84 protein-coding genes, 1 rRNA gene and 1 riboswitch are annotated in these 81400 nt (G+C 59.4%); of the genes, 80 read left to right on the top strand and 5 right to left on the bottom strand.

The genetic code is table 11. The features are described 5' to 3' along the window. The first annotated feature begins 174 nt into the window (after positions 1–174). A 5S ribosomal RNA gene (gene rrf, locus G463_RS0106500) occupies positions 175–291 on the top strand. Positions 292–497: 206 nt separating this feature from the next. Next, positions 498–1469 carry an RluA family pseudouridine synthase gene (locus G463_RS19175; RefSeq protein WP_051322016.1) on the top strand — a complete coding sequence of 324 codons (972 nt, stop codon included), beginning with the start codon at positions 498–500 and terminating at the stop codon, positions 1467–1469. Here the strand turns inward: G463_RS19175 and G463_RS0106490 are convergent, their stop codons facing one another. After that, positions 1470–1868: an acyl-CoA thioesterase gene (locus G463_RS0106490; RefSeq protein WP_035486039.1), complete on the bottom strand. Its 399-nt coding sequence runs from the start codon at positions 1866–1868 to the stop codon at positions 1470–1472. Positions 1869–2015: 147 nt separating this feature from the next. Between G463_RS0106490 and G463_RS0106485 the strand changes: the two genes are divergently transcribed. The 14 genes from G463_RS0106485 (at position 2016) to G463_RS0106420 (ending at position 13688) form a co-directional block, all read left to right on the top strand. Next, on the top strand, positions 2016–2291 hold the full coding sequence (locus G463_RS0106485) for a hypothetical protein (protein WP_026974512.1): 276 nt from the start codon (positions 2016–2018) through the stop codon (positions 2289–2291). Between the two features lie 131 nt (positions 2292–2422). Continuing rightward, a complete protein-coding gene (locus tag G463_RS0106480; protein ID WP_245575714.1) occupies positions 2423–3415 on the top strand; it encodes a M23 family metallopeptidase in 993 nt (330 codons plus the stop codon). A 166-nt stretch (positions 3416–3581) separates the two neighbouring features. Continuing rightward, positions 3582–4082, top strand: coding sequence for an acyl-CoA thioesterase (locus tag G463_RS0106475; protein WP_026974510.1), 501 nt, complete (start codon positions 3582–3584; stop codon positions 4080–4082). After that, positions 4079–5089, top strand: a complete 1011-nt coding sequence (locus tag G463_RS0106470; protein WP_026974509.1) for an asparaginase — start codon at positions 4079–4081, stop codon at positions 5087–5089. The genes G463_RS0106475 and G463_RS0106470 overlap by 4 nt, the downstream gene beginning before the upstream one ends. A gap of 78 nt (positions 5090–5167) precedes the next feature. Then, positions 5168–6475 (top strand): O-antigen ligase family protein, encoded by a 1308-nt coding sequence (locus G463_RS19170; protein WP_051322015.1) that lies wholly within the window; start codon positions 5168–5170, stop codon positions 6473–6475. Next, positions 6472–8109, top strand: coding sequence for a hypothetical protein (locus tag G463_RS0106460; protein WP_026974508.1), 1638 nt, complete (start codon positions 6472–6474; stop codon positions 8107–8109). Before G463_RS19170 ends, G463_RS0106460 begins: the two co-directional genes overlap by 4 nt. Beyond that, entirely contained in the window at positions 8102–8866 is a 765-nt protein-coding gene (locus tag G463_RS0106455) for a hypothetical protein (protein ID WP_026974507.1), read from the top strand. The genes G463_RS0106460 and G463_RS0106455 overlap by 8 nt, the downstream gene beginning before the upstream one ends. A gap of 69 nt (positions 8867–8935) precedes the next feature. Further along, positions 8936–9065: riboswitch (cyclic di-AMP (ydaO/yuaA leader) on the top strand. Positions 9066–9164: 99 nt separating this feature from the next. Next, positions 9165–9311, top strand: coding sequence for a hypothetical protein (locus tag G463_RS22790; RefSeq protein ID WP_156900108.1), 147 nt, complete (start codon positions 9165–9167; stop codon positions 9309–9311). 328 nt (positions 9312–9639) lie between these two features. Continuing rightward, positions 9640–9981 (top strand): 50S ribosomal protein L19, encoded by a 342-nt coding sequence (gene rplS, locus G463_RS0106445; RefSeq protein ID WP_026974506.1) that lies wholly within the window; start codon positions 9640–9642, stop codon positions 9979–9981. A 92-nt stretch (positions 9982–10073) separates the two neighbouring features. Then, positions 10074–10994 carry a ribosome biogenesis GTPase YlqF gene (gene ylqF, locus G463_RS19165; protein ID WP_051322014.1) on the top strand — a complete coding sequence of 307 codons (921 nt, stop codon included), beginning with the start codon at positions 10074–10076 and terminating at the stop codon, positions 10992–10994. Between the two features lie 73 nt (positions 10995–11067). After that, positions 11068–11748, top strand: coding sequence for a ribonuclease HII (locus tag G463_RS0106435; protein ID WP_245575713.1), 681 nt, complete (start codon positions 11068–11070; stop codon positions 11746–11748). Then, positions 11748–13073, top strand: coding sequence for a hypothetical protein (locus tag G463_RS0106430; protein WP_026974504.1), 1326 nt, complete (start codon positions 11748–11750; stop codon positions 13071–13073). Before G463_RS0106435 ends, G463_RS0106430 begins: the two co-directional genes overlap by 1 nt. Continuing rightward, on the top strand, positions 13073–13333 hold the full coding sequence (locus G463_RS0106425) for an EscU/YscU/HrcU family type III secretion system export apparatus switch protein (protein WP_169725433.1): 261 nt from the start codon (positions 13073–13075) through the stop codon (positions 13331–13333). Before G463_RS0106430 ends, G463_RS0106425 begins: the two co-directional genes overlap by 1 nt. Then, positions 13302–13688 (top strand): YraN family protein, encoded by a 387-nt coding sequence (locus G463_RS0106420; RefSeq protein ID WP_084171301.1) that lies wholly within the window; start codon positions 13302–13304, stop codon positions 13686–13688. The genes G463_RS0106425 and G463_RS0106420 overlap by 32 nt, the downstream gene beginning before the upstream one ends. Before the next feature lie 22 nt (positions 13689–13710). On the opposite strand, the gene G463_RS0106415 is transcribed toward G463_RS0106420, so the two are convergent. Continuing rightward, positions 13711–15189 carry a YifB family Mg chelatase-like AAA ATPase gene (locus tag G463_RS0106415; protein WP_026974501.1) on the bottom strand — a complete coding sequence of 493 codons (1479 nt, stop codon included), beginning with the start codon at positions 15187–15189 and terminating at the stop codon, positions 13711–13713. 148 nt (positions 15190–15337) lie between these two features. Between G463_RS0106415 and G463_RS0106410 the strand changes: the two genes are divergently transcribed. The 49 genes from G463_RS0106410 to G463_RS19125 all read left to right on the top strand — a co-directional run bounded on the left by G463_RS0106410 (position 15338) and on the right by G463_RS19125 (position 63168). After that, positions 15338–15757, top strand: a complete 420-nt coding sequence (locus G463_RS0106410; RefSeq protein WP_026974500.1) for a hypothetical protein — start codon at positions 15338–15340, stop codon at positions 15755–15757. A gap of 272 nt (positions 15758–16029) precedes the next feature. Then, positions 16030–17184, top strand: coding sequence for an ADP-forming succinate--CoA ligase subunit beta (sucC, locus tag G463_RS0106405; RefSeq protein ID WP_026974499.1), 1155 nt, complete (start codon positions 16030–16032; stop codon positions 17182–17184). A 15-nt stretch (positions 17185–17199) separates the two neighbouring features. Beyond that, entirely contained in the window at positions 17200–18102 is a 903-nt protein-coding gene (sucD, locus tag G463_RS0106400; protein WP_026974498.1) for a succinate--CoA ligase subunit alpha, read from the top strand. 183 nt (positions 18103–18285) lie between these two features. After that, entirely contained in the window at positions 18286–19413 is a 1128-nt protein-coding gene (gene dprA / locus G463_RS19160; protein ID WP_169725432.1) for a DNA-processing protein DprA, read from the top strand. A 162-nt stretch (positions 19414–19575) separates the two neighbouring features. Then, the gene (gene topA, locus G463_RS19155; RefSeq protein ID WP_051322011.1) at positions 19576–21702 is read left to right on the top strand and encodes a type I DNA topoisomerase; all 2127 of its coding nucleotides are present in this window, start codon (positions 19576–19578) and stop codon (positions 21700–21702) included. After that, positions 21612–23027: a methylenetetrahydrofolate--tRNA-(uracil(54)-C(5))-methyltransferase (FADH(2)-oxidizing) TrmFO gene (trmFO, locus tag G463_RS0106385; protein ID WP_425387059.1), complete on the top strand. Its 1416-nt coding sequence runs from the start codon at positions 21612–21614 to the stop codon at positions 23025–23027. The genes topA and trmFO overlap by 91 nt, the downstream gene beginning before the upstream one ends. Beyond that, positions 23024–23953 (top strand): tyrosine recombinase XerC, encoded by a 930-nt coding sequence (locus G463_RS0106380; protein ID WP_245575712.1) that lies wholly within the window; start codon positions 23024–23026, stop codon positions 23951–23953. The genes trmFO and G463_RS0106380 overlap by 4 nt, the downstream gene beginning before the upstream one ends. 13 nt (positions 23954–23966) lie before the next feature. Then, positions 23967–24512 (top strand): ATP-dependent protease subunit HslV, encoded by a 546-nt coding sequence (hslV, locus tag G463_RS0106375; protein WP_026974495.1) that lies wholly within the window; start codon positions 23967–23969, stop codon positions 24510–24512. 47 nt (positions 24513–24559) lie between these two features. After that, entirely contained in the window at positions 24560–25945 is a 1386-nt protein-coding gene (gene hslU, locus G463_RS0106370) for an ATP-dependent protease ATPase subunit HslU (protein ID WP_026974494.1), read from the top strand. Positions 25946–26094: 149 nt separating this feature from the next. Beyond that, positions 26095–26514 (top strand): flagellar basal body rod protein FlgB, encoded by a 420-nt coding sequence (gene flgB, locus G463_RS0106365; protein WP_245575711.1) that lies wholly within the window; start codon positions 26095–26097, stop codon positions 26512–26514. A gap of 2 nt (positions 26515–26516) precedes the next feature. Beyond that, a complete protein-coding gene (flgC, locus tag G463_RS0106360) occupies positions 26517–26975 on the top strand; it encodes a flagellar basal body rod protein FlgC (RefSeq protein WP_026974492.1) in 459 nt (152 codons plus the stop codon). 14 nt (positions 26976–26989) lie between these two features. After that, complete coding sequence (gene fliE, locus G463_RS0106355; protein ID WP_026974491.1) at positions 26990–27292, top strand: flagellar hook-basal body complex protein FliE; 303 nt, start codon at positions 26990–26992, stop codon at positions 27290–27292. Positions 27293–27358: 66 nt separating this feature from the next. After that, positions 27359–28885: a flagellar basal-body MS-ring/collar protein FliF gene (gene fliF, locus G463_RS0106350; RefSeq protein WP_245575710.1), complete on the top strand. Its 1527-nt coding sequence runs from the start codon at positions 27359–27361 to the stop codon at positions 28883–28885. 29 nt (positions 28886–28914) lie between these two features. Next, positions 28915–29928 (top strand): flagellar motor switch protein FliG, encoded by a 1014-nt coding sequence (gene fliG, locus G463_RS0106345; protein ID WP_026974489.1) that lies wholly within the window; start codon positions 28915–28917, stop codon positions 29926–29928. After that, positions 29921–30715 carry a FliH/SctL family protein gene (locus G463_RS0106340; RefSeq protein WP_026974488.1) on the top strand — a complete coding sequence of 265 codons (795 nt, stop codon included), beginning with the start codon at positions 29921–29923 and terminating at the stop codon, positions 30713–30715. The genes fliG and G463_RS0106340 overlap by 8 nt, the downstream gene beginning before the upstream one ends. After that, a complete protein-coding gene (locus tag G463_RS19150) occupies positions 30693–32009 on the top strand; it encodes a FliI/YscN family ATPase (protein ID WP_035486035.1) in 1317 nt (438 codons plus the stop codon). Before G463_RS0106340 ends, G463_RS19150 begins: the two co-directional genes overlap by 23 nt. Before the next feature lie 4 nt (positions 32010–32013). Continuing rightward, a complete protein-coding gene (locus G463_RS0106330; RefSeq protein WP_026974487.1) occupies positions 32014–32451 on the top strand; it encodes a hypothetical protein in 438 nt (145 codons plus the stop codon). Next, positions 32441–33061 (top strand): magnesium transporter MgtE N-terminal domain-containing protein, encoded by a 621-nt coding sequence (locus tag G463_RS0106325; protein WP_026974486.1) that lies wholly within the window; start codon positions 32441–32443, stop codon positions 33059–33061. Before G463_RS0106330 ends, G463_RS0106325 begins: the two co-directional genes overlap by 11 nt. A gap of 33 nt (positions 33062–33094) precedes the next feature. Next, a complete protein-coding gene (locus G463_RS21640; protein WP_051322010.1) occupies positions 33095–34525 on the top strand; it encodes a flagellar hook-length control protein FliK in 1431 nt (476 codons plus the stop codon). Positions 34526–34537: 12 nt separating this feature from the next. Next, complete coding sequence (locus G463_RS19140; RefSeq protein WP_051322009.1) at positions 34538–34996, top strand: flagellar hook capping FlgD N-terminal domain-containing protein; 459 nt, start codon at positions 34538–34540, stop codon at positions 34994–34996. 6 nt (positions 34997–35002) lie between these two features. Then, positions 35003–35407 carry a TIGR02530 family flagellar biosynthesis protein gene (locus G463_RS22200; protein WP_156900107.1) on the top strand — a complete coding sequence of 135 codons (405 nt, stop codon included), beginning with the start codon at positions 35003–35005 and terminating at the stop codon, positions 35405–35407. A gap of 88 nt (positions 35408–35495) precedes the next feature. After that, positions 35496–36293 carry a flagellar hook-basal body complex protein gene (locus tag G463_RS0106305; RefSeq protein ID WP_026974485.1) on the top strand — a complete coding sequence of 266 codons (798 nt, stop codon included), beginning with the start codon at positions 35496–35498 and terminating at the stop codon, positions 36291–36293. A 58-nt stretch (positions 36294–36351) separates the two neighbouring features. Next, on the top strand, positions 36352–36567 hold the full coding sequence (locus G463_RS0106300) for a flagellar FlbD family protein (protein ID WP_026974484.1): 216 nt from the start codon (positions 36352–36354) through the stop codon (positions 36565–36567). Beyond that, the gene (locus G463_RS0106295; RefSeq protein ID WP_026974483.1) at positions 36564–36995 is read left to right on the top strand and encodes a flagellar basal body-associated FliL family protein; all 432 of its coding nucleotides are present in this window, start codon (positions 36564–36566) and stop codon (positions 36993–36995) included. Before G463_RS0106300 ends, G463_RS0106295 begins: the two co-directional genes overlap by 4 nt. A gap of 12 nt (positions 36996–37007) precedes the next feature. Continuing rightward, the gene (gene fliM, locus G463_RS0106290) at positions 37008–38030 is read left to right on the top strand and encodes a flagellar motor switch protein FliM (protein ID WP_026974482.1); all 1023 of its coding nucleotides are present in this window, start codon (positions 37008–37010) and stop codon (positions 38028–38030) included. Further along, complete coding sequence (gene fliY, locus G463_RS0106285; protein WP_026974481.1) at positions 37999–39168, top strand: flagellar motor switch phosphatase FliY; 1170 nt, start codon at positions 37999–38001, stop codon at positions 39166–39168. The genes fliM and fliY overlap by 32 nt, the downstream gene beginning before the upstream one ends. A 43-nt stretch (positions 39169–39211) precedes the next feature. Continuing rightward, positions 39212–39574, top strand: coding sequence for a response regulator (locus tag G463_RS0106280; RefSeq protein WP_026974480.1), 363 nt, complete (start codon positions 39212–39214; stop codon positions 39572–39574). A gap of 64 nt (positions 39575–39638) precedes the next feature. Continuing rightward, positions 39639–40079 (top strand): flagellar biosynthetic protein FliO, encoded by a 441-nt coding sequence (locus G463_RS19130; RefSeq protein WP_169725431.1) that lies wholly within the window; start codon positions 39639–39641, stop codon positions 40077–40079. A gap of 1 nt (position 40080) precedes the next feature. Continuing rightward, the gene (fliP, locus tag G463_RS0106270) at positions 40081–40863 is read left to right on the top strand and encodes a flagellar type III secretion system pore protein FliP (RefSeq protein ID WP_245575709.1); all 783 of its coding nucleotides are present in this window, start codon (positions 40081–40083) and stop codon (positions 40861–40863) included. 41 nt (positions 40864–40904) lie between these two features. Next, positions 40905–41174 (top strand): flagellar biosynthesis protein FliQ, encoded by a 270-nt coding sequence (gene fliQ, locus G463_RS0106265; RefSeq protein ID WP_026974478.1) that lies wholly within the window; start codon positions 40905–40907, stop codon positions 41172–41174. A 2-nt stretch (positions 41175–41176) separates the two neighbouring features. After that, positions 41177–41953, top strand: a complete 777-nt coding sequence (gene fliR / locus G463_RS0106260; protein WP_026974477.1) for a flagellar biosynthetic protein FliR — start codon at positions 41177–41179, stop codon at positions 41951–41953. A gap of 3 nt (positions 41954–41956) precedes the next feature. Beyond that, positions 41957–43033, top strand: a complete 1077-nt coding sequence (gene flhB, locus G463_RS0106255) for a flagellar biosynthesis protein FlhB (protein WP_026974476.1) — start codon at positions 41957–41959, stop codon at positions 43031–43033. A 5-nt stretch (positions 43034–43038) separates the two neighbouring features. After that, positions 43039–45069 (top strand): flagellar biosynthesis protein FlhA, encoded by a 2031-nt coding sequence (gene flhA, locus G463_RS0106250; protein WP_026974475.1) that lies wholly within the window; start codon positions 43039–43041, stop codon positions 45067–45069. Position 45070: 1 nt separating this feature from the next. After that, positions 45071–46249, top strand: a complete 1179-nt coding sequence (gene flhF, locus G463_RS0106245; protein WP_026974474.1) for a flagellar biosynthesis GTPase FlhF — start codon at positions 45071–45073, stop codon at positions 46247–46249. Further along, positions 46249–47133, top strand: coding sequence for a MinD/ParA family protein (locus G463_RS0106240; RefSeq protein WP_026974473.1), 885 nt, complete (start codon positions 46249–46251; stop codon positions 47131–47133). The genes flhF and G463_RS0106240 overlap by 1 nt, the downstream gene beginning before the upstream one ends. A gap of 43 nt (positions 47134–47176) precedes the next feature. Then, entirely contained in the window at positions 47177–49222 is a 2046-nt protein-coding gene (locus G463_RS0106235; RefSeq protein ID WP_026974472.1) for a chemotaxis protein CheA, read from the top strand. Positions 49223–49256: 34 nt separating this feature from the next. Continuing rightward, positions 49257–49727, top strand: coding sequence for a chemotaxis protein CheW (locus tag G463_RS0106230; protein ID WP_026974471.1), 471 nt, complete (start codon positions 49257–49259; stop codon positions 49725–49727). Next, entirely contained in the window at positions 49720–50334 is a 615-nt protein-coding gene (locus G463_RS0106225) for a chemotaxis protein CheC (RefSeq protein WP_245575708.1), read from the top strand. Before G463_RS0106230 ends, G463_RS0106225 begins: the two co-directional genes overlap by 8 nt. Then, positions 50331–50834, top strand: coding sequence for a chemotaxis protein CheD (locus G463_RS0106220; protein WP_026974469.1), 504 nt, complete (start codon positions 50331–50333; stop codon positions 50832–50834). The genes G463_RS0106225 and G463_RS0106220 overlap by 4 nt, the downstream gene beginning before the upstream one ends. A gap of 27 nt (positions 50835–50861) precedes the next feature. Beyond that, positions 50862–51590, top strand: a complete 729-nt coding sequence (locus G463_RS0106215; protein WP_026974468.1) for a hypothetical protein — start codon at positions 50862–50864, stop codon at positions 51588–51590. Between the two features lie 148 nt (positions 51591–51738). Then, the gene (gene rpsB, locus G463_RS0106210; RefSeq protein ID WP_026974467.1) at positions 51739–52443 is read left to right on the top strand and encodes a 30S ribosomal protein S2; all 705 of its coding nucleotides are present in this window, start codon (positions 51739–51741) and stop codon (positions 52441–52443) included. Positions 52444–52578: 135 nt separating this feature from the next. Further along, positions 52579–53232 carry a translation elongation factor Ts gene (gene tsf / locus G463_RS0106205; protein WP_026974466.1) on the top strand — a complete coding sequence of 218 codons (654 nt, stop codon included), beginning with the start codon at positions 52579–52581 and terminating at the stop codon, positions 53230–53232. A gap of 114 nt (positions 53233–53346) precedes the next feature. Then, a complete protein-coding gene (pyrH, locus tag G463_RS0106200; protein ID WP_026974465.1) occupies positions 53347–54078 on the top strand; it encodes a UMP kinase in 732 nt (243 codons plus the stop codon). Next, positions 54071–54628, top strand: a complete 558-nt coding sequence (frr, locus tag G463_RS0106195) for a ribosome recycling factor (RefSeq protein ID WP_026974464.1) — start codon at positions 54071–54073, stop codon at positions 54626–54628. The genes pyrH and frr overlap by 8 nt, the downstream gene beginning before the upstream one ends. A 38-nt stretch (positions 54629–54666) precedes the next feature. Then, entirely contained in the window at positions 54667–55434 is a 768-nt protein-coding gene (locus G463_RS0106190; RefSeq protein WP_026974463.1) for an undecaprenyl pyrophosphate synthase, read from the top strand. A 9-nt stretch (positions 55435–55443) separates the two neighbouring features. Further along, a complete protein-coding gene (locus G463_RS0106185) occupies positions 55444–56223 on the top strand; it encodes a phosphatidate cytidylyltransferase (protein WP_026974462.1) in 780 nt (259 codons plus the stop codon). A 26-nt stretch (positions 56224–56249) separates the two neighbouring features. After that, complete coding sequence (locus G463_RS0106180) at positions 56250–57419, top strand: 1-deoxy-D-xylulose-5-phosphate reductoisomerase (protein ID WP_026974461.1); 1170 nt, start codon at positions 56250–56252, stop codon at positions 57417–57419. Then, positions 57416–58675: an RIP metalloprotease RseP gene (gene rseP / locus G463_RS0106175; RefSeq protein WP_211227386.1), complete on the top strand. Its 1260-nt coding sequence runs from the start codon at positions 57416–57418 to the stop codon at positions 58673–58675. The genes G463_RS0106180 and rseP overlap by 4 nt, the downstream gene beginning before the upstream one ends. A 65-nt stretch (positions 58676–58740) precedes the next feature. Next, a complete protein-coding gene (locus tag G463_RS19125; RefSeq protein WP_245575707.1) occupies positions 58741–63168 on the top strand; it encodes a PolC-type DNA polymerase III in 4428 nt (1475 codons plus the stop codon). Between the two features lie 49 nt (positions 63169–63217). On the opposite strand, the gene G463_RS0106165 is transcribed toward G463_RS19125, so the two are convergent. Further along, a complete protein-coding gene (locus G463_RS0106165; protein WP_026974459.1) occupies positions 63218–63919 on the bottom strand; it encodes a thymidine kinase in 702 nt (233 codons plus the stop codon). A gap of 79 nt (positions 63920–63998) precedes the next feature. Then, a complete protein-coding gene (typA, locus tag G463_RS0106160; protein ID WP_035486031.1) occupies positions 63999–65840 on the bottom strand; it encodes a translational GTPase TypA in 1842 nt (613 codons plus the stop codon). A gap of 313 nt (positions 65841–66153) precedes the next feature. Between typA and rimP the strand changes: the two genes are divergently transcribed. From rimP to dut, 14 genes are all read left to right on the top strand, one after another. After that, complete coding sequence (gene rimP, locus G463_RS0106155) at positions 66154–66627, top strand: ribosome maturation factor RimP (RefSeq protein ID WP_026974457.1); 474 nt, start codon at positions 66154–66156, stop codon at positions 66625–66627. A gap of 34 nt (positions 66628–66661) precedes the next feature. After that, positions 66662–67780 (top strand): transcription termination factor NusA, encoded by a 1119-nt coding sequence (gene nusA, locus G463_RS0106150; RefSeq protein WP_026974456.1) that lies wholly within the window; start codon positions 66662–66664, stop codon positions 67778–67780. A 33-nt stretch (positions 67781–67813) separates the two neighbouring features. Beyond that, entirely contained in the window at positions 67814–68104 is a 291-nt protein-coding gene (rnpM, locus tag G463_RS0106145; protein WP_026974455.1) for an RNase P modulator RnpM, read from the top strand. Then, positions 68091–68477 carry a L7Ae/L30e/S12e/Gadd45 family ribosomal protein gene (locus G463_RS0106140; RefSeq protein ID WP_245575706.1) on the top strand — a complete coding sequence of 129 codons (387 nt, stop codon included), beginning with the start codon at positions 68091–68093 and terminating at the stop codon, positions 68475–68477. Before rnpM ends, G463_RS0106140 begins: the two co-directional genes overlap by 14 nt. A 19-nt stretch (positions 68478–68496) precedes the next feature. Beyond that, positions 68497–71436, top strand: coding sequence for a translation initiation factor IF-2 (gene infB / locus G463_RS0106135; protein ID WP_211227389.1), 2940 nt, complete (start codon positions 68497–68499; stop codon positions 71434–71436). A 92-nt stretch (positions 71437–71528) separates the two neighbouring features. Beyond that, positions 71529–71897, top strand: a complete 369-nt coding sequence (rbfA, locus tag G463_RS0106130) for a 30S ribosome-binding factor RbfA (protein ID WP_026974452.1) — start codon at positions 71529–71531, stop codon at positions 71895–71897. Then, positions 71894–72922 carry a DHH family phosphoesterase gene (locus tag G463_RS0106125; RefSeq protein WP_051322004.1) on the top strand — a complete coding sequence of 343 codons (1029 nt, stop codon included), beginning with the start codon at positions 71894–71896 and terminating at the stop codon, positions 72920–72922. Before rbfA ends, G463_RS0106125 begins: the two co-directional genes overlap by 4 nt. Beyond that, positions 72919–73830, top strand: a complete 912-nt coding sequence (gene truB / locus G463_RS0106120; RefSeq protein ID WP_026974450.1) for a tRNA pseudouridine(55) synthase TruB — start codon at positions 72919–72921, stop codon at positions 73828–73830. The genes G463_RS0106125 and truB overlap by 4 nt, the downstream gene beginning before the upstream one ends. Beyond that, entirely contained in the window at positions 73827–74783 is a 957-nt protein-coding gene (locus G463_RS0106115; protein WP_026974449.1) for a bifunctional riboflavin kinase/FAD synthetase, read from the top strand. Before truB ends, G463_RS0106115 begins: the two co-directional genes overlap by 4 nt. Before the next feature lie 180 nt (positions 74784–74963). Next, positions 74964–75230, top strand: coding sequence for a 30S ribosomal protein S15 (gene rpsO, locus G463_RS0106110; protein WP_026974448.1), 267 nt, complete (start codon positions 74964–74966; stop codon positions 75228–75230). Positions 75231–75500: 270 nt separating this feature from the next. Continuing rightward, on the top strand, positions 75501–77606 hold the full coding sequence (locus G463_RS0106105) for a polyribonucleotide nucleotidyltransferase (protein ID WP_026974447.1): 2106 nt from the start codon (positions 75501–75503) through the stop codon (positions 77604–77606). An 84-nt stretch (positions 77607–77690) separates the two neighbouring features. Then, entirely contained in the window at positions 77691–78638 is a 948-nt protein-coding gene (locus G463_RS19120) for a polysaccharide deacetylase family protein (RefSeq protein WP_051322003.1), read from the top strand. A 69-nt stretch (positions 78639–78707) separates the two neighbouring features. Beyond that, positions 78708–79967: a M16 family metallopeptidase gene (locus G463_RS0106095; RefSeq protein WP_026974446.1), complete on the top strand. Its 1260-nt coding sequence runs from the start codon at positions 78708–78710 to the stop codon at positions 79965–79967. A gap of 43 nt (positions 79968–80010) precedes the next feature. Further along, the gene (dut, locus tag G463_RS0106090) at positions 80011–80490 is read left to right on the top strand and encodes a dUTP diphosphatase (protein WP_245575705.1); all 480 of its coding nucleotides are present in this window, start codon (positions 80011–80013) and stop codon (positions 80488–80490) included. 180 nt (positions 80491–80670) lie between these two features. On the opposite strand, the gene G463_RS0106085 is transcribed toward dut, so the two are convergent. Further along, a complete protein-coding gene (locus G463_RS0106085; protein WP_026974444.1) occupies positions 80671–81033 on the bottom strand; it encodes an SPW repeat protein in 363 nt (120 codons plus the stop codon). Positions 81034–81127: 94 nt separating this feature from the next. On the opposite strand from G463_RS0106085, the gene G463_RS22195 reads away from it, so the two are divergent. Then, on the top strand, positions 81128–81400 hold a 273-nt coding region (locus G463_RS22195; RefSeq protein ID WP_156900106.1), incomplete at its 3' end, for a helix-turn-helix domain-containing protein.

Here is an 81400-nt window from a genome sequence, read left to right as displayed (position 1 = left end):
AGCATTCGCTGTTTAGTTTACAAGGTACAGGGTACCTTGGAGAAGGGATGTAGCGTGAGCGCAGGGCGGAATGCAAAGCAGAAGCCCAGGCAATCACGATACACATAGAGGTTCGCGGGGTGTCTGCGAACGGCTCGCTTGAGCGCAGGAGTGAGCAGACACCCACGAACCGGGTCTGGTGGCGATAGCGGAGGGGAAACACGCGTACCCATCCCGAACACGACCGTTAAGACCTCCAGCGCCGAGGATACTTGGGGCGGGAGCCCCTGGGAACGTAGGACGCTGCCAGGCGAAGGAACATGAGCCCAACAGGTCATCACCTGTTGGGCTCTTTGTGTTTGGCACGCGATGAGGAGCCCGTCTTTAATCCGCGGCAGCATGTCGTTCCCCAACTTTTGTTTGCGCTCATTCTGTGCTACGGTGAACAGGCAGACAATCGGTTCTCGCCCAACGCGGGTGTGAACGAGTGTCGACGTGGTTGAACGGGAGGAAACAGTGTGCTCGAATTCAGGATTGGTGCCGGCGAAGCCGGGAAAAAGGTACAGCGGTACGTTCGGCAGTTGCTGCCCGGCGTTCCGCTGTCCGGGATATACAAGATGATCCGCACAGGCCGCGTGAAGCGGAACGGGAAACGCGCCAAGGCGGATGACGTGCTGGTGATGGGCGATGTGGTGAGGCTGTACATGGCGGAGGACGATTTTCAGGTGGTAAGCCGCGCTCCGAAGAAATTTCACGGCGTTTCACGGGATATCTGCGTGGTGTACGAGGATGAGGACACGCTCATTGTGAGCAAGCCCATCGGTGTGTTGACTCACGGAGCTGCCGGAGAGCACAAAGAGACGTTGACGAATCAGGTATTGGCGTATCTGTACGATGAAGGCGCGTTGCACAGCACGCGGTTCACGCCGAGTCCGGTGAACCGGTTGGACAGGAATACGAGCGGGTTAGTTGTATTTGGAAAGACCCACGCGGCGACGCAGCGACTCGCCGCCCAATTTCGGGATCACCAAATCCGGAAGTATTACCTGGCCATTGTTCGCGGCACCGTGTCCGAGCACGGTAAGATTGAGGCGCCGCTGGTCCGAGATCGGGAGACAAACCGCACCGTGGTGCATGCGAATGGAAAACCCGCAGTGACGTTGTTCCAGCGATTGGCTTCGAACGGGCGAACCAGCCTGGTTCGAATTGAGCTCGTCACCGGGCGCACCCATCAAATTCGAGCCCACTTCGCGCACATTGGGCATCCGCTGTGGAGTGATGTGAAATACGGCGGTGGCGGTGCCCAAACCGGGGCGGCCCATCAGTGGCTTCACGCAGGATGGCTGAAGTTTCCTGATGGGACGGTGTATACGGCCCCGCTGCCGGCGGAATATCAGACGACCTTACGGAGGCTCGGTTATGCGGAAGATTGGTCGACGCTGTCGGCCATACCGTTCCGAGAAACCGGTGCCTCGCTGCACGATGCGTAATCAAGTGTCGAGATGTCGACGAATTTCTTCAGGGACGCGGACCGATTCGTGGGTGTCCGGACGGATGGTGACAATCACGAATTCCGCGTCCAGCACCGCTTCATCGCGCTGGTTGACGATGACCTGCTCCATTCGGAAGCTCGTATTCCCCACGTGGGACAGGCGGGTGCGGATGCGCAGTCGGTCATTTTGCACAGCTTCCCTGCGGTAGTTGGCCGTCACCCGCGCCACCACGGTCACAATTCCCAACCGTTTGAGGGTTTCGTAATCCAGGCCGAGCTGCTCATACCAATCCTCCCGGCCCCATTCGAGATATTCGAGATATTTCGCGTTGTTGACGTGTCCATTCACGTCAATTTCCGTGCTGCGCACCAAAATTTCAATTTCTGTAACCAACACCAACCAACCTCCCTTTGGTGTACGACGGGTACCGCCTGCTGTCATGATATCATGCGGCCATCGGAAACTCAGGTGCGTTTCGGGCGCACAGGGTGCCTCTCCACGACTCGCCGATTCCGCGTTCCGAGGGAATGAGACAGGAGCGAGATGTCATACCTGTATGGTGAGGTGCCTGTGACCGGGGCATTCCCCAATCTGGTTCGGCGCTTCGGTGGTTCGTTGCGGCCAGGGCGTTTCTGGACTTTCTACTACCTGGTGGATGACGTGTGTGCGTTTCAGGAAGGGCCGTTTGAAACCTATTCGGAGGCAAGGAGGGTGGCAGCCGAGGTCGATCACGACTTGTGTCCGCTGGATTTGTGGATTCAACATGGACATGTGTCCATCTGGAAAAAGAGCCGGCAACGCTTGATTCGCAGCCGGTGAAGAGGATGTCCTGTGGAGGCAGCTTTCCAAGCTGCCTCTTTGCGTTACCAGGTTGCAGAATACGGGGCGTCGCATAGGACCGCGCGGCGAGGGAAGGGTAACAACAGAACCTGACCCTGGGGTGGATGAATGTGACGAAACGACCGATGCGGATCATGGCTGCCGTGTCTTGGCTGTTCGTGATGTGGAATTCGGTTTTGACTGCGGCTGCGGGTGAACGACAGACCCATCTCAAGCCCATCTACGTGCAGGTCGCGCACAGGTATGACATCCCGTGGACACTGTTGGCTGCGGTGGATAGATACAGTGAATTGACCAAGTCGAAACAGGATAAAGCGCTGCATCCACAATACGGGTTTGCGTTTGAGGATGCGATGTGGTCGGGGATTGGGAATCCCATTCTTTCCGATCTCAATCCGTACACCATTCGGTTGTTTCACGGAGTGGGAGTGGACGCGAACCACGATGGATTGGCACTGCCCTGGGATCCGAATGATAGAATCTCCGCCTTGGCAGAATGGCTGGACGAGCAGTCAGGCGAGGACGACCTCGGGACCGCCGTGTGGGAGCTGTTTCGGGATGCGGTGGCGGTGGAACGGATCTTTGAATTCCACAAAATCTTTGCACGGTATGGGCTGAATCCAGCGGGAAACTGTTTTCCCATCGCCAAAAAGTACAATTATACCGTCAAACATACGTTCGGCGCAGGGCGCAGTTACGGTGGGCGCCGCATTCACGAAGGTGTAGACATCTTCGCGGACTATGGCACACCAGTTCTGGCCTGCGCGCATGGGTATGTGGAACTGATGGGCTGGAATCGGTTCGGAGGATGGCGAATTGGCATTCGCGACGTCAATAACGTGTATTACTACTACGCGCACCTGTCGGCATATGCCAAACCATTAAAGCGAGGGGATCTGGTGGAGCCCGGAGAAGTGATTGGTTACGTGGGCAGCACCGGGTATGGACCGCCTGGAACGAGCGGCAAATTTCCACCTCATCTGCATTTCGGCATGTACAAGGACACCGGCCGACGCGAGTGGGCGTTCAGCCCCTCCGGGAAACTGTTGCAATGGCAACGGCTTCCCCAACACATCAAATCGCCGCCGAAATCCGACGACTGAAGGCATTGTAGAGCCGTCCACCATCCGCACGCTGCGGCCGATGGGACGAGCTCTTTGTTTCGTGGCTTTCGTGGGACTTGTGGTATCCTATCGGATGTGTACGGCACGTGGCGCAGGTACGTCCATCCATCTGCGACCAATGATTTTGGGAGGGAGAACAGCGTTAATGGAGGGAACAACAGCACAGGCCAAGCCGGCGCGTCTGTCGCGGACCATCATGACCGACTTGGTGCTTCCGCCGGATGCAAACAACCACGGAACCATCTTCGGCGGAAACGTCATGGCCTACATTGACAAGATTGCAAGCATCACATCCATGCGCCATGCCCGCATGCCTGTGGTGACTGCGTCCAGCGACAGCCTCGATTTTCTGCGTCCGGTGACCATTGGAGAAGCGCTCTGCCTCGAAGCGTTCGTAACCTGGACGCACCACACGTCCATGGAAGTGTACGTGAAAGTGGAATCAGAAAACTTGATGACCGGTGAACGAAATCTGACGGCCACATCCTATTTAACGTTTGTTGCCCTCGGTCCGGACGGCAAACCGGCGCCCGTACCACCGGTGCTTCCGGAAACAGACGAGGAGAAGTGGCATTATGATACAGCACCTGCGCGGTATGCCATGCGCAAGCAGCGAAAAATGGAGAGAATGAAGGGATTGCGTTGAGCGAACGAATCGTGGAAGTGCGCCGCGGCGAAATGGTGGAGAGCGTGCACGAGGGCGATATCGCGGTCGTGCATCGGAGCGGCCGGTTGATGTGGTACTTGGGTGATCCGCATCTCGTCACATTCGCCCGTTCTGCCGCAAAACCTTGGCAGGTCGTCCCTCTCATTGAAAGCGGAGCGGCGGACGCGGCCGCGATGTCGGATGAGGAACTGGCTTTGGCCTGTGCGTCGCACAGCGGTGAACCAATGCATGTGGAAAAAGTGCTCGCCCTGCTTCAGCGCGTCGGACTGGGGGTGGAGGCCCTTCGGTGCGGCGTCCATCCGCCCTACTCCAGCGCGGCGTACGAATCGCTCCTGCAGTGTGGTGAACCCCTCACGGCGGCGCATAACAACTGTTCGGGCAAACACGCTGCGATGCTGGTCTTGGCAGCGCACCTCAAGGCGGACCTCGAACGGTATTCGATGTCGGGTCATCCCGTGCAGACGCTGATTCTCCGCGCGGTGAGCGAGTTGACGGAAGTGGCGCCGCCGGACATCGCGTTGGGCACGGACGGTTGCGGCGTGCCGGTGTTTGCATTGCCGCTTGCGCGTATGGCATTGGCGTACGCCAAACTGGCCGATCCGTCCGGCGAACCGGAACCGCGGCAGAGCGCTCTCCAAAGAATTTCCCGAGCGATGACGACCCATCCGGAGATGGTGGGGGGAACGGATCGATTCTGCACGGTGCTGATGCAGGCGGGCGCGGGGCGGATCATCGGAAAACTCGGCGCGGAAGGCGTGTACTGTGTGGGATTGCCGGAATTGGGCCTCGGCCTCGCCTTGAAGGTGGCGGACGGTCATCCGAGGGCGTCGTACCCGGCGGTGGTTGAAGCGCTGCGCCAAATCGGCGTTCTGTCCGAGACGGATTTGGCCACATTATCAGCGTTCCATCACCCGGTGCTGAAAAACCACCAGGGGACCATCGTTGGCGACTTGCGTCCGGTGTTTCAACTGCACCGCGCGATTTGATCTGAGTGCGGCGTTCACAGGGAACGCTCATCTGGGTGTGCTATAATGTGTGGCAGTTTTGGGACTGGAGTGAAGCATTTGGCGGAACAAACGAAAATGGTGGAAGTGAATGCGGAGATTGGGCCGATTGGCCTGACGCAGTCGAGGTTGGCGCGTTGGAGCATGTACGCGGTCATCGCATTTCCTGTGATTGACTACACATTGCGCCACGTGCCGGGACTGAGTTTGCTTGGGTCCATTTGGGACAAGCTGCTGCTGGTGGTGATGGCTGCCTTGGCCGGCGTTCGGTATATCAGCGGGTACAGGCCGCGCTGGTTGCTGTGGCACAGGTTCGCCGGCTGGTTCTTATTGTTGGGATTGGCCGTCATGTTCGCGGGGCTAGCCAGCCTGGGCGTCTCGGTGAACGGACTGAAAATGGACGTGTATTACATGTTGTATGCCTTTCTCATTCCGTTTTTGGTGGCGCCGGAAGATGTGCCGCGCCTGCTGCATGCCGGAGCCATTCTGGCCATCCTGATTGGCCTTCACGGCATCTACCAGTACATAACGAAGGCACCCATTCAACGCGGGTGGACGGACGTTGGAGAAACGGTTCGCTCCCGTGTGTACAGCGTGCTGCAAAGTCCGAACGAGCTGGCTTCGTACATGGCTTTGATGACGCCGCTGTTGGCGGGTATGGCGTTGTATGAGACCCATCGAATTCGGAAGTGGATTTACGGCGCCGGCGTGCTCATCTGCGGGCTCACGATGCTCCTGACGTTCACCCGCGCGGCGTGGGTGGCGCTTGCGCTCGCCGTGTTTCTGATGGCTGTGTTGTTTGAACGTCGATTGTTGATTGCGCTCATCGTATTTGTGGCCGTCGTCTATTTTCTGCCGCCCATTCATCACCGAATCAGCGATCTGCTGTCACCGGTGTATTGGATCAAGTCCTCACAGAGCGGGCGCATCTATCGATGGGTCACGGCGTTTGACAAGATGGGGACCAATCCGCTGTTCGGCATTGGGACCGGCCGATTCGGCGGCGCCATTGCTTCTCAATCGTACGGATCATTGTATTCCGACAACTATTACGCAAAAATCATGGCCGAAATGGGCATTGTGGGCCTGACGCTGTTTGTGGCGATGCACATCGCGCTGATTCGCGATTTGTTTCGGAGGGCCATTCAGACCGCCGTTGGCCGGGCCCGCTACGTCCTCATTGGCGGCACGACCGGTCTGATTGCGATGCTGATTCACAATTCGATGGAGAACGTGTTTGAGTTTGCGCCGAACGTGTTTGCCTACTTCACGTACGCGACGCTGTTCCTCATTTGGGTGGCGGCTCCGGTACCGGATGCCGGACGCACAAAGGCGACATCGGCAAAAGGGGAGGGAGGAGAAGAATGATTGGGAAGCGGATTGGAACCTGGCTTCTCTTCCTGTGCTGGGCGGTTTTCGTCAATGCCTGCAATGTGTGGCTCATCCGGCCGTTGGCTGCAGACTTTGCTTTGCTTGGCATTTTGGGGATTGCCGCCATCGTTTTGCTGTGGTTGACTTCCATCCCATCGTCGCAGCGGCGCCGCTGGGTGGGATTCACCATCTTCAGCCTCCTGCTCGGCGACGGTTTGAGTGAAATGATGAGCCGCCCGCTGTTGACGAAAATCTGCCTCGGTCTGGTGATGATTGTCGGGCTGAGCGTGCTGGCGTGGGTGTTTGCGCGTCTTCGCTGGCGGTACTTATCGGGGACCGCTGTGATTTTGGCAATCTCAAACCTGTGGCTGCCGTTTGACCAGTGGCCGCTCCTGACGCATTTTTCCATCGCGTATCACGCGCGCGTGCTGATGCAGTCGTCTGACCTGCCGGCCCTGCCGCTGCAGCCCATCCAGACCGCCAGCGGCACCGCCGTCGTCACGCTGCAGAACATCCTGGAGACCGAACAGCAGGTCCAAAACACGGCGCAGACAGCGACGGACAGTCCGGACGCTTTGGAGAACGTTTTGCGCAACGCGCACCATCGCTACGAGTTCATGGCGTTGGTTCAATCGGGTGGGCGGTTTCACCTGACCCAATTGCCTTTGCAAGACCTGTCTGCGGTGAATCCACACGCGTTTACCGCGCCATTCTTCCCGTTCATTCGCGCCTACTGGACGTTGGACAACGGGCGGGTGGTGCAGTACATGGCTCCGGCGCAGCCGCCGTCTTCCATGGTGGACGTGGCGAATCAGCCAGGCTACAGTCCTGCGATGCTGCAGGGGTTGGCGGAAGCCACGGATCAAGCGGAAATGAACGATTGGCACACGCTGTTGTCCACCGCACACGTCGCGGAGGACGCCGCCGGATGGAAGGTGGCGAACGGCCGGCTCACCGGTACCTGGAACGGACGTGCGGTGTCCATTCCGGTCAATGCGGACACGGTCGTGGGCGAAGGGTCCTTTACGGCACCTCATGTCCACGAAGTACTGTTGGAGGGAGCGAACACGCTGGAAGTGGTCTCGCTCGACGACAACCGGATCGTCAGCCGATTCAGCGGGGATCCGCTGCATCCACTGTCGAGCGACATTGTCATCGGACCGTTGGACAACAGCGGGCGCGACGCCATCTTCGTCAATGCCGCGCCGGCAGAAATTCTTCAGGCGGAGCCCGACCAGGCGTGGAAGGTCCTGTACACGGCGCCGAACACGTCGCTCCGGTTTGAAGCGTCCGTGCGGTTTGCCGGAGATGCTACGCCGGAATTGATCACCAACGATCCCAGCTATCTTCGAAATTCACCCGTCCGCTACCTCTCGTCCTATACGTATCGTGATGGTCAACTGGTACGGAATTGGCGGGTGTTCCAAACCAACCTGGTGAACGTTCACGCGGTCCAATTTTCGCAGGATGAACCGCCGTATCTCGTGACCAGCACGTACGGGAGCGGTCAGTTGTACGTCTTGAAACGGCACGACATTCCGGTGGTACCCATCACGAGCGCGCTCCTGGCGGCCAGTGTTGTGATTGGATGGCTCATCAAGTGGCGCGGAAGGAGGAACCGCCTTGCGTAAGCGCACCATCCTGACGACGTTGACGACTTTGTCATTGATGGGCTTGCTCAGCGCCTGTGGTCCGGCGGTGCAGCCGTCCACCAATCAGCCCGAAGATCAGTCCGGTACCTCCGTGAACCTGTCGACTTGGGATGACATTTTGGCCAGTGCAGAGCGGGGCGTATCCGCGAAGATGTTCATGGTCAAAATGGATGCCTCGTTTGCGCAGGGTTCCACGCGGACCACGTACTCGGTGTACGGTGGCGTGAATGTGCCGGACACCGCCTACTTCGGGATTGCGGAAGCGAACAACTACGTAAAGTTTTACCAACAAGGACAGGCTGCCTACACGTACGACAACGGGGAGTGGAGTCAGGTCTCCGCGTGGAAGCAACTCAATCCGTATGTCTCGTTTGCGTTCGTGATTGCCGCGGCCAAGTCCCATAACATCCCCTTGGTGCAGCTGCAGAAGTCGTATGTGAACGACGAATACTGCGACGTCTACCGCGCGGTCATTCCGGTTGACATGGTGCAGTATCAACCGACGTGGCTGCCGCTGCCAATCCACGGGCCGGCCGGTGCGGTGGTGTACACGTTCTACGTGGGGCAAACCAGCCACAATCTCCGCCAGGTGTCGACCATCTCCGTCGGATCCGTTGGGGGCATGGGTGCCGCCGAAACCGATACGCAGACGGAGTTCTTCGACATCAATCAGGAGATTGCGAAGGTGCAGCTTCCGAAAGATCTCATCAAACAGTTGGAGAATTCACAGACTTGACGCAGATTCAAGGGGCCGGTTCCGGTTTTTGGGTTGTAGACGAATCCTGCCTTCTGTTATAATGTTTTACGTATACTATCGCTGAGTTCCAATGGAAGCGGAGGACCCAATCAATTGGGGTGAATCGTCGAGGTGTCTCGACGTAGGGATCCTACTCCCGAATCCGTCAGCTAACTCCGTAAGCGTGTAGGCAGGTTCGTGCAACGGACAGACACGGTGCGTGAATACACGCATAGTGTACGTCCCGACGACATCCAATTGGAACCCGCGATTTCAACAAATCGAGGGGGATGATGTCATGAAGAAGCAACCTGAATTGCCGGATCTGATTCGTGACCTTGAGATCATGAAGTCTCTGAACCGCGCTTTGAAAAGGCATCGAGAAGCGACGCCGAATTCCGAGCCGGAAAAGTCAACCGACGTGTCGGACGAGATTCGCGCATAATCCAGGGACCATATCCACCACAAGGGTGAATGCCGGGCTGTCCCCGCTGTGCAATAGCACGGGGCAGCCCTTTGTTGTACTGACGCGCCGTCGGCGCGGAGCGTGGGAGATGCGCATGCGGACGCCGTGTAACCAGGACACTCGGTGCTGCGCCGTGATGAGCGAAGGGAGGATTCATGGTGCGCAAGCGATGGATGGTGAACGGAGCAGCGGGGCTTAAAAATACGTTGCTCAGCACGCGGGAGCTGTGATACAATGTCTCGGTGTGATTACGGTGGTCCTCTGCGCGATGAAGGCATGAACACCTGTGGGAAGGGAGGCCGTTTCGATGGATCTACTTCGAGCAGTGGCGGCAGAACAACTGCGTTCGGACATTCCGGATTTCCGGCCGGGCGACACCGTCCGCGTACACGTGAAGGTGCGCGAAGGTCAGCGCGAGCGGATTCAGGTGTTTGAAGGCGTTGTGATTCGTCGCCGCGGAAGCGGCATCAGTGAAACGTACACCGTGAGAAAAGTATCTTACGGTGTCGGAGTGGAGCGTACGTTCCCGGTGCATTCGCCGAAAGTCGAAAAGATTGAGGTTATGCGCCGTGGCAAGGTGCGCCGCGCGAAGCTGTATTACTTGCGTGGTTTGTCCGGCAAGGCAGCGCGGATTAAGGAAATCCGATAACGCGGTCAACGGGAGGCTCAGCGAGCCTCCCGTTGTTCAATCATAGACGTCGTTGCCGATGTGGCTTCGTGAGACGTGAAGGAGCGACTGTTGTGCAGCCGATTCATTGGTTTCCCGGCCATATGGCGAAGGCTCGCCGCGAAATGGCCGAATCCATCGCCCGCGTGGACGCGGTGGTGGAGGTGCTGGATGCGAGAATCCCGCACGCCAGCGCGAATCCCATGCTACAATCCCTGATTGGCCGAAAGCCGAAAGTCGTGGTGCTGACCCGGGCGGATCTGGCGGATCCAACCCAGACGGCCGGATGGGAAACCCATCTGCGCCGCGAGGGGCACCAGGTGGTCACGTTGGATGCGCGCACGGGACGAGGGGTTCAACGGGTGCTCCCGGCACTGGAGGCGGTGGCCTCGGAGAAGCGGGCGAAGGACGCGAAGCGGGGCATTCGGCCCCGTCCGCTGAAGGTCATGGTGGTGGGCATCCCGAACGTGGGCAAGTCGTCTCTCATCAATCGACTGGCCGGACGTTCGGCCACCAACGTGGGGGATCGCCCAGGGATTACCAAGATGCAACAATGGATCCGCCTCGGACAAGTGGAACTGTTGGACACCCCGGGTGTGCTGTGGCCGAAACTGGAAGAGGAACACGTCGCCCACACCCTGGCGATTACGGGGGCCATCAAGTCGGAGATCCTGGACAAGGAATCACTCTTTGCATATTTTGCTGTTTGGTGTTCCACTCATTATCCGCGGTTGCTGGCGGACAGATACGGTGTCCCGGTCCTCCCGGAGACGGCGTGGTCCGGCGTTGCCGAGGTGTGGGATGCGGTGGAGCCTTTGCTCGCGGCCATTGGCAGGCAGCGGGGGCTGATGCAGAGCGGTGGCGTGGTCGATACGGGGCGTGCGGCCGAATTGGTTCTGCGTGAGCTGCAGACTGGAAAGCTGGGGCGGGTCACGTTGGAATGGGCGCCAACTTCCGCGGCATGGGAGAACGATCAGCCTGAACGTGATGAATGAAATCTCCGACCATCTGGTCAAACGGACGAATCCTCAGTAGACTGGGAATGAACAGTCGACTGGGGGTTTTTCTTTGGCGAAGGGAAACGGACACGGCGCGCTGAAGGCGTCGCCGATGGAGAAAGTACACAGTATGTGGAGGTTTGAACGCGCGCTGGCCGGAACCGCCGAACATCTTGCGGGCGTGGACGAGGCCGGACGCGGCGCTTTGGCCGGACCGGTGGTCGCGGCTGCGGTGGTGCTGGGACAGGCACCCGACGCGTTTGTGGGCGTGGATGATTCCAAGAAATTGTCGCGCGCGAAGCGCGAAGCGCTGTATGACATCATCTGCCGAAACGCGCGAGCGGTGAGTATCGGCATCGCCAGTTCGGAGGAGATTGACGCAAGCAACATTTTGCAGGCGTCGCGGCTCGCCATGGCAAGAGCCATGGAGGCTTTGGAGACCACTGTTTCCCTGGTGCTGGTGGACGGACCGTACGCGCCGCTGTACGGGGATAGGACGTGGCCCAGCATCCCGGTGGTGGATGGCGATGCGAAATGTCTGAGTATCGCCGCCGCGTCGGTGGTTGCGAAGGTGTATCGTGATCGGTTGATGGCCGAACTGGCCGAGTCCTATCCGGAATACGGATTCGACCAGAACGCGGGCTACGGAACACCCGTTCATCTTGCGGCACTCCAAAAATTTGGTCCCGCTGCGTGCCATAGGAAGTCCTTCGCACCTGTGCAGCGGCACCTGCAAGCGAGGTTGTGGTAATGGATCCCACCATTCGAGGCATCACCGCGAATCCGGGAATGGGGTCGGTCACTCGGTTGAACGGTGTTCGGGAACTGGGACAGGCATTGGAAGAAGGGCGTCCGAACCGAACGCTTCCGACTACCCCGGCCGCTGAACCGGGCACCAAGGCGGACACGAGCATACGGAGCGCGGCACAAGCTGCGCAGGGTGACACCATCCTGCCCTTGGAACGAACGCTGCCTCTCGCCATTCTGAGCAATCCTCGGTACATCCAGGCGGAATGGGGATGGCGTCGGCTGTTGACCGAACTCTGGCAATGGCAGAAGGACGGGATGTCAGAACGTCCGGCGGAACCGGCTTCTGCAGCAGCGTCTGCAAGAACCGTTCCCGCCCCGGTACCTTCCCCCTTGTCCGAGACCTCGCCCGTGCAGGGACCTTCGCCTGCGGCGGGGACCTCATCCCGCGATGCAGGATTCTCGTCTACGACAGCGACGCCGAAGGCGGTCGAAGCGACACGGTCTGTACCGGAATCCTCGCCGCTGCCCGGAACTGTCGCCATGCCTGCGGGGGCATCGGCGATGGGGGGCGCCCAATTTCAAGGAACACCGACCGCTCGCGCTGTGTCCAGGATCGGGCCTGCCGCAGCAGGGCAGCCTGCGGCCACCGCATCCGAGGTGGCATCGGATCCATCCGGAACAGCACCGTACGCCGCCGCGCCCGAGGTCTCCACAGCTGCGGAGCAGTCCCTACAAAGCAAGGCGGTCGAGGCGTTGTGGGCGGCCATGACGAGCTTGGTGGAACGCAGTTCCGCCGGGGCGTCTGCGGGGCGCGCGACGTTGGTCCATCCAACCTTTTTGCGCGACGCACCAGGGATAGAGGCGTCGGATGGCGGGCGATTGATACCGTTCCATGCGGTGCGGGCAGAGCATCTGGCAGGGGCGCGCGGTGATGCGCTGGAAGCGTGGGTGACGGCGGACAGGATGAGCGCGGCGGTTCAGGATCCGGATGGGACGGTCACGGGCGCGGGCATATGGGTACCGGGGCCCGCTCGCGACGATGAACGACGGCTCGTGGTGCGCTGGCAGGGCGAGCGTCAGTCGCGCACGGGCCCGAACGGGCAAACGGTCCATCGCCTTCGCCTCACGGTGCCCTATGAAGGTCGAACGGTGGCGATTCACTTCATTTGCAGCTATCCTTCCCTCTATATTCACTTCGGCACCGATCATCGAGCGCTTCGCCAGCGGCTGGAACGAAGCCAGGCACAGGCTGCGGCAGCCTTGTCGAGGGTGGGGTGGCGCATGGATGGCTGGTCTGTGGGAGATCTGGAGGAGGCTGACGCGTGATGAAACCGAAGCGAGCGGTGGCACTGCGGTACCAACAGCAGGATGACATGGCGCCGCGGGTGGTGGCGAAAGGCTCGGGCGCTGTGGCGGAAGCCATTCTGCACCGGGCTCGCGAAGCCAATGTGGCGGTTCGCGAGGACGATGCCCTGGTTGATGCGTTGATGGCGCTGGAAGTCGAGGCCGTGATTCCGGAAGCCCTGTACGCGGCCGTAGCCGAGGTGTTGGCTATTGTCTACCGGCAAAGAGAGGGCGAAGCCTAGGATTGGCCCCGAAGGGGAGCGGATCGCCCGCGAGTATCTGGAACGGTCACTCGGCTGGCGCGTTCATGCGGTCAATTGGAGGTGCCGCTTTGGGGAATTGGATTTGGTCGCGTCGGAGGGGGACTGGGTGGTCGTGGTGGAAGTGAAGACCCGAGCCAGTGAGCGTTTTGGCACCGCCGAAGAAGCGGTGGACGCCCACAAGCGTAGACACTTGCGGCGACTGATTGAATGCTTGCTGTTGACCCAGCCCGAGCTCCGGGGACGACCGGTTCGCCTCGATGTCATTGGCATATATATGCGCGATGGCGTTGTGCATCGATTGCGCCATGTGCGTGACGCGTTGGACGGCTGGTGAACGCACGGCTCAGCCGCGCCACCTACAGAACGCGGGGACGGTGCGCCCACGCTTCCGAAACATCTTCGGCGGAGACGGCAGTACGTCCATCCGCGATGCTGATACTGCGCGCCACCTGCACTAGTGTGTGGGCGGCTCGCTGTGACAGATCGCGGGCGGAAGCGATGCGCTGCCACGCGCTGCGGGCAGCGTCGGTGAAATCGACTGTATGCTGCCGTCCACCGGCGTCGGACGATGTGCGTCGGAGCCGTTCCGCTCTGCCTTCGGCGACGCGACGCCGCATGTCCATCGATGAGATGGGGGAATGGTCGACGCTGTGCGGAGAGATGGGCGCATGCCGTTCCACGTGGATGCACAGCGCCATTCTGTCCAGCAGCGGGCCGGACAGACGAGCCCAATATTTCTGTACGCTGTGCTGCGTGCACCGACATTCGCCGAATCCGTGCTGTCCGCAGGGACACGGATTGAGCGTGGCCACCAGTTGAAACGCGGCTGGAAGTACCACCGCCTGACGGGCTCGAGACAGATGTACGACCCCGTTGGTGAGCGGTTCGCGGAGCGATTCCAGCACGGGCCGTTGAAATTCCAACAACTCGTCGAGCGCTAACACTCCCCGGTGGGCCAAGGTCACCTCGCCGGGGACAGGAATTTGGCCGCCGCCAATCATCCCGGCGACCGTCAAACTGTGATGCGGCATGCGCATGGGGGGACGGACGGTGGGAGGATGGTCGTATCCCGCCGCTTCATGTACGGAGAAGACCTCAAGAGCCTGCAGGTCGTCAAGGTCTGGCAGAATGGTGTGCATTCGCTCGGCGAGCATGGTCTTGCCTGAGCCCGGAGGGCCCACAAGCAGGGTGTGATGCCCACCAATGGCGGCTGCCGACACTAGGCGCTTGAGATCCTGCATGCCAACCACGTCTGCAAAATCAACATCTCCGGCCTCGGGGGACGGAGTGACAAGCGCAGTCCCGGGATATGGCTTGGGTGTGTCTTTCGAAGTCAGCAGTCGCACCACATCCGCCAGCGAATGCACAGGAAACCAGGAAACGCCAGATATGCGCAGGCATTGGAACTGCTGTTGGGCCGGCACCATGAGGCCGGTCATGCCCTGTTCGCGAAGGGCGAACGCCAAACGCACCAGGCCGCGAATGGGCTCGAGCTGTCCCGACAAGCTCAGTTCTCCGCAAAAGGCCGTAATGGTGGCGTGCTCTGCGGGAATGGTCCCTGCAGCCCGCAGAATGGCGATGGCGATGGCCAAATCCAACGCTGCGCCACGTTTGCGCACGCTGGCCGGAGAGAGGTTGACGGTAATGCGCTGGTTCGGGAACGGCAGGCCGCTGTTGCGGATGGCGGACTTGATTCGCAGCCTTGATTCGTTCACCGCAGAATCAGGCAAACCGACAATGTGAAATTGAGGTAATCCGTTCATGACGTCCGCTTCCACGGAGACCGGGGTGGCCACCCAGCCGTGCAGCACGGCGGCCATGCATCGTCCAATCATGGCATTCGCCTCCGTTCATGAATGATTCGTCCATGCCAATTTCAAGCCGGAAAAACATACGTATAGATATAGCAGGAATTCGCCGCTGCAGCCAGAATTGTCAGGACAAAGGAACATCTTATTGCAGATGTTTGGACGAGGCGCTACGATGGTGATGAGCATGGTGATGGGGGCGATCGCAGTGCAAAGTCAGGACGAAAAATTGCGCAGCGAAAAGCGGGATGGACAGCGAGGATCCAAAGGTCGCGTGGTCAGCATGCGTGCTTGGCGCGCCCGAAAGCGCTGGCAGTCCGTTCGTGGCTTCAGATCTTGGCCGATGTTCAGCGCAGTCATCCTCAACCGTGTCTTGGTTGCAATCGCCTGTGTGTTTGCCGTTGTCAGCTGTATTCCGCATGCTTGGCAACCGCAAGCCATCATTTATACATGGTTTTTTGCCGTCATCGGCAGCGCGCTCAGTCTGGTGTTGCATGCCCTTCGTGAACGCAGGGTGACGCGGGAACTGTTCGTGTACGTGGTATGCATGGCGATATCTTTCGTGGTCGCCTTGGTTCGGGTGGCCATTCGGTAGTGTGCGGTGCGGGCGGCCCCCTTCGCATGAAACTGTAGAAATATCGTCAAAATCGGTCGGCGAGGCGGAATCGGCCGATTTTTTCATGTCTCGAAAGAACTCATTGGGCGCTCAAGTTGTAATTGACACGCCAGTCATTTATCCTATAACAGGACTCTTGAAACATGCGATTGGATGACACCGATGACGTCTTCTGCCGAAGCCCGCGTATCCGGCGTTCAATCGCAAAACTTAAGCGTAGTTAGACACATGGTGTGGGAGGAATCGGCTGCATGAACATTCACGAGTATCAAGCGAAGTCGGTGCTCGCGCAGTATGGCGTTGCCGTACCGACCGGGAAAGTGGCGTTCACTGTCGACGAGGCTGTGGCAGCCGCGCAGGAACTCGGTGGACAAGGTGTCGTGAAGGCTCAGATCCACGCGGGGGGACGCGGCAAGGCAGGCGGCGTCAAGTTGGCGAGGTCTCTGGACGAAGTCCGGCAGCACGCTTCGGACTTGCTCGGGAAGACCTTGGTCACGCATCAAACCGGCCCGCAGGGGAAGGTCGTCAAGCGGCTGCTGATTGAACAATTGACGAACATCGAAAAGGAGTACTACATAGGTGTCGTCGTGGATCGGGCTTCCGGTCGGGTCGTCATGATGGCTTCTGAGGAAGGCGGCATGGAAATCGAAGAAGTGGCGGCCAAGTCACCGGAGAAGATTTTCCGCGAAACGATTGATCCGGCCGTTGGCCTGACGGCGTTCCAGGCGCGTAAGCTGGCGTACGGCATCAATATTCCAAAGCCGCTGGTGAACAAGGCGGTCGCGTTCATGACGGCGCTGTACAACTGCTTTGTGGACAAGGACTGCTCGGTGGCGGAAATCAATCCGTTGGTCGTGACGAAGGAAGGAGAAGTCCTCGCGCTCGACGCGAAGCTGAACTTCGACGACAACGCGCTGTATCGTCATCCGGACATTCTGGCGCTACGCGATGAAGACGAGGAAGATCCGAAGGAAATCGAGGCTTCCAAGTTCGGGCTGAACTATATCGCGCTCGACGGAAATATCGGCTGCATGGTAAACGGCGCTGGGTTGGCCATGGCGACCATGGACACCATCAAGTATTACGGCGGGGCGCCGGCCAACTTCCTGGATGTCGGCGGTGGAGCGAACCAGGATCAGATTCGCGAGGCCTTCAAAATCATTCTGTCCGACGAGAATGTGAAGGGCATCCTGGTCAACATTTTCGGCGGCATCATGAAATGCGACGTGATTGCCAACGGCGTTGTCGCGGCGGCGAAGGAAATTCAACTCAACAAACCGCTGGTCGTCCGTCTGGAAGGCACAAACGTCGACTTGGGCAAGCAGATTCTGAACGAATCCGGATTGAACATCGTGGCAGCAGACTCACTCGCCGATGCGGCGCAACGCATTGTGGCGCTGGTTTGAGGAGGGAACCAAACGATGAGTATTCTTGTCAATAAGGACACGCGCGTCATCACACAAAACATCACGGGGAAAACCGGTTCCTTTCACCTGAAGCAGTGCCTGGAGTACGGCACCCAGATGGTCGGTGGCACGGCGCCCGGCAAGGGAGGCACCACCATTGAAGGTCTTCCGGTGTTTGATACCGTGGAACAGGCGGTTCGTGAAACGGGAGCCAATGCGTCCGTCATCTACGTCCCGCCCGCGGGGGCAGCGGATGCCATCATGGAAGCGGTGGACGCGGAATTGGACCTGGTCATCTGCATCACCGAAGGCATTCCGGTGTTGGACATGATCAAGGTGAAACGTTATATGGAAGGGCGGCACACCCGTTTGATTGGCCCCAACTGTCCCGGGGTGATCACGCCGGGCGAATGTAAGATCGGCATTATGCCGGGTTACATCTTCACGCCGGGGAAAGTCGGCGTCATCTCGCGCAGCGGCACGCTGACGTACGAAGCTGCCTATCAGCTGAGTGTGCGCAACATCGGGCAGTCGACCGCTGTCGGCATCGGTGGCGATCCGGTCAAAGGCACGGAGTTTATCGATGTTCTGAAGATGTTCAACGAAGATCCGGACACCGAGGCGTTGGTCATGATCGGCGAGATCGGTGGTACGGCGGAAGAGGAAGCGGCGGAATGGATCCGCGACAATATGACGAAACCGGTCGTTGGCTTCATCGCCGGCGCAACGGCGCCTCCGGGACGCCGGATGGGTCATGCGGGCGCGATTGTCTCCGGCGGCAGCGGCACAGCCGAGTCGAAAATTCGCACCATGGAAGCGTGCGGGATCCGCGTTGCGCCGACACCGTCGGAAATTGGAGCGACGTTGGCGCAGGTGCTTGAGGAACGCGGTCTGTTGGAAAAGTGCCTGGTGAAGTAATCACCAGCGAAGTTGTGGAAGAAAGCTTTCGGATCTCCAGGGAGATCCGAAAGCTTTTTCTTTCGCACATGCATCACGGCGATATTGTCACGCGGGATGACCGATAGGATGAAGGAGTACCCTACGCGCAATGGCGTCACCTTCGTTCCAGCTATACGCTGTGAGAATAGGGGGGGATGGTGCATGGGGACGGAGAGGAATTCGGATGGATGGGATCGCGCGTGTACCATCGCACTGGCGGCTTGCCCAAGTGTGGAGCCAACCACCCTCATCCGATTGGTGGACCGTCTCGGGGGTGCCCATGCGGTTTGGGCGTCATCAGCGGAGCAGTGGCTGGCCGTCTGTCGCCTGCGACCGGCCACCGTATGGGCCTTGGATCGATGGCGTCAAGGGCACGACCCAGCGACTGTGGAGGAGCGACTCATGCACCGTGACATTCGGTGCGTGGTTCGAGGGGACGATGACTACCCCGACGCGTTGCTCGAGTTGGCGCAACCGCCGCTGGTGTTGTTCACGAAGGGGCGGATGCACGCGTTTCGGCGGACCGTCAGTATCGTGGGCACCCGCCGCATGTCCGCCTATGGTCAGGAGGCGGCGCGCTGGATTGCGGAAACCCTGGCGGCGGGCGGCATCCACATCGTGTCCGGACTCGCCGAAGGCATAGACGCCGTGGCGCATCGCGGGGCATTGGCCGTCCGCGGCGGAACGACCGCGGTGCTCGGGTGTGGCGTGAATCTCTGCTATCCGTCACACCATCGGCGGCTGTACGATGAGATCCTCGCCAGTGGCGGGTTGATTGTCAGCGAATACGCACCGGACGTGCCGGTTGCGAAGCACCGATTTCCTTGGCGTAATCGTTTGATTGCCGCGCTGTCGCCGAAACTGGTTCTGATTCAGGCGGGGGAACGCAGCGGGGCGCTGCACACGGTGGATGCCGCCCTGGATCTGGGCCGAGATGTCTATGTGGTTCCCGGGCCCATCACGGCGTCGCTGCATCGCGGTTCGAATCGTCTCTTGCAACAGGGTGCGCAGGTACTGCTAGATCCGACGGAGTTCCTGGCGGATTGCGGACTTGACCATGCGGAATTGTCGCGCAGTGGAATTCCGGAACGGTGGCGAGATTTGTACGATAGTATGGTGGAGGCGAAACTTCCGGGCCAGCTCGCCCGGGCGTTGGGCCAACCGGTGGGACGGGTGTACGAAGGGCTCTTGGAATTAGAACTGGCGGGCATGGTGGCAAGAAATCCAGACGGGACGTACCGGCGCACTGGAACCGCAACGCACGGCGGCCGTTCGGTGGTGGACCGGTGATGACGTTTGCAAAAGAAAAGTGTGTGGTGATAATATTTGTAGAACGCGGGGGCACCGCCCGGTTCTCCTTGGGCGGCGGGGGTGTCCCGTTGGGTACCAGTAGCCGGATTGCCTGTTGCGCACCGCGCGTGCCGCGCGACGCAGGCATGGGGAGGTAGCGTTTTGTCCGAGTACTTAGTTATCGTGGAGTCGCCCGCAAAGGCAAAGACCATTGGAAAATACCTGGGGAAGAAGTACACCGTGAAGGCCTCGATGGGCCATGTCCGCGATTTGCCAAAGAGTCAACTCGGCGTGGATATTCAACGTCACTTTGAACCGAAATACATCACCATTCGCGGCAAGGGCGATGTCATAAAATCGTTGCGCGACGCGCGCAAAAAGGCGAAAAAAGTGTTTTTGGCGGCTGACCCGGACCGAGAGGGAGAGGCCATCGCCTGGCACCTGGCCAACCTGCTGGACGTGAACCAGGAGGAAGCCTGTCGCGTGGTGTTTCATGAAATTACGAAAGACGCGGTTCGCGAAGCGTTCAATGCGCCGCGTCGACTGAATTATGACCTCATCAACGCCCAGCAGACCCGGCGCATATTGGACCGACTGGTGGGCTATCGTTTGAGTCCTCTGCTGTGGAGAAAAGTGAAGAAAGGATTGTCGGCGGGCCGCGTGCAGTCGGTGGCCGTGCGTTTGATTGTGGACAGGGAACGGGAGATTCGGGCGTTCGTTCCACAGGAGTACTGGACGGTGGACGCTGAATTCACAGTGGCCCAAGGGCGGTTCAGCGCACGTTTTCAAGGGTATGGCGACGAGAAGACGGAGTTGCCGAATCGCGAAGCGGTCGACGAACTGTTGAAGCACATTGAAGGCGCGGACTACCGCGTGGAGCGAGTGAAGCGCAGCGAGCGCCGGCGGAATCCGAGTCCACCCTTCACCACCAGCAGTCTTCAACAGGAAGCTGCGCGCAAATTGGGATTTCGCGCGTCCAAGACCATGTCCGTTGCGCAGCAGCTGTACGAAGGCTTGGATGTGGGTGCAGAAGGCACCGTCGGTCTCATCACCTACATGCGAACCGATTCCACGCGCATCGCGGAGTCCGCGCAGACGGAGGCGCGGGCGTTCATCGCGGACCGCTTTGGCACCGATTTCGTGCCGCGGGAGGCACGTCAATTTTCCACCAAAGGCAACGCCCAGGATGCGCACGAAGGGATTCGGCCCACCTCGGTGGTTCGTACGCCGGATTCCCTCAAGGAATTCCTGTCCAGAGATCAACTCCGATTGTACAAATTGATTTGGGAGCGGTTTGTGGCCAGCCAGATGGCGCAGGCAGTGCTGGATACGACCACGGTGGATATTCGGGCCAACGAAGCGTGGTTCCGAGCCACCGGCTCCGTTGTCAAGTTCGCGGGGTTCATGGCGGTTTACACCGAAGGCACGGACGATCCGGCAACGGACGAAAAGGACGGCAAGATCCTTCCACCGCTCAGCGAGGGTCAGCCGCTGCCGGAACCCACGGTGTCGCCGGAACAGCACTTCACTCAGCCGCCGCCGCGCTACAGTGAATCGAGTTTGGTCAAGGCGATGGAGGAACTCGGGATTGGGCGGCCGAGCACGTACGCGCCCACGATGGAAACCATTTTGAAACGCGGCTATGTCATACTGGATCAGAAACGGTTTTATCCGACCGAATTGGGAGAACTCGTCGTTGACCTGTTGGTGCAAAACTTCCACCAACTGATTGACGTGGATTTCACGGCCCATTTGGAACAGCAATTGGACCTCATCGAAGAAGGAAAAACCGATTGGGTCGCCCTGCTCGAATCATTCAATCGGGAGTTTGAAACCGAACTCGAACGCGCGGAAGAGACATTGGAACACGTGCAGATTGCCGACGAGGAATCGGACGTGGTTTGCGATAAGTGCGGCCGAAAGATGGTGTACAAACACGGTCGTTACGGAAAATTCCTGGCTTGCCCGGGATTTCCGGAGTGCCGAAACACCAAGCCCATCGTCAAGGAAGTCGGCGTGGACTGTCCGCGGTGCAAGAAACCGTTGGTGGAACGTCGCGGGAAGCGCAAGGTGTTTTATGGATGCAGCGGCTATCCAGACTGCGACTACGTGCTCTGGGACAAACCAACCGGAGCGCTGTGTCCCGTTTGCCACCACCCGATGGTCGAAAAGCGTTCCAAGGGAGAGTCGCTGGTCGTCTGCAGCAACGCCGCGGCACATCCGGACGCCGGCGCGGCCAAGGCGCACGGGCAGAAGGTGAAAGGTGTTCGAAAGAAGAAACTGTCGTAACAAGGGGGGCGCAGCGGATGCATGTAACGGTCATCGGAGCTGGGCTGGCCGGATCGGAGGCCGCCTGGCAGGTGGCGAGACAGGGTGTACCGGTGCGGTTGTATGAGATGCGGCCGGTCCGGAAGACGCCGGCGCATCATACGGATCGGTTCGCCGAGTTGGTGTGCACCAATTCCCTTCGATCCGCGGCCATCACCAATGCGGTTGGCCTATTAAAGGAAGAGATGCGACGATTGCAGTCGCTCATCATACAGTCGGCGGATGCGCATGCCGTGCCGGCTGGGGGAGCGCTGGCGGTGGATCGGGAGGGGTTTTCCGCCGCGGTCACGCGCGCGTTGGAGGAGCACCCGCTGGTGGAAATTCGGCGAGAGGAGATTCGGGCGCTGCCGGACGACGGCATTGTGGTGGTCGCGACCGGACCGTTGACGTCGCCGGATTTGTCCGAGTCTATACGGGCGTTCATCGGCCAGAATTACCTGTACTTCTACGATGCGGCGGCGCCGATTGTGACCAAGGAATCGGTGGACATGGACAAGGTGTACCTGGCTTCCCGATACGATAAAGGAGAAGCCGCATACCTGAACTGTCCGATGACCGAAGCGGAATTCCAGGCATTCTACGAGGCGTTGATCCATGCGGAAACAGCACCTCTGCACGACTTCGAGGAAGAGAAGTACTTCGAAGGGTGCATGCCCGTAGAAGTGATGGCGGCTCGCGGGCCGAAAACGTTGTTGTTTGGTCCGATGAAACCGGTTGGGCTGGTGAATCCAAAGACGGGAGAGCGTCCCTATGCCGTAGTTCAATTGCGGCAGGACAACGCGGCGGCAACCCTGTACAATCTGGTCGGGTTTCAGACGCATCTGAAGTGGGGCGAGCAGGCTCGCGTGTTCCGCATGATTCCCGGGTTGGAGCAGGCGGAGTTTGTCCGCTTTGGCGTGATGCATCGAAACACCTACATCAACAGTCCGACCGCGCTGCATCCCACGTATCAGTCCAAAGCTCGGGATACCCTGTTCTTCGCGGGGCAAATCACGGGTGTGGAAGGATACGTGGAGTCCGCGGCAGCCGGGCTGCTGGCTGGCATCAACGCCGCCCGTTTGGCGCGCGGCGAAAACCTGGTGACGCTGCCGCCCACGACGGCGATGGGCAGTCTGGCGCATTACATCACACACGCGGACAAGGGCAACTTTCAGCCGATGAACGCGACCTTTGGCATTATGCCGCCGTTGCCGGAGCGCATTCGGGACAAGCGAGAGCGCGCACAGCGAATGGCCGACCGTGCGCTGTCCGACTTGGCGCGGACCATGGGGGCGTCTCAACTGTGAATGGAACCACGCCGATTCCATCCGCCATTGACGTCTTTCTCGAGGTCCGGCGCGCAGCGCGCGGCGGGTCCGAACGGACCCTCGTCGCCTACCGAAAAGACTTGGAGGCACTGGCGACATACCTGGCTGCGCAGGGAATCCATGCCGTCGAACAGATCCGGCTTAGGCACCTGCGCTCCTTTCTGGCGCAGGAGATTCGGCGTGGGTTGGCCAAGTCGTCCGTGGCCAGGCGGTTGTCGTGCTATCGTAGTTTCTACGATTATTTGACCGGCGTGGGGATTGCGGAGCGCAACCTGGCCCAACTGTTGACGATGCCGAAGCTGGAAAAACGCATTCCTGATTTTTACTATCAAGAAGAGATGAACGCGTTGTTGGATCACATCACCGGGGATGATCTGTGGAGCTTGCGGGATCGGGCGCTGCTGGAACTCATCTATGCCACTGGGATACGCGTGAGTGAGTGTGTTGCACTCGATGTGACAGACGTAGACTTACAGGAGGGCGGAGCGCTCGTGTTCGGCAAGGGGGCCCGCGAACGATACGTGTTGATGGGCCGTCGGGCGGTGCACAGTCTCAAGCGATACCTGTCCGCTCGCGCCGGCGCGAACCTGTGCGCTGAGGCGTTGTTCGTGAATCGGCGCGGAGGACGGCTCAGCGACCGCAGCGTGCGCCGAATCTTGGATCGGAGGATTGCGGAAGTGGCGGGGCTGGCCCATATCAGTCCTCATGCCCTCCGCCATAGTTTCGCCACACATCTCCTCGACGGCGGCGCGGATCTGCGGGTGGTTCAAGAACTGCTCGGCCACATCAGTCTGTCTTCCACGCAAATTTATACCCATACAACGAGGGAACGGTTGGTACGGGTGTATCAGTCGGCGCATCCGCGGGCAGCCCGACAAAGCGGACTGCCATTGGATACGCAATGAAGGGGGCGGTTGCATGCTGCAAGAGATGCATGCCACGACAATATTCGCCGTCCTGAAGGACGGGCGCGGGGCCATGGCCGGAGACGGTCAGGTGACTCTCGGGAATACCATGATCATGAAGCAGAATGCGCGAAAGGTGCGCAGATTGTACCGCGGACAGGTGATTGCGGGATTTGCCGGATCGGTCGCGGACGCGTTCACTCTGTTCGAGAAATTCGAGGGGAAACTCGAGGAATTCCATGGGAACCTGCAGCGGGCGGCCGTTGAATTGGCGAAAGAGTGGCGCTCGGACAAAATTCTGCACAAATTGGAAGCGATGTTGATTGTGATGGACAGAGAGCATCTGTTCATTTTGTCCGGTACTGGAGAAGTGATTGAACCGGACGACGGCATCTGTGCGATTGGCTCCGGAGGAGCGTACGCCCTATCGGCGGGCCGTGCGCTCGCCCGGAACACGGAGATGTCGCCCCGTGAAATTGCGGAACAGGCCCTGCGAATCGCGTCCGAGATCTGCGTGTACACCAATGACCACATTGTGGTCGAGTCCATCGGCGACTAACCGTTGCCTCATCACGGAACTGGATGGAAGGAAAAGAGGGGATTGGGATGCCAGAAGTCAATATGACGCCCCGGCAGATTGTAGCGGAATTGGATAAGTACATCGTGGGCCAGAAAGCGGCCAAGCGGGCGGTCGCCATCGCCTTGCGGAATCGCATGCGCCGCGCGAAGCTCCCTCCGTCGTTGCAGGAGGAAGTGACGCCGAAGAACATCTTGATGATTGGCCCAACCGGCGTCGGCAAAACGGAAATTGCGCGACGGCTGAGTAAATTGGTGGGCGCGCCATTCCTCAAGGTCGAAGCCACCAAGTTTACGGAGGTCGGGTACGTCGGACGGGACGTCGAATCGATGGTGCGCGACCTGGTGGAGGCGGCCATCCGTATGGTGAAGGCGGAGCACGCGGAAAAAGTGAAAGCCCAGGCGACGGAACAGGCGGAGCAGCGCATTGTGGAAGCCCTTGTGCCTGATCCCAATGCCAAGCAGACGATGCGCAATCCGTTCGAAATGCTGTTCAGTGGCGGTCAGGGGAACCGGACCGACAGCGGTCCTTCAGAAGCGGTGCGCAGCGAGCGTCGGCGGGTTGCGCACCAACTGGCGATGGGCGAACTGGAGGATCGGCTGATTGAGGTGGATGTCGAGGAGCAGCAGGGCGCGATGCTCGGGTTTCTGCCCGGCATGGGGCCGGAAAGTCTCGGCAACCTGCAGGAAGCACTCGGCAATCTGCTGCCGAAACAAACGAAACGGCGCAAAATGACGGTGCGCGAGGCGCGGAAGGTACTGGCACAGGAGGAAGCGCAGAAGCTGATTGACATGGATGCCGTCACGGCGGAGGCGGTGCACCGGGTGGAGAACCACGGCATCATCTTCATTGACGAAATGGACAAAATCGCGGGTCGAGAAACGAATAGTCGAGACGTGTCTCGAGAAGGCGTGCAGCGGGACATTCTGCCCATCGTTGAGGGTTCGACCGTAGCCACCAAGTACGGGGCGGTCAAAACTGATCACATTCTGTTCATCGGTGCAGGTGCCTTCCACATCGCCAAACCGTCCGACCTCATCCCGGAGCTGCAGGGGCGTTTTCCTATTCGCGTCGAGCTTGAGAGTCTGACACCGGATGACTTTGAGCGAATTCTGAAGGAGCCGCAGCACGCGCTGCTGAAGCAGTACACAGCACTGTTGGAAACCGAGGGTGTCCGGGTTCGCTTTACGGACGAAGCGATTCGCCGAATCGCGGAGATGGCGGAGCAGGTGAACCGGGAAACGGAAAACATCGGAGCCCGCCGTCTGCACACGTTGGTGGAAAAGGTGCTGGAAGACCTGTCGTTCGAGGCCCCCGAGGTACATCTGGAGGAAGTGGTCATCACGCCAGAGTACGTCGATGAAAAGTTGAAGTCGATTGTTGTGAACAAAGACCTCAGCCAATTCATTCTCTGATGTTGAAGGTTTCTTTTCACGTTACCGGACGGTCCGAGGGACCGTCCGTTTCTGTCTGTATGAGACTTTTCGCGTTTCGGCAGGAATTTGACAAGATTCGACGAACATGTACTCCGTGTCATTCGTGACATGGAGGGGTGAGGGAGACCGTGAATTCAGAGATTACAGCGTTTCAGCTGCTTCAGAACGCGATGCAAGCGGCGCAGCTAAGGCAACAGGTATATTCCAATAATATCGCAAATATCGACACGCCCGGATATCATCGACAGGATGTTACATTCGAGTCGTTGTTGCAGAATGCTTTGAACACCTCGACGGTCACCAGTGACACCGGTGAAAAATGGATTCCGCTGAGTCAGAGCTCCCCCAATTGGCAGGCAGCGCTGAATGTTCAGCCGCAGGTGGTGACCGACACCTCGACCACGGTGGACAATAACGGCAACAACGTTGATGTGGACGCGGAAATGGCACGCTTGGCGGAAAATCAGATTCAATATAATGCGCTGGTTCAGGATATGCAGATGCGGTTGGACAGATTGAAAAATGCCATTGACGGTGGTGGAGCGTAATGCTGAACTGGATGCCCAGTCTTGGAATCAGTGCGTCCGGTCTGACGGCGCAGCGACTGCGCATGGACGTGATCGCGAATAACATCGCGAATGCACAGACCACCCGAACACCGGAGGGAGGCCCGTATCGGCGGGAGATGGTGGTGCTGCAGCCCCAGTATGAATCGACATCTTTTCAAAGCGTGCTCGACCAGGTGTCCGGAGGTGGCTCCTTTGGCCAGGCCGGGGTTGAGCCCGCGGGTGTGGCGGTAACCGGCATTGTAGAAGATCCCAGTCCGTTCAAAGTGGTCTATGATCCAACGAACCCCGACGCGGTGAACGGATATGTGCAAATGCCGAATGTGGATATTTCCACGGAGATGGTGGACATGATTTCGGCATCGCGTGCCTACGAAGCGAACGTGACCGCCTTTGACGCGGGCAAACAGATGGCCATGGACGCGCTGTCCTTGGGCAAGTGAGGAGGAAACGCTGAATGGTAACCATCGCAGGCGTATCAAACACAGGTTTGGCCACACCCGCTTCGACTTCGACGTCGGCGGCGGGGTCCGCTGCGGGCAGCGGGTTCGCGGACGCTTTGCAGAATGCGTTGGATCAGGTGAACGCCACCACCAACGAGGCGGATCAATTGGCGTCGTCGTTTGCGGCGGGCGGACCGGTGTCCATTGATCAACTGATGGTGGCTGAGCAGGAGGCCTCGCTCGCGGTGGATATGGTGGTACAGGTGCGCAATCGCGTGGTGAGCGCGTATCAGTCCATCATGAATATGCAGATCTGACGTTTTATGTGAACGGTGTGCAAATGGCACGACACAAACAGACAGAGAGACATCAGGTGATTGATTTTGAACGAGCGGATACGCGAGATTTGGGCTAGGGTGACCCCTTGGTGGGGCAGATATTCCAAGGTGCAGCGGCGCAACATCCTCATCGCAGTTGTGGCGGGGGTGGTGTGCGTTCTCGTTGTGCTTTGGATGCTGTTGAGACCGCACTATGTGACGGTGATGAGTGGCCTCGACGACAAGTCGCTGGGTCAAGTGGATCAAAAATTGCAGGACTTGAAAATCCCTGACAAGATTGAGGGAACCTCGGTGCTGGTGCCGGCCGCGGACGCGGATAAGGCGAGGATTCAACTGGCGATGGCGGGGCTTCCACAGTCGGGCTATATCGGATACAGTTCGGTGCAGAGCTCTTTCGGAATGACATCCGATCAGTTCAATATTCAGGTTTTGGACGCTCTTCAACAGAGTTTGAATCAGACCATTGAGAGTATTGACGGAATTGAGAGTGCTCAGGTGCACATCGTGATGCCGGATCAACAGCTGTTCGTTTCCCAGCCGGACTCGACCGCGAAAGCGTCCGTGTTTGTGCAGTTGGGTCAGGGCGTGCAGTTGACCTCCGCGCAGGTGGCGGGCATACAACAACTCGTCGCACATTCGGTCAAGGGGCTCACCCCGGACAACGTGACGGTGGTTGACCAGAATGGTGTAACCCTGTCGGGTGCGGCAGATGCCAACGCGCCCACGACAGGGGCGTCCACGGAACTTCAGCTGCGCCAGCGGGTGGAGCAGAGCATGCAATCGCAGTTGATGCAGGGGATGAACAGCATCGTTGGACCGGGCAATGCGGTGGTGATTGTGCACGCGAACGTCTCCTTTGACCAGGTCACCTCAACGTCCCACGTGTATCAACCGGTGCAGGGATCGACGACAGGACTCCCGTCCAGCGTGGAGACCGACCGGTCTTCGAGCACAACGAACGGAACGTCGACGGCAGGTGGCGTTGCCGGACAAGCGAGCAGCAATCCGGGGCTGTCCACCTATGCCTCAACCACACCGGGCGGGGGCAATTCGACATCCACGCAGAGCCATACCGTTACCAATTATGACAACAGTTACACAAACACTACCCAGGTCAACGATCCGATGCAGGTGAAGGGCTATACGGTGAGTGTTCTGCTCAATTCGCAGGACAAGCAGTTGACACCTGCGGTGGTGGCCCAGATCAAGAATTTTGTGGCCACATCCATTGGCAACCAGGCCGGTGGTACGAATAACAACATTTCCGTTTCCACAATCCCGTTCCAAAACGGGAGTCAAACGATGTTCCAACAAAAGGGCTCGTCTGCCTGGTTGTGGGGGGGCTTGGGCGCTGCTGCCTTGGCCGCGGCCGCTGGAACGATCGTGTGGAGAAACCGTCGCAAGCGGAAGTTGGAGGAGGCGGATGCGCTGGCGCAAGCGGCGAATATTGAGCCAATTGCGGAGCGGCCGCTGTCTGAGGATGAATTGATCAAGAGTGAGTTGGCGAAGTTGGCGGATAAAAAGCCGGATGAATTTGTCAGTCTGTTGCGTACCTGGTTGGCCAGTGATTGACAGGATGGTGCGAGCGGGAGGTGGGGTATATGCCGCGTGTTAGACAAGGCATGTCAGGACGGCAAAAAGCGGCTATCCTGCTGATCAGTCTGGGACCGGATATTGCTTCCAAAGTGTATAAAGGATTGACCAATGAAGAGGTTGAGCAGTTAACCCTGGAGATCGCGAATTTGCGCAAGGTGGATCTGGAACAACGCGAAAAGGTGGTTCGTGAATTCGCCGACATCGCCCGGGCCAAGGAATACATGGCCATGGGCGGCATTGATTACGCGCGAGAAGTTCTGGAGAAGGCGGTAGGACCCGAGAAAGCGGAACAGATTCTGAACCGCCTGACGGCAACGCTGCAGGTGAAGCCGTTCCACTTCGCGCGCCAGGCAGATCCCAGCCAGTTGCTCAGTTTTCTGCAAGATGAACATCCGCAAACGATGGCGTTGGTGTTGTCCTATCTCGATCCCGCTCAGGCGGCGATGGTGCTCTCCGCACTGCCCAACGACTTGCAGGCGGACGTCGCTCGGCGCATCGCCCTGATGAACGGGACGTCACCGGACGTCATCGCGGAAGTAGAGCAGGTTCTGGAATCGAAGTTGTCCACCATGGCGACCATTGACAATGCCCACACCGGTGGTGTGGATGCGGTGGTGAAGATTCTCAACGGGGTGGACCGCGGCACGGAAAAGTCGATTCTGGAATCTCTGGAGCTTACCGATCCGGAACTGGCGGACGAAATCAAGAAGCGTATGTTTATCTTCGAAGATATTGTCCTGCTGGACAATCGGTCCATTCAACGCGTTATCCGCGATGTGGATCCGAAAGATTTGCAATTGGCGCTCAAGGTCTCCACGGACGAAGTGCGCGAGGTGGTGTTCTCCAATATGTCCAAGCGCATGGTCGAAACGTTCAAAGAGGAAATGGAATTCATGGGGCCGGTTCGCCTGAGGGATGTGGAGGACGCCCAACAGCGGATTGTCGGTGTCATTCGCCGACTGGAGGAATCCGGCGAGATCATCGTCTCTCGCGGTGGAGGAGATGACATCATTGTCTAATGTATTTCGCGCCCAGGACTGGGTTGTCATCTCAGGTGGCACACGAAAAATTCCAAGTCCCGTCATTTTGCGCCGCGAGACGCTCGCGGAGGAACCGGCGGACGAAACCACAGCGGTGCGTTCGGCGGAACTGCTGCAGGCTGCGGAGGAGCAAGCTGCGGCCATTGTGCGGCAGGCAGAGCAGGCCGCCGCGGAACGGTTGGCCGCTGTCGAGCGAGAGGCGGAGGAAATTCGGGAACAAGCGCGAGCGGTCGGCCATCAGGCAGGCTTCGAAGCCGGCTATGCGGAGGGACGAGCGGCAGGTGAAGCCTCCCTGCAAGCACGGATCGACACGGAGTGGACCCGAGCACAGGAGGTGGCGCGGGCTGCCATTGCGGCGCGAGGTCAGTTGATTCTGCAAATGGCTGCGCCGCTGACCGAACTGTGCATGGCGGCCGTGGAACGACTGTTGGCCCGGGAACTGGCGCTTCAGCCTGCGGATATCGCCGGTCTGGTCGACGAGATGCTGCAGGTGGTGAGCGACGCCACGATGCTGGAGGTTCGCGTACATCCGGACGACTACCATTTGGCCTTGGCTGCAGAACCCACATGGCAATCCGGCAGGTACGGCCAGTGGACCATCGGGGTGGTTCCCGACGCCGGCGTAGAGCCAGGGGGCTGCGAGGTGGTGTGGGAATCGGGGAGAGCGGACGGGCGATTGTCCACGAAATTGGATTCGCTGCGGGCGGAACTGACGTCGTTTCTGGAGCGGAGTGTGAAGGAATATGTGGCTTCCGCATTGGGATGACGCGCTCCATCGCGTCCGCAGCGTACCGCGTTATCGGCTCTACGGGCGAGTCACACAGGTGGTGGGCACCACAGTGGAGTCGTTTGGCCCACCCGCCCGACTGGGCGAACTGTGCGAGATCCACTCGGGAGAGGGCGTCAGCTGTTTGGCCGAGGTGGTGGGGTTCCGCGGCTCGCACCTGGTGTTGATGCCGCTCGGCGAACTCTCCAACATCGGAAGAGGCGCGGAGGTGTTGGTGCTGCGGGGCGGACTGCAGGTCCCGTGCGGGGATGGGCTGCTCGGGCGCGTCCTGGACGGCTTCGGGCAGCCGCTCGACGATTTGGGTCCCTTGACGCACGTTTCTCCGCGGCCGCTGCTTGGGGCTCCTCCGCATCCGTTGCAGCGCCCGCCCATTCGGACGCCCCTTCAGACGGGGGTCCGGGCGATTGACGCCATGCTGCCGGTCGGCGAGGGGCAACGGATGGGCATCTTCGCCGGCAGCGGGGTGGGCAAGAGCACGCTCCTATCGATGATTGCTCGCAACACCTCCGCGGACGTGAACGTCATCGCGCTGGTCGGCGAACGCGGTCGGGAAGTTCGCGAATTCCTGGACGATGATCTCGGCGCGGACGGCCTCGCCAAGAGCGTGGTGGTGGTGGCAACGTCGGATCAACCGCCGCTGCTGCGCATCAAAGCCGCGTTTGTCGCCACCACCATCGCGGAGTACTTCCGCGATGCTGGCAAATCGGTGAATCTCATGATGGATTCCGTCACTCGCTTCGCGATGGCCCAGCGTGAAATCGGCCTCGCCGTCGGCGAACCGCCGACCAGTCGCGGCTATACGCCGTCCGTGTTTGCCCTGCTGCCGAAGTTGCTGGAACGGGCGGGAACCGCGCAGGTGGGATCCATCACGGCGTTCTACACCGTGCTGGTGGACGGGGATGACCTGAACGATCCGATTGCGGACGCCGTTCGTGGCATCCTGGATGGACACGTGGTGCTGTCGCGAAGCTTGGCGAATGCCGGTCATTTCCCGGCCATTGACGTGCTGGCCAGCATCAGCCGTCTCTTTCATCGATTGGCGGACGAGCCTCAGAAGGCGGCGGCGATGCGCATCCGCGATTGGATGCAACGGTATCGGGATGTTGAAGATCTGTTGCGAATCGGCGCATATCAGAATGGATTGGACGCAGAGACAGATCGGGCAATTGAACGACAGGAAGCCATTCGCGCGTTTTTGCGCCAAGGGGTGTCCGAAGTGGTTTCGCGGGATGACGCCCTGCGCATGATGGCTGACCTGGCGGGTGGGGTGTGAAGAAATGGATGAACGGTTGGCGGCCCGTTTGATGAAATTGAAAAAGGGTGTTCAGGAATTGGCGGAATACGAATTGGCGAAGGCCACAGAGACGGTCCACGAAACCGCCGCCGCCTACGAGGCCACGGTGCGGCGCCGACAGTCGGCGCAGTCCCATCTCGCCGCCTGTTCGGAGACGCAAGAATTGGAACTTTGGCGCCATTACGTCGACGCGCTGCGGGTGCAGGAGGCTCGGTTGTATGAAACGTGGCAAGCGGCGCTGAATGAGGAACGAGACCGTCGTCGGACCGTTGAGTCTGCTTATCGGGATGTCCGTCGCTGGGAGATGGTCGCGGATGCCGTTGCAGAGCGGGTGAAGAAGTTGCGGGCCGCGGACGAGATGCGGGCGGCCGATGAGCGTGCAGCGCTGATGTTCGGAAGGGGATTGGCTCATGAAAGCTGAGGCGGCGAGCGCGGAACAAGCGCAGCGAAGCATGCCGCGATGGCTGCAGAAGCTCGTGTGGGCTCTACTGGTGGTGGTGGTTCCCATCATCGCGGCGGTAATTATGATTGGGGTGGCGCTGCAGATTGTGGGGGTGCCCGTGTGGCAGACCACCCGTGCTTACTTCGGTGGCGGATCGCACACGGCGTCCGCCCCCGCCACCACCCTGCAAACGCAGTACGACAGCGTTCAGGCGCAAAACCGGGCGCTGCGCACTCAGTTGAGCCAGCTGCAGCAGCAGGTCACTACGCTGCAGCAGCAGAACCAAGCGTTGAGCGCGCAGGTCCAACAGTGGCGCGGTGCCGCGGCCGCGAAACAGGATGCGTTGCAAACGGCCAAGAAGGAGGCGGCCATTCTGCAGGGGATGGATCCAACGGCAGGCGCGGCGCTGCTGGCCAAGATGTCGGTGCAGGAAGCAGCGGCCGCCGTGGCGCAGATGTCGGCCGATGCTTCCGGGCAACTGTTGGCCCAGTTGGATGCTGCGAAGGCGGCGCAAATCTTATCGCAGGCTGCGCAGATTCAGCAGCAAACGTCGACGACGAATTCAACGAATAACTCGACCAACGGGTGACCGTTCTCGGGTTGTGAAAGGAGGTGATGAAAGATGATCAGTAGGAGTGCCGAAGGGGTGCTGCAAGTGAAATCGTCGACCGTCGCGCAGGATAAGCGAAAAAGCCTTCTGTCCGACATCGGGAGCTCGGTGTTTGCGGATTTGTTCCAAGGGTTGACAACCGCGCCGGGATGGCCAGCTAAGACCATCGACAATCCTCGTCAATCATCCGAACACACCGTCGGGATGCAGTCGTCCGCGGAGGCCAAGGGGGTATGGATGAGGGCTGATGGTGCATCACCGCTTGGCCGCACTGCTTCAGCCTCGGCGACCAAGGAAGACCGGGAACCCATCGGCAGCTCGCTTGTGCGACGGAGCGCACCATCCACAGGTACTGCGCGTGTCGCGTTGGCCGCAGATTCAGCGTCGAATGGGGGACAGGCCGCCGAGCAACCAATGGCTTCGGTGCACAACCTCATTCAAGATCACGCCGGGCCGAAGGGGAACACGAAGGATGTGAAGGGAAACCCGACGGATGTGAAGCGGGGCGCGACGGATGCGAAGGGAAACCCGACGGATGTGAAGGGAGACCCGACGGATGTGAAGGGAAACCCGACGGATGTGAAGGGAAACCCGACGGATGTGAAGGGAGACCCGACGGATGTGAAGGGAAACCCGACGGATGTGAAGGGAAACCCGACGGATGTGAAGCGGGGCGCGACGGTCTACGCAGGGAGCGTTGTCCCAGTGCCCAACCCGTCCGTTCCGCGAACGACGAAATCGGAGGAACAGAGCGAAGGTTTGACGGAGCCAGTGAATCCGGGCAGGGCTGGGGCTTCCTCGCGCGTGGCCCATGCACAGACAGATGCGTCGGATCCCGGAAGCCAGGGTGTTGCGCGGCAGCCGACGCTGGGGCAAGATGCCGCCTCAGTGATGACAGGGACAACGGTCGTTGCATCCATGCCATCGATGTCGGTGGCACAGGCGGACAGAACGGTCGGTGCGCAGGGACACAGCGGTCAGACGCTCGGATCGCCGGTGCTGAACGTGAGCCATCCCGCGGCTGGACAGCAGTTCGCCGGACTGGTGGCCGCGCAGGTTGCCGCGGGACCGGGAGAATTAAAGGTGCACGTTCATCCCGAAGGTCTCGGGGACATTTTGGTCACCGTGCAACAGCAGGCAACCGGCGTGCACGTTCGTGTGGAGGGCAATCAGTGGCAGACGGTGCAGTGGCTACAGCAGCAGACGGATGGATTGACGCAATCGATCCGGCAAGCGGGCGTCGATCTCCAGTCCGTGGAAGTCTCGCTGGGACAGGCGAATTTGACACAAGCGGACACCGGCGGTTCGTCCGCGAAGAAACAGCGTCAGCAAACGCCTTCGTTGGCCCAGGTCAGCGGAACGTCCAATGGCGCCTCGTCGTGGAGCGAGTCGTTTCGGCTTCCGGATGCCGCGTCCGATTCGCGGGTGAATTTGACCGTTTAGGAGGGAATGCTCGTGAGCAGCACAACCAGCGCGACGGCACCAGGTGGATCCCTGGACAAAAACGCGTTCTTGCAGTTAATGGTGACGCAGATGCAGTATCAGGATCCGCTGCAGCCGCAGGATAACTCGGAGTTTCTGGCACAGTTGGCGCAGTTCACGTCATTGGAACAGATGACCAATGTGGCGCAGACGGATTCGCAAGTACTGCAGATGGTGGAGTTGAGTTTTGAGCACCAGTTGCTGAATTCTCAGGTGACCGTGACGGATGCCAACGGAAACAGTGTCACGGGAACGGTCAGTGCCATCAAGTTCGTGAATGGCGATCCGCAGCTAGAGATAGGAGGCACTTCGTACCCGCTATCTTCCTTAACAGAAGTGCCCGCGGGTGCAAGCGATACAACGGTGAACACCGGAACGGCGGATGGATCCAATTCAACGGGTGCGACGGATACAACGGCCGCTTCGGAGTGATTGGAAATGCCAAACGAATTCCTTGACAGAATTGCGGGTGTACCATATACACCCGGCGTTCGAACTCCGAACCAGAAATCGACATCAAATACCCAGCATCCCGCGTTTGCGGATGTTCTTGGGCAAGTCGAGCAACTAGGAAGTACCGGCGGGTTGAAAGTCAGTGCTCATGCGAGCGAACGGATTTCGCAGCGCGGGGTGACGATGACGGCGCAAGATTGGTTGCAGGTGAGTCAGGCAGTGGACAGAGCCGAGGCGAAGGGGTGCAAGGACGCCTATGTCCTCTACGGCAACACCGGGTTTGTCGTCAACGTACCGAATCGCACCGTCGTGACGGCGATGGTACACCAAGATCATACGATTGTCACCAACATTGACAGTGTCGTGATGGCGTCGAGGCCGGACCGATAAGGGGGTCTCGCGGTGGGGACTGATTGAACTGCCGCACTGATAAACAGGATGCGCATGATACGCGCGAAACTGAGGAGGAGACGGAAACATGCTTCGTTCCATGTATTCGGCGGTTTCTGGCATGCAAGCGTTCCAAACAAAGTTAGATGTGATTGGCAACAATATTGCCAATGTGGACACAACGGGATTTAAGGCGGGACGTGTGGACTTCAGTGATGTGTTGAGCCAGACCATGACCGCCGGTAGTAGTCCCAGTACCACTAGCGGAGGAACCAATCCACAACAGGTTGGCTTAGGCGTGAAGGTGGCTGATATTCAGACTTTGTTTACACAGGGTGCGGACCAGTCCACCGGAAATCCGTTGGATACGGCTATAAATGGAGATGGGCTGTTCGTCGTGAAAGATGCTAATGGGAACCTCTACTACACCCGCGAAGGCGACTTCACGGTGGATGCAAATGGAAAATTGGTGCTCCCCAATGGCATGTTTGTGCTGGATTCTAGTAAAGCTATTATCAATACGTCCGGTTATAGTGATATTCAGATTGGCCCCGATGGGAGTGTGACAGGCATTGATACCACCACTAATAAGCGACAAACCATTGCAACGTTAGGGCTTGCGACTTTCCCGAACTACGGTGGATTGGAAAAGGTTGGTGACTCTTTGTACGAGCAGTCCAACAACTCAGGTTCCCCGACCATAGGTGCACCTGGGCAAAATAACTCCGGTACACTGGCGAATGGGTACCTGGAAATGTCCAACGTCGATTTGACTCAAGAATTTACGCAGATGATTATTGCTCAACGTGGGTTTGACGCTAACTCAAAAATGATTGGCACGGACAACGCGATTCTGCAGGATGTCGTGAATCTGAAGAACAGCTGAGGCTGAGTGCTGGCCGGCCGCTGGCTGCGGGCGGCCGGCGTGAAGGGCAGGGATTTTGGTGATTGCGTTGACGCGGTTGAACGGCAGTGAACTGTGGCTCAGTCCGCTGCTGATTGAGTCGATGGAACACACGCCGGACACGGTCATCACCTTGACCAACGGTCACAAGTACGTGGTCCGTGAATCGACGCGGGAGATTGCGCAGCAGGTGGTACAGTTCTACCGGTCCATTGGACTGGCGGCGGCCGCCGCAGGGAAGGAAGAGTTAGAGTGAAGAGAGCGTTTCTCGTGATGCTAGCGATTCTAGGGGTGATGGTGATTATTTGTGGGCTCGCGGTGGGCGGTTACTTCTACGTGAAAAGTGCCGCCAAACCGAAAACGCCGCATGCACCCACACCCAGTGAGCTGAAGGCTCTCTTGGTGGATCTACCGGAGAACACCACCAATACGCAGGATGGCCTGATTCAGTTCACGGCGCATCTGCTGGCGGCGAATGACAAGAGCAAAACCGCGGTGACGGACATCTTGCCGATGGTACAGGACGCGGTGAACCAGGCGATGCGTGACTTTACCGACGCCCAACTGAAAACCGCCGATGGGCAGACCAAGCTTGAGCAGGATATTGAAAATCGGGTCAATCACCTGCTTCAGGGCGGGATGAAAATCACCCAGGTGTATTTCTCCACATGGATCGTACAGTGAGGGGGCGTAGTCATGGCTGACGTCCTGTCCCAGGCTGAAATTGACGCGCTGTTGTCGGCATTGACCAGCGGCGAGGTGAACGCCGAGGAGATCCGCGATGCCGGAGACTCGAATCACGTGCGAACGTACGATTTTCGCCGAGCGATGCGGTTCTCGAAAGATCACATTCGAATCATCCGGCGTATTCACGAACACTTCGCCCGGTTGCTCGCTACCAGCTTATCCGGACAACTTCGAGCGGTCGTGCAGATTCAGGTTGAGTCGGTGGATCAGGTGCCGTATGAGGAATTCATTCGGTCCATCCCCACACTGACGGTGATCCAGGTTATGGAATTGCATCCGCTCCAGGGCAAGGCCGTCATGGAGATGAATCCGCAGGTGGTATTTGCGCTGCTCGACCGACTTTTGGGCGGTGTGGTGAAGGGACCGTACAGGGAACGGGAATTGACGGAAATTGAGCACGCGCTGCTGCTCCGCGCGCTCGGCTCAACCACCGATTTTTTGGCCGAAGCGTGGCGGAACGTGGGCGAGTTGTCACCGGAACTCCTGTCGATTGAAAGCAATCCGCAGTTCTTGCAGTTGACCACACCGAACGAGACGGTGCTGGTGGTGACGATGAGTGCGAAAATCGGATCGGCGAGCGGACTCATCAACCTGTGCATCCCGCATGTGACGATTGAACCGTTGATTCCGAAATTGAGCACTCAGTACTTCATGGACAGCGGGAAGGTCCGGCGGTCCAGCGATCGCCCGGAGGTTCCGCGTTTGCAGCGCCACCTGCTCGGAAGTTCCGCAGAAGTTTCCGTGGTCCTCGGAGAAGCAGAGCTCACATTGCAGGAGTTGTTGGATATTCAGGTCGGAGACGTGATTCCATTGAACACACCGATTGGCAGTCCGCTCAATGTCTTGGTGAATGACGTGCCCACACTGTTGGGCAGCATTGGGACCCGGCGTAACAAATACGCGGTTCAAATTTTGGGAGACGTGAAGGAGGTGAGCGGCGATGACCGGGGACATGAAGCTGTCACAGGATGAGATTGATGCGCTGTTGGGCCGGACCTCCGAATCCTCGTCGTCCGAGTCATCTATGGAGACGGAGACCCTGACGGAGGCCGAACGCGATGCGCTCGGTGAAGTGGGAAACATCGGGTTTGGGTCCGCTGCGACCTCGTTGTCCACGCTGCTCAATCAGCGAGTGGAGATTACCACGCCCACGGTGTCCGTGATGAAACCAGAAGACATTCCGACCGACTTCCCGCGCCCCTACGTGATGGTGACCGTCGAGTACACCGAAGGGCTGTCGGGAACGAACGCGTTGGCGGTGGAGGTGTCGGACGCCAAAACCATCGCCGATCTGATGCTCGGCGGTGACGGCCGCAACACCGACGTGGAACTGAACGAACTGCACTTGAGTGCCGTGGCGGAAGCGATGAATCAGATGATGGGTGGCGCGGCGACGGCCATGTCGCAGATGTTCGGCATGCCCATCAATATTTCGCCGCCGACCGTCCAGTTTGTGGACATGTCCAATCCTACACAGCAGGATCTCGGATTCGACTCGACCATCGTCAACACTGCGTTTCGGCTGAAGGTCGGGGATCTCATTGATTCTCATCTGATGCAATTGGTCCCGTTGCACTTCGCCAAGCAGATTCTTGGATTGTTGGGGAGTGCCGGGGATTCGGCGGATTCGGCACCTGCGTCCACACCGGCTGACGCTGCCCCACAGGCAGTGGGCGCACAGACGCCCGTCGATGCAATACCATCGCAAGTGCCTGCGTCTCCTGCGGCCCATGGGCTGGAAGAAGCGGCAGCAGGGTTGGCGACAGCACCAGCCAAGCCGGTTCGGCCGGTGTCCGTCCAGAGCCCGGAGTTTGTGGATTTTGGCGACAGTGCATCCAAAGCGCAGTCACCGCGAAATTTGTCGCTGTTATTCGACGTAAATTTGAATGTCACCGTGGAACTCGGCAGGACAAAGAAAACGATTCGCGAAATTCTCGAGTTGACGCCGGGTTCCATCGTCGAATTGGACAAGCTGGCCGGTGAGCCGGTGGATATCCTGGTGAACAATAAGCGGATTGCCATTGGCGAAGTGGTGGTGATTGACGAAAACTTTGGAGTGCGCGTGACCGATATTCTGCATCCGGCGGACCGGGTGAAGCAACTACAGTAATCACAAAGAATCACAGCAAACGCATGGAAAGGTGGACGCAGCAATGGGGAATCGAGTATTGGTCGTGGACGACGCCGCGTTTATGCGAATGATGATCAAAGATATTTTGACCAAGAATGGATATGAGGTGGTGGGCGAAGCGGCGGACGGTGCGCAGGCCGTGGAAAAGTACCAGGAATTGCGCCCGGACCTCGTCACGCTCGATATCACCATGCCTGAAATTGACGGCATTGAGGCGTTGAAGCGGATTCGCGCTGTCGATCCCGCCGCGCGCGTCATCATGTGCTCCGCCATGGGACAGCAGGCGATGGTGATTGACGCGATTCAAGCTGGAGCGAAGGACTTCATCGTCAAACCGTTCCAAGCGGATAGGGTGATTGAAGCTGTTAAAAAAGTCCTGGCGTAACATCCGTGGACCGGGCTTGACGGCGTGGGGCTTGCGTGCGGTGGCTTCGGCGGGAGGCGCCGTTTTGCTGGGCACGTGGGGGCAGGTGGCTGACGCGGCCCCTGCCTCTTCACCGTCGTTTCCAAATCCCTGGGTGTCGTTGCTGGAATTGGTGCTGTCCCTTGGCATCATCATTCTTCTCGTTATCGTCTTGATTCGGTTTTTGGCGCGGAAGTCACAGGTCGCGGAACGCGGGGCCATTCAGGTGCTTGCGGCGCGCCAATTGGCACCGAACAAGTCCATTCAGGTCGTGTCCGTGGAAGGTCGGGCCTTTGTGTTGGGCGTAGGAAACGACGTACGACTGTTGGCCGAATTGACCCCGATGTCGACGAGAGAGCCGCATGAGTCGGGATTGGCCGGTCAACCCGCGGATTCCTCCGACGAATTTGGTGCAGCGTTGGCCGACGCGCTCCGAACCCTGCGCCAACGGCGGCGTGGGGATGAGCCGGGGGAGGAGATGTCTTAGCATGGAGAGACCCGTCGGATTACGGACACGGATGGCTGCATGGCTGGTCGGATTGGGCACGGGTGTGGTATCCTGCGCGGCGGTGCCTGCGCGGGCGTTTGCTGCAACAACGTCGACGTCGCTCCTTCCTGGCGTGACCACGTCCAGTTCGCCGCAGGCGGTCGGCTCCACTTTGCAAATTATTTTGCTGCTGACCGTGTTGTCGTTGGCGCCGGCCATTCTCATTCTGATGACCTGTTTCACGCGCGTGGTGGTGGTGCTGTCGTTTGTGCGAAGTGCGCTGTCGCTGCAGCAAACGCCGCCGAATCAGGTGCTGATTGGACTCGCGCTGTTTATTACGCTGTTTGTGATGCAGCCCACGCTCAGTCAGGCGAATCAACAGGCGTTGCAACCATATTTGAAGGGACAAATCACACAGTCTGTGGCGCTGCAGCGTGCTGAAGTTCCGTTCAAGGAGTTCATGGCCAAGCACACGCGTCCAGCGGACCTGCAACTGTTTTTGGATTATCGTCATCTGCCGAAGCCGAAATCGACGCAGGACATTCCCATGACGGCGCTCGTCCCGGCCTATGGCATCAGTGAACTGAAGACGGCGTTCCAAATCGGATTCATGCTGTACCTGCCATTTTTAATCATTGATTTGGTGGTTGCGACGACACTGATGTCGATGGGAATGATGATGCTGCCGCCCGTGATGATTTCACTTCCATTCAAAATTTTGCTGTTCGTAATGGTGGATGGCTGGTATCTGGTGGTGAAATCGCTGCTGGCCGGGTACACGTGATGGGTGTCACCGATTCGTAGAACGGCGGAAGGAGGAAGGACATGAACGCGACCTTCGTTCTCGGCCTCGGTGCCCAGGTAATGTGGATGGTGGTAAAGTTGACGGCGCCCGTCCTTGGCTTCGGGCTGGCGGTCGGTTTACTCGTCAGCATTTTTCAGGCGACCACGCAGATTCAGGAGCAAACGCTGGCATTCGTGCCAAAAATCGTGGCGGTCATTGTGGCGCTCTTAATCTTTGGCCCGTGGATGTTGGCCACGATGCTTGACTTCAGTCGCAACATCCTGGGGAATCTCAATTCGTTCATTCAATGACGATGATTTCATACGCAACATCGCACTATGCCGTGTATCTGCTGGTTCTCCTGCGGATGGTGGGGTTCATCGGTACATCCCCCATTCTGTCGGTTCGACTGTGGCCCATGTGGTCAAAGGTGGGATTGGCGGCGTTCGTCGCTCTCGTGGTGACACCAGATGTGCATGCCACCGTGCCAGATCCGCTCGTGCAGCCCGATGTCTACATCGGCCTTGCACTGAAAGAGACGCTCGTCGGGATGCTGATGGGGTTTGTGGCGACTGTGATGACGGTCGCGTTGTCCACCGCAGGGCAGTTGTTTGATCTACAGATTGGGTTCAGCACCGCTACGCTGTTCGATCCGTCCGGCGGACAGTCCGCCGGGTTAACGAATGCGTTTCTGTCCGCCCTGTTCACGCTGTACTTCCTCGGCATGAACGGATTGGATGGACTGGTGCTTGGGGTGATGAAGTCGTACGACTACGTGGCGCTCGGGGCCTTCGTGGCACCGCACGAGGCTTGGACGTTCCTCGCTCACCTGATCACGCTGGTGATGGTGTTGGGGCTTCAGGTGGGGGCTCCATTACTTGCCGCGTTGTTGCTGACCGATATCACATTCGCGTTTCTGTCGCGGGCGGTGCCGCAGATGAACGTGTACGTCGTCGGCCAACCAGCAAAACTGTTTGTTGGACTGGCGGTGTTCGCGGCGGTCATGCCCGGTATTGTGTATATGCTTGGCGTTTTATTTCAGGCCACGTTTTCCGAATTGGACACGCTGCTGCGTTGGATGGGAGGGTAACGCATGCTCGCGTTGGACTTGCAGCGCTTCGCAGGTGAGAAAACGGAGCGTGCGACGCCTCAACGGCGGCGCGAGGTTCGGCGTGAGGGCAGAGTGCCGCGCAGTCCGGAGCTGACGTCCGCGCTGGTCTTGCTGAGCAGTTTGGTGGTGCTGCGATGGGGGGGGCCACGTATCTGGGATGGCTGGTTGACTATGATGCAAACACAGCTGCAACAGATCAACACGGCCGACCTCACGACCGCCAGTGTCATGGCATTGTTTCGCACCAATACCTGGGCTTGCGTCGTATTGCTCGCACCCGTTCTCGCGACCGCGCTGTTAATAGGGGTCGGAGTCGCCGTGGCCCAGGTGGGTTTTCTGATAGTACCGAAACGGATAATGCCGGACTTTCAAAAAATATCTCCTGCGGCGGGCTTTCGACGCATGTGGAGTGTGCAGTCGCTGGCCGAAGCGGTCAAATCGATATTGAAATTGCTCATCGTGGCCGCGATGGCTTACCTGGCGGCGCAAAACATCATCGGTCACCTCGCGGACCTGATGACCACTGAGATTCAGGGATTACCGAAGGTGGTCGGCGGGATGGTGGCCCAACTCGGCCTGGAGATCTCCGGTGCATTTGTCGTGCTGGCGGCGCTGGATTATCTATTTCAGCGTTATGAATTTGAACGCAGCATCCGCATGTCGAGAGAAGAAATCAAAGAAGAGATGAAGCGCCAGGAAGGGGATCCTCAGATCAAGTCGCAGATTCGCCAACGGGGCCGGGCACTCGCCCTGCGCCGAATGATGCAGGAAGTTCCCAAGGCGGACGTGGTGATCACCAACCCGACGCACTTTGCTGTGGCCATTCGGTACGACGCGGCGTCGATGAGCGCGCCGAAGGTGGTTGCCAAAGGACAGGACGAGCTGGCATGGCGCATTCGCAAGCTCGCAGAACAGTCCGGTGTACCGCGGGTGGAAAATCGACAACTCGCACAGACGCTGTACCGGACCGTGGAGCTTGACCAATTGATTCCCAGCGAATTGTATCAGGCGGTCGCTGAGGTCTTGGCGTACGTGTACCGCCTGCGGCAAGGGGGGTGACAAGGGTGAAACGATCAGATCTCATCGTGATGATAGGCGTGCTTGGCATCATTGTGATGCTGGTGATCCCGATACCGCCGATGCTGTTGGATGTGCTGCTTGTCATCAACCTGTTTATTTCCATGACCGTGCTCATGGTTGCGATGAACAATACCGAGCCGCTGCAATTTTCGGTGTTTCCATCGCTGCTGCTGATCACGACATTGTATCGACTGGCGTTAAACGTATCTTCGACCCGTTTGATTTTGTCCAAGGGGCAAGCGGGTGAAGTCATCCACACGTTTGGGAGTTTCGTCATCGGCAGCAATCCCGTGGTGGGGTTCATCATCTTTCTCATTCTGGTCGTCATCCAGTTTGTTGTGATCACGAAAGGCGCTGAGCGCGTGGCTGAGGTCGCGGCGCGGTTCACGTTGGATGCCATGCCGGGAAAGCAAATCGCGATTGACGCGGATCTCAACGCAGGACTGATCACGGAGGCGCAGGCCAGAGAGCGGCGCCAGAATATCGAACGGGAAGCGGACTTCTATGGTGCGATGGACGGTGCGTCGAAATTTGTCAAAGGAGATGCCATCGCAGCCATTTTGATTGTGGCGATTAACATTGTTGGCGGGTTCATCATTGGCATGGCGATGAACAAGGGGGACTGGCAGTCCACCCTGCAGCAGTACACGCTCCTGTCCGTCGGTGATGGCCTCGTGAGCCAATTGCCTGCCCTCCTGTTGTCTACCGCGACCGGGCTGATGGTGACGCGGGCTGCGTCCGACAGCAACCTCGGCACCGACGTGGTGCAGCAGGTGTTCTCTTATCCGCGAACCCTCTTCATTGTGGCTGGTGCCATCGCGCTCCTCGGATTGACACCCATCGGGCTGTTCCGCACGCTGCCCATCGCCGCCGTGGTCGCATTCGCAGGTTGGCGCGTTCGCCAGTCTGCGTTGAAAGCGCAGAAGACCGAGCAGGAACAGGAGATTCGGACACAGCGGGAGGAGACGAAGAAACCCGAAAGTGTGCTTTCCCTGATCCAAGTTGAGCCGATTGAGTTCGAGTTTGGCTACGGTTTGATTCCCATTGTGGACAGCAAGCAGGGCGGCGATCTGTTGGAGCGGATTGTGCTCATTCGGCGCCAATTGGCGACTGAGCTTGGCATGGTGATCCCGACGATTCGCATTCGCGACAACATTCAGCGAAAACCGACGGAATACGCCATCAAGATACGAGGAGTTGAGGTGGCGGTTGGCGAATTGTTGATGGGACACTGGCTGGCCATGAGTCCGGGCATTGAAGACTCCACCGTTGTTGGTGTCCCGACCACCGAGCCCGCGTTCGGGTTGCCGGCGCTGTGGGTGACCGGGGATATGAAGCTGCGCGCGGAGGCGGCCGGGTACACGGTGGTGGATCCGTCTTCGGTGGTTGCAACCCATTTGACGGAAGTATTGAAGCGACATGCCCACGAGTTGCTGAGCCGCCAGGACACCAAAGCGCTGCTGGATCACCTGCGGGAAGTCGCGCCGGCGGCTGTGGAAGATGTTGTTCCGAACACTTTGTCGGTGGGACAGGTGCAGCGGGTGTTGGCAAATCTGCTGCAGGAGAAGGTATCCATTCGGGATCTGGTCACCATTTTGGAGACGCTTGGAGACTATGGAAAGCAGATTAAGGACCCGGAAGTCCTCACGGAATATGTTCGTCAGGCGCTGGCTCGGCAAATCTGCCATCAGTTCCGAGTTCCCGGCGAGCCGCTGACGGTCATCACGTTCTCGCCCGTCGTGGAGGACACCATCCAGGGCGCGCTCGTGCAACAAGAAGGTGCCGCGTACATCAGTCTCGATCCCGCAGTGGCACAGCAGGTGTTCCGGAAACTGCGCGAAGAGGCGAACCGCCTGACCGCGCTCGGAAAGACGCCGATTCTGCTCACCCATCCACACCTCCGGCTCGCGGTGCGACGCTGGTTGATGCGTTCGCTGCCCGACCTGGTGGTGCTGTCGTACAACGAGTTGGATCCGTCCATTGATATTGAGAGCGGAGGGGTGGTGAACCTGTGACATGATGATCCGTCGCTACGTGGTGCGCGAAATGCCGGATGCGGTCATCCAGATTCGGCGTGAACTGGGCAAGGACGCGGTCATCCTCAGCAGCAAGCGGATCACCATCAAAAAATGGCTGGGGTTGTGGCGGACAAAGCGCATTGAGGTGCTGGCTGCTGCGGGTGACGACGTCCCTGTGCGGATTGCCGGTCCCAGAGAATGGTCGCAAATGAAGGCTGGGCGAGCCGCGGCGCCAGTTCGGCCGGCGGGTGAAAACGATGCGGCTCAGGCGGCTGCAGGGACCGGTGCTGACACGTCCGCGGGCGAGCCGTCGGGCGGTGTCAGCCATCCGACATCGACACCTTTGGATGACGTGCGTGCTCAAATCGAAGAGATGAAGCAGATGCTGCGAACGATGGTTGGCGGACCGTCGAGTCCGATGCGGCCGCCGCTGATGCAGCAGTTGTTGCGGCAAGGTGTGAGTGAGGAGCGAATTGTGCGGTGGCTGAGGGCAGACGATCCGTCGGAAGCAGAGGGTGCGCATGAGGCATTCCTGAAGCGGGTGATGACCGAACTGGCCGAGGTGGAGGCACGGCCCATCGAACCGACGTCGCGGGTGGTTGCGCTGGTCGGTCCCACCGGTGTCGGGAAATCCACCACCATTGCGAAATTGGCGTCCCTGCACGTGTTGGCTGGCAAACGCCGAATCGGGTTGCTGACCACCGACACGTTCCGGATTGCCGCGGTGGACCAAATGCGAACGTACGCAAACATTTTGAACATCCCGCTTGAAGTGGTGTATCACGAGGACGAAGCGCAGGCCGCCATGCGGCGATTGTCCAACTGCGACCTGGTGTTGATGGATACCGCGGGGCGCAATTTCCGGATGGATCGGCATGTGGAGGAAGTGCGCGGCTTGCTCGAAGCTGTCGGTGCGGACGAAACGATTCTCGTGCTCTCCGCTGCCAGCAAAGGCGAGGACATGGAGGCAGTGACCGCAGCCTTCGCAGACCTGCCCATCGACAAATTCTTGTTTACGAAGCTGGACGAGACCTCGACGTACGGCGCGATATTGAACCTGTTGGATGCCTATCGCAAGCCGCTGTCGTATGTCACCACAGGCCAGAATGTCCCGGATGACATCGAGGTGGCGTCGTTTGAGAATCTTCTTCGTTTGATCGTTGGGGGGGCGTCATGATGGGCGACCAAGCGGAGCATCTCAGGGCGTTGATGGCGCACAGACAATCGGCGGAACCCGCGCCGCATCGTGTTCTGGCCATTGCCAGCGGCAAGGGGGGCGTTGGCAAATCGAATGTCTGCGTGAATATGGCGCTTGCGCTGCAAAAGGCGGGACAGCGGCCGATTGTCATTGATGCCGACGTGGGGTTCGCGGATGTGGAGGTGTTGCTCGGCGTTCGCCCCCGCAAGACGATTGTCGATGTGGCTCAGGGTACGAGCATCTTCGAGGCGCTGGAGTACCATTCCTCCGGATTGGCGTTTCTGTCCGCAGGAAACGGACTGTTGAACATTCAAGAGTTCACCTCGGAACAGATGGAAGAGTTGGTTCAACAGATGCAGCGTCTGCACGAGAAATTCAATGTCGTGCTCATCGACAGCGGCGCTGGCCTAACAGAAAATGTGAGCCGACTGCTGCACGCGGCCGATGAGCTCCTCCTGGTCACGACGCCGGAGCCCACATCGGTTGCGGACGCGTACGCGCTCCTGAAAATGCTGGTGGTGCGGGGCAGTGTGCCGCCGGTGCGGTTGGTGGTCAACCGTGCGAAAAACTTCACGGAGGGACGGTTGACCGCCGATAAATTGTGTGCTGTGGCGGATCGGTTTCTCGATTTGAAGGTGGGCGTGCTCGGCTACGTTTTGGATGACGCGCACGTCTCCATGGCGGTGAAGCGGCAGGAAGCGCTGCTGGATTCCTATCCCAATTCGCAGGCGGCCCGTTGCATCGAGCAACTGATTCGGAACCTGGATCAGCAGGAAGCGGTCAAACCGAGAGGGCTCGCCGGTTTCATGGAACGGTTGTTCGGACGTCGCGGGAGCAAGACAGACGCGGGACACAGTGCATGATGACAATTGGGTTATAATTCGAGCCCGCAGGGGGTAAGGGTGTATGGATAATTTACAGTATTTAGAGGCCTTTCTGGACGAGTCCCAAGAGAATACGCAAATCCTCAACTCGCTGCTGCTCAAAATGGAGCAGACAGAGCCGGTGGATGACGACTTTGCGGTCATGTTTCGGGCGGCGCATACCCTGAAGGGGATGAGCGCCACCATGGGATTCCAAGCCATGGCAAACTTGACGCACAAGCTAGAAGATGCACTGGGAGCCCTCCGTCAGCATCCGGAGCAATTGACGCAGCCGGTGATGGATGCGCTGTTCGAATGCGTGGACGCGCTGGAATCCGATTTGGCGGCACTGCGCGACACCGGGAGCTTGCCGGACGGGGACCACGAGGCACTCGTAAAAAAATTGCAACAGGCGATGGCGGGCACCACGGGTGAAGTGGCGGCCGCGGCCGCGGTCGCAGGACCAACGGTCCAGGCGGCATCCGTTTTCGATGAAGCTGCGCTGAGCATGGCGAAGCAGTGTCAGGAGATGGGATTGCCCGTGGCGGTACTGACGGTGACTTTGGAACCCTCCTGTCAAATGAAGGCGGCCCGGGCGATTCTGGTTCAGCGCGCCATGGATGACTTCGCGCAGGTGCTGGCCTGCTCACCGCCGGCGGACGTGATGCAAACCGGGGAATTTGAGACGTTTGAGCTGCTGTGGCTCGTCGCCTTCGAGGGCGACGCGGAGCAGTGTCTGGGGACCGTCCGGGGCGTTTCTGAAGTCGCGGGGGCCGAGCTCGTGTGGTTCCAGGAATGGTTGGAGCGGCAGCCGACCGCACCAACTGAAAAGGGGACATCCGGCGCCCGCAGCGGTACGGATACGGCTTCGTCCAGCTCTGCGCAACGGCCTGCGAAGACGAGCAGCCCGTCGCCCAGGAGCAAAGTGGAAAAGGTGGAGCGAACCATCCGCGTACAGGTGGAGCGGTTGGATGGATTGATGAACCTGCTCAGCGAATTGGTCATTGACAAGACCCGGTTGGCGTCGATTGCGGATGAATTGAACCACGTGGATTTGAAGACCCTCAGCGACCATATTTCGCGCATCGCCAACGATTTGCAGGGGACGGTGCTGTCGCTGCGGATGGTCCCGGTGGAAACGCTGTTTCAACGCTTCCCGCGAATGGTCCGAGACTTGTCGAAGTCGTTGGACAAGCAGATTCGACTGGAGATGTCCGGAATGGAGACGGAGTTGGACCGGACCATCATCGATGAGATGGGTGAAGCGTTGGTCCATCTGATCCGCAATTCGGCGGACCACGGATTGGAGTCCAGCGCAGACCGTCTACGGCAGGGAAAACCTGCGGAGGGAACGATTTTTCTGCGCGCGTACTCAGCCAGCCAGCGGGTTTTCATCGAGGTGGGCGATGACGGGGCCGGCATCGACGTGGAAAAAGTGAAGCGCCGAGCGGTTGAGAAAGGCGTGATTGACGCGGCGAGAGCAGCCACCCTCACGCGGCAGCAGGCATACGAACTGTTGTTTGCCTCCGGTTTCAGCACCGCTGACAAGGTGTCGGACATCTCCGGCCGCGGTGTTGGTCTGGACGCGGTGCGAGGCAAAGTGGAGTCGCTCGGGGGCAGCATTGAAATCGACTCAGAACGAGGAAAAGGTTCCACGTTCCGAATTCAGTTGCCGTTAACCCTGTCGATTTCGCAGGCCCTGCTGGTGATGGTGGACGGCGATGCGTTCGCCATCCCGCTCGACAGCGTGTCCGAAGTCCGGGAGGTGAACGAAAGCGACCTGTCGCTGGTGCATGGCCGGAAGGTGCTGACGTACGGCGAAAGCCTGGTACCTTTGTTGGACTTCGGCGATCTGTTGTTCGGACGGCCGAGCGCCGGCGCCTATCCGTGGCAGGCTGTCATCTGTCGCGAGGGCAGCAAAGCCATCGCGTTGATTGTGGACGACCTCGTAGGGCAACAGGAAATTGTCCACAAGTCGCTCGGGAAATACCTGGAATCGGTCCGCTACTTTGCGGGGGCCACCATTCTCGGCAACGGCGGAATCGCGCTGATTGTGGACGTGCATTCGCTGATGGCATTGTTGTCATAAGTGTTCAATCCATGCGGTGAGGAGGAATCATGAAATGGCAGAGCAGCAGATTGTGGTGTTCAGCTTGGCAGGCGAAAAGTACGGAGTGCCGGTGGCTCAGGTGGAGTCCATTGAGCGGGTGATGGAGATCACGCGGGTGCCGCGGACACTGCCCTTCATCAAAGGGGTGGTGAACCTGCGGGGGCAAGTGGTTCCCGTGATAGACCTGAGGGAACGGTTCCAATTCGAAGCCGCCGAGTACACCGAGGATACGCGCATGGTGGTGGTGCGAGTGGATGATATGGTGGTCGGCGTTGTGGTCGACTCGGTCCACGACGTGCGCACAATTGACAGCGATGCGGTGGAGGAGCCGCCGAGCATGGTGGGCGGGATGCATGCCGCATACCTGAATGGCGTTTACCGCAGCGGCGAGGATCTGCTGGTTTTGGTCAATCTCCCGAAAGTGCTCTCGGAGGCGGAGGCAAAACAGTTGCAGGAAGCTGAGTTGGCGGTGCATGGTGAGTAACCGATCAGACTGGAGAGCGGAGCACGAAGACATCCTGCGGGAGGTGGGCAACATTGGCGCAGGCCACGCTGCGTCGGCATTGTCCGCGCTTCTTGGAGAAGAAGTCAAGATCTCCGTGACCAGTGCGCGCATGTGCGCGTTCAACGAGATCGCGGACGCTGTCGGCGGCGATGAAGTTGTGGCCGCAGGGATTTATCTGCGCATGACGGGGGACGTACACGGCAATATGCTGTTGATGCTCTCCCTTCCCAGCGCAAAGCAGCTCCTGCGCCGACTGTTGCCGGGCCAGCAGGAAACTTTGGAATTTAATGAACTCGAGATATCGGCGTTGGCGGAAGTCGGGAATATTCTTGGCGGATCGTATATGAACGCGATTGGCACGCTGACGCATCTGACACTGACGCAGTCGGTGCCTGCGGTGGCCATCGATATGGCGGCGGCGATCCTCGATATTGGCATTTTGTCTGCTGGTGAAGTGTGTGACGAAGCGATTTTGATTGATACCGTGATCAGCCAAGGGAAATTCGATGTGCAGGGACACTTTTTTCTCCTTCCCGATCCGGACTCTCTGACCACCCTGCTGTGTGCGCTGGGGTGGTGCACATGAACGATGCGCTCCGTCAGGAAGCAGAGCTGGTGCGCAAGATTGGCATCGCCGAGGGCGGTGTGGCGCGCGCCCCGATGCGGCTGCGGACGTCGGGCCTCGGTTCGTGTGTCGGGGTGGTTTTGTACGATGCGACGGCGGCGGTGGCGGGACTGGTGCACGTGATGCTCCCCACGTCACCGGTGGGAGCCACGAACGTCACCAAGTATGCCGATGTCGGCGTCCCTTGGTTGTTCGAACAAGTCATGAAAATTGGTGGCAAACGGGATTTCATCCGCGCGAAAATTGCGGGCGGCGCGCAGATGTTTGCGTCCGCCGGGCAGTCGGATATTCTGCGCGTGGGACCCCGAAATGTGGAAGCGGTAAACCATGCGCTCAATCAGTTGGGGGTGCCGGTGGTGGCAGCCGACGTTGGCGGCAATGTGGGACGGACCATCGAATTCGACATCGCAACGGGCCGTTTGTCTGTTCGGACCGCCATGCGGGGCACATACTACATCTGAGGGTTTTCTGAGGAAGAGGGGCTCCACGTGTGGGTTATACTTTCCATCTACGCGGTGATCATCGCGGGCGCTGTCGGTCTGTACTGGTATACACAGCGGAATAACAAGGAGAATCGGCCGAGTTTCTTCACTTGGTTGAAATCCGGCTGGTCGCCGGTGAAACCGGCCATCTCCAATCGCTCTGCGGCGGGCAATGATGAGATTGGGGCGGCCCGTTCGGAGGGGGAACGCGCCGACGCGGTGGTCGCCGTGCTGGAGGACATCTATTCGGAATTCATGAACGAGGTGGAGGGCCTGCGAACCGCATTTGAAGATCGATTGGCTTCGATGCAAGCCGCCTGGGAAGCCGACCGGCGTCAATGGCAGTCGGAGTTGGAGGCGTTGCGGCAGGAACTCGCGGCGCGCGCCGACGGGGCCGCGACGGCGGGGGCGGAGGCGCTGGCCGAGCGCCAGGAACCAACGGGCACCCTGTCCACCACGTCCTCGGCGGAGAGGCAGAACGCTGTCGCAGAACCCCCTTCAGCTTCCAACGGAGCTGTGGCAACCACTGTGGGGTCCGTGGCGGAACCGACCGTCGCTTCGACGGACGACTTGCCCATGGACCCCTACTTCGCCATCCTCGATGGGCTGCAGGCCGGGCTCTCCGACGAGGCGATGATGCGTCAACTCGGCGTATCCAAGGAGGATATTCAACAGGTCCGACAACTCTTGCTGACCCCCATTGGGGATACAGAGCATTCGCCGGTAAATGGTTGATGTTGCCCATGGCTTATGTTATATTGTAGGGCAGTGTGATTGCCCGCAGAACGCGGAGAACACACGCTAGACCGATGTCTCACTGGGTCCGTTACGGCGGTGAGGCAGGTGAGGCTGGCGGAGGAATCAACCAATTAGGAGGTAAACCATGGCCATTATTTCAATGAAGCAACTGCTGGAAGCGGGTGTCCATTTCGGGCACCAAACCCGTCGCTGGAATCCGAAGATGGCGCGTTATATCTTCACCGAGCGCAACGGCATCTACATCATTGACCTGCAGAAGACGGTTCGCAAAGTGGAGGAAGCGTACCAGTTCGTTCGCGAGCTGGCTGCGGAAGGGAAGACCATCCTGTTTGTCGGAACGAAGAAGCAGGCTCAGGAAGCGGTGGCGGAAGAGGCAGAACGCTGCGGTATGTTCTATGTGAACCAGCGGTGGCTGGGTGGTACGCTGACCAACTTCCCGACCATCCAAAAGCGGATTGCGCGTTTGGTGGAGTTGGAGAAGATGGAAGAGGACGGCACCTTCTCGGTTTTGCCGAAGAAGGAAGTCATCCTGCTGAAGAAGGAAAAGGAACGCCTCGAAAAGTTCCTCGGCGGCATCAAGAAAATGAAGCGGATTCCGGACGCGATGTTCATCATCGATCCGCGGAAGGAACGCATCGCGGTTGCGGAAGCGCGCAAGTTGGGGATCCCCATCGTTGCGATTGTCGATACAAACTGCGATCCGGACGAAATTGACTACGTGATTCCGGGTAACGATGACGCGATTCGCGCAGTGAAACTGCTCACCAACAAGATGGCGGAAGCTGTTTTGGAAGGGACGCAGGGCGGCGAGGAAACCACAACGGCGTAATCGCATACGGCAAACAGTTTCGAGAGAGGTTGTGAGGTGGCGGGAGCTTCTCTGCCTCGTCACCTTTTTTGTGCCGTCACCGGCTGGTTTGGCTGGGTGGAGTGCCGAGAGCTATCAAGGATTAGGAGGATGGACATGGCGGAGATTTCAGCGGCGCTTGTCAAAGAATTGCGCGAGAAAACGGGCGCGGGTATGATGGATTGTAAAAAGGCGTTGACGGAAGCCGGCGGCGACTTGGAGCGGGCCTCCGAGATTCTGCGCGAGAAAGGATTGGCTTCCGCTGCGAAGAAGGCGGGGCGCGTCGCGGCAGAAGGGATTGTGGAAGCGTACATACACGGCGGTGGCCGCATCGGCGTCTTGGTCGAAGTCAACTGTGAAACGGACTTCGTCGCCAAGAACCAAGCGTTCCGTGACTTCGTTCACGATGTGGCCATGCATATTGCGGCGGCCAATCCGCAGTACGTCCGGCGTGAAGACGTCCCGGCCGAAGTTGTAGAACGCGAGAAGGAAATTCTCCGCGCGCAAACGCTCAACGAAGGGAAACCGGAACACATTGTCGACAAGATTGTGGAAGGGCGAATCGACAAGTTCTTCAAGGACGTTTGCCTGTTGGAGCAGCCCTTTGTCAAGGACCCCGATAAGACGGTGGATCAGTTGGTGAAAGAGCAGATTGCTCACATTGGGGAGAACATTTCGGTGCGCCGCTTCGCTCGTTTTGTGGTCGGAGAAGGCATCGAGAAACAGGAGGCCAACTTCGCTGAAGAAGTCATGGCTCAAGTTCGGAAATGAGAACGGTGTATGGAGAGGGAGCACAGACGTGTTCCCTTTCTTTCGACAGGCTATGATTCGCCGTCGCCGCCGTTGCGTACAGGGCGTGACCACGCACAGAACGGAGGAATCTGGATGGCGACACCGAAGTACACACGTGTCGTTTTAAAGCTGAGCGGAGAGGCGCTCGCCGGTGAAAAAGGGTTCGGCATCGATCCGGAGGTCATCCATGGAATTGCCGAACAGGTAAAGGAAGTTGTGGAACTCGGCGTGCAGGTAGCCGTGGTGGTCGGAGGCGGAAACATCTGGCGCGGTATTTCCGGCAGTGCGCGCGGCATGGATCGGGCCACGGCCGACTACATGGGAATGCTGGCGACGGTGCTGAATGCGCTCGCCCTGCAGGATGCGCTGGAGAAACTCGACGTGCACACGCGGGTTCAGACGTCGGTGGAGATGCGGCAGGTCGCGGAACCATATATTCGCCGCAGAGCCATTCGCCATCTCGAGAAGAATCGCGTGGTGATTTTCGCTGGAGGCACCGGCAACCCGTATTTCTCCACGGACACCACCGCCGCCCTGCGGGCTGCGGAAATTGAGGCGGACGTGATTCTGATGGCGAAAAACGGCGTGGATGGCGTCTACAGTGCGGATCCGTCGAAAGATCCAAACGCGGTGAAATACGATCGCCTCGAGTTCTTCGATGTGCTGCGCAATGGGCTCGGCGTGATGGATTCCACGGCGACGTCTCTGTGCATGGACAACGAAATTCCTCTGATTGTGTTTTCCATCAGCGATCCCGCCAACATTCGGCGGGCTGTGCTGGGTGAATCTATAGGTACCATCGTGGGGAGGAAGTCCAGTGATTGACGCAGTATTGAAATCGGCGGAAGAACGCATGGACAAAGCGGTGCAGGTGTATAGGCGGGATCTGCTGACGGTCCGCGCGGGCAGAGCCACGCCGGCCATGCTCGACAAGATCACGGTGGAGTACTACGGTGCACAGATGCCCGTGAACCAGGTGGCGAGCGTCACTTCTCCGGAGCCGCGGCAATTGGTGATTCAGCCCTGGGATAAGGGAATGCTGAGTGAAATTGAAAAAGCGATTCAGAAGTCGGACCTGGGCATCCATCCGTCGAACGACGGCAGCGTCATTCGATTGATGATCCCGCCGCTCACCGAACAACGGCGGCAGGAACTGGTGAAGCAGGTCCGAAAGATGGCAGAGGACGCGCGCGTGGCGGTCCGCAATGTGCGCAGGGATGCCAATGACGAATTGAAGAAGATGGAGAAGGGCGGTACGCTCTCCGAAGATCAGGTTCGGCGTGGCACGGATAAGATTCAGGCGCTGACCGATAAGTACATTGCCGAAGTGGATAAATTGACAACCGGGAAAGAGCAAGAGTTGTTGGAGATTTAAGCAGCTGGTTCTGGTTGTTTGGGGGAGGTCGTACTTCATTGGTACCGAAGCTGCTGGCACGATTTCGCAAAAAGCCACGTGAGCTGGCAAGCGGACTGCTCGCAGAAAACCTCCCTGCCCACCTGGCCATCATTATGGATGGCAATGGCCGGTGGGCGAACCGGCGCGGGTTGCCGCGATTTGCGGGCCATCATGCGGGCATGAAGCGCCTGCGACAGGTGATTCGCGACTGCGATGAACTCGGCATCCGGTGTTTGACCCTGTACGCCTTTTCCACGGAGAACTGGAAGCGGCCCGCGGACGAAGTGGAATATTTGATGCGGCTGCCTGCGGAGTTCTTTGCGACGGAGATTGACGAACTCGTCGACAGGGGCGTTCGCGTTCGGTTCATCGGGGATACGGCGAAACTGCCGCCACATACGCAGGAAATCGTGGCCAAGACGCTGGAGAGAACCCGGAACAGTCAGGGGATGATTGTCAACTTCGCCCTGAATTACGGCGGGCGAGCGGAGATCATCGCTGCGGCGAAATCCTTTGCCCTTGAGGTGGCGGCCGGTCGTGCATCTGCAGAGGATTTATCGGAGGAACGATTCTCCGAGCTTCTGTCCACCTGTCATCTGCCCGATCCGGATCTGGTGATTCGAACGAGCGGAGAACTGCGAATGAGCAACTTTTTAATCTGGCAGGCGGCGTACGCTGAACTGTGGTTCACCGACGTCCTGTGGCCCGATTTCACGCGCGATGTGCTGATTCAAGCCCTGCGCGACTTTCAAGGAAGAAAGCGCCGCTTCGGCGGACTGAAGTAGGTGACGCCCATGCTGAAACAGCGCGTCGTGACCGCGGCCGTTGCGTTGATTGTCGTGGTTGCGGCCATTTTCATCAGTCCGTGGACGTGGTGTGTCCTGGTTCTGGCCGGAACCTTGATGGGGATGGCGGAACTGGCGGCGATGGTGAAACAGCGGCGGTTCGGCCTTGGAACCCTGTGGGGCTATCTGCTGGTTGCAGCATGGGTGCTCGCTCCACAGTGGGCGCCGTCTTTCCTGGTTCCTTGGGGAGTGCTGATCACGCTGACGATTCCGGTGCTCACGCGGAACCGCGTTCCGTTCGCCGCAGCGGCGCCGTTGACGGTGGGCGCCGTGTACATCGGCATGGGCGGATGGAGCCTGGTGTCCTTGCGTGGATTGGATGATGGCATTGCTTGGCTGTTCATCACCATGGTGAGCATCTGGACGACGGACACCGCGGCCTTTTTCGTCGGGCAACGACTGCAAGGCCCAAAACTGTGGCCCGAGATCAGCCCCAATAAAACCATCAGCGGCGCGGTGGCCGGCGTTGTGGCAGGCGGCATTGCGGCCGTGGTGCTGGGGTCGCTGACCGTGGGGCGGCTTGGCGTGGGGTGGTTCTTCAGCTTCGGAGCTCTGGTGTCCATCGCCGGACAGCTCGGCGATTTAGCGGAGTCGGCCTACAAGCGGTCGGCAGGGGTGAAGGATTCTGGACACCTGCTTCCCGGTCACGGCGGCGTGCTGGACCGTGTGGACAGCGTGCTGTTCGCGGGTCCGGTGGCGTTGTACTTCATTCTTCACCTGTCCACGTGAAGGGACGTGAATCGAGGTGAATCACCATGAAATCTGTCACTGTCCTTGGCTCGACCGGTGTCATTGGCACCCAGACGCTTGACGTGTTGGCCCACCTTTCCGAACATTACGTGGTCAAAGTGTTGGCCGCCGGGCGGAATGCAGAACGATTGGCAGAACAAATCCGGGTCTGGCGGCCGGAGTGTGTCTCGGTGGCAGATGAGGAGACGCTCGAGTGCGTCCGGCAACGATTGAGCGGATTTCGCCCGTTGCCGGAATTTTTTGTCGGCGATGCTGGGTTGATGGAGGTCAGCCGAATTCCCACCGACATCGTCGTCTCGGCCATCGTCGGGGCCAAAGGCCTGGCGCCCACCTGGGCGGCGGTGGAGCGGGGCGCGACGGTGGCGCTGGCCAACAAGGAGACCCTGGTGGCGGCGGGAGATCTCGTGATGGCGCACGCACGGGCCACCGGCGCTGTGATTTTGCCGGTGGACAGCGAGCATTCGGCGTTGTTTCAGTCGCTGCACAGCGGTGATCCGAAGGAAGTGCGGAGATACATTCTGACGGCCTCCGGAGGGCCGTTCCGCACATGGAGTCTTGACGCATTGCGGAAAGCCACCGTGGAGCAGGCACTCAGGCACCCCACTTGGAATATGGGGATGAAGATCACGGTCGACTCGGCCTCGCTGATGAACAAGGGATTGGAGGTCATTGAGGCGCATCACCTGTTCAACGTCGACTATGATCGGATTGACATCTTGGTGCATCCGCAGAGCATCGTCCATTCGCTGGTGGAGTTCGTGGACGGATCGACCATTGCTCAACTGGCCACGCACGATATGCGGTTGCCCATCCAGTACGCGCTGACGTACCCTGCCCGAGTGGAAAGTCCGTGGCCAAGGCTTGACCTTGCAGAAGTGGGACAGCTCACCTTTGAGCGGCCGGATTTTGAGCGGTTTCCCAACCTGCGTTTGGCGTACGAAGCGGGACGAGCCGGTGGATTTGCGCCCTGCGTGCTGAATGCTGCCAACGAAGTGGCGGTCGAGGCTTTCCTGTCCAAGCGAATGACTTTTCTTCAGATGGCGAAACTGGTGGAGAGTGTTCTGGAAATGCACATACCGGGGACACCTTCTGAATTGAATGATATTGTAGAGATGGACAACTGGGCTCGGCGTTCAGCTCACGCAATGCTGGAAAAGGGCGGGTGGAACTGTTGACCATAGCAGTCGTCAGCGTGCTGAAAGGGATTGTCGCCATTGTCTCCGTGTTTCTGGTCTGCATCGTCCTGCATGAGTTCGGTCACTTCTGGGTGGCCAAGCGCAGCGGGGTGGCCGTGCCCGCGTTTGCGGTGGGGTTCGGGCCGAAGTTGGTGCGCTGGACTCTCAACGGCACGGAGTTCTCCATCCGGCTGTTTCCAATCGGTGGACTGGTGCAGTTGGCTGGCGAGATTCCGCAGGACGCGCTGTTCCGGAAAGGCGAACAAATTGCATTTCGCCTGAACGCGGACGGTCGCGTGGCGGTGCTCGGCGACCCTCTGGATGTGCGCGGCGGCCAGGTGGGGATTCTGAAGGATCTCGACCTCATGCATCGCCTCGAAATGACCATTGACACCGGGGACGAAGTGCGGACGTACCAACTGATTCCTCATGCCAAACTGATGACGAACGCGCGCAACTCCATCCCGTTGGTCGAGCGCCACGAACAGGTGCTGGGAAAACCGCTGTGGCAGCGAGCCGCCATCATTCTGGCCGGGCCGGTGATGAACTTCCTCCTCGCGGGCGTTCTGTTCACCGCGTGGTTTGCCCACACGGGATTCCCGACGGCGGTGGTGGGGCAGCTCGTTCCGGGAGATCCGGCGGCAACGGCGGGGATGCGCCCTGGAGACCGAGTGGTGGCGGTGGACAATCGGCCCATTCACGGATGGACCGAATTCGTCAATGCGGTTCGATCCGACACCAGCCGTCCGCCGCACCCCTTGCGAATTCGGGTTGAACGGGACGGTACGACGCAGGAGTTGGTGGTCACACCCAAGTTGGTGGATGGGAATCTGCCGCAGATTGGCATGAGTCCGGTGTTTTCCCATAATCTGATAGACGCGGTTGGCACGGGATTTGCCAACGTATATTACGGATCGGTGAACGCCGTTCAGGCGTATTGGCAGGTTCTTTCTCAGCATCAGTTCAGCAGTCTGGCGGGGCCGGTGGGTATTGCGGACGTCATCAATCAGCAAGCGCAATCCGGCTTCTGGCACGTGGTGATGATTGCGGGGCTGCTGAGCTTGAACCTGGGATTGTTTAATCTGTTGCCCATACCGGCGTTGGACGGCGGGCGACTGTTGTTCATGATTGTGGAAATGTTTCGCGGGAAGGCGGTCGACCCGCGCAAGGAAGGTCTCGTTCACCTGGTGGGATTCGGCCTGCTGATGCTGTTTGCGGTGGTGATTACGTATCGGGATGTGACCCGACTGTTCTGACGCAGGTCCGGATTGCGTCGTGAGACGAGTACCCTGGGAATTGCGACGGAAAGGAAGAACGGGACATGAGTGCTATGGAGTTGCCGCTGAAGGAGCCGACCGCAGAGGGGACGACGCCTGCCCAGCTGCCCTCCGGTGTGATTCGGCGGGTCGTGGTGAAATCGGTGTCCCGGGTCATCGAAGTGCAGTTGATGTCGTGGCCGGAGCTTCTGTCGGCCAGAGCGGCCGGCGCGACGGAGCCGGATGAGCAGACCGTGGCCAAAGACGTGGTGACCGCAGTGAGAACACTGCGCCAGTTGGCAACATCCTTGCATCGCGAAGCGATTGCATTGCGGGTTGTGCCGGCGCCCTGGGAGGCGCCGCTGGCGGATGAAACCGCGGCTGCGCTGTTCGCTGCGCTGGTGGATTGGTACGGCGAAGAAGAACCGGTGGTGGCCAATTGGCTGGCGAACGCGCGGATCACGGTGGAACCGAAAGCGGCGGCAGACGGCCAGCCGGCCATCCAGCGTTGGCACTGTTGGGTGGCCAACGATGCGGAACTGGGTGTGCTGCAGAAGAAGCGCACGGACAGGTGGTTGACCGAGCGGTTGCAGGACGTGTTCGGACTCGCCGTGGAGTACCGTTTTGCCGTCGACGCCGCCGCTGAAGAACGGCTGAACGAGTTGAAGAAGACGTTGGAGGAAAACGAGCGGCGAGAAGTCCTCGACATGCTGGCCCAGGAGGAGAAGAGTGCGGCGGAAAAACCGGCGCCACCGTCCGAGAATGGGGGTGAGCGTCCGGCGTTTCGACGGGATCGACGGCGAGAGGATGACCAGCCACTGCCGCCGCTCACGCTGGGGCGGCCCATCGATGCGGCGCAGGTGATTCCAATTCGCGAGATTGTGGACGAAATGCGCAAGGCCGTGGTGGAAGGGCGCGTGTTCAGTGTGGACAAGCGCACATTGCCGAGCGGACGCACGCTGATTCAATTCAACATTACGGACGACACCAGCTCAATTACGGCGAAGCTGTTTTCCAACCAGGAGCGGCAGCTGGAAGCTCTTGAACCACTCAAGGACGACGTGTACGTCCGCATACAGGGGCAGGTGCAATTTGACACGTACGCCAAGGAACTCGTGTTCATGGTCCAGGACATGCAGCCGGCACAGGCGCCGGAGCGCGTGGATCAGGCCGAGGTAAAGCGCGTGGAATTGCATCTGCACTCCAACATGTCGCAGCTGGACGGCGTGACGCCGGTCAAGCGGTTTGTGCAGCAGGCTGCGGCCTGGGGGCATGAGGCCATCGCCATCACCGACCACGGCGTCGTCCAAGCGTTTCCGGAAGCGTACGCCGCTGGGAAAAAGCACGGCATCAAAGTACTGCTCGGCGTGGAAGCGTATGTGGTGGACGACGGCACGCCGGTCGTGTATCGGGAAGCGGACGTGGCGCTGACGGACGAGACCGAATACGTCGTGTTTGACACCGAGACGACGGGTCTCAACGCGCGCGAGGACACGCTGATTGAAATTTCCGGTGTGCGCATGCGCGGGAAGGAGATTGTGGATCAGTTCGCCGCGCTCATCGATCCGGAACGCCCAATACCGCCGAAGATCTCCGAGTTGACGGGCATCACGCCGGACATGCTGGCGGGACAGCCGAAACTGGCAGAGGTCTTGCCGGAGTTTCGCCGGTTTGCGGAAGGGGCCATCCTGGTAGCGCACAACGCGGAGTTCGACGTGGGCTTTCTGGGGCAGTGCGCCAGCCGCATTGGAATGGAGCCCTGGACGCAGCCGGTGATTGACACGCTGGCACTGGCCCGAAGCCTGTATCCCGGCGAAAAGAACTATCGACTGAAGACGTTAACCCAGAAATTTCAGGTGGAACTGATCAATCACCACCGCGCCATTGCCGACGCGGAGGCAACGGCGAAGGTGTTCGCCCATATGCAGGATACGCTACGGGAGCGAGGCTTAACGCGCCTGCCGCAACTGAATGGCCTGTCCGGCGACGTGGATGTCTCCCGGGTGCGCCCGTTTCATGCCACGCTGCTGGTGCGCAATCAAACGGGCCTGAAGAACCTGTACAAGCTGGTGTCCATGGCGCACACCACCTACCTGCACCGGGTGCCGCGCATCCCGAAGAGCGAGTTGGTGAAGCACCGGGAGGGATTGTTGATTGGCACCGCATGCCAGCAGGGCGAGTTGATTCAGGCCTTTCTACGCGGAAAAAGCATGGATGAAATAGAGTCCATCTGCGAGTTTTACGATTACCTGGAACTGCAGCCGCTGAGCCATTACGAGAACCTGGTGCGCGAGCAGATGGTGCAGAGTCTGCAGAGTGTGAAAGACATCCACCGCCAGGTGGTGGAGCTCGGCGCGAAACTGAACAAACCCGTGGTGGCGACTGGGGATGCGCACTATCTGCATCCGAACGATGCCATCTTCCGGGAAATTTACCTGCAGTCGCAAAGCCAAGGGGAAGCGGTGCAACAGCCGCCGCTGTACCTGCGGACCACCGACGAGATGTTGGAGGAGTTCGCCCATCTCGGCGACGACGCGGTGCGAGTGGTCGTGGATAACACGCGCTATATCGCGGAACAGTTGGAAGACGTCAAGCCCATCCCGGATCAGTTGTTCACGCCCGTTATCGAGGGTGCGGAAGACGAGATCACGCGCATGTCGTACGAACGGGCGCGGGCGCTGTACGGCGATCCGCTGCCGGAGATTGTGGAAGCTCGCTTGAAAAAAGAGCTCAATTCCATCATCAACAACGGATTTGCCGTCATCTACTTGATTGCGCACAAGCTGGTGACCAAGTCGTTGTCGGACGGCTACCTGGTCGGCAGCCGCGGATCGGTCGGCAGCTCTTTGGTGGCCACCATGACCGATATCACTGAGGTGAACCCGCTGCCGCCGCATTATCGGTGTCCATCCTGTCGCCACAGCGAATTCATCGAAGACGGTTCGGTCGGATCCGGGTTTGACCTGCCGCATAAGAATTGCCCCAACTGCGGGACGGACATGGTGCGCGACGGACAGGACATTCCGTTCGAGACGTTCCTGGGCTTCCATGGCGACAAGGTACCGGATATCGACCTGAACTTCTCCGGCGAGTACCAACCGCGGGCGCACCGTTACACCGAGGAACTGTTCGGCAAAGATCACGTTTTTCGCGCCGGGACCATCTCCGGCGTGGCAGAAAAGACGGCATATGGATACGTCCGCAAGTTTGCGGAAGAGCGCGGGCTCGTCCTGCGCAACGCGGAAATTGATCGTCTGGTCAAGGGCTGCACCGGCGTGAAGCGGACCACGGGCCAGCATCCGGGCGGTCAGGTCGTGGTCCCGGGCCACGTGACGGTGTACGACTTCACCCCCGTGCAATATCCGGCCGACGACAAGTCGGCGGGAACGCTGACCACGCACTTTGACTACCACTCCGGTCTCGAGAACTGTCTGCTCAAGCTGGACATTCTCGGTCATGACGATCCGACCGTGATCCGCATGCTGCAGGATCTCACGGGGGTGGATCCGAAGACCATTCCCCTGGATGATCCGAAGGTGCTCGGACTGTTCTCCGGCACCGAGACGCTCGGCGTGCAACCGGAAGACATTCGCTCCAACACGGGGACGTACGCGATTCCGGAGTTTGGTACGAAATTTGTCCGTCAGATGTTGGAGGACACGCGTCCGACGACGTTCTCTGAGCTGGTTCGCATTTCCGGTCTGTCGCACGGGACGGACGTCTGGCTGAACAACGCCCAGGACCTCATCCGCCAAGGCGTGGCCACGCTGTCAGAAGTCATCTGCGCTCGCGACGACATCATGGTGTATCTGATCTACAAAGGGCTGGAACCGGGGCGCGCCTTCAAAATCATGGAGAGTATCCGGAAAGGGAAAGGCGTCAAAGAAGAGGACGCGGAGTACATGCGCCAGTTTGGAGTCCCCGAGTGGTACATCGAATCCGGCCGCAAGATCAAGTACATGTTCCCGAAGGCGCACGCGGCAGCGTACGTGTTGATGGCCGTGCGCATCGCCTGGTTCAAAATTCATCATCCGCTGGCGTTCTATGCCACGTATTTCACGGTGCGCGCCGACGATTTTGACGTCGAGTTGGTGGTGCGGGGCAAGGACGCCATCCGGCGGAAAATTGAAGAGATTGAACAGAAGGGCAACGCCGCGCTGCCGAAAGAGAAGAGCTTGATGACGGTGCTTGAGGTCGCCTTGGAAATGGTGGTTCGAGGATACAAGTTCCTGCCGATAGATCTGTACAAGTCTCATGCGACCCGGTTTCTGATTGATGAACAGGAACAGGCGTTGCGGCCGCCCTTCGCGGCCATTCCGGGCGTGGGGGAGGCGGCTGCCAACAATCTGTATCAGGCGTGCCAGGAAGGTGAATTCTTGTCCATCGAGGACCTGCAGACACGGAGCCGGGTGTCCAAGGCGGTGATTGAAATCCTGGAAGGACTCGGATGTCTCAAGGGGATGCCGGAAACGAATCAGCTCTCGTTGTTCTGAACGGATGGGATCTTGCCGGCTGATGGGCGACAAAAACCGCCGAAGGGGATTATTCCTCTTCGGCGGTTGCTGTTTCGCGCACATGGAGGGAATGGTTTTCGTAAAACGTGACATGACAACGCCGACAGCGCGGTTCATAGGATTCCGTGGCGCCCGGAAATACCACGGGACTGTCCCACGCGGCGGGTTTGCCATTGATGAGCCGCTGCGGCAGTGTGGCCGGCGCGCCGCAGCGAACGCAGGTGGACGTGAGACTCACGCGTTCGTCGGCGAGGGCCAGGATATCTCCCATCGGGCCGAACGGCAGTCCTCGGAAGTCCTTGTCCAGTCCTGAGACAATCACCTGGCAGCGTCGGCGCAGCAGCTCCACCAGCACCCGTACAATTACGTATCCGTCGTCGTCCCGCTCCATAAAGAACTGCACTTCATCACAAGCCACAATCTGCACGTCATCCGCAATGACGCGTTCCAGCAGCGCCGCGGCCGAGTCGACCGGCACTGCGGGCATCCTATCTCCGCCGTGGCTCGCAATTTCGGTCTCCGAGTACCGGGTGTCCAAACTGTGCTTGTACACGCCTATCTTGCGCTGTGTATAGCTGAATCCGTCGCGCTCCGCGGCGGCCTGACGAATGGTCTCAACGCGCTGGATGGTTTTCAACCGGGCAATCAGTTCTTCGGTCTTCCCGGACATCATGTTACCCGTAATCACCAGCAGATGACCAGCTTCAGGGAACCACAAAGGTCGATGCATGACTCCATTCCTCCAGCATGAACGAGGTGCTGCGGGCGCCTGTCCGCGCGGCCCGGTCGGGGGCGCCGTGCACAGGGCGTCAGGGGGCGGTGACTTTCGCTTTCTTTGCCGCCTTTTCGCGTTCGCTTTTCGAGAGTTGCCGCTTCCGCAGGCGGAACGTCTGCGGAGTGATCTCGCACAATTCATCGTCCTCGATGTACGTGATGGCCTGTTCCAGGCTCAGCTTGCGCGGCGCCTTCAGACGCACCGTCTCATCTTTGGTGGAGGAGCGCACGTTGCTCATGTGTTTTTGCTTGGTGACATTCACGGTCAGGTCGTTCTCGCGGTTGTGCTCGCCGACAATCATGCCTTCGTAGACCACGGTTCCCGGCGTGATAAACATGACCCCTCGGTCTTCCAGGTTCTGCAGCGCGTAGGTGGTTGCCTGCCCGCTGTCCATGGACACGAGCACGCCCTGCCGGCGCGTGACCACATCGCCGCGCCACTCGCCATATTCCAAGAAGCTGTGGTGCATGATCCCGTAGCCGCGGGTGAGCGTCAGGAACTCGGTTCGAAAGCCAATGAGTCCGCGGGATGGGACGGTGAACTCCAACCGCGTGGTTTCGCCGGAAGGCGAGGTCTCCAGTTTGTGCATCTCGCCCTTGCGGAATCCCAACGCTTCAATGACGGAGCCCACCGCGTCCGACGGGACGTCGGCCACCAACAGCTCAATCGGCTCCAACACGCGGTCTCCTTCGCGCTTCAAAATGACGCGCGGCTTCGACACCTGTAGTTCGTACCCTTCCCGGCGCATCGTTTCAATCAGAATGGACAGGTGCAGTTCCCCGCGGCTCGACACCAGGAACGCATCCGCATCGTCCGTCTCCTCGACGCGCAGACTCACGTCCGACTCCAGTTCTGCAAACAGCCGCTCCCGCAGCTTGCGCGAGGTGACGTGGGTGCCTTCACGCCCGGCGAGCGGACTGTCATTGACGAGAAAGGTCATTTGCAGGGTGGGTTCGTCAATGGCCAGCAACGGCAGGGGTTCCACCACGTTGGCGTCGCACACCGTCTCGCCTACCGTGATGTCGGAAACCCCGGCGATGGCGACGATATCGCCCGCGCTGGCGGACTCAATTTCCACGCGCTTCAACCCTTGGAAGCCAAACAGTTTGGTGATGCGCGCCCGTTCGACGGAACCATCGCGCTTCGCAATGGCCACGGGCTGCCCGATTTCCACGCGCCCGCGGGAAATGCGCCCAATGCCGATGCGACCAAGAAATTCGTTGTAGTCGAGCATGGTCACCTGCCATTGCAGCGGTGCGTCCGGATCCGCCTCGGGGGCGGGAATGTGGCGTACAATCGCATCGAACAGGGGTTGCATGGTATCGCCGAGTTGTTCCGGGGTGTCGCTGGCCGCGCCCTGCAGCGCGGATGTGTACACCACCGGGAAGTCGCACTGCTCCTCTGAGGCTCCGAGTTCGATGAACAGGTCGAGCACCTCGTCAATCACTTCCAGGGGTCGAGCGTTCGGCCGGTCCATTTTGTTCACCACGACAATCGGCGACAGCCCGACCGCCAGCGCCTTCTGGAGGACGAACTTGGTCTGTGGCATGACGCCTTCAAAGGCGTCGACCACGAGCAGGACGCCGTCGACCATCTTCACAATCCGTTCAACTTCACCGCTGAAATCCGCGTGTCCGGGGGTATCGACGATGTTGATTTTATAGTCCTTGTATGGGATTGCGGTGGTTTTGGCGAGGATGGTAATGCCGCGTTCCCGTTCGATGTCATTGGAGTCCAACGCGCGTTCCTGCAGCTGTTCATTCTCTCGGAACAGGCCGGATTGGCGCAGCAATTGGTCGACCAAGCTGGTCTTGCCGTGGTCGACGTGGGCGACAATCGCGACGTTGCGCAGGTTTTTCTGTTCGTGTTTACTCATCTCTATCGTCACCCTTGGGTCAGTTGGATTGGTTGTGGAACATCGGTGCAAGGACGCCACATTGCGCGCGTTGCACGTGCCGCCATTCACCTTACCACGTGACTGGCAAATCCGCAATTTTTCGCCGCATAAAGTGTTTGCCAGATGTTCAACCTTGGTGTTATACTCTGAGTGTTAGACTTCGTATATGTATCGTACGCGAAGAGTGGGGTTCCCCCACTCTTTGATCTATGATTCGGGCGATTCACGTGTCTCTGCGTCGACTGGGCGGATCGCGCGAGTCATGGATTCATCAGCAAAGGGAGGTACGTGTGTGCCGAAAGAGCGTGTGACCGACATTGTGGAACGTCTGGCACTGCCCATTGTTGAGGCCGCGGGTCTGGAGCTTGTCGACGTGGAGTACAAAAAGGAAGGAGCCAACTGGTATCTGCGCGTCTTCATCGACAAGCCCGAAGGCGTCGATATTGACGACTGCAGTCGCGTGAGCGAACAGTTGTCCGATAAATTGGATGAGGTCGATCCGATTCCAAATTCGTATTTTCTCGAGGTCTCCTCGCCGGGCGCCGAGCGGCCTTTGAAGAAACCCGCGGATTTCGAGCGGGCGATTGGCGAATACGTACATATTTCATTGTACGAACCCGAGGCTGGGCAGAAGGTCTTTGAAGGGACGCTGACCGCGTTCGACAGCGAACAGTTGACGCTGCTCGTTCGGCGGAAAGGTGTGGAGAAAACCGTTGTCATTCCGCTCGACAAGGTGGCCGGCGCTCGGCTCGCCATCGAGTTTTAACCTTGTTTGACCTGGAAAGGGGGAGGTCCTGTTCATGAATGCAGAGTTCATTGACGCACTGGAACAACTGCAACGAGAGAAGGGCATTGACAAGGACACGCTGCTGGAAGCGATTGAAGCTGCGCTGATTTCCGGCTACAAGCGGAACTTCAATTCGGCGCCCAATGTGCGCGTGGAGATTGGCCGGGACACCGGGATTGTCAAGGTGTTCGCGCGCAAGACGGTGGTCGAGCAGCCTGTGGACACGCGACTCGAGATCTCGTTGGACGCGGCGCTCGACATCAGTCCCACGTATCAGTTGGGCGACGTCGTCGAGATTGAGGTGACGCCGCGCGATTTTGGCCGGATTGCGGCGCAGACGGCCAAGCAGGTGGTGACGCAGCGCATTCGCGAAGCGGAGCGTTCCATCGTCTACAGTAAGTTTGTGGATCGCGAAGAGGATATTGTGTCCGGCGTGGTGCAGCGCCAGGATGCCCGCATGCTGTATGTGGATGTCGGCCAGACGGAAGCGGTGCTGCCGCTGGCGGAGTTGATGCCGACAGATCAGTTCAAGCCCGGGGATCGGGTGAAGGCGTACATCACGCGGGTCGAGAGGACCACGAAAGGGCCGCAGATTGTCTTGTCACGGACGCATCCCGGACTTCTGAAGCGGTTGTTTGAACTCGAGGTTCCCGAAATCTTTGAGGGGGTTGTCGAGATTAAATCGGTGGCCCGGGAAGCGGGCCACCGGTCCAAGATTGCGGTTCACTCTCGGAATCCGGAGGTGGACCCGATTGGCGCCTGCGTGGGCAGCCGCGGCATGCGCGTTCAGGCGGTCGTCAATGAACTGCACGGTGAAAAAGTGGATATTGTGAAGTGGAGCGAAGATCCGGCGGAGTTTGTCGCGAATGCCCTCTCGCCGGCCAAGGTGGTCTCCGTTCAGATTCTCGAGGATGAAAAAATTGCGCGCGCGATTGTGCCTGATTACCAGTTGTCGCTCGCCATTGGCAAAGAGGGACAGAACGCTCGCCTGGCGGCCAAGCTGACGGCGTGGAAAATCGACATCAAGAGCGAAACGCAAGCCGCGGAACTCGGCATGTTTGGACGGCTGACCGAGGAAGACGACGAGGACGACATTGGCACGTTGTCCGCGGACTGGTTGAACGAGCCCTGAGCCAGAGGAGCCATCGAAAGGGGGTGTGTGTTCATGCAACGGCCGAAGAAGGTGCCGCTGCGAAAATGCGTCGGCTGTCAGCAACAGCATGCGAAGCGGGAACTGATTCGCGTGGTACACACGCCTGACGGCGCCGTGGAGCTCGATTTGACCGGACGCAAGAACGGTCGTGGCGCGTACGTGTGTCGGAAGATGGATTGCTTCAAATTGGCTCGAAAGAAAAAGTCGCTCGAGCGGGCGCTCAAAACAGCGATTCCTGAAAGCGTATTTGACGAGTTGGAGTTTCGCTTGGAGGGGGCGCTGGCTGCAGATGGACAGTCGTGATGGACGCGCCGAAGCGGCGGATTCCGCGATGAACGGGCAGCGTGCCGTGCAGTGGATTGGCCTGGCGGTGCGGGCGCGCAAAGCGGCTGTGGGCGCGGACGCGGTCTTGCGGGCCATCCAGTCCAACCGAGCGCGGCTTGTGCTCATGGCGGCCGATGTCGGTGCGAACATGGCCAAGAAGTACCGCGACAAGTGTGCGTACTATCAGGTGCCGCTATGCGTAGCGTTCGATAAACGCACGCTTGGCGGGGCGTGCGGCAAAGCGGAGACGGCTGCCGTTGCGCTGTTGGACCAAGGTTTTGCGGCGAAGATGCAGGAGTATCTCAAGGAATCTGGCGGAGGTGAAGCCTTTGGCGAAACTTCGAGTATATGAGTACGCAAAGCAACTGAACATGTCGAGTAAAGAGATTTTAACCATTCTCAACCGCCTGGACGTGCCCGTGGCCAATCATATGAGTGTGATGGAACCGGAAATGGTCAGCAAGGTAGAAAAATTTTTCTCGGATGTGAAACAGAAGGCTGCCATCAAGCACGCGTCCGAGGTGGAACGGGAGCTCCGGGAAAAGCAACGCCAGCGCGAGCGCGCCGGCACGCATCCGGGCGGTCGCGACACGGCTGCGGTGGAATCCGGTGGACGCGCCTGGCCGGCAGAGCGGGGATCAACCGCTTCATCGGCGCACGTCAACTTCGCGAATGATCAAGGCGGCAGAGAAGCCACGGACGCGGCGCGAAGTGGCTCGGCGGCCGGAAAGACCGCGAGAGGTTCAGAAGCACGGAGCGAACGGGAGGCGGCAACAGCGGGAGAGGACAGCATGAAGGGGAACACGAAAACGGGCACCGGGTCGGAGGTGCCGAGCGCACAGACAGAAAAGCACAATCAGGGTATGAACACCGGGACCGGAGACGCGCCGGAAAGCGGCGGACACCGGACCAACGCGGGGCCGAGATCCGGCGGTAACGGAGATCGGAACAGGTCACGCGGCGGCTACGGCGGCCAGCAGCGTTCCGGGGGCTACGGCGGTGGTCAGGGCGGTGGCCAACGCTCCGGTGGTTACGGAGGCGGCCAGCGTTCCGGAGGCTACGGAAGTGGTCAGGGAGGTGGCCAACGCTCCGGTGGTTACGGAGGCGGCCAGCAGCGTTCCGGGGGCTACGGCGGTGGTCAGGGCGGTGGCCAACGCTCCGGTGGTTACGGAGGCGGCCAGCAGCGTTCCGGGGGCTACGGCGGTGGTCAGGGCAGTGGCCAACGCTCCGGCGGTTACGGCGGCGGCCAGCGTTCTGGCGGCTACGGCGGCCAGGGCGGCGGAGGTCAACGCTCCGGGGGCTACGGTGGCGGCCGCGGTGGCCACGGCGGTGGTCGGCCGGGCGGTGGACGACCCGGTGGCGGACGGCCGGCGGCAGCGCCGATGAGCGTGACCGCGAAACCGGTGAGCCCCGCGTCGAAGGCGAAGGAGAAAGAGAAGGAACGGGAGCGCAGTCGCAACGATTTTTCGCGGGATCGGCGAGAGCAGTTCAATGAAGATAAGCTCGTTCGCTCCGGCAAACGTCGTGGTGGTCAATCCGAGGAGCGCAAGCCGGAGTTTCCAACCAGCATCACCGTGGAAGGTCCGATGACGGTGGGCGATTTCGCGAAGTTGCTGAAGCGGGAGCCTTCCGAAATCATCAAGAAACTGTTGTTCTTAGGGATTATGGCCACCATCAACCAGGAGATTGACACGGATGCCATGGAACTCGTGGCCAGTGAGTTCAACGTGGAGATGACCGTTGTCGAGCCGGTGGATGAAGAGGCATTGGATATGCTCGTGGAGGAAGATAAGCCGGAGGATCTCGTGCCACGGCCGCCGGTGGTCACCATCATGGGCCATGTCGACCACGGGAAGACGACGCTGTTGGACGCCATCCGCTCCAGTCGCGTCACGGCCACGGAATCCGGCGGCATCACGCAGCATATCGGAGCGTACCAGGTGGTGGTGCAGGATCGGCGCATCACGTTCTTGGATACACCGGGCCACGAGGCGTTCACCACCATGCGTGCGCGCGGCGCTCAGGTGACCGATGTGACGATTCTGGTGGTCGCCGCGGACGACGGCGTGATGCCGCAGACGGTGGAGGCCATCAATCACGCGAAGGCGGCGAACGTCCCCATCATCGTGGCTGTCAACAAGATTGACAAGCCGGGCGCGAACCCGGATCGGGTGAAACAGGAACTGACGCAGCATGGGTTGGTGGCCGAAGAGTGGGGCGGCGACACCATCTTCGTCAATATTTCCGCGCTCAAAAAGGAAGGCTTGGATTCGCTGCTGGAGATGGTGCTGCTGGTAGCAGATCTCCAGGAACTGAAGGCGAATCCGAAAGCGCGACCGCGCGGTACAGTCATTGAGGCGAAGCTTGACAAGGGCCGCGGTACCGTTGCGACGGTGCTCGTGCAGAACGGCACCTTGCGCGTCGGCGACATTGTGGTGGCTGGACAGACGTACGGCCGCGTCCGCGCGATGATGAACGACGTGGGCAAGCGCATCAAGGAGGCGCCGCCGTCAACGCCGGTGGAGATTCTCGGGTTGAACGAGCTGCCGTCCGCCGGTGACCTGTTCGTGGTGTATGACGACGAACGATCCGCGCGGAATTTGGCCCAGAAACGCCAGAACCGAGAGAAGGTCCAGCAGCAGCAGAACACGGCGCGCGTGACGTTGGACGATTTGTACCGGCAAATCCAGGAGGGCAACGTCAAAGAACTGAACGTCATCGTGAAGGCGGACGTGCAGGGTTCCGTGGAAGCGCTGGTGCAGGCCATTGAGAAGATTGAGGTTGAAGGGGTTCGCGTCAATGTCATTCATCGCGGGGCCGGGGCCATCAATGAATCCGACGTCCTGCTGGCGAGCACGTCGAATGCCATCATCATCGGTTTCCATGTGCGTCCCGACGCCAACGCCGCGCGCGCGGCGGAAGCGGAGAAAGTGGACATCCGCCTGTACCGCGTAATTTACAATGTGATTGAAGAACTGGAATCTGCCATGAAGGGCATGCTGGATCCGACGTACAAAGAGGTGGTCATTGGCCACGCCGAGGTGCGTCAGACGTTCCACATTTCCCGGGTTGGTACGGTGGCTGGTTGTTACGTCACCGACGGCAAGTTGACGCGCGACGCCGAATGCCGCGTGATCCGCGACGGCGTGGTGGTGTACGAAGGCCGTCTGGATACGCTGAAGCGTTTCAAGGATGACGTACGCGAAGTCGCCCAAGGGTTCGAGTGCGGATTGACGCTGGATAAGTATAATGACATCAAGGTTGGCGACGTTGTGGAAGCATTCCAGATGGAGGCCGTAAAGCCCGAGTGATAGGCTCCACGGCGCGGCCCCGACGGGGCGGCGCGGCAGGTGTCGCCAGATGGGGCGGTTTCTGCACAACGGTTGCTTGGGAGTGATGGGTCATGGTGAAAATTCGTGCACAGCGTGTGGCGGAACAGATGAAGAAGGAAGTTGCGGACATCATCCGCCACTCGGTCAAGGATCCGCGCATCGGCTTCGTGACCGTCACGCGCGTCGAGGTGGCCGGGGATTTGCAGCATGCGAAGATTTTCGTCAGTGTCCTTGGCAACTCGGCGGAGAAGCAGGCGACGATGGACGCGTTGCAACGGGCGGTCGGATTTGTCCGGGGAGAGGTGGCCCGTCGGCTGCGTATGCGGGTGGCTCCGGACGTTCAATTCAAGCTGGATGAATCCGGAGAGTACAGTGCGCACATCGAATCCGTGATTCGCCAGATTCACCGCGACGAAGAAACAGGGGAGGCGCCGAAATGACGCGACAATCGCAGGGGCACTTGGACTGCATACCTGCCCCTCGGTATGCGGACGCACTGCAGTCGGTCGTGGATTTCGTGAAGGAACATGACGACTGGCTGATTGTGAGCCATGAACGCCCGGACGGAGACGCCATCGGCAGTGCTCTGGCCGCGGCGCACATTCTGACCGCGCTTGGGAAGACGTGGCGGTTTGTAGCAGAGGGTCCGCTGCCGGCTCGGTTCAACTACCTGCCGCTGTTTTCTCAGGCGTATACCTCGATTCAGGCGGTGGATCGACAGTTCCAACACGTCCTTGCCGTCGATTGCGCTGACGAAGCGCGGTTCGCTCACGCACGCTCGTTCATTGCGGAGGGCGCCAAAATTGTCAACGTGGACCATCATCACACGAATCCCCGGTACGGTGCGGCCGCCTGGGTCGATGCCGATGCTGCGGCGACGTGTGAACTGATGTTCCATTTGGCGCTGGCGCTCGATGTGGAGTTGAACGAGCCGCTGGCCACCTGCCTGTACACAGGGATTCTCACCGACACCGGCGGTTTTGCGCAGCCGAACACGACGCGAGACGTCCATCTCATCACCGCGCGCCTGCTGGCCAGCGGCGTGCAGCCGTACGATATCGCCGAACCGGCGTTGGAGTCGCGAACCTGGCCGCAAATGCGTCTGCTGCAGATGGCGCTGAACAACCTCACCGTGTCGAGTGATGGGAAGTACGCCATTCTCTACGTCACCCAGGGCATGCTCGAGGGCGCCGGGTGTACGGATGATGATACGGAGGGGCTCGTCGGATTCACCCGCAGCATCGACACTGTGGAGGTCGGCGCGTTGTTTCGGGAGACCGCGGACGGGCGGATCAAAGTCTCCCTGCGCTCCAAGCGGCGGGTTGACGTGTCGCGCATTGCGCAGATGTTCGCGGGCGGCGGGCACACACGGGCGGCCGGCTGCACCATCGTCGGCGACCTCGGCGACGCCATGGACGCCGTCGTCGAAGAGATTGAGCGCGCGTTGGAGGCTGCGGGCGCGTGAGTGTTTCCGGCGTCCTGATTGTGGATAAGCCGGCAGGGCTCACGTCGCACGACGTGGTGCATCGCGTGCGGCGGGTGTTCGGCACCAAGAAAGTGGGACATGCCGGCACGCTCGATCCGGACGTCACCGGCGTCCTCGTGCTGTGCGTGGGCTGGGCGACCCGCCTGCTCGAGTATGCGGCAGCCGAGAGCAAGGTCTACGAGGGAACGGTGTGCTTCGGCGTGGCGACGGATACGGACGATGCCGCCGGACAGGTGATGGCGCGGGCGTCTGCCGTACACCTGACGGACGAGTTGGTGAAGCAGGCGGCGGTGGCCTTCGTAGGGCCGTCCATGCAGGTGGTCCCCAGGTATTCTGCGGTGCACGTGGCGGGCAGACGCGCCTATGAGTATGCGCGCCACGGCATGGACGTGGAACTGCCGGCCCGTCCCATTGAAATTCATGAACTGTCGGTGTTGGAGTTTCGCCCCGGTGAACAGGCGTTCGCCGATTTCCGGGTCCATTGTTCCAAAGGGACGTACATTCGCGCGCTGTGCCGGGACTGGGGAGCGCGACTGGATCTGCCTGCGCACATGCACCGCTTGCGCCGTGTCGCATCCGGCCTGTTTTCCATCGATGAGGCGGTGGCTCTGGACGTGTTGGAACATGCGAGCGAACCAGAGCGGTTTTTGCACCCGCCGACCACGGCTTTGCGAACGCTCGCATCCATTTCGGTGAGCGAAGCGCAAGCCGAACGACTGGCGCGCGGTCAGGGAGTGACCGTGGGCGATGCGACCGCGGTACCAAACGGGATTGTGGCGGTATGCTGTGGCGGGCAGTTGGTGTGCGTGGCGAACGTCGACGCGACCAGATCGGGCCTTCGTATGCAGCCGAAAAAAGTCTTTTGGAAGAGGGACGATGCACCATGAACGTCATTGAGGTCGAGACGCTGCCTCCCCGCAGTTCAGAACCACTGGTATTGGCCATCGGCAAGTTTGACGGTGTACATATTGGCCATCAGGCCATCTTGTCGCATGCCCGAGACCGGCTGCAGCCGGGATGGGAATTTGGCGTCATGTGCTTTTGGCCGCACCCCATGTGGGTGCTGGCGCACAAGGCCGGATATGATCGGTGGCTGACGCCGTTCCCGGAGAAGGTGAGATTGCTGACGGCGTTCGGGGTGCAGCGGATGTACCACGTACATTTTTCCCAGGCGTACGCTAGCACCACGGCAGAACAGTTTGTGCATGAGCACCTGGCGAACCTGTCGCTGCGCCACGTGGTGGTCGGATTTGACTTCCGCTTTGGCAAGGGAGGAAAAGCCGATGTGGAGGACCTCCGGCGGATGTGTGCGGACATCGGCGTGCCGGTGACCGTGGTTCATCCGGTCGAGGAAAACGGCCAAAAGGTGAGCAGTTCGCAGATTCGCGAGCATTTGGGCGAAGGGCGCGTGGAAGCGGCCGAAGCATTGCTGGGTCGGCCTTATTCGTTCGTCGGCACCGTCATCCCAGGGGACAAGCTGGGGCGCAAAATCGGTTTTCCGACCGCCAACCTCGGTGATTTGGACGAATACGTGCTGCCGGGCGGCGGTGTCTACGCAGTCGCCGTGGAAATTCTCAATCAGCCCGAGGGCGCGCCGCGTGGAAACTGGTTCGGGGTCATGAACGCAGGATTTCGGCCGACGGTCGGGGGCACCACCTTCCGCGTGGAAGTACATCTGTTGGGATTCGACGGCGATCTGTACGGCAAGCGGTTGCGCGTGTCGCTGCTTCGCCGCGTCCGTTCGGAAAAGAAATTTCAAAATGTGGAGGAATTGACGAACCAGATTCGCCAGGATGTGCTGTATGCCCAGTCGATGCTCGGCTTGAACAAGCGGGACTGAGGGGATGGCACACAGGAATCGTTGATTGTATGCGGAAAATCATATATACTGGGTAGGTCTGAATTCACGAAGCGTTGGGGGGCTCGCCTCCTGAACTGCGACGTGGATGCGCGTTCCCTCCGGACGCCTTCTCCGTTGCAGGGATGTCGCTTCGAAATACTCGGAGGAGGACTCACACGAATGCTGTCGAATGACAAGAAAAAGGAAATTGTTGAGAAGTTTCAAGTCCATGGCACGGACACCGGTTCTCCGGAAGTTCAAATTGCGATTTTGACGGAGCGCATCAACCAACTGACGGAACATTTCCGCGTGCACAAGAAGGATCATCACTCTCGCCGCGGTTTGTACAAGATGATTGGTCATCGTCGGAATCTGTTGAACTACCTTCGGAAGAAGGATGTCAATCGCTATCGGGAACTCATTCAGACGCTGGGACTGCGTCGGTGAGGCGGGCGGGCTTCGGCCCGCTTGTTTTGCATTCCGAATGGGTCCTGCGAGTGCGCCGCTCGGATTTTCAGGATTCGGGCCTCGTTCCCACCAATCTGATAAATGGTTCCAGTTGCGTTTCTGAAGAGGAACTTGCGGACGCTCGGTGAACAGTATACATAATTAGAGGTGTGCCAATGTTCGAAGAATGCGGATCCCGCCGTATACTTATCGTACATAACGTGTCAGGAATCCGCTTCGATACGGCAGAAAGGGGCTTGACGGACAAGCATGATTAAGCACGAATTCACGGTCGCGGGCCGCACCATGGTGCTCGAGACGGGGAAATTGGCGAAACAAGCCACGGGTGCTGTCAATGTGCGCTACGGCGACACGGTGGTGCTGTGCACCGTCACGGCATCACAGGAACCAAAAGATCTCGATTTCTTTCCTCTGACCGTCAACTACGAGGAGCGATTCTACGCGGTCGGGAAGATTCCCGGCGGCTTCATTAAACGCGAAGGACGGCCGAGCGAAAAAGCGATTCTCGCATCGCGCCTGATTGACCGACCGATTCGACCACTGTTCCCGGAAGGGTTTCGCAACGATGTGCAGGTGGTGGACATCGTCATGTCCGTCGATCAGGACTGCGCACCGGAAATTGTCGCGATGATTGGCACATCGGCTGCGCTGACCATGTCGGACATCCCATTCAATGGGCCGATTGCCGGTGTGATTGTCGGCCGCGTCAACGGCGAATTGGTCATCAACCCGACCTTGGCGCAGTCGGAACAGAGCGACATGCACCTGGTCGTAGCCGGCACGAAGAACGCCATCATGATGGTGGAAGCGGGAGCGAATGAGGTGCCCGAGGCCGAGATGCTGGAGGCGATTTTGTTCGGGCACCGCGAAATCCAAAAGATCGTCGCCGAGATTGAGAAGTTCGTGGCTCAGGCCGGCGTTCCGAAGCGCGAGGTTCAATTGCACACGGTCGATCCCGCGCTCAACGAAGCGGTCCGCGCCTATGCCACGGAAAAAATCAAGGTGGCGGTTCGCAATCCGGACAAGCAGGCGCGGCAATCCGCGGTGGACGAGGTCAACGCAGAGACGCTGGCCGCGTTGGCGGAGCAGTTCCCCGAACAGGAGAAGGACATTCAGGAAGTACTCCACGACATTTTGAAGGAAGAAGTGCGCGGCGCCATCCTGTATGAAGGCATTCGTCCCGACGGCCGCAAAATGGATGAGATCCGGCCCATCTCCTGCGAAGTGGAAATGCTGCCGCGCGCGCATGGGTCCGCCCTGTTCACGCGCGGTCAAACGCAGGTGATGTCCGTGTGCACGCTCGGCGCCCTCGGGGATGAACAGATTTTGGACGGTCTCGGGGTCGAAGAGTCCAATCGATACATGCATCACTACAATTTCCCGCCTTTCAGCGTGGGCGAGGCGCGGCCGCTGCGGGCGCCGAGCCGTCGCGACATCGGGCACGGGGCACTCGGTGAACGTGCACTCGATCCGGTCATTCCGCCGCCGGAAGAGTTTCCGTACGCCATCCGCGTGGTCTCCGAAGTGTTGGAGTCGAACGGATCCACGTCGCAAGCGAGTATTTGCGGCAGCACCATGGCGCTGATGGATGCGGGGGTGCCCATCAAAGCACCGGTGGCCGGCATTGCCATGGGACTCGTGAAAGAGGGCGATGCGGTGGCGGTGCTGTCGGACATTCAGGGGTTGGAAGATCACCTGGGCGACATGGACTTCAAGGTGGCCGGTACGGCGAAGGGCGTCACGGCGCTCCAGATGGACATCAAAATTGACGGGATTGACAAGGACATTCTCGAGCGCGCTCTGAAACAGGCCCACGAGGGACGGATGTACATTCTCGGAAAGATGCTGGAGGCCATTTCGGAACCGCGACCGCAGATGTCTCCGTACGCGCCGCGGGTGCTCACGCTGCAGATCAATCCAGACAAGATTCGCGACGTCATCGGACCAGGCGGCCGAGTGATCAACAAGATCATCGAGGAGACAGGGGTCAAAATCGACATTGAGCAGGACGGCCGCATCTTCATTTCCGGCACGGATGCGGACGGTGCCAATCGAGCGCGGGATCAAATCCTCAATATCACCCGTGAGGTGGAGGTCGGGAAAACGTACCTCGGCCGGGTGACCCGGGTGGAGAAGTACGGGGCGTTTGTCGAAGTCCTGCCGGGCAAGGAAGGTCTGGTGCACGTCTCGCAACTCGACCTGAACCGCGTGAACAAGGTCGAGGACATCTGCAAGGTCGGTGATATGATCACCGTCAAGGTGACGGAGATCGATCCGCAGAATCGCATCAATCTGTCCCGCAAGGAAGTGCTCAAGGAACAGGCGGGACGAACCGGACAGCAGCCGGTCTCCTAAAGCGAAATCCCTCCCGGGCGTGGAGGGTTTTTTGCTGATCTGGGTACGCTAATCTCGGAACGGTTGGAGAGGAGGGCGTACCTGATGGATTGGCTGATGCTCGGGTGGGCGCTGTTAGTGGGTCCGATGCCAAGCGCCGACGTCGCTCTGGCACCGTGGTTTGCGGTAGAGAAACCCGTGGTCACAGCGTCGTCCGAGGTTTGGGCGGATCTGCAGGCCAAATACGGCCGCCCCGCTGTGAATGCTCGAGTGGACAGGGTTTGGCATGCCATCCCGGGACTACAGGGCTGGCAACTGGATGTAACGGCGAGTCATGCGGCGACCACCAAAGCCGCGGATGGTAAGCTGCATTTGGTGTGGCACCCCACGCCTCCGGAGATATCCTTGGCCAGCCTGCCGGCGGAACCCATCTACCGCGGTCCGTCCCAGGAAAAATCGGTCGCCCTGATGGTCAACGTCTCGTGGGGAGAGGAATACGTGCCGGGCGTCCTCGCTGCGCTGCGCCGCGCAGGTGTACGGGCCACGTTCTTCCTGGACAGCGCGTGGGTGAGGCGACACCCGGAGGTGGCGCGGAGCATTGTCGCGGCCGGGCACGAGGTTGGCAGCCACGGCAGCGGGCATCCGGATTTTCGGCGGATTGGCACCAGTGCGTTGACGCAACAGATCATCGGCACCAATGAGGTGCTGCAGCATACGTTGGGAGTAACACCACGGCTGCTGGCGCCGCCGGGTGGCAGCTATGACCAACGGACCGTGGCGCTGGCTCGCGGGCACGGCATGTACACCATCCTGTGGACGGTGGACACCCTGGACTGGAGAAGACCGCCGGCGGACGCCATCGTTCGAAGGATCGATCAGCAGATGGAGCCGGGCGCACTCATCCTCATGCATCCCACGGCACCGACGGTGGAAGCCTTGCCGCGATTGTTGCAGCGCCTGGCGGAGAAAGGGTACACCTGCAAAACGGTGGGGCAAATGGTGGATGAAACAGCCGTTGTGCCGCCTCCCGCGCTGGTGTCCCGCGATTCTTGAGTCCCCTGGGGGGATTTGTTATAGTTATGTACGCTGTACATAGGCGACCCCGGCATGGGAGGGAGCAATGTGACCTATCGCATCACGCTGCCAAACGGCGTACGAGTGATTGGTGAAGAAATGACGTCTATGCGCTCGGTCAGCATCGGTGTCTGGATTGGCACCGGATCGCGCTATGAGACAATACACAATAACGGCATAAGCCATTTTTTAGAACATATGTTTTTTAAGGGGACTGAGCGGCGCACGGCCCGCGACATCGCGGAGGTTTTTGACAGCATCGGCGGGCATGTGAATGCATTCACGGCGAAGGAGTACACCTGTTATTACGCGAAGGTGCTGGACGAACACTTTGAGCTGGCGGTGGAAACTCTGTCGGATATGCTGTTCCATTCTACCTTTGCACCGGAGGAAATAGAGAAGGAAAAAAAGGTTGTCATTGAAGAGATCCGGATGTACGAAGACGAGCCGGATGAACTGGTGATGGACATTTTGGCTGAAAGCGTGTATCCGGGCCACCCGCTCGGCTATACCATCCTCGGTCTCGAGGAGAACCTGCGCGGCTTCTCGCGGACCGACATCCAGGGATATGTCGCCGAACGCTATCAGCCGTCGAACATGGTGGTCGCCATCGCCGGAAATATTTCCGAGGCCATGGCGATTGAAGTGGTGAATCGGTATTTTGGATCTGCGCCGACCCATCGTTCGGAGCTTCCAGCGGACGGATTGGTGCAGCCGACGTTCACGCGGGGATTCTGCGTCCGCGAAAAGGACACCGAGCAGATTCACATCTGCTTGGCGGCACCGGGCCTGCCGGCGGGTCACGAAGATCTCTACGCGCTGGTGTTGTTGAACAACACGCTGGGTAATTCCAGCAGTTCGCGACTGTTTCAGGAGATTCGGGAAGACAGAGGATTGGCGTATTCCGTGTTTTCGTTCCACACCTCCTACCGCGATTGCGGCATGTTCGGCATTTATGTCGGCACTTCGCCGGAACACGTGCGGGAAGTGATGTCCGTGGTCGAGAGCATCTGTGAAGACGTGGCAGAACACGGCCTGACCGACGATGAACTGCGCAAGGGGCGCGAACAGGTCAAAGGGTCCATGATGTTGAGTCTGGAGAGCACCAGCAGCCGCATGAGCCGCTTGGGCAAAAACGAGTTGGTGCTCGGGCGCGAAGTGACCCTGGATGAAACGCTCAAGGGCATTCAGCGCGTCACCGCAGACGACATCCGGAGAGTGGCCGCAAATCTCCTCAAGCAGCGATTTGCACTGGCGGCCGTGGGACCGGTGGATGCCAACGTATTTGCCGAGTACCACACGTCGTAACCCCGGGCCTTACGAGTAGTCTGACGAGCAGAGGAGTCGAACCGTGAACGATTGGGCATCGCTGAACATTGGGTACGCTGTTGTCTCGCCATTGTACAAGCCTGAATACCTCCCCCGCTACGCGACCTCCGGAGCGGCGGGCATGGATCTGCACGCCTGCGTGGAAGCACCGGTCCGCATTGAGCCGTTGCAGCGCGTCCGGATTCCCACGGGCATCGCACTGAGTTTCCCCGGACCTTCAGTCGTGGGACTGGTGTATGCGCGCAGCGGTCTCGCGTGGCGACACGGCATTGCATTGCCGAATGGCGTCGGGGTCATCGACAGCGACTACACGGGGGAAATTCAGGTTCTGCTGACGAATTTCGGCGACGAACCGTTCACCATCCAACCTGGCGACCGAATTGCCCAGATTGTGTTCGCGCCGGTCCATCAGGCGCAGTTGGTTCACACGGAAGCGGTCCCGGATACAGAGCGGGGCGCAAACGGGTTCGGATCGACCGGGGTCTCACCGGTGCAACGTTGACATCGAGGATACAGGTCGCAAACAAACAAACACCCCAACGGGTGGTGTGCATACGCCCGACTCGAGGCGAACCCTCGACCGGAGGTACCGAATAGGATTTCGTTGGATGACTTGCCACGACACGAGGTTGGGGGCTCGGTGCCCCCTGCTGCTTGATGATCCCCGGCTTTGAATCGTTCGTCATCGGCCGTCGGGCGGGTTGCGTCCTTCCAGAAAGCGATTGAACTGCATCCATGTCCAGAGCGCGATGCCTACCACAATAATGCCTGGCCACACGGTGCTCCAGAACTGGGCGATGGAGTAGTGGCCGAGAAACGCCTGAGCGGTCGCAAACCACATCCCGCAGAGAAATAGCGGAATGGCGTACCATTTCTGGACATCCACGCGGGGGTGCAACGCCGCCGCGATGGCGGCCACGGTGAGCACAATGCCGCCAATGAGGTGTCCAGTGGCCGCCCTGCGCTGCCCGCCAAAGTCCAACACCCACGGCAACACGGTGAGCCAGAGCCCCAACCCCGCACACACCCAGTTTCTTTCCTTCATGTGCATCTTTCCTCCATCCGTTGTCCTTCGCCATCTCGGTCTTCGCTAGTGCCCCTTCAGGCAACGTAGTTTGAGGAAAGTGGAGGATCAACCAGTGGAATGGAGAATATCACCAACGGTGGTGATATTCATGTGCCTGTATGTCCGTGAATTGAGCCCTGCCGAGGGTAACAGATTGGTTCGTATTGCCCGTAAGGGGTCCAATCCGGTCTCCGTGCGTAGAGCACTGGTTGTCCTGGCTTCTGCTCAACGAATGAAGGTCCCCGAAATCGCACGACTCTATCACTTGTCGGAGGAACATGTCCGCCATGTGATTCACGCATTTAACGAGAAAGGCTTTGAGGCTCTTCAACCCCGCTATGGTGGT

It is taken from the genome of Alicyclobacillus contaminans DSM 17975 (assembly GCF_000429525.1).
Taxonomy (GTDB): Bacteria; Bacillota; Bacilli; order Alicyclobacillales; family Alicyclobacillaceae; genus Alicyclobacillus_A; species Alicyclobacillus_A contaminans.
Note: the sequence above shows the minus strand (reverse complement) of the source record. Positions and strands in the feature narration are given on the sequence as shown.

Coding starts and splice junctions, on each gene's coding strand:
- G463_RS0106410 (WP_026974500.1), top strand. CDS start 15,338: ATGGTGATGAGCATGGTGATGGGGGCGATCGCAGTGCAAAGTCAGGAC.
- G463_RS0106460 (WP_026974508.1), top strand. CDS start 6,472: ATGATTGGGAAGCGGATTGGAACCTGGCTTCTCTTCCTGTGCTGGGCG.
- G463_RS0106105 (WP_026974447.1), top strand. CDS start 75,501: ATGATTAAGCACGAATTCACGGTCGCGGGCCGCACCATGGTGCTCGAG.
- G463_RS0106125 (WP_051322004.1), top strand. CDS start 71,894: ATGACGCGACAATCGCAGGGGCACTTGGACTGCATACCTGCCCCTCGG.
- G463_RS19150 (WP_035486035.1), top strand. CDS start 30,693: ATGTGGCTTCCGCATTGGGATGACGCGCTCCATCGCGTCCGCAGCGTA.
- G463_RS22200 (WP_156900107.1), top strand. CDS start 35,003: ATGCCAAACGAATTCCTTGACAGAATTGCGGGTGTACCATATACACCC.
- tsf (WP_026974466.1), top strand. CDS start 52,579: ATGGCGGAGATTTCAGCGGCGCTTGTCAAAGAATTGCGCGAGAAAACG.
- G463_RS0106425 (WP_169725433.1), top strand. CDS start 13,073: ATGAAACCGAAGCGAGCGGTGGCACTGCGGTACCAACAGCAGGATGAC.
- G463_RS19125 (WP_245575707.1), top strand. CDS start 58,741: ATGAGTGCTATGGAGTTGCCGCTGAAGGAGCCGACCGCAGAGGGGACG.
- G463_RS0106280 (WP_026974480.1), top strand. CDS start 39,212: ATGGGGAATCGAGTATTGGTCGTGGACGACGCCGCGTTTATGCGAATG.
- G463_RS0106330 (WP_026974487.1), top strand. CDS start 32,014: ATGGATGAACGGTTGGCGGCCCGTTTGATGAAATTGAAAAAGGGTGTT.
- hslV (WP_026974495.1), top strand. CDS start 23,967: ATGCTGCAAGAGATGCATGCCACGACAATATTCGCCGTCCTGAAGGAC.
- G463_RS0106305 (WP_026974485.1), top strand. CDS start 35,496: ATGCTTCGTTCCATGTATTCGGCGGTTTCTGGCATGCAAGCGTTCCAA.
- G463_RS0106115 (WP_026974449.1), top strand. CDS start 73,827: ATGAACGTCATTGAGGTCGAGACGCTGCCTCCCCGCAGTTCAGAACCA.
- hslU (WP_026974494.1), top strand. CDS start 24,560: ATGCCAGAAGTCAATATGACGCCCCGGCAGATTGTAGCGGAATTGGAT.
- nusA (WP_026974456.1), top strand. CDS start 66,662: ATGAATGCAGAGTTCATTGACGCACTGGAACAACTGCAACGAGAGAAG.
- typA (WP_035486031.1), bottom strand. CDS start 65,840: ATGAGTAAACACGAACAGAAAAACCTGCGCAACGTCGCGATTGTCGCC.
- sucC (WP_026974499.1), top strand. CDS start 16,030: ATGAACATTCACGAGTATCAAGCGAAGTCGGTGCTCGCGCAGTATGGC.
- G463_RS0106415 (WP_026974501.1), bottom strand. CDS start 15,189: ATGATTGGACGATGCATGGCCGCCGTGCTGCACGGCTGGGTGGCCACC.
- rpsB (WP_026974467.1), top strand. CDS start 51,739: ATGGCCATTATTTCAATGAAGCAACTGCTGGAAGCGGGTGTCCATTTC.
- fliG (WP_026974489.1), top strand. CDS start 28,915: ATGCCGCGTGTTAGACAAGGCATGTCAGGACGGCAAAAAGCGGCTATC.
- G463_RS0106140 (WP_245575706.1), top strand. CDS start 68,091: ATGGACAGTCGTGATGGACGCGCCGAAGCGGCGGATTCCGCGATGAAC.
- fliE (WP_026974491.1), top strand. CDS start 26,990: ATGGTAACCATCGCAGGCGTATCAAACACAGGTTTGGCCACACCCGCT.
- rnpM (WP_026974455.1), top strand. CDS start 67,814: ATGCAACGGCCGAAGAAGGTGCCGCTGCGAAAATGCGTCGGCTGTCAG.
- G463_RS19120 (WP_051322003.1), top strand. CDS start 77,691: ATGGATTGGCTGATGCTCGGGTGGGCGCTGTTAGTGGGTCCGATGCCA.
- pyrH (WP_026974465.1), top strand. CDS start 53,347: ATGGCGACACCGAAGTACACACGTGTCGTTTTAAAGCTGAGCGGAGAG.
- fliR (WP_026974477.1), top strand. CDS start 41,177: ATGATTTCATACGCAACATCGCACTATGCCGTGTATCTGCTGGTTCTC.
- G463_RS0106430 (WP_026974504.1), top strand. CDS start 11,748: ATGGATCCCACCATTCGAGGCATCACCGCGAATCCGGGAATGGGGTCG.
- flhB (WP_026974476.1), top strand. CDS start 41,957: ATGCTCGCGTTGGACTTGCAGCGCTTCGCAGGTGAGAAAACGGAGCGT.
- fliQ (WP_026974478.1), top strand. CDS start 40,905: ATGAACGCGACCTTCGTTCTCGGCCTCGGTGCCCAGGTAATGTGGATG.
- rpsO (WP_026974448.1), top strand. CDS start 74,964: ATGCTGTCGAATGACAAGAAAAAGGAAATTGTTGAGAAGTTTCAAGTC.
- G463_RS0106325 (WP_026974486.1), top strand. CDS start 32,441: ATGAAAGCTGAGGCGGCGAGCGCGGAACAAGCGCAGCGAAGCATGCCG.
- G463_RS0106185 (WP_026974462.1), top strand. CDS start 55,444: ATGCTGAAACAGCGCGTCGTGACCGCGGCCGTTGCGTTGATTGTCGTG.
- fliY (WP_026974481.1), top strand. CDS start 37,999: ATGACCGGGGACATGAAGCTGTCACAGGATGAGATTGATGCGCTGTTG.
- G463_RS0106230 (WP_026974471.1), top strand. CDS start 49,257: ATGGCAGAGCAGCAGATTGTGGTGTTCAGCTTGGCAGGCGAAAAGTAC.
- G463_RS0106485 (WP_026974512.1), top strand. CDS start 2,016: ATGTCATACCTGTATGGTGAGGTGCCTGTGACCGGGGCATTCCCCAAT.
- G463_RS0106180 (WP_026974461.1), top strand. CDS start 56,250: ATGAAATCTGTCACTGTCCTTGGCTCGACCGGTGTCATTGGCACCCAG.
- fliP (WP_245575709.1), top strand. CDS start 40,081: ATGGAGAGACCCGTCGGATTACGGACACGGATGGCTGCATGGCTGGTC.
- rplS (WP_026974506.1), top strand. CDS start 9,640: ATGGATCTACTTCGAGCAGTGGCGGCAGAACAACTGCGTTCGGACATT.
- G463_RS0106165 (WP_026974459.1), bottom strand. CDS start 63,919: ATGCATCGACCTTTGTGGTTCCCTGAAGCTGGTCATCTGCTGGTGATT.
- G463_RS0106085 (WP_026974444.1), bottom strand. CDS start 81,033: ATGAAGGAAAGAAACTGGGTGTGTGCGGGGTTGGGGCTCTGGCTCACC.
- G463_RS21640 (WP_051322010.1), top strand. CDS start 33,095: ATGATCAGTAGGAGTGCCGAAGGGGTGCTGCAAGTGAAATCGTCGACC.
- G463_RS0106240 (WP_026974473.1), top strand. CDS start 46,249: ATGGGCGACCAAGCGGAGCATCTCAGGGCGTTGATGGCGCACAGACAA.
- G463_RS0106235 (WP_026974472.1), top strand. CDS start 47,177: ATGGATAATTTACAGTATTTAGAGGCCTTTCTGGACGAGTCCCAAGAG.
- G463_RS22790 (WP_156900108.1), top strand. CDS start 9,165: ATGAAGAAGCAACCTGAATTGCCGGATCTGATTCGTGACCTTGAGATC.
- G463_RS0106475 (WP_026974510.1), top strand. CDS start 3,582: ATGGAGGGAACAACAGCACAGGCCAAGCCGGCGCGTCTGTCGCGGACC.
- flhF (WP_026974474.1), top strand. CDS start 45,071: ATGATGATCCGTCGCTACGTGGTGCGCGAAATGCCGGATGCGGTCATC.
- sucD (WP_026974498.1), top strand. CDS start 17,200: ATGAGTATTCTTGTCAATAAGGACACGCGCGTCATCACACAAAACATC.
- G463_RS0106220 (WP_026974469.1), top strand. CDS start 50,331: ATGAACGATGCGCTCCGTCAGGAAGCAGAGCTGGTGCGCAAGATTGGC.
- infB (WP_211227389.1), top strand. CDS start 68,497: ATGTCGAGTAAAGAGATTTTAACCATTCTCAACCGCCTGGACGTGCCC.
- rbfA (WP_026974452.1), top strand. CDS start 71,529: ATGGTGAAAATTCGTGCACAGCGTGTGGCGGAACAGATGAAGAAGGAA.
- fliM (WP_026974482.1), top strand. CDS start 37,008: ATGGCTGACGTCCTGTCCCAGGCTGAAATTGACGCGCTGTTGTCGGCA.
- dprA (WP_169725432.1), top strand. CDS start 18,286: ATGGGGACGGAGAGGAATTCGGATGGATGGGATCGCGCGTGTACCATC.